We start from the raw sequence: 112,265 nt of genomic DNA, 5'->3' as shown, positions 1-112,265 counted from the left end.
TTTGCGGTGACGAACTGGGCGCGGCATCTCGGCGTCGATCCCGAAGCGGCCTTGCGCGCGGGCAATGCCAAGTTCGAGACACGCTTCCGGGCGATAGAGGCCGATGGCGGCGACGCCTTCGCCGCCATGACACTCGATCAGAAGGAAGCCCTATGGCAGGCGGTCAAGCGTCGCGGCGGATGAACCGGTCATAGTCGCTCTCGGATAGCCGCACGTCATAGGTCGTCGCCAGCTCGTCATCTTGGGTGCCAAGCACCTCGCCATGCGCATGCAGCCATGCCGCCCCCGCGCCATCGGTCGCATCGAGCGTGATGCTGTAGCGCCGATGCGCGCCGGTCAGCTTGGCCGCGACCTGCTGGATCAGCGTGTCGACCCCTTCCCCGCTCAACGCCGAGATCGCCACGACATCGTCGCGCCGTGCGGCCTCGGCCGCGATCCCCTCATGCGTGTCGGCATCGAGCAGGTCGAGCTTGTTCCAGACCTCGAAGCGCGGCGTATTCTCGTCGACGCCGATCTCGGCCAGCACGGTCTCGACGTCAGCGCGCTGCGCCTCGCTATCAGGATGCGCGATGTCGCGAATATGGACGAGCAAGTCGGCCGAGACGACCTCCTCCAGCGTCGCCTTGAACGCCGCCACAAGCTGCGTCGGCAGGTCCGAAACGAAACCGACCGTGTCGGACAGGATCGCCTTGTCGATGCCGGGAAGCTGGATCTGTCGCAACGTCGGATCGAGCGTGGCGAACAGCAGATCCTCCGCCATGACGTCGGCGCCGGTCAACCGGTTGAACAGCGTGGACTTTCCGGCGTTGGTATAGCCGACCAGCGCGATCACCGGCCACGGCGCGCGTTGGCGACGCTCGCGGTGAAGACCACGCGTGCGACTGACCTGCTCCAGCTCGCGCTTGAGCCGTGCCATCCGGTCGCGGATCAAACGGCGATCTGCCTCGATCTGCGTCTCGCCCGGACCGCCAAGGAAGCCGAAGCCACCGCGCTGGCGCTCGAGATGCGTCCAGCTTCGGACGAGCCGGCCCGCCTGATAATCGAGATGCGCGAGCTCGACCTGCAACCGGCCCTCGGCCGTCGCCGCGCGCTCGCCGAAGATTTCGAGGATCAACCCGGTGCGGTCGATCACCTTGGTTTCCAGCGCCTTTTCGAGGTTGCGCTGCTGGACCGGGCTGAGGCTCGCGTCGAACACGACAAGCCCCGCCTCCTCCATCCGCACCTGCGTCGCAAGCAGTTCGACCTGCCCGCTCCCGATCAGCGTCGCCGGTTTTGGCTGGCGGACTCGGTAAGCGATCCGCTCGACGACCTCGACGCCGATCGCCGCGGCGAGCCCGGCGGTCTCCTCCAGGCGCGCATCGACGTCCCGTGACGCGTCGCCCTGGTCGGGCAGCACGACGATCGCACGCGTGCCACGGGTGAACTCGTCCCGATCGCGTTCGAAACCGCTACTCAATCGTCATCGTCCGAATCATCCGCGTCATCCGTATCGGTGGGTTCCTCGGCGAGGTTCAGCGGCCGCGCCGGCTGGATCGTCGAGACGGCGTGCTTGTAGACGAGCTGCGCCATGCCCTCGCGCTGGAGCAGCATGCAGAACAGGTCGAACCCGGCGATCTGACCCTGGAGCATGACTCCGTTGATCAGGAACATCGTCACGCTGTCTTCGGACTTCCGCACCGCATTCAGGAAAATATCCTGCAACAACGGGTGCTTTTTCTGGTTCTCTCCGACCGCATCGACGATCGCCGACACGTCCATCGGCCCCGCCGGCATGATCGTCGAGATCGCATGCTTGTAGATCAGCTGCGACTGGCCGTCGCGACGGAGCAGAACCGAAAAATTATCGAACCATGTGACGATGCCCTGGAGCTTGACGCCCTTGACGAGGAACATGGTGACCGGCGTCTTCGAGCGCCGGAGTGCGTTCAGGAACAGATCCTGCAGCGAGCCTGGTTTATCGGCCAATGGGATAACCCTTTGTTTTTGGCGGGACTTTGCCCGCGAGGCGCTGTTCCCAGCGTCGGAGATGCACCCGATTACCGGGCGCAGTGTATGATCTATGATCGCCGCCCTCATAGTTCCAGAGGGCGGCGAAATTGCGGCGTGTTATTCGTCGCGTGTTTCGGTGATCCCGAGCAGCTTCAGCTTACGGTGCAGTGCCGAGCGCTCCATGCCGATGAAGCTCGCCGTCCGCGAGATATTGCCCGAGAAACGGCGGATCTGGACGCGGAGATATTCGCGTTCGAACGTCTCGCGCGCCTCGCGCAACGGCGAGCCCATGATCGCGGTGCCGCCCGCGGCGCCCATATCGCCCTGATCGCCGAGCACCTCGGCGGGCAACAGATCGATATCGATCCGGCCGATCCGGTCGCCCGGCGCGAGGATGATCGTCCGCTCCACCACGTTGCGGAGCTGGCGGACATTGCCGGGCCAGTCATAGGATTGCAGCGCGACCATCGCGTCGGGCGCGATCTCCGGCGTCGGCACGCGGCGTTCGGACGCGTAGTGCGCGATGAAATGCTGGACCAGCGCGGGGATATCCTCGCGGCGGTCGGAGAGCGGCGGGATCGTCACTGGGACGACGTTGAGCCGATAATAGAGATCCTCGCGGAACCGCCCCTCGGAAATCTCGAACACCAGGTCGCGCGCGGTCGCCGAGACGACTCGCACGTCGACCTTCACGACGCGCGTGCCCCCGACGCGCGTAAAGCTCTGGTCGGTCAGCGCGCGCAGGATCCGCGCCTGCGTCGTGATCGGCATGTCGGCGATCTCGTCGAGGAACAGCGTGCCGCCATGCGCCTGCTCGAACAGGCCGGGACGGACGAGATCGCCCGCCTCCTCGACCCCGAACAGCTCCTCGTCGACTCGCTCGGGCGTCATCCGCGCGGCGCTGACCACGATGAACGGCGCGTCGGTCCGCAGGCTCCAGCCATGGAGCAGCCGCGCGGCGACCTCCTTGCCGACCCCGGCACCGCCCATGACGAGCACGCGGCTGCCGGTCGCCGCGACACGCTTGAGCGTCGCGCGGACGCCGTTGATCGCGCCCGAGCTGCCGGTCAGGTCGGTTTCGCGACCGACCGTCGCCCGCAGGGTCGCGACCTCGCGCCGCAGCCGTTCGGTCTCGGTCGCGCGCGCCACCATCAGCAGCAGTCGCTCGGCCTCGAACGGCTTTTCGATGAAATCGGACGCACCGCGCCGGATCGCGGCGACCGCGGTGTCGAGATTGCCGTGACCCGAGATGACCAGCACCGGGATCGAGGGATCGCGTCGCTTGATCTCGTCGAGCAGTTCGAGCCCGTCGAGCCGCGAGCCCTGCAGCCAGACGTCGAGCAGCACGAGCGATGGACGCCGGGCGGCGATCGCCTCAAGCGCGGAATCGCTGTCGCCAGCGTCGCGCGTGGCATAACCTTCGTCCTCAAGGACGCCGGCGACCAGTTCGCGAATGTCACGTTCGTCGTCCACGACGAGAATATCGAGCGCCATCAAATCATGTCCGGTTGCGAGTCATGGTGGCGAGTTGGCCGTCCCCTGCCCCCTCGGCGAGCGCCCCTCGTGAGTCGAGCCCCCCCTGGTCCAGTCCGCCTTGGTCGAGTGCGGCCAAGGCCCTGGTATCGAAGATCATCGTGACGATCGTGCCGCCACCCGGCCGATCGGAGAACCCGATCGTGCCGCAATGTTCCTCAATGATCTTCTTGACGATGGCAAGCCCGAGGCCGGTGCCGCGCGCCCGCGTCGTGACATAGGGCTCCATGATCCGATCGCGATCGGCGGGCAGGCCCACGCCGGTGTCCGCCACCGCGATCGTCACGCTGCGGCCCGGCTCTTGGCTGAGCGTCATGGTTACCGAACCACCGGGTTCGCCCTTCGTATCAATAGCTTCGACCGCGTTCTTCACGATGTTCGTCAACGCCTGGCCGATCTGGCGGCGGTCGCAGACCAGCGCCAGCGCGGGATCGTCATTGGCGAGATGGAAGCCGATCGCGGGATGCGCCACCTCGTGCAGGAAAAGCGCCTGACGGGCGGCGTCGACGAGCGATTCCTCGCGGAAGACGGGCTTGGGCATCCGCGCGAACGAGGAAAATTCGTCGACCATCCGGCGCAAGTCGCCAACCTGGCGGATGATCGTGTCGGTCAGCCGCGAGAACGTCCCATCCTGCATCTCGGCCTTAGCGCCATAGCGGCGTTGCAGGCGCTCGGCGGCGAGCTGGATCGGCGTCAGCGGGTTCTTGATCTCGTGCGCGATCCGCCGGGCTACGTCGGACCAGGCAGCGCGCCGCTGATCGAGCAATTGCTGCGTGATGTCGTCGAAGGTGAGGATCGGTCCGGTCGCGGGACGCGCGATACGCACTGCCAGCGTGCGGACGTCACCGCCCTGCCCGACCTCGACGATCGCCTCGCGGTCACCGCCGTCGAGCATCGCATCGAGCTCGGGCGCCACATCGACCAGCTTGCGCCCGACCAGCCCGCCGGCATCGGTACCGAGCAACGCCACCGCGGACTCGTTGGCGATCGTGATCCGCCGCTCGCGCCCCGTCGCCACGACGCCCGCCGAAACGCCCGCCATCACCGCCTCGATCAGCGCGCGACGATTCTCGAGCTGGCCGTTCGCAGTGACGAGATCGGTGTTCTGCGCCTCGAGCTGGCCGGTCATCTGGTTGAACGCGTTGGCGAGCGTGCCGACCTCGTCGCGGCTGCGCGGATCGGGAACGCGCGCGGTCAGGTCGCCCCCGGCGACACGCCGTGCGGCATCGACGAGTTCGCCGACGGGCCGGACGAGCCGGTCGGCCACCGCGAGCGCGATCCACACCGCCACGCCGACGATCAGCAACGAGATCACCAGCAACGCGGCATTGAACCGCAGCTGCAAGCTCCGCGATCGCGCGAGCAGCGAGCGGTAGCTCGTCAGCACCTCGTTCGCGCGGATCGTCTGGCCGGACAGCAGCTTGGTATCCTCAACGCGGCCGGCATAGAGGAACAGCTCGTCCGACCCGGGGAGCAACGTGATCGTCTGGATCCGGTCGCCGGTGACCGCGACCACCGCCGACTTGCCTGCGCGCAGCTGGGCGATCGACTGGGGGGTGACCTGGCGTGCGAAATCGATCTTGTAGGGGTCGACCACCGCAAAGGTCTGGATCTCGTTCTGCGGCGTGACCTTGAACAACGCCGCCTCGGACAGGCTGCGATAATAGACCTGCTGGAGGAAATAGCCGGAGAAATCGGGGCTCTCGAGCGACTTCTCGCGCAGATAGCCCGACATGTCGGCGGCCATCGTCACGGTTGCCTCCTCCCACCGGCTGAGCTGGCGCGCATAGGAGGATTGTGCGAGCGCGGTGGCGTTCTCGAGCATCCCGCGTGCCTGGTCTGAGTACCAGAACTGGACGCCATATTGGAACAGCAGCGACGCGAAGATCGTCACCAGCAACATCGGCACCGCGGCGACGATCGAAAAGAGCGCGACGAGCCTGACGTGGAGCCGCCCACCGCCGCCGACCGGCGACCGCGCCGCGCGCCGCATCGCGACGCGCCGGCCGAGCAGCATCAGCAGCGCGATGCCGGGAACGAGATTGGCCACCAGCAGCAGCGCGACCAGCGGCGGGGCGAGCAGCCGCTGCGGTGCATCGGTGCCGGTAATGATGAAATAGCTCGCGACGCCGATCGCCACGGCGATCGCAAGCACCAGTCCCTCTACCGCAGGCGTCACCGCGAACCGGTGCGCGGGCCCGTCATCATCCATCGGTAGCGTCGCGGAAGCGATCATCGTTGCCCCGATACAACGTCAACCGTTGCCGGGAAACCACATAATGACAGAATTAGCGTCGTTCTCGTTCTTCCGCGCGATCACCGTCTAGCGCGGTGCCGCCGATATCGATGCCCAGCGTATCCAGTCGCTTGCGCAGCGTGTTGCGGTTGATCCCCATCGCGCGCGCGGCGCGGAGCTGGTTCTGGCCGTGGCGCGCCAGCATCGCCTCGATCAGCGGGCGTTCGACCTCGCCGATGACGCGGTCGTACAGCGTGCCGTCGTCGAGCGCGGCGGGATTGTCGCGCGCGATCCGTTCGATCATCGCGCGGACCGCATGGCCGATCTCGATATCGACCGGTTCGCCGATGATCGCCTGCGTCCCGATCATCGCCCGGATCGCGTCGGCGCCGATCACCTCGTCGCGCGCGAGCACCGCCAGCCGTCGCATCAGATTCTCGAGTTCGCGGACGTTGCCTGGCCAGTCATGCGCGCCGAGTTCGGTGAGCGCGTCGCTGCCGAGTTGCCGACGTGGCAGCCCCTGGATCGCGGCATGGTCGAGGAAATGCCGCGCGAGCAGCGCAATGTCCTGGCGCCGCTCACGCAACGCCGGCAGCGCGATTGGCACGACGTTGAGACGGTAGAACAAGTCTTCGCGAAACTGCCCCGCCGCGACCTGCGCGTTCAGATCGCGATTGGTCGCGGCGACGATGCGGACGTCGACGCGGATCGTCCGCGCACCACCCACGCTGGTGAATTCGCCCGACTGGAGCACGCGGAGGAGCCGGGTCTGCGCCTCCATCGGCATGTCGCCGATCTCGTCGAGAAACAACGTGCCGCCCGCCGCCTGTTCGAAACGACCTGCGTTACGCGTCGCGGCGCCGGTGAATGCGCCGCGCTCATGCCCGAACAGGTCGGCCTCGATCAGTTCGCGCGGGATCGCGGCCATGTTGATGGCGACGAACGGCGCGGCATTGCGCGGCCCCAGATCATGGATCGCGCGCGCGACGAGTTCCTTGCCGGTACCCGATTCGCCCGAGATCAGCACGGTCAGGTCGTTCGAAACGACGCGCGCGATGATCCGGTACACGTCCTGCATCGCCGCCGACCGGCCGATCAGCGGCAAGGCCCGATCCTCGTCGGCGAGCGCATCCTCGCCAATCATCCCGCCGCGCGCGAGCGCACCGGCGACCGCGCGGGTCAGCACGTCGAGGTCGAACGGCTTGGGCAGATATTCATACGCGCCGACCTCGGCCGCGCGGACCGCGGTGGTCAGCGTGTTCTGCGCAGACAGGACGATGATCGGCAGCAGCGGAAAGCGCGCGGCAACGCTGCGGACGTGATCGATCCCGTCGCCATCGGGCAGGACGACGTCGGTGACGATCACGTCGGGAAGCGAGACGGCCAGGGCGCGTTCGAGCTGCGCAATGCTGTCCGCCGAGGTGACGTCATGCCCGGCACGGCGCAACGCCTGCGCGACGACGGTGCGGATCGCGGCATCGTCGTCGACGACCAGGACCGTGCTCATGACGCGGCTCGCGGGAGCAGCAGGCGCAGGACGGTCATTTCGGGCGTACCTTCTCTGGCGTATTGGACGATTCCGCCCATGTCGCGGGTCAGCTTGTCAACAAGCGCGAGGCCCAGCCCCTGCCCTTCGCGACGGCCGGAGACGAACGGATCGAACAGGTGATCGGCGATGTCGGCAGGTGCACCCGGACCATTGTCGAAGATGCAGATCTCGATCGGCAGCGGCAGACGGGGTTTGCCGGGCCCCGCGCTGACGGTGATGCCGTGACGGTAGGCGGTGGTCAGGACGATGCGCGGTTCGCGTTCGTTTCGAACGGCTTCGCGCGCGTTCTTGAGCAGGTTTATGACGATCTGCAGCAGCGCATCGCGGTTGATCTGCGCGGGCGGCAGCGACGGATCGAAGCGCTCCTCGATCGAAATGCCGCGCGCGAACCCGGCAAGCGCAAGCCGGCGCGCATGGCCGAGCAGCGGATAGATATTCTCGCTGGCGAGCGGCAGCGGACGGGTATCGCTGAAATCCTGCATCCGGTCGATCAGCGCGGCGATCCGGTCGACCTCGGTCACGATCAGCGTCGTGAGTTCGCCCGCGCCGAGCAACTGCGCCGCACCGCGGATGCCCGACAGCGGGTTCTTGATTTCGTGCGCGAGCATGGCCGCGGCCCCGACGGCCGCCCTCGCTCCGGCTGCGCGGTCCGCGGAATGGCCGAGACGGCGCGAGGTTGCGGCGGCGTGAAGCGTGATCGCACGCCAGCCCGGATAATCGGCAATCTGCGTCTCGGCGAAGTCGACGCGGATCTTGACGCCGCGCGCGGTCGACATCTCGGTGTCGTACACCGCCAGGCCGTGACCGTCGCGGTTGCGGGGATCGTCGGGCGACGGGATGATCGCGTCGAGCGGCTGGCCGATCATGAGCCGCTCGGAGAGGTTCAGCAGTTGCTCGGCGAGCGCATTGGCGTGCGCAACGCGGTGGTCGGGATCGACGACGACGACCGCGACCGGCAGAGCGGAGAACAGTTCCGCAAAGCCAGGCCGCAGACGAGAACGCGCGTCAGGCGGCAGCAAGATCGCGCCAGGGAGCGTAGAACTCGGCCAGCATCGCCTTGACCTGCTTGGGATCGGGGATCTGGTTCACCTTGTTGCGGAACTCGGCCGAACCGGGGAGCCCCTTGGTGTACCAACCGATGTGCTTGCGCGCCATGTTGACCCCGGTCTCGGCCCCGTAATGCTCAAGCATCGCCTCGTAATGGCCGGCGATCGCATCATATTGCTCGGTGATCGACGGATCCTCGATGCGGCGGCCGGTGGCGAACCACTCCATCACCTGTCCCAGCACCCAGGGCCGGCCATAGGCGCCGCGACCGATCATCAGCCCGTCCGCGCCCGACTGGTCCATCGCCGCCTCGGCGTCCTCGATCGTGCAGATGTCGCCGTTTACGATCACCGGAACGCTCACCGCGTCCTTGACCTTGCGGACAAAGCCCCAGTCCGCATTGCCCTTGTACATCTGGTTGCGCGTGCGGCCATGAACAGTGATCAACTTGATGCCGAGGTCCTCGGCGATCCGCGCGAGATCGGGCGCGTTGAGGCTGTCGTGGCACCAGCCCATCCGCATTTTCAGAGTCACGGGGACGTCGACCGCCTTCACGGTCGCCTCAATGATCGCGCTGGCGAGCTTGGTGTCGCGCATCAGCGCCGACCCCGCATCGCCATTGACGACCTTGCGCACCGGACAGCCCATATTGATGTCGATGATTGCCGCGCCGCGATCCTGGCTGAGCTTGGCCGCCTCGCCCATCTCGTACGGCGTGCAGCCGATGAGCTGCATCGACACCGGTTCCTCGAGCCGGTCCCACGCCGCCTTCTGCAGCGACTGGCGCGTCTCGCGGATCGCCGCTTGGCTCGCGACCATTTCGGTCACGTTGAGGCCCGAGCCATAACGCCGCACCAGCGTGCGGAACGGCATGTCGGTGACGCCGGTCATCGGCGCGAGCACGACGGGGCTTTCGATCCGGACGGGACCGATCTGGATGGGGGTCAAGTTACGCATGAATGTGCCTGAAAAAGAGGCATCCCCCTACCCCACCCTGCGGTGTGCCGCAAGACTGGCGAGTGCCGGGATGAACCGCTAGGTCGCGGGGATGGCACACGGACAGCGTATCGTCGCGATCATCGTCGCCGCCGGAACCGGCGTGCGCGCCGGGGGCGCGGTTCCCAAGCAATATGCACGCATCGGCGGACGACCGATGATCGCCTATTCCCATGACGCGTTCGCCGCGCACCCGGCGATCGCCGAGACGATCGTCGTGGTGGCTGCCGGACAGCAGAGGATGGCGATCGAAGCACTCGACTGCGACGCGACGATCGTCGTCGGCGGTGCCACACGCCGCGAGTCGGTCGCGAACGGCGTCGCAGCGGCCGGCGAGGCGACTCACGTGCTGGTCCACGACGCGGCCCGCCCCTTCCTCTCTGCCGCCGTCATCGATTCGCTCGTCGCCGCCCTGAAGACCAGGGATGCGGCCATTCCCGTCCTCCCGGTGACCGACACGCTCGCGCGCGGCAGCGTCCTGCTCGGCGACATCGTGCCACGCTCGGACCTCAACCGCGTGCAGACTCCCCAGGCGTTTGCCGTCGAAGCCTTGCGCGCCGCCCATGCGGTCTGGCCCGCGGACGAAGAGGCGACCGACGACGCGCAGATGGTGCGACGGCTTGGCGTCGGCGTCGCGTTGGTGCAGGGCTCGGCGATGCTCGAGAAAGTCACCCACCCCGAAGATTTCGCGGCCGCCGAAGCGCGAGTCGCCGCCAATAGCTCGTACGAGACCCGCACTGCGATGGGCTTCGACGTCCACCGGCTCGAAACCGGCGAAGAGCTCTGGCTCTGCGGCATCCTGATCCCGCATGACAAGGGCCTGTCGGGTCATAGCGACGCCGACGTCGCGCTCCATGCGCTGACCGACGCGCTGCTCGGCACGATCGCGGCAGGCGATATCGGCACGCATTTCCCGCCGAGCGATCCGCAGTGGAAGGGCGCCGACTCGGGCCAGTTCCTCCAGCACGCGGCCAAGCTGATCGCCGAGAAGCGCGGCCGGATCGATTTCGTCGACCTCACGATCATGTGCGAGGCGCCCAAGATCGGCCCGCACCGCGCGGCGATGACCGCACGGATCGCCGACCTGCTCGGGCTCACGCTCGACCGAGTCAGCGTCAAGGCGACCACGACCGAGCGACTCGGCTTCACCGGACGCGGCGAGGGAATCGCCGCGCAGGCGGTCGCGACCGTCCGCGTCCCCGGTGCGCCGGCATGAAGATCACCGCCGCGTTCGTCGCGATCGCCCTCCTCGCCAGTCCCGCAGTGGCGCAACCACGCTGCATCACCGGCCCCGAGGCCGAATCGCTGACCTTGGTCGCGATGCCCGACATCATCCGCGAGACGGGCCGCGTCTGTGCCGCGCAGCTCCCCTCGGCCAGCCTGATCCGGCGCCAATCGAGCGCGCTGATCGGACGCTACGAGACCGAAGCCGAGCGCGCATGGCCGGCGGCGCGCGCAGCGATCGTTAAGCTCAGCGACCCTGCTGTCGATGCGCTGCTCGATTCGGACTTCGCGCGCCCGCTACTGACGACGTTGCTCGTGCCGCAGATCGTCGGCCGGATCGCGCTGCGCGATTGCGCGACGATCGACCGGCTCGTCACGCTGCTCGAACCGCTGCCCCCGCGCAACACGGCTGGGATCGTCGTCGAGACGCTACGCTACCTCAAATCGCAAAAGGCGCGCGGGGGTGCTATTTCGGTCGCCTCACTGCCTTTGTGCCCGGTGGAGACTCGCTGATGGATACCATCCTTCCCGCCGAACTGGTCGAAGCCGCGCGCAAGGTCATCGACCAGAACCGCGCGATCGGGCGCCGCGTCGCGGTCGCCGAGAGCTGCACCGGCGGGCTGGTCGCCGCGGCGCTCACCGAGATCCCCGGATCGTCGGACGTGTTCGAAGTCGGCTTCGTCACCTATTCGAACGACGCCAAGCTCGGCATGCTGAAGATCAGCTCGGACGTGCTCGACACGTTCGGCGCGGTGTCGATCGCGGTCGCCTGGAGCATGGCGCAGGCCGCGCTCAAACAGTCCGGCGCAGATATCGCCGTCGCGATCACCGGTGTCGCCGGCCCCGGTGGCGGATCGCTCAAGAAACCGGTCGGGACGGTCGTGTTCGGCCGCGCGGAAAAGGGCGGGGACCCGTCCGACGTCCATGCCGATCGCAAGGATTTCGGCGACCTGGGCCGTGGCGGAATCCGCCTTCAGGCCGCGCTGTGCGCGCTCGAACTCTTGCTGCCCGACGCATCAACGCCGTAAAGTTCGGCGGCGCGCGTCTCGAACGCGCCGATCATCTTGCGCAGCGCCGCGCCGAACACCTGCCCGGCGATCATCTCGAACATCCGGTTCTTGAACGCGAAGTCGACGGTGAAATCGACCGCGCAGCCCTGCGGCTCGGGCCGGAAATGCCACTCGTTGCGCAGATATTTGAGCGGACCATCGACATAATCGACGGTGAGTTCGCTCGGCCGGACCTTCTGGACGCGCGACGTGAACGTCTCGCGCAGGCCCTTGAAGCCGACGATCATGTCGGCGAGCGTCTCGGTTTCGCTGTTCGAGCGCACCCGCATTGCGCTGACCCAGGGCAGGAATTCGGCGTAGCGGCCGACATCGGCCACCAGGTCGAACATCTGCTCGGGCGTATACGGCAAATGACGCGTTTCCGAATGCTTCGGCATCAGATGCGCACGACGCCCAGCTTCGCGTCGCGATTGGCACGCAACTGCTCGAAATCGTCGCCGGCGTGATAGCTCGACCGGGTCAGCGGCGACGAGGCAACCAGCAGGAAGCCCTTCGCGCGCGCGATCGAGGCATAGGCGTCGAACGCCTTGGGCGGCACGAACTCGGCGACCTTCGCATGACGCGGCGTCGGCTGGAGATACTGGCCCATCGTCAGGAAATCGATGTCGGCGCAGCGCATGTCGTCCATCACCTGATGGATCTCAAGGCGCTCCTCGCCGAGCCCCAGCATCACGCCCGACTTGGTGAAGATCGACGGGTCGTGACGCTTCACGCTCTCCAGCAGCCGCAGCGACGCATAATAGCGCGCGCCCGGGCGTATCGTCGGATAGAGCCGCGGCACCGTCTCTAGGTTGTGGTTGTAGACGTCCGGGCGCGCCTCGACGATCGACTCGATCGCGGCCTGCGCCTTGTTGCGGAAGTCGGGCGTCAGGATCTCGATCGTCGTCGTGGGGTTCGACGCGCGGATCGCCTGGATGACCTTGACGAACTGCGACGCACCGCCATCGGGAAGATCGTCGCGATCGACCGAGGTGATGACGATGTGGTTGAGCCCCATCTGCGCGGCCGCATCGGCAACGTTCTGCGGCTCCATCCGGTCGACCGCGCGCGGCATGCCCGTCTTCACGTTGCAGAACGCGCACGCCCGCGTGCAGGTATCGCCGAGGATCATGACCGTCGCATGCTTCTTCGACCAGCATTCACCGATGTTAGGGCATGCCGCCTCTTCGCACACCGTCGTGAGGCTTTTGGATCGCATCAGCTCGCGGGTCTTTGCAAAGCCAGCGGAGGTCGGCGCCTTGACGCGGATCCAGTCGGGCTTGCGCGCACGAACCGGCGCAGCCATCGGGGTCATGTCGTTCATGGACGCCAGATAGCCCCGCCCTGCCCTTGAGACAATGGCAGCCGATCGCGTCGTCGGCTTGGAATCACCGTTCGCCGAGGATAAAAACTTCTCCGGGAACCAGTTGCAACATGACAAGTTTGTCATGTTGCAATGCAATCGTCCATGAAAGGCTAACCGTGCCCACTCACTTTCCGGAAATGATCGAAGGCTATCACCGCTTCAAGGACGGCCCCTGGGAGCAGCAGCGCGAGCGCTGGAAGGAGCTTCAGGACGGCCAGAGCCCGAAGGTGATGATCATCGCCTGCTCGGACAGCCGCGTCGAACCGGCGCAGATCTTCGATACGCTGCCCGGCGAAGTGTTCGTCGTCCGCAACGTCGCCAACCTGGTGCCGCCCTACGAGACCGGTGGCGGCCATCACGGCGTGTCGGCGGCGATCGAGTTCGCCGTCACGCAGCTGAAGGTCGAAGAGATCGTCGTGATGGGCCATGAGAAGTGCGGTGGCTGCAAGGCCGCGCTGACGCAGGCCTTTGCCGACGCGGACCATGGTGCCGGCGGTTTCGTGTCCGACTGGGTCAGCCTGCTCGACGGCGCGCGCGAGAAGGTCATCGCCAAGTATGGCGACAGCGACCAGGCCGGTCGCGAGATGGAACTCGAGTCCGTCCGCACCTCGATCGCCAATCTCCGCACCTTCCCGTTCGTCAGAAGGGCCGAGGCTGCCGGTACGCTGGCGCTCCGCGGCGCGTATTTCGGCATCGACAAGGGCCAGATGCTGCTGCTCAACGCGGACGACGAGTTCATCCAGGCCGATGCACCAGAGGCCAAATCCGCGAAAGCCTAACGGGTCAGCGAAGTCCTAACGCCTTCTCCGCCACGCGCTTGACCTTCGGGTCGAGCGGTGGCGGCACCATCGATACGCCGGCTTCGAGGCGGTCCGCGATCAGCGTCAGTGCTGCGATCCGGGCCGCCTTCTTGTCGTTGCCGTCGATGACGGTCCACGGCGCGGTCGCGGTATCGGTGCGCGCGAACATTTCCGCCATCGCCTCCAGATAGTCCTTCCGCCGCGATCGGTTGTGATAATCGTCGAGCCCGGTCTTCCAGTGCTTCCACGGATCGTCGAGCCGCGCCTTGAGGCGCCGGTCCTGTTCCTTCTGCGTCGTGTGGACGAACAGCTTGATCAGCGTCGTGCCGCTCTCGACCTGTTGCGCTTCGAACGCGTTGATCTCGTCATAGCCGTGGCGCCATTCGGCCTCGCTCGCAAACCCTTCGACGCGTTCCACCAGCACACGACCATACCAACTGCGATCGAACACCGCGATATGGCCGTCCGCCGGCAGACGGTTCCAGAAGCGCCACAGGAAATGATGCGCCTTCTCGTCCGCGGTGGGCGCCGAGATCGGCCACACCTTGTAGTTGCGGGGGTCCCATTCGGCGGACAGGCGCTGGATGATACCGCCCTTGCCCGCCGCGTCCCAACCCTCGAACATGACGATCGCGCGCGTACCGCCGACGATATGCGCGACTTGGATATGCTCCAGCCGCTTCTGGAGCGCAGCAAGGTCATGCTTGTACTTGCCGTCATACGAGTCGCCGGCTTCGTAGTCGTCGAGATGTATCGTCATGCGCTGCGCTCCGTCACTCGCTTCGATTATCCTGCGTTGGGTGCGACCGTCTTGGTCGCATCCTTCGGACCATCGACGGTCAGGCGGATGTTGAGTTCCTTCAGCTGCTTGGCGCTGACCGGGCTCGGCGCGCCCATCATCAGATCCTCGGCCTTCTGGTTCATCGGGAACAGCACGACTTCGCGGATGTTCGGCTCGCCCGCGAGCAGCATTACCATCCGGTCGATGCCGGGTGCCGAGCCGCCATGCGGGGGTGCGCCGACCTTGAACGCGTTGATCATGCCCGCAAAGTTCGTGTCGACATCGGCCTGCGTGTAGCCCGCGATCTCGAACGCCTTGTACATGATCTCCGGACGGTGGTTCCGGATCGCGCCCGATGACAGTTCGACGCCGTTGCAGACGATGTCGTACTGGTACGCCAGGATATCGAGCGGGTCCTTGTTTTCCAGCGCGTCCATCTCGCCCTGCGGCATCGAGAACGGGTTGTGGCTGAAATCGACCTTCTTGGCGTCCTCGTCATATTCGAACATCGGGAAGTCGACGATCCAGCAGAACTCGAACCGGTTCTCGTCGATCAGGCCGAGGTCCGCGCCGATCCGCGCACGCGCGGCACCGGCGAGCTTGGCGGCGGCGAGTTCCTTGCCGGCGGCAAAGAAGATGCCGTCGTTCGGGCCGAGGCCCATCTCAGCGATGAGTTTGCGGGTCGCTTCCTCGCCGTGGTTCTTGGCGATCGGACCGCCCAGCTCACCGTTCTTCTGCGTGATGTAGCCGAGACCCGCATGACCTTCGGCGCGCGCCCAGTCGTTCATGTCGGTAAAGAACTTGCGGCTCTTTTCGGCGGTGTTCGGTGCGGGGATCGCGCGGACGACGTCACCGCCCGCGACGATCCCGGCGAACAGCCCGAAGCCCGAATCGACGAAATGATGGCCGACGTCGTGGATCAGGATCGGGTTGCGCAGATCGGGCTTGTCGCTGCCGTATTTCAGCATCGATTCGCGGTAGGGGATCCGCTTGAACGGCAATGCCGAGACCTGACGTCCCTTACCCTGCCAGTCGGCGAACTCCTCGAACACGCCGTGGAGGACGGGCTCGATCGCGTTGAACACGTCGTCCTGCGTGACGAAGCTCATCTCGAAATCGAGCTGGTAGAACTCACCCGGCGAACGATCGGCGCGCGCGTCCTCGTCGCGGAAGCAGGGGGCGATCTGGAAATAGCGGTCGAAGCCCGCCACCATCAGCAGCTGCTTGAACATCTGCGGCGCCTGCGGCAGCGCGTAGAACTTGCCCGGGTGCACGCGGCTCGGCACCAGATAGTCGCGCGCGCCCTCCGGCGACGACGCGGTCAGGATCGGCGTCTGGAATTCGGTGAAGCCCTGATCGTTCATGCGGTTGCGCAGCGAGGTGATGACTTTCGAGCGCAGCATGATGTTCGCGTGGAGTCGCTCGCGACGCAGGTCGAGATAGCGATAGCGCAGGCGGATATCCTCGGGATATTCGGCCTCGCCTGCGACGGGCATCGGCAGCTCGCCGGCCATCGACTGGACGGTCGCGGCGGTCGCGCGGATCTCGATCCCGCCGGTCGGCAGGTTCGGGTTTACCGCCTCGGGCGCGCGTGCGGTGACCTTGCCGGTAATCGTGACGACGCTCTCGCTCTTCAGGCCTTCGATGACCTTGAAGACGGGGCCGGACACGTCGGTGACGATCTGCGTGATGCCGTAGTGATCGCGCAGATCGATGAAGACGAGGTCGCCATGATCGCGCTTCTTGTGGACCCAGCCCGACACGCGGACCTCCTCGCCGACCTGTTCAGGACGGAGGGCAGCGCAGTTATGGGTGCGATAGGCGTGCATGATGGGTCTTCTCGGACGATAAACAGGTGTCTCGCGCTTCCCTTCCTCACCCGCCTTTGTCAACCCGGACGACCCTCGCTATGGAAACGTCATGCATATCCACCCGCTTATCTCCGACAGTGCCACGCTCGCCAATCTGTGCGCGCGCATGGCCGACGCCGACTATGTGTGCGTCGACACCGAATTCATGCGCGAGAGCACCTATTACCCGGAGCTCTGCCTCATCCAGATCGCCGACGACAAGGAAGCCGCCGCGATCGACCCGATGGCGCCGGGCATCGACCTGAAGCCGCTGCTCGATCTGCTCGTCGAGAATCACGACGTGCTGAAGGTCGTCCATGCCGGTGGGCAGGATATCGAGATCGTCTACAACCTCACGGGCAAGACGCCCTTCCCGCTGTTCGACACACAGGTCGCGGCGATGGCACTCGGCCAGGGCGAACAGATCGGCTATTCGAACCTCGTCGACAGCTGGCTCGGCATCGCAGTCGACAAGGGCGCGCGGTTTACCGACTGGGCACGCCGCCCGCTCGATGCGCGGCAGATCGAATATGCGATCGGCGACGTGACGCATCTGTCGAAGATTTTCCCGAAGATGCTCGAGCGGCTCCGCAAGACCGGCCGCGGCGTGTGGCTCGACCAGGAGATGGAGCGGCTTGGCGATACCGCCAATTATGCGAACGATCCCGATCTGGCGTGGAAGCGAGTCCGGATCTCGGGGCGCAAGCCCGAGGTGCTCGGACGACTGAAGGCGCTCGCGCGGTGGCGCGAGCTCGAGGCGCAGGCGAAGGACCTGCCGCGCGGCCGGATCGTCAAGGACGAGACGCTCGGCGACATGGCGGGCCATCCACCCAAGAAGCAGGCCGATCTCGCCCGGGTGCGCGGCCTGTCGGCGAGCTGGGCGGGGAACGACATTGGCGGCCGGCTGATGGCGGCGATCGAGGGCGCGCAACCGCTCGGCGAGGACGAACTGCCGCCACGCGACGATCGCAAGCCCGGGCTCGGCAAGGAGGGGTCGCTGGTCGCGGACCTTCTCAAGCTGCTGCTGAAGATCCGCTCGCGAGACATTGACGTCGCGTCGAAATTGCTAGCGCGGACCGACGAGCTTGAGGCGCTGGCCGCTGGCGTGCGAGTCGGGTTGCCGATGCTCGAAGGCTGGCGGTTCGATCAGTTCGGCCGCGACGCGCTCGATCTGGTCGAAGGCCGCTTGGCCTTCGCGGTGATCGGCGGAAAGCTCAAGATGACGCGTACGGAGGATGCCGCATGAAGATCGTTCTGGTTGCCGCCCTGCTGGGGTCCGCGGCGTGCACGCCGGTCGAGATGCGCGGTGAGACCCCCGCTGCGGCTCCCACCGAAACCGCGTGCAATGCGGACTCGCTCGGCGATCTGGTCGGCAAGCGCGCGAGCGATGCGCGGGCCGATGTCATGCAGACGCGATCGGGCGCACGGACGTTGCGCTGGATCGCGCCAAACACCGCGACGACGAAGGATTTCCGCGTCGACCGGTTGAACGTCTATGTCGATGCCAAGGGCCGGATCGAACGCTTTACCTGCGCCTGAGGACGAGCCCCTAAATCCTCCCCCGCCAGGGGGAGGATTACTAGGGCACGACGCTTACGCGATCGTCAGCAGCGCCTTGCGGCCAAGCGCGGTGGCCAGCGCGTTATGCCGCCGTTCGACCGCTTCGCCATACAGCCCCTTGTCCTCGGGACGCAGCGTCAGCGTCAGCGTCAAGCCGTCATCAGTCAGCCGCGACCGCTGGAGCGGGCCGGCGAGCCCACCGCTCATCCGCTGGCCAAGTCGCATCGCAAGCCCCCACGCCGTCGCGCTTTTTATCGCAGCGGGTGACGCTAGCCGACCAACCGGATCGGCCGCCGCAAGATCGCCGCCAAGGCTCGCATAGAGCGCCTGTGCCAGCATGCCCCGCCCCGGCGCGTCGATCGCGACCCAGTTGCCGTGCAGCGCGACCTCGACCCCGCGTTCCGCGCGGAACTCCGGATTGGCGCGCCAGCCGACATCGGCGAGCAGGCAGGCGGTGTGCCGTATCCGCGCCATCGCCGCCGGTTCGCCGACGAACAGCGGTGCGATCCAGCGATCGAGCAGATCGCCATGCTCGGGAAAACGTCCAAGCAGCCGCCCTTCCTCGCGCGCGGCAACGATCAGCGGATCGAGCGTGCGGTCCGCGCGCTTCAGATCTTCGTAGAGCAGCCCTTCACGCAGGCCATAGGCGGAGACGATCGTCGTCCGGCTGCCGAGTTGCCGCATGAGCACGCCCAGCAGCGCCGCAGCGTCGGCAAGCGTTGCCGAACGGCCCGACGACAAACCCGGAATAGCCTTCAGCCGCGGCTTGGAGAGCTGCGGGATCGTGCGGCTGAGACGCGTGATCGTCGCGGCGGTCATCGAATATTGATGGATGATCGGTAGCGGATAGTCCGACAGCTCCATGTCGAGACGCGCCAGCGCACGCCACGATCCGCCGACGAGATATAGCGGAAGCCCCTGCCCGCGCGCAGTCCAGCCCGCCTCGCGAATGAGGCGGGCGACGAGCCGTTCAAGGACCTTGCCGCGTTTGGCGCGGATCGGACCTATGCGCAGCACACCGAGCGGAAACGAGACGCGATCCTCGATCTTCCCCTGCCGGACGCGGACAAGTTCGAGACTGCCGCCGCCGAGATCGCCGACGATGCCGTCGGCATCGGGGATCGCGGACAGCACGCCATAGCCCGCCGCACTGGCCTCCTGCTCGCCCGACAGAGTCTCGACCTTGAGGCCAAGATGTTCGGCTGTTGCAATGAGTTCGCCGCCATTCTTCGCATCGCGTACCGCCGCCGTCGCAACCGTGCGGAGCGTCGAGCATTCCATCTCGCGCGCGACGGCCGCAAACCGCGCCAGCGCAGTTCGCGCAGTCTTCAGCGCGGACTTCTCGATCGATCCGGTCGCAGCTAGCCCCCGACCGAGCCCGGCCAGTACCTTTTCGTTGAACCGGATCGCAGGGAGCCGCGGCGGGCCCTGATACACGACCAGGCGGATCGAGTTCGAGCCGATGTCGATGATCCCCGTACGCGGGTGATCATCGGTTTCGGCCTTGGGCGGCGCGTTGCCGAACAAGCGGTGCGCGACGCTCATCGTTTTCGACGGAGCGACAGGGTCGGCACGGCATTGCTGGTCGCAAGCGAGGCACCACGGCCGGAAAGCGACGGATTGGTCATGAAATACCGATGCAGGTTGAAGGGGCGGTCGCCGGGATCGACGCGATTATACTCGCCATCGGGTTGCAGTTCCCAGCTCTGCTCGTTGTCGATCAGGTTCGCGACCATCACCTGGTCGAGGATCTGGTCGTGGACGGTCGGGTTGAGGATCGGCAGCATATATTCGACTCGACGATCGAAGTTGCGCGGCATCCAGTCGGCCGACGAGATGAACAGCTTGGCGCCGTCGTTGGGCAGTGCCTTGCCGTTACCGAATGCCCAGATCCGGCTGTGCTCTAGAAAGCGCCCGATCACCGACTTGACGCGGATCGTCTCGGAAAGCCCGGGCACGCCGGGGCGCAGGCAACAGATGCCGCGGATGATGAGGTCGATCTCGACCCCGGCCCCGCTCGCCTCGTACAGCTTCTCGATCACCGCGGGGTCGACCAGCGAGTTCATCTTCGCCCAGACGCCCGCAGGTTTCCCCGCGCGCGCATTGGCGATCTCGACGTCGATCAGGTTCATCAGGTTCTGGCGCAGGTCGCGCGGCGAGAGGCTGACACGCGCCATGTCGGTTGGTTCGACATACCCTGTGATGTAGTTGAACATCTGCGCCGCATCACGCCCCACCGCCGCGTCCGCGGTGAAGAAGCTGAGGTCGGTATAGATCTTGGCCGTGACCGGGTGATAATTGCCCGTGCCGAAATGGCAGTAGGTGCGAAACGCGGAGCCCTCGCGGCGGACGACCAGCGACACCTTGGCGTGCGTCTTCCAGTCGATGAAGCCGTACACCACCTGCACGCCCGCACGCTCCAGCGCGGAGGCCCAGACCATGTTCTGCTCTTCGTCAAAGCGCGCCTTCAGCTCGACGACCGCGGTCACGGACTTGCCGGCTTCGGCCGCGGTGATGAGCGCGTTGATGACCGCGGGCTGCTTGCCGGCGCGGTAGAGCGTCTGCTTGATCGCGACGACATCGGGGTCGTTCGCTGCTTGTTTCAGGAAGGCGAGCACCACCTCGAACGTCTCGTACGGATGGTGGACGACGATGTCCTTGGCCTTGATCGCGGCAAAGCAATCGCCACCGAATTCGCGGATCCGCTCGGGGAAGCGCGGCGTGAACGGCGGGAATTTGAGATCGGGTCGATCCTCGTCCACCAGACCGTCGAGATCGACGATGCCGAGCAGGTTGCCGCTCTCGGTGATGATCGCATCCGCGCCGCCGAGTTCGTCTTTCAGGACGGCGGCGAGCACGTCGGGAATTCCGGTCTCGAGTTCCAGGCGGATCACGCGGCCACGGCGGCGGCGTTTGATCGCGTTGGCGAAGTAGCGGACGAGGTCCTCTGCCTCCTCCTCGATCTCCATGTCGCTGTCGCGCAGCACGCGAAAGCTCGCCGCGGCGAGCACGTCGTAGCCGGGGAACAGAACGGGGGCGAAGCGCTTGAGCAACGTCTCGATCGCGATGTAGCGCGCGGGTTCGCCGGGCAGGCGGACGAAGCGCGTCATCGTGTGCGGGAGCATCACCAGCTCGCGCACCGGCTCGTTATCCGAGATCCGGACGAGGTCGAAGATCACCGAAAGCCCGCGGTTCGGGATGAACGGGAAGGGATGCGCGGGGTCGAGCGCCTGCGGGGTCAGGATCGGGAAGATCTGATCGCGGAAGTGCGTTTCGAGCCACTCGTCGGCTTCGCCCTCGATCGCCTCGCGGCGCAGGACGAACAGCCCCGCCTCGTCGAGCAGCACGCGCAGGTCGCCCCACACCGCCTGCTGGCTCGCCATCAGCGCATCGGCCTCGCGGACGATCGCGGTCAGCTGCTGGCCTGCGGTTAGGCCGTCCGCAGACCGGCGGTCGACGTCCTGCGTCTGCTGGCCCTTCAGCCCGGCCACGCGGACCATGAAGAACTCGTCGAGGTTCGACCCCGAGATCGACAGGAAGCGGAGCCGCTCGAGCAGCGGATGCGCCGGGTTGCACGCCTCCTCCAGCACGCGACGGTTGAACGCCAGCCAGGAGAGTTCGCGGTTGAAGAACCGGTCGTTCGGCTCTGCGCCGATGGGATCGTCGTCGTCTTCCGCTTGGCGGACGATATGCGCTGGACGGTTCATCGGTCCTCTTGGGGTCTTATGGTGACGTAAAGAGCGGCAGATCCAGGGCAAGCTGTGGCCGCAGGATCAGCCCGGCCTCGGTGAGTGTCGTTCGTGCAAGAGGAATGGACAAGCGCTTGCGACGTTCCATCGCCTCCTGATCGAGCGCATCGACGGTTCGCGTTACGGTAATATGACTACGCTCAATTCGGGTGGCGAGCCAGTCGACCAGATCGGGCCGCGCATCGAGGCTCCGCCGCTCGAACAGATGCGCCAGCAACAGCCGCATGAGCTCGTCGTCGGGCGCACCGATCGCCGCGATCGGGCTGGCGGCGAGACGCGAGCGCAGATCAGGGAGCTTCACCTTCCATTCGGGCGGTGCCGCATCGGCGACGATGAGGAGCGGTCGGTGCTCCTCCTGCGCGCGGTTCCAGGCGTGGAACAGCTGAGTCTCGGGCACGCGCTCGGCATCGTCGATGATCGTGCCGCCGCTCTTCGCCGCGAAGATGCGCGCGAGTAGGCTGCGGCCCGATTTGCGCGGGCCGATGAGGATGGCGGTCATGACGGGCCAGGTCGCGGTATGTTCGAGCGTGTGGACGGCCCGCGAGTTGGAGGGGGTAACCAGGAAGGCGTCGTCGCGAGGGTCCGCCGGCCAACCGAGTGGCAGCGCGATTTGAGTCATCTTGGTCGCGCTCACCCTGTCGTCACGGTATCCGCGGGAAGATCCGGCGGAAGAAGTTGGGAAACCCGGCGGATCCGGATCGTCTGGCCGGAGCCGAAGACCTGATAGCCGCGCGCTTCGAGCGCGGTCTTCAGCGCCGCCGGATCGCCGTCATAGGCGACGCGCATCAACGAGACGCCACCGAGCGCGAGGCTGGTCGTCGCGGCCGAGCGGACGCCGGGGATCGCGCGGAGGGCTGCCTCGGTCGAGGACACCGCGGTTGCAGCCGGCGTGTCGAACTGGACGATAACCGAAATCCCCTCACCACCGGTCAAAGCCGCGGTATTGGCGTCTGCGGTCTCGTCGGAGGGCAGATCGTCGATCACCGCGGCTTCGGGCGGCGGCGGGGGCGACAGGCTGTAGTCGACGCGCAGCGACCCGTTGCGTCGCGCCTGCTGGTACAAATCGTCGATCCGCTTCACGCCGGTATCGAGCAGTTGCGCGATGCCATCCGACGTGCCGACCCGCAGCGTGAAGCTGCCGATGAGTTCGTTGTCGGGGCCGTGACGCGCTTCGAACACGCCGATCACCGGACCGCCGGGCCATTGGCGATAAAGCTTCACGACGGGCATCAGCACGTCGCTCGCGCCATATTGATCGAGGATCGTCCGCCACCAGCCGCGGCCTGGGCGCTGCGTCTGGCCGACGTTGAGCAGCAGTGCGTCGGGACCGGAGCCCGACGGGCGGACGTAATCGATGCTGCTGTTGCCGGTGCGATAGCGCGCCCAGGCCTGCTGCCACTGCGTGCTCTGCTCGAACGCCTGGCCGACGCCGCCCGACCACTGGATCGGGATGACCAGCATCGGCTGTGAACGATCGGCATAGGTCGAGATGCCCAGGATCGACCCGGCGCGGGTGCGATCGAACAACACGCCGAGTTTCGCGATATAGCGCTGTGGGCCGATCTGCTCATTCTCGACGACGATCCCGGACACGAGCGAATCGAGCGTGCCATCGGAGACGAGGCCACCGCCGCCGCCCAAGCGTTTCGACAATTGCACCCAGGCTTTTCGCTGGGCGAGCCGCCAACCGCCGTAGCGTGCGGCGTCGGCGGTCTTGCCGGCAACATCGACCGTGACGCCGCTCACCTCATAGGCGCTGCCGCTGTCGACCGGCGCGGCGCCGCGGCTGCCGCCCTCGATCTGCGCAAGCACGGCGCCACCGCTCAACAGGAGAGCGGCGCCAGCAAGCGCTGTGGGAAGGGCACGAATACGGATCACGCGGGCCTTTTGGCGAAGCAGACGTGGAAATCCAAGCGCGATGTGGCTAGCAGCACCGATCATGACCGATACGCCAGACTCCGCCACCCCCGCTTCGGGCCCTTACACCTACGCCCAGGCGGGCGTTTCGATCGCCGCGGGCAACGCGCTGGTGCGCGCGATCGCGCCGCTCGCGCGCTCGACGCGGCGGCCGGGGGCGGACGCCGATCTCGGCGGGTTCGGCGGCATGTTCGACCTGAAGGCGGCCGGGTTCGTCGATCCGCTGCTGGTGGCGGCGAACGATGGTGTCGGCACCAAGCTGAAGCTGGCGATCGAGTGGGACCGGCATGACGGCGTCGGCGTCGACCTGGTCGCGATGTGCGTCAACGACCTGATCGTGCAGGGTGCCGAGCCGCTGTTTTTCCTCGATTATTATGCGAGCGGCAAGCTCGATGCGGCGGTCGCCGAGCGCGTCGTCGCCTCGATCGCAGAGGGCTGCAAGACCGCCGGCTGCGCGCTGATCGGTGGCGAGACCGCCGAGATGCCGGGCATGTATGCGGACGGCGATTACGATCTTGCGGGGTTCTGCGTTGGTGCGGTCGAGCGGACCAACGTGCTGACCGGGCGTGAGATCGCAGCGGGCGACGTCATGCTTGGGCTTGCCTCGTCGGGGGTGCATTCGAACGGCTTCTCGCTGGTTCGCCGGCTGGCGACGGATCGCGGGTGGAAGCTCGATCGTCCGGCACTGTTCGACCAGGACCGGTTGCTGATCGATCATCTGATGGCGCCGACTCGCATCTACGTCGCGAGCCTGTTGCCGCTGCTGCGCGATCGGCGAATCAAGGGCCTCGCGCACATCACGGGCGGCGGCCTGCTCGAAAACATCCCGCGCGTGCTGCCCGAGGGCGTGCATGCCGTCGTCGACGCGGATGCGTGGGAGCAGTCGCGGCTGATGGCGTTCCTGCAGGCGCAGGGTGCGATCGAGCCAGAGGAAATGGCGCGTACGTTCAACTGCGGGATCGGCATGGTCGTGATCGTCAGCGCCGACGAGGCCGAGGCGGTGACCGCCGCGCTCGAAGCCGCGAACGAGACGGTGTTCACGATCGGCTCGATCGAGACCGGCGCGCATGGCTGCACCGTCCGCGGCTCGGCCGGCACGTGGAGCGCGCGCGCCGACTGGACCGCGACGCATGGCTGACAAGACACGCGTCGGCGTGCTCATCTCCGGGCGCGGATCGAACATGATCGCGCTCGTCGAAGCCTCGCGCGCGGCCGATTGCCCCTATGCGATCGCGCTGGTCGCCTCGGACAAGCCCGACGCGGCGGGGCTTGCCTGGGCACGGTCGCAGGATCTTGCGACGTTTGCGCTGTCGCCCAGGGGGCTCGGCAAACCTGCTTATGAGGCGGCGATCGATGCGGCGCTCCGCGAGGCGGGCGTCGAGGTAGTCGCGCTGGCGGGCTATATGCGGTTGCTGTCCGACGGGTTCGTCGCGGCGTGGCGGGACAAGATCGTCAACATCCATCCCTCGCTGCTGCCCAAGTACAAGGGGCTCGACACGCATGGTCGGGCGATCGCGGCGGGCGATGCGGTCGGCGGTTGCTCGGTGCATGTCGTGACCGAGGAACTCGATGGCGGAGTCGTGCTGGGCCAGGCGGAGGTCCCGATCCTTGCCGGCGACGATGCTGATACGCTTGCGGAGCGCGTGCTGGCGGCCGAACATGCATTGTACCCGAAGACCCTTGCGGAGTTCGTGACGCGATGACCGATCTGTCCCCCCTCGACCGCGTCCGCGCGGCCGCGCTCGCGCTGCCCGAGACCGAGGAAACCGTCTCGCACGGCCAGCCGACCTTCTTCGTAGCGGGCAAGCAGTTCGCGCAGTTTCGCGACGATCATCACGGCGACGGGCTGACTATGGTGTGCGTGAAGACCGGTGGCAGCGACGAACAGGCGATGCTGATCGAGGCGAACCCCGCCGTCTATTCGCGCCCCGCCTATCTCGGCGCATCCGGTTGGGTCGGCATGACGCTCACCGGCGATCCCGACTGGGCGCTGGTCGAGGACCGGATCGCGCGCAGCTGGGAACTCGCCGGCCCTGCCCGCCTGCTGGAGGCCGGCGGACGATGAGCAGCGAAACCCCGACAGAACGCCGCGAGGCCGCCGCGACGCGCCGCCGCTGGGTGACGCTGGCCGAGGTTGTGGCGGTGGCGGGTGTCTTGATCGCCGCACTGACGCTGTGGACGAACTGGTCCGAACATCGCGCCGACGAGGCCGACAAGATCGCGGCACAGTCGAGCGCGGCGCGCGAACGTTCGCGGATCGAGCTGTCGGCGATCGTGCAGGATGGCGGCGACACGCTGCTGCTCAAGGATGCGCGGCACGATCTTCAGGATGTGACGATCACTTTCCCGCGTGCGCTCGGCGTCTCGCCGCAGCGGCCGCCGGCTGAGCCGGTGATCGAGGGGGCGTGGTTTTCTGCACCGTTGCTGACGCTGACGGATGGCGGTTCGGACGATCGTGCGGGGCGTCTGCCGGTGCTGGTCAGCGTGCAGTATTTCGATGGTGACACGACTCGGTCGGCGAGCGGGATCTACGACGTGATCTGGAAGACCGAGGGTCGGATGCTGCGTGGCCGCGCGCTGAAGCTCGAAGGCTTGCGCGTTCGCCAGCGTGGGGGCGACCAGGCGAAGCTTGATGCGATCTGGGCGCGGGAGAAGCCGGCGGCATAGTCGCTGCCTCTCCTCCCAGGCGCACCTCCCCGGCGAAGGCCGGGGTCCAGTTGGGAAACGTCGCTAACGGAGTACGTCGCGCCGTTACTACGGCCTTGCCAACTGGGCCCCGGCCTTCGCCGGGGTGGTGCCATGTTGGGCGGGTTGCGTGCCGTCTGACCGGCTCAGACGGATCGCGCGTAGACCGGGTCTTCGTGGAGCGTGGTGCCAACCATGAACTGGCGCGCGCCGATCACCGCGAACTCGTGCCGCTCGTAAAAGGCGCGAGCGCGCCCGTTGCCTTCCCACACGCCCAGCAGGACGCGGTTGCGCCTGGCGGCAGCGGCGTCCTCCAGCGCCTGGGTCATCAACGCGGCGCCGAGGCCGGTGCCGTGCGCCTGCTTCAACAGGTAGATGCGGCGGAGTTCGATATCGGCGGGGCCGATCGGGATCGGAAAGTCCGGCGCGGTCAGCACGGTGTAGCCGATCGGCGCATGGCCGGGCTCCTGCTCCGCGATGGTGACGATCGTCGCGGGATCATCGAGCCACGCTGCGAACGTGGCGATGCTGTTCTTCGTCGTGCAGTGGGCGACGATATCTGCCCCGGTCAGCACGGACGCATAGGTATCGAGAAACGTGGCGGATGCGACGAGCGACAGCGCGGGCGCATCGCCCGGCCCCGCCCGCCGCATCCGCCAGGTCATCAGCCGACGATCTCTTCGGGCTTGAAGAAGTACGCGATCTCGATTTCGGCATTCTCGTCCGAATCCGACCCATGTACCGAATTGGCTTCGATCGACTCGGCGAGTTCCTTGCGGATCGTGCCGGCGTCTGCGTTGGCGGGGTTGGTGGCGCCCATGATGTCGCGGTTACGCTGCATCGCGTTCTCGCCTTCGAGAACCTGGACGACGACGGGGCCCGAGATCATGAACGAGACGAGCTCGCCGAAGAACGGACGCTCCTTGTGGACTGCGTAGAAGCCCTCGGCCTGCTCGCGGGTCATCTGGATGCGCTTCGAAGCGACGACGCGCAGGCCAGCTTCCTCGAGCATCTTGGTGACCGCACCGGTCAGGTTGCGGCGGGTTGCGTCGGGCTTGATGATCGAAAAGGTACGGTTCGCGGCCATGATGGTCACGGGCTCCTGTGTTGACGGTAATAGGATGCGCGGCGCTTAGGCGCGGATCGGTCCTAAAGCAACCTATGCGGCCTGTTCCCACTTCCCGGACTCGGTCTGCTTCCAGTAGCGGCGTTCGACTCCCTCGCGGTCGGCAAGGGCTTTCCAGGCGAGGCGGGCCTCGCGGATCGCCTCGTCGTCGAAGAAGTGGAACGCGCGGTCGAACCCGAGCGCGTCGTCGCGCCACTGCCCGTCGACGATCGCGACGTTGCGCGCGGCGTTGGCGGGCGTGATGTCGGCGGCGATGAGGATCGGCTGGACGGAGTCGTCGCCAGCACCCGCCTGCGCATGCGGGAGGAAGCTTTCGGGCGCGTAGGACCAGAGCAGCCGGTCGAGCAGGGTGCGCTGCGCCTCGGGTTCGGCGACGATCAGCAGGCGTCCGCCGGTCGAAACGACGCGCTCGGCAATCCGCGGGAGAACGCGATCGAGCGGGCTGGTGAGGTGGTAGAAATCGACCTGCATACTTCCCACTGGTTTTGCGGTTCTCCGTCATCCTGACGAAAGTCAGGATCCAGAGCCACGGGGCGCATCGCTTGCTACTCTGGATCCTGACTTTCGTCAGGATGACGGGGGAATTGAGTCCCCCGTCCTAGCCTCAGCCCTCGAAATTATCCGCGACGAACTGGTCGAGCAAACGCACGCCGTAACCGGTCGCACCCTTGTCGTGGTTCGTGCCCGGCTTATCCGACCAGACCATCCCGGCGATGTCCAGATGCGCCCACTTCACGCCCTCGTCGACGAAGCGCTTGATGAACTGCGCCGCAGTGATCGAGCCGGCACCGCGCGGCCCGACGTTCTTCATGTCGGCGATCGGCGAGTCGATCAGCTTGTCATAGGCTGGCGACAGCGGGAAACGCCACAGCGTGTCGCCCGTGGCCTTGCCCGCCGCGATCAACTGGTCGGCGAGCGCATCGTCATTGGCAAATATGCCGCCATTCTCGGTGCCAAGCGCAACGATCATCGCGCCGGTCAGGGTGGCGAGATCGACGATCGTCGTCGGCTTGTGCGCTTGCTGGACCCAGGTGACGCAATCGCACAACACCAGCCGCCCCTCGGCGTCGGTATTGAGCACCTCGATCGTCTGTCCCGACATCGACGTGATGACGTCGCTCGGACGAAGCGCGGCACCGTCGGGCATATTCTCGACCAGGCCCATCACGCCGACCACGTTCGCCTTGGCCTTGCGCGAGGCAATCGCCTTCATCGCGCCCGCGACCGCGCCGGCGCCGCCCATGTCCCACTTCATGTCTTCCATGCCCGCGCCGGGCTTGATCGAGATGCCGCCCGAATCGAACGTCACGCCCTTGCCGACGAATGCGAGCGTCGGCGCATCGGCCCCTGCCCCGTTCCACTTGAGCGCGAGGATGCGCGCCTCGCGCCGCGAACCCTGGCTGACGCCGAGCAGCGAGCCCATGCCGAGCTCGGTCATCTGCGCCTCGTCGAGCACGGTGATCTCGAGCCCGAGACCCTCGACCTCCTTCGTCACCTTCTCGACGAAGCTTTCGGGATAGACGACGTTCGGCGGCGACGTGACCAGCCAGCGCGTCAGGTCCAGCCCGCCGGTAACCGCGGCCTGCTCGGCCCAGGCGGCACCGGTGCCCTCGGGTGCGCCTGCGATGGTGATCTCGGTCAACGTCGGCTTCGACTTGTCCGCAAGCTTCGTGCGGTACGTATCGTACCGCCACGCGCGCTGCGCGGCCGCGGCAGCGAGGCGCGCGGCGACTTCGGCGGTCGGCTTAGCGCCGGCAGACAGGTCCACCGTGACGGCGGTCGCGCCCGAGGTCAGCAGGCGTGCGGTGATCGCACCCCCGGCCTTCTCCCAGTCGGCATTCTCTCCCGTGCCGACGCCGACCAGCAGCACCTGGCGGACTGCGCCCTCGACGGGCACGAACAGCTCGACGACCGAGCCCGCCTCGCCGGCGAAGCGCGCCGCGCCGGCCGCCCTCGTCGCGATCGCCTCGACGTCGCCACCGATCGCAGTCCACGTCACCTGCGACACGCCGTCCTTCGCGACCAGTATGGCGAGGATCGGTGCATTGGCGGGGACGGTGGAGGCGAAGACGATCTGCATGAAGAACCCTCGGGAAGCGTTTGAACGGATACAGCCCTTAAGTTGATGACGCAGGGCCGGCAAAGCAAGGTGGCCCCGGTACACGGTCGGTCAACGCACGGAGATTGCAGCGAAGCCCCGGTGATGCGATAGGCGGCCACTATGGCGGCAAACGGCCGCTCGATGCCAAAGGGGTTGGTTCGGATCGTGTTGCGTATCGACCTTTTGACGGGTTGCGCCTTTTCGCTCGCGCTGGCGACCGGACTGGCTGCGACCCCCGCTCAGGCCCAGGATTTCCAGAACCGTCCGGTCGCGCCACCGGTACCCGACGCGCCCGTCGCCAACGCGCCGACCGCGGCTCCTGCCGAGGATCAGGTGCAGTTCAGCGCCAATGGCCTCGAATACGACACCAATACCGAGGTCGTGACCGCCACCGGCGAAGTCCGGATGTTCCGCGAAGGCGATCGCCTGCGCGCCGACAAGGTCGTGTGGAATCGCAAGACCGGCAAGGTGCTCGCGACCGGCAACATCGCGGTCACGAACCCGCAGGGCGACATCGCCTATGGCGACGAGATCAACCTGACCGATTCGTTGAAGGACGGCGTGGTCGACAACATGCTCGTCGTGCTCGAGCAGGGCGGCCGGCTGGCGGCCAAGCAGGGCACGCGTGAGGCCGACGGCACGGTGAACCTCAAGAGCGCGGCCTACACCCCGTGCGGCGTCACGAATTCGGCGGGCTGCCCCAAGGAGCCGACGTGGAAGATCACCGCGGTTCGCGTCACCTACCGCCCCGAACGCAAGCGCATCTATTATTCGGGCGCGCGGCTGCACCTCTTCGGGCTGCCCAGCCTGCCGCTGCCCAAATTCTCCAATCCCGTCGGCGGCGGCAGCGACAGCGGCCTGCTCTCGCCGAACGGTGGCTATAGCCGCGTCAACGGCCTCGAAGTCAGCGTCCCCTATTACTGGAAGCTCGCCCCCAACCAGGGGCTGGTCATCACGCCGCACATCTACAGCAGCGTGTTGCCGATGGCGCAGGTCGATTATTCCGCGCTCAACTCGAAGGGCGCGTTCAGCGTCCGTGCCTATGCCACCGAAAGCCGCCGCAGCGACGACCTGACCACCGCGGTCTCGACCGATACGAGCATGGCGTTCCGCGGCTATATCGACGGGATGGCGCGCTATCAATTGTCGCCCAACTGGAGCGCGAGCGGTTCGCTCCGCCTGACGACCGACCGCACCTTCCTGCGCCGCTACGACATCTCGCGCGACGACCGGCTGCGCACAACCGCCAGCCTGGAGCGGATCGACGACACCAGCTATCTGTCGATCAGCGGCTGGTACGCGCAGACCTTGCGCGTCAACGACAGCCAGGGTCAGCAGCCGATCGCGCTGCCCGAGATCGACTACCGCAAGCGGTTCGACGACGGCCTCGTCGGCGGCCGGTTCCAGCTTCAGCTCAACACGCTCGCGCTCACCCGGACCGACGGGCAGGATACGCAGCGCGCGTTCGCCAGCCTGCAATGGGACCTGCGCCGCTTCACCAACTGGGGCCAGGAAGTCACCTTCACCGCATTCGCGCGCGGCGACCTGTACAACACCAACGATACGCTCGCGACGACGAACATCAGCTATCGCGGGCTCGAAGGCTTCCACCAGCGCGTCATCGGTGCAGCCGCGGTCGACGTGAAATGGCCGTTCATCGGCACGTTCCTCGGCGGCACGCAGCGTTTCACGCCGCGCGTCCAGTTCGTCGCAGCGCCGAAGGTCGCCAACCTCTCGCTGCCCAACGAGGATTCACGCGCGGTCGATCTCGACGACACCAACCTGTTCTCGCTCAACCGCTTCGCCGGCTATGACCGGTTCGAGGATTCGTCGCGCGTCACCTATGGCGGCGAATGGGCGCTCGACCTGCCGGGCATCGCCTTCACGACCAATGTCGGCCAGAGCTACCGTGTCGACAAGCGGCCGACGATCCTGCCCGACGGCACCGGCCTCAGCGACCGGTTCTCCGACATCGTCGGCCGCAGCGAACTGCGCTTCCGCGACTTCGTCTCGATCGTCCACCGGTACCGGCTCGACAAGGATGGCTTCGCGATCCGCCGCAACGAACTCGACGCGACGATCGGCTCGCGCGCGACCTATGTGCTGGTCGGCTATCTCAAGTTGAACCGCAACATCGACGCGTCGATCGAGGATCTGCGCGACCGCGAGGAGGTCCGCCTCGCGGGCCGCGTACAGTTTGCGCGATTCTGGTCGGCGTTCGGCTCGGGCGTGGTCGATCTGACCAATACGGCAGAGGATCCGCTCTCGCGCAGCGACGGCTTCACGCCGATCCGCCACCGGCTGGGCATCCAGTATGAGGATGATTGCCTGCGGCTCGGCGGAACATGGCGGCGCACCTACAACGACACCGGCGACGCGCGGAAGGGCAACAGCTTCCTGTTGACGCTGGCCTTCACCAATCTCGGCCGCTAAGCCCGCGTTCAGCTACTCTGGGGCAACCCACGCGGGATAGGTGCGGTCGCAGCAACGACGGCACCGATCTGGCGTGTGATGATGGGATACCGACACTTGAAGCATGATGTTCGACTGGCGGCGCGTGGCGGCCGTGTGATCGGGGCGGTTGTTCTGGCCGCGCTGACGGCAAGTGCAATCGCCCAGTCCGCCCCCCCGCCGCAGAGCCCCGCCCCGCAAGGCGGTCAGGCCGGAGGCGGGCAGACCGTCCAGGATCAGAGCCTGCCTGACAATACGGGCCTCGATATCCCGACCAATCTCCAGATCTTTGGCAAGCTCGATCCTAACGTCCGCAAGCCGACCGCGATCGTCAACGATACGGTGATCACGGGCACCGACGTCGACCAGCGCGTGGCGCTGGTGGCGATGGCGAACGAGGCCAAGCTGTCGGCCGAGGACCGCGAGCGGCTCAAGCTGCAGGTGCTGCGCCAGCTAATCGACGAGACGCTGCAGATCCAGGAGGCCAAGACCGCCGACATCACGATCACGCCCGCCGAGCTCACGCAGAGCTACGACGCCGTGTCGAAGCGCTTCAACCGCACGCCCGTCGCGATGCGCACCTATCTGCGCGAGTCGGGCTCGTCCGAGCGGTCGCTCAAGCGCCAGATCGAGGGCGAACTCGCCTGGCAGCGCTATCTGCGTCGCCGCGTCGAGCCGTTCGTCAATGTCGGCGACGAGGAGGTCAAGTCGATCATCGACCGTCTCCAGGCAGCCAAGGGCACCGACGAGTTCAACCTCAAGGAAATCTACCTCGCGGCGACGCCGGCGAACAGCCAGCAGGTCTATACCAACGCCAAGCAGATCCTGCAGGAGATCCAGAAGGGCGCGCAGCCGTTCGAATATTATGCGCGCCAGTTTTCCGAAGCGTCGACGCGCGCCGTCGGCGGCGATCTAGGCTGGATCCGCGCCGCCACGCTGCCGGGCCCGCTGTCCGAGGCTGCCACGACGATGCAGGTCGGCCAGGTCGCCGGCCCGATCGAGGTCGCGGGTGGCTATTCGATCCTGTATCTTACCGACAAGCGCCAGGTGCTCACCGCGGATCCGCGCGACGCCAAGCTCAGCCTCAAGCAGCTGACGCTCCGCTTCCCGCCGAACACCAATCAGGCGCAGGCCTCGGCACGCGCCCAGGCGTTCGCCAAGGCCACGCAGGAGCTCCGCGGCTGCGGTACGGTCGAGAAGGTCGCGGCCGGGATCGGCGCGGACGTGGTCGACAACGACACGGTTCGGATCCGCGATCTGCCGCCGCAGCTCCAGGAAGTCATGCTGAAGCTCCAGGTCGGCGAATCCAGCCCGCCGTTCGGCTCCGCCGAGCAGGGCGTCCGTGCGCTGGTGCTGTGCGGTCGCGACGAAGCCGCTGGCGGCTCGCTCCCGAATTCGGAGCAGATCCAGGGTCAACTTGAACAGCAGCGCGTCAACCTGCGCGCCCAGCAGAAGCTGCGCGATCTGCGGCGCGACGCCGTCGTCGAATATCGGTGATCCGATCATGACGCGCGCACAGCCGCTGGCGGTATCGATGGGCGACCCTGCGGGGATCGGGCCCGAGATCATCGCCAAGGCGTGGGATGCGCGCGTCACGCATCGCCTGCCGCCGTTCGTCGCGATCGGCGATGCCCGCGCGATCGAACGCGTCTGGCAGGGACCGATCGCGCGTATCGCGGACATGAGCGCGGCGGCCGGTGCGTTCGCCACCGCGTTGCCGGTGCTGACGGTCGGCGATGCCGGGGCGATCGTCCCCGGGTCGCCCGACCCGGATGGCGCGCGCTGCGCGCTGCACGCGCTGGAACTGGCGGTCGGCCTGGTCCGCACCGGTGCCGCACGCGCGCTCGTGACCGGCCCCGTCTCGAAGTCGCAGCTGTACGCGATCGGCTTCACCCACCCCGGCCAGACCGAGTTCGTCGCCGAACGTTACGGCGTCGCCGGCGACAATGCGGTGATGATGCTTGCCGGGCCGTCGTTGAAGGTCGTGCCGATCACGACGCACGTGCCGTTGAAAGACGTCTCCGCGCTGCTGACGGTCGATCTGATCGTCGCCAAGGCCCGCGCGACCGCGCGGGGGCTGCTGCGGAACTTCGGGATCGAAAAGCCGCGGCTCGCCTTTGCGGGGTTCAACCCGCATGCGGGCGAGCAAGGCGCGCTCGGCCGCGAGGAGATCGACATCATCGCGCCCGCAATCGCGATCCTGCGCGACGAGGGTATCGACGCGACCGGTCCGTTCGCGGCCGACACGATGTTCCACCCGCGCGCGCGCGCCACCTATGACGTCGTCATGTGCTGCTATCACGACCAGGCGCTGGTGCCACTCAAGACGATCCATTTCGACGAGGGCGTCAACATGACGCTCGGGCTGCCGATCGTGCGGACCTCGCCCGATCACGGCACCGCATTCGCGATCGCGGGCAAGAACCTTGCCGAACCCGGCGCGATGATCGCCGCGATCGCGATGGCGGGCGAGGCGGCCGACCGGCGTGCGCTGGCCGCCGCCCAGGCGTGACAGGACAAGCATGACGGACCTTCCCCCGCTGCGCGAGGTTATCGCGCGCTATGGCCTGAACGCGAGCAAGGCGCTCGGGCAGAACTTTCTCTTCGACGGGCAGCTGCTCAAGCGCATCGCGGCGGTACCGGGCGATCTCAAGGATGCCGAAGTGCTCGAAGTGGGCCCCGGCCCCGGTGGGCTGACCCGCGCGCTGCTCGCCGCCGGCGCGCGCGTCACCGCGATCGAGCGCGACCGTCGCTGCATCCCTGCGCTCGCCGAACTGGGCGAGGCCTATCCGGGACAGCTGCGTGTCATCGAGGGCGACGCGATGGAGATCGACGCCCGCACGCTGTTCGAAGGCAAGCCGCACATCGTGTCGAACCTGCCGTATAATATCGGCACGGCGTTGCTGGTCGGCTGGCTGTCGACGTCGTGGCTGCCCTGGTGGCAGTCGTGCACGCTGATGTTCCAGAAGGAAGTCGCCGAGCGGATCGTCGCCAAGACCAACGACGATCATTTTGGCCGGCTGGCGGTCCTCGCGCAGTGGCGTTCCACCGCGCGGATCGCGATGCCCGTGCACCGCTCCGCGTTCACGCCGCCGCCCAAGGTGATGTCGGCGGTCGTCCACCTGACGCCGGTCGAGGCGCCCGAGGGGGTGAACTTCGCGGTGCTGGAGCGCTTGACGGGTGCGGCGTTCGGCCAGCGGCGCAAGATGCTGCGACAGAGCCTGAAGGGCGTGCCGGGCGCCCTCGACGCGCTGGAGCGGATCGGCGTCGAGGCGACGCGCCGCGCGGAGACGCTGTCGGTGGCGGATTTCACGGCGCTGGCAAAGGCAGTCGGTTGAACCGCTACGTCCTAACCGGGACCCGGATCTAAAACTTTAGAGCGGGCCACCCCGGCGAAGGCCGGGGCCCAGTTGGCAAGGTCGCCGTAATCTGGCCCCGACCACAGCTAGCTCCGTCCCCCAATTGGACCCCGGCCTTCGCCGGGGCGGTAGAATGGAAACGGGGTTTCGAACCTCAGTCCTTGGCCGCCACCGGCGTCTTCTCGACCTGCGCCGTCGTGACCGGCGGCCCCTTCGCGATCACCGCCGCCAGCTGAGTCGCCTCAGGACACGCACCCTTGCACAGCGTCCGAATCTTGACGAGATTGTCCTTCGCACGGACGACCGCCCCCTTGGCCACGAGCGCCTCGCCCTGCCCCTTCAACGCCGCGACGTCGTTGGGCTCGAGCAGCAGCGCCTCGCGGTACAGCCGGATCGCCTTGCCGGGCAGGTCGCGCGACTCCGCCACCTGCGCGAGCAGCAGGAACGCACCCCGATTGCGCGGATCGACCGCGACCGAGGTCTCCAGCGCGTCGGTCGCGCCATCGAGATTGCCCGCCGCGACCAGCGACCGCCCCTGCGCCAAAAGCTGCATCGAGCGCGCGTCGATCTGGCTGTCGGGGCGCTGCCCACTGAGCGAGGTCGATACGCACACGACGGTCAGCGCGGCGGCAATGGCAACGGACGAAAAACGCATGATCGTCTCCAGGCGGGTCATTAGTCGGCTGGCTAGCACGCAGCCCGAAGGCGCGCGACAAAAAAGCCGTCGGTGCCGTCGCGACCTGGCTCCAGGCGTACGCCGTGGCCGTGCTTGGCGCCCGCGGGCAGCGACAAGGCCTCGATGGTCCAGCCGGGATGCGCGTTCAGGAACCAGCTGACCTGATCGGTCCCCTCGGCGTCGAGCAGCGAGCAGACGATATAGACGAGCGCACCGCCGGGCTTGACCAAAGTCGCCGCGACCGACAGCACCTGTTGCTGCGTCGATTGCAGGCGCGAGACACGGTCGGGGGTGAGACGCCACCGCGCCTCGGGATTGCGCCGCCACGTACCCGTGCCCGAGCAGGGCGCATCGACCAGCACGCCATCGGCGCGTCCCGCCCATTCGCTCAGCGCCTCGATCTCGCGAGTCGGGTTGAGCAGGCGGCTCTCGACGATCGTCGCGCCGGCGCGTGTCGCGCGCGGCGCGAGACGCGACAGTCGGTTGCGATCGGTGTCGCAGGCCAGGATCACGCCCTGGTTCTCCATCGTCGCGGCAAGCGCCAGCGTCTTGCCGCCCGCGCCCGCGCAGAGATCGACGATCCGCTCGCCGGGCTTGGCCTGCATCGCGAGGCCGACGATCTGGCTCCCCTCGTCCTGCACTTCCAGTGCGCCCTCGTTGAAGAGCGGCAGCGCCTCGACGTTGGTGCCGGTCGGCAGCCGGATCCCGTCGGGCGCATGCGGCGTCGCCTCGGCCTCAGGCAGCGTGGCGAGCACGGTCGCGCGGTCGGAGGTCAGCGTGTTGACGCGCAAATCGAGCGTCGCCCGGCCCGCGAGATCGGTCAGCGCCGCCCCGTCGAGCCCCGATGCGCGCAACGCTTTGCTCAGCCACTGCGGCGCGACACCGGCACGCGCGCGCGGCTCGTCCTTGCCGATCGGAGCCGGCGCATGCGTCGATCCGTCGAAGGTCGCGGCGACGTCGGCGTCGGCATCGGCAACGAGCAACATCGCGGCACGGCCGGTCTCAGGCCGGTCACCCGCCTTCCGGATCGCGGCGTAGACGAGCTCGCGCACGGCGCGGCGGTCCTTCGATCCGGCATAACGCCGCGTCTGGAAATAGCGCGCGATCAACGTATCAGCGGCAGCGCCGGACTCGCGCGCAGCGGCGATGATCTGATCGAGCAGCTCGATCGCGGCCTGCGTGCGGGCGGGAGGAGTCACTTGCGGCCTCCCGCGGTTGGGGAGGTTTCGGGAAAGGCGTGGTACGGGGAATGCGTCATCATGCCCTCCCCTAGCCTCTCCAGCGCACAGGCGGGGAATAATTTCGGGGGAAGGCCGGGATCGCGATGCTTCCCCCCTGCCCCGTCATCCCGGCGGACGCCGGGACCCATGGTTGCGATCCGGGTGATGATTGAACGCTATCGCCGGGTCCGACGTGCCCATGGGTCCCGGCGTTCGCCGGGATGACGGAGGGGGCGTGCCAGAAGGACGGAGGGAGAGTGGGTCCGTCCCGCCTGCCCCCTGGCGTCACCCCCGCGTCGGGTAGTTCGGCGCTTCCCGCGTGATCGTCACGTCATGGACATGGCTCTCCATCAGCCCCGCGCCGGTGATCTGCACGAACTCCGCCCGCTTCTGAAGATCCGGGATCGTCGCCGAGCCGGTATAGCCCATCGCCGCCTTGATCCCGCCGACGAGCTGATGAATCACGTCCTTCGCCGGGCCCTTATACGCGACCTGCCCCTCGATACCCTCGGGCACGAGCTTCAGCTGATCCTTGATGTCGCCCTGGAAATAACGATCCGCCGAGCCGCGGCCCATCGCGCCGACCGAGCCCATGCCGCGATACGACTTGTACGCACGCCCCTGGTACAGGAACGTCTCGCCCGGCGCCTCGTCGGTACCGGCGAGCAGCGAGCCGATCATCACGGTCGACGCGCCGGCGGCGAGCGCCTTGGCCATGTCGCCCGAGGTGCGGATGCCGCCGTCGGCGATCACGGGTACGCCCGCCTTGTGGCCGGCCTCCGCGCAATCCATCACCGCGGTCAGCTGCGGCACGCCGACGCCGGCAACGACGCGGGTCGTGCAGATCGAGCCCGGCCCGATGCCGACCTTGATCCCGTCGGCGCCCGCACCGATCAATGCGCGGGTCGCCTCGCCGGTGGCGACGTTGCCTGCGACGACCTGCACCGAGTTCGACAGCTTCTTCACGCGCTCGACCGCGCGGCCGACGTCGCGGTTGTGGCCGTGCGCGGTGTCGATCACGATCAGGTCGCAGCCGGCATCGACCAGTTGTTCGGTCCGGTCGAAACCCTTGTCGCCGACCGTGGTCGCCGCCGCCACGCGCAGGCGGCCAGCCTCGTCCTTGGTCGCATCAGGGAACATCACCGCCTTCTCGATGTCCTTGACGGTGATCAGCCCGACGCAGCGATACTGCGCGTCGACCACGAGCAGCTTCTCGATGCGTCGCGCGTGGAGCAGGCGGCGCGCCTCTTCCTTGCCGACCTCGGTCGAGACGGTGGCGAGGTTCTCGTGCGTCATCAGCTCGCTGACCGGCTGCTGCGGGTTGCCGGCGAACCGCACGTCGCGGTTGGTCAGGATGCCGACGAGCTTGCCGTCGGCTTCCACGACGGGGATGCCGCTGATCCGGTGCCCCGACATCAGCGCCTGCGCCTCGCCGAGAGTCGCGGTCGGCTTGATCGTGATGGGGTTGACCACCATCCCCGATTCGAAGCGCTTGACCTGGCGCACCGCGACCACCTGCTCCTCGATCGTGAGGTTGCGGTGGAGCACGCCGATGCCGCCGAGCTGCGCCATGACGATCGCCATGTCGGCTTCGGTGACGGTGTCCATCGCCGAGGAGAGGATCGGGATGTTGAGCGCGATGCCGCGCGTCACCTGCGTCCGGGTATCGGCCTGGCTTGGCAGCACGTCCGATTCCCCTGGATACAGGAGGACGTCGTCGAAGGTGAGGCCGAGGCGGATATCCATGAGAGCTGCCGTTCCTGGGTGTGGGGTGGCGCGCCATGTAACCAAAGCGGGCGCGTCCGGCTAGGCCCTGTCGCGCACGGCGTGCTATAGCCCGGCGATACACAATGGGGGATGGACGTATGGGCCTGATCGTTGCCGCGCTCGCACTGGCGCTGGTGCTGCTGTATCTCTTCACCAGCATCAAGATCGTCCACCAGGGCTACCACTACACGATCGAGCATTTCGGTCGCTTCACGACGGTCGCCCGCCCCGGCTTCAACTTCTACCCGGCGTTCTTCTACCGCGTAGGGCGGAAGGTGAACATGATGGAGCAGGTGATCGACATTCCGGGTCAGGAGATCATCACCAAGGACAATGCGATGATCTCGACCGACGGGGTCGTGTTCTTCCAGGTGCTCGACTCGGCCAAGGCGGCGTACGAGGTGTCGGACCTGTACCAGGCGCTGTTGCAGCTCACGACCACCAACCTGCGTACCGTCATGGGATCGATGGATCTCGACGAGACGCTGTCGAAGCGCGACGAGATCAACGCGCGGCTGCTCAACGTCGTCGATCATGCCACGACGCCGTGGGGGGTGAAGATCACGCGCGTGGAGATCAAGGACATCCGCCCGCCCGCCGATATCGTCAATGCGATGGGCCGGCAGATGAAGGCCGAACGCGAGAAGCGCGCGAACATCCTCGATGCGGAAGGGTCGCGCGCGTCGGAGATCCTGCGCGCCGAAGGGCAGAAGCAGGCGCGCATCCTCGAATCGGAGGGGCGCAAGGAATCGGCGTTCCGCGATGCCGAGGCGCGCGAGCGTGCTGCCGTGGCAGAAGCGTCGGCGACGCGGGCGGTGTCTCAGGCGATCGAGGAGGGTGGCGCGCAGGCGATCAACTACTTCATCGCGCAAAAATATGTCGAGGCGATCGGCAAGTTCGCGACCTCGCCCAATGCGAAGACGATCCTGTTCCCGGTCGAGGCCACGCAGCTGATGGGCACGCTCGGCGGGATCGGCGAGCTTGCGAAGGATGCCTTGCGGGATGCAACCGCGTCACCGCCTTCCCCAAAGCCGACACCGCGCGGGCCGTTCGAGTTGTCGAAGTCGACCGAGGTTCCGAAAAGCTGATGGACGTGATCAGCGCGGCCGGTGCGTGGCTAATCGCCGCGCTGGTGCTGGGAATTGCCGAACTCGCAGTCCCGGGGGTGTTCCTCGTATTCCTCGCCATCGCCGCCGCGGTGACCGGTGCGGCGGTGTTCGTCTTGCCGGACCTGCCAGTGGCCGCGCAACTCGGGGCGTTCGCGGTGTGGAGCGCCGTAACCGTGCTGATCGGCAAGCGCTGGTACCGCGATTACCCGGTCGAGGGCGGCGACCCGATGCTGAACGATCGCTCGGCGCGGCTGGTAGGTCAGGTGGTGTTGGTCGAGACCGCGCTGGTCGGCGGGCACGGCCGCGTGCTGGTCGGCGACGGCAGCTGGCCTGCGCGCGGCGATGATGCGGCGGTCGGGACGCAAGTCCGGATTACTGCCGTGGTCGACGGCGCAGTCATGGTCGAGCTTCTGTGAACCCCTCTCCCTTTGGGAGAGGGAAAGCCGCGCAGCGGCGAGGGTGAGGGCACGCCAAGCAGGACCGTGCCCTCACCTTCCCACCCAGCTGCCCCGTGCGGGCCCCTTCCTCTCCCCCGAGGGGGAGAGGAGTTTATGCCGGCTCGCCAACCTTCGGCGCAGCCTGCCGGACGCCCTCGTCGACATGCTCGGCGAACTGAGCGAAATTCTCCACGAACAGGTCGACCAGCTTCGCCGCCGTCGCATCATACGCGTCCGTATCCGCCCAGGTAGTCCGCGGGTCGAGAATCGCGCTGTCGACGCCCGGCACGCTGACCGGCACCTGGAACCCGAAATTCGGGTCCGTCCGGAACTCGGCATCGTTCAGGCTCCCATCGAGCGCCGCATTCAGCAGCGCGCGCGTCGCCTTGATCGGCATGCGGTTGCCGACCCCGTATTTGCCGCCGGTCCAGCCGGTATTGACCAGCCAGCAATCCACCCCGCCCTTGGCGATCCGCTCCTTGAGCAGATTGCCATAGACCGACGGATGACGCGGCATGAACGGCGCGCCAAAACAGGTCGAGAAGGTCGCATCGGGCTCGGTCACGCCGATCTCGGTGCCCGCGACGCGCGCGGTATAGCCCGACAGGAAGTGATACATCGCCTGGTCGGGCGTCAGCTTGGCGATCGGCGGCAGTACGCCGTACGCGTCCGCGGTCAGCATCACGATGTTGCGCGGCACCGGCCCCATATTCTCGGCCGAGGCATTGGGGATGAAGTCGATCGGATACGCGCCGCGGCTGTTCTCGGCGAGACTGTGGTCGTTAAGATCGAGCCGCCGCGTCTCCGGATGCATCACGACGTTCTCGAGCACCGTCCCGAACCGCTTGGTCGTGGCGAAAATCTCGGGCTCGGCATCCTCGGACAGCCGGATCATCTTGGCATAGCAGCCGCCCTCGAAATTGAAGACCGCTGTGTCGGACCAGCCATGCTCGTCATCACCGATCAGAGTCCGGCTCGCATCGGCCGACAGCGTCGTCTTGCCCGTGCCGGACAGCCCGAAGAACACCGCGGTATCGCCGTTCGCACCCATGTTCGCCGAGCAGTGCATCGGCATCACCCCGGTCGGCGGCAGCAGATAGTTCAGCAGCCCGAACACGGATTTCTTCATCTCGCCGGCATATTTCGTGCCGCCGATCAGGATGAGCTTGTCGGTAAAGTTTACCGCGATCACCGTCTCGCTACGGCAGCCATGGCGCGCGGGATCGGCGCGGAAGCTCGGCAGGTCGACGATCGTATAGTCCGCGACGAAGTCTTTCAGCGCAGCCTCTTCGGGCCGCACCAGCATCGTCCGGATGAACAGATTGTGCCACGCCAGTTCGGTGACGACGCGGACAGTGACGCGGTGATCGGCCTGCGATCCGCCGTACAGGTCCTGCACGAACAGCTCGTCCTTCGCGGCCAGCGCGGCGAAGAAATCTTCCTTCAGCGCGGCAAAATGCGCCGGCTCCATCGCCTTGTTGCTTTTGCCCCACCACACCGTCGCCTCGGTCTCGGCGTCGCGGACGATGAACTTGTCCTGCGCGGATCGCCCGGTATGCGCGCCCGTCTCGACGACCAGCGGGCCGTCCGCGGACAGGCTGCCCTCGCCGCGTTCGAGTGCCGCCTCGACGAGCTGCGCGGTGACCAGGTTCCAGTGGAGCGCGGCACCGGTTTCGATTCCCTGCGCGGCAAGGCCACCAGACGGAATACGGGCGTTGGATACGGGGGTGTTGGGCAAGGCATCTCTCCAGATGATTTTTCGCATACGTATGTATGTCGTTGATCGGGGATGTAGGCGGCGGCCCAGCACGGGTCAAATGCACCGCTGGAACGCTGTCCCGATGCGGCCCCAGTTGAGTGCCGCCGCGGTTTGCCCTACCCCGTCCCACCAACGATCGAGGCAGGCGACCCAGAGAATGACGGCCCGAACATGACGGCAACGATCGCGCTGGTCGACGACGACCGCAACATCCTGACCTCCGTGTCGATCGCGCTCCAGACCGAAGGCTTCGTCACGCGGGTCTATTCGGATGGCGAGACCGCGCTCAAGGCGCTGACCGACAACCCGCCCGATCTTGCGATCTTCGACATCAAGATGCCGCGGATGGACGGCCTCGAACTGCTCCGCCGTCTGCGCGAGAAGAGCCAGATCCCGGTGATCTTTCTCACCAGCAAGGACGACGAGCTCGACGAGGCGCTGGGCCTCGCGATGGGCGCCGACGACTACATCGCCAAGCCGTTCTCGCAGCGGCTGCTGATCGCCCGCATCCGCGCGATCCTGCGCCGGACCGAACTCGCGCACTCGCCCGGCACCGAGACCGAGGCGGAAGCCGCAGGGCCGCTCGATCGCGGCCGGCTGAGCATGGACCCCGCGCGGCATCGCACATTGTGGGGCGGCGAGCCGGTCACGCTGACGGTCACCGAATTCATGATCCTGGAGACGCTTGCGCAGCGTCCGGGCATCGTCAAGACGCGCAACCAGCTGATGGACGCGGCGTATCAGGACGACATCTATGTCGACGACCGGACCATCGACAGCCACATAAAACGACTGCGCCGCAAATTCAGGCAGGTCGATCCCGCGTTCGACGCTATCGAGACTTTATATGGTGCCGGGTATCGATTTTCTGAGGAATGAGCTCGGCGACGATGGTCGCGATCTCACGCTGCGCTGGTCGGGACAGATCTCGCTCACGCGGCGCATCCTGGCGGTCAACATCTTCGCGTTGCTGCTGCTCGCAGGCGGGTTCTTCTACCTCGATTCCTATCGCAGCCGGATCGTCGACAGCCGGGTCGCGCAGACCGCACGCGAAGCGCGGCTGATCGGCGAGGCGATCGCGGCGGTCGACCCGGCGCTGCGCAACCCGCTCGTGGTCCGGCTCGCGTCGGACACCGGGTCGCGGATCCGGTTGTTCGACGCGCGAGGCGGCACGATGGTCGACAGCCGCGCGCTCGGCCTGCGCAATTTCGTCCTGCAGGATCCCGACAAGGAGGACCGTGACCAGGTGATCGCGCGGTTCCTCGACGCGGCGATCGACATCGTCGTGATGGCGCCGCGCCCACCGCTCTACCGCGAGCGCGCCGACGGCCAGCAATGGCCTGACGTCGCGGCCGCGCGTGCGCAGGGCGTTGTCGCGACCACGGTGTGGCGCGCGCCCGATCGGACGCCGGTGATCACCGCCGCCGCGCCGCTCCGCGCGGGCGGCGTGGTGATGACGACGGTCAACGCGCGTGACATCACCAAGACGGTGCGGATCGAGCGGTTCCGGCTCAGCATGGTGCTGCTCGGCGTGTCGATCGTCTCGATCCTGCTTTCGCTGTTTTTGGCACGGACGATCGTACGCCCACTCCGCCGCTTGGCGCGCGCCGCGGTCCGCGTCCGCCTGGGACGCGCGCGCGAGGTCGTGGTGCCACGGCTGCCCTCGCGCCGCGATGAGCTCGGCATGCTCGCACGCGCGCTCTCCGACATGAGCCTGGCGCTCAGGGCGCGGATCGACGCGACCGAGGCCTTTGCCGCCGACGTCACGCACGAGATGAAGAACCCCCTCGCCTCGCTCCGGTCGGCGGTCGAGGGGTTGTCGCGCGTGCAGGACCCGGCGCTCCAGGCGCAACTGCTCGCGATCGTCCGCGATGATGTCCACCGGCTCGATCGCCTGCTGTCCGACATTTCCGAAGCCTCGCGGCTCGACGCGCAGCTCAGCCGTGCCAAGTTCGAGCCCGTCGATATCGCGGCAATGCTTGAAGGGCTGGTCGCGCAGCGCGACGCGCGCGGAGTCGAGCGCGGCATCCGGCTGCGGTTCGATCGCAAGCCCGACGACCGCATGATCGTGCTCGGCGAAGGCGCACGCCTCGAACGCGTGTTCGAGAACCTGATCGACAACGCGCTGTCCTTCTCCCCCGAATCGGGCGTGATCGCGATCTCCGCGAACAGCCAGGGCGATGACCTCGTCATCCGCGTCGAGGACGAAGGCCCCGGCGTTCCCGAGGATGCGCGCGAAGACGTGTTCAAGCGGTTCCACTCGGTCCGCCCGGACAGCGAGACGTTCGGCCAGCATTCCGGGCTGGGCCTCGCGATCGCGCGGACGATCGTCGACGGACACCAGGGCGCGATCTTCGTCGAATCGCGCGAGGACCGGATCGATGGCGCGCGCTTCGTCGTCCGACTACCGCTCGCCGATCTCCCGTTGTAAGGACCGCGCGTGGCTATCCCCTCCTCCGATAGGCTCCACGCCACCACGGTCGCGATCGACGGGCTCGCCGTGTTGATCGAGGGCCGCTCGGGCTCGGGCAAGTCCGATCTCGCGCTACGCCTCATCGATCGCGGTGCCACGCTCGTCAGCGACGATCAGACGCTGGTGATGCGCGCGGGCAAGACGCTGCGCGCGCGGGCGCCGGCGACGATCGCGGGGCGGCTCGAAGTGCGCGGGATCGGCATTCTCGGCTTTGCGCATGTCGACGACGTGCCGGTCGCCCTGCTAGTCTGCGTCGACGGCGCGGTGGAGCGGATGCCCGAACGCCGCGCGCGCAAAATCGCCGGGATCGACGTCCGCCAGTTCGCGGTCGACCCGTTCGAAGCCTCCGCCCCGATCAAGGTCGAACTCGCATTGCGCAATCCGGAGCCACTCGAATGACCCGTCCCAAGGACATCTTGCTCGTCACCGGCATGTCGGGTGCCGGCAAGTCGACCGTGTTGAAGACGCTCGAGGATCTTGGCTGGGAGGTTGTCGACAACCTGCCGCTGCTGCTGCTCGACCGGCTGCTCGATGCACCGCTGCCGGAAGGATCGACAGGTGATTCGCAGCCTCTGGCGATCGGCATCGGTGCCCGGACCCGCGACTTCGACCCGGAGCGCATCGTCCGCCGCATCCGCGACCTGCGCGACCGCCACGGGCTCGAGATCGGGATGCTGTTCCTCGATTGCTCGGGCGCCGAACTCGAACGGCGCTATTCCGAAACGCGCCGACGCCATCCGCTCGCGCTCGATCGTCCGGCAAACGACGGCATCGGCCGTGAACGCGAACTGCTCGCCCCGCTTCGGGATTGGGCGAACCGCTTGATCGACACCACCGACATGGCGGCGAACGAGCTGGCGCAACAGATCCGCGCGAGCTTTGCCGGTGGCGAGCTGGGCGAACCAACCTTGTCGATACGCTCGTTCGGTTTCGCGCGCGGCCTGCCGCGCAACGCGGACCTGGTGTTCGACATGCGGTTCCTGCGCAACCCGCACTGGGACGCGGCGCTGCGCCCTGGCACCGGGCTCGATGCCGATGTGTCGGCCTATATCATGGCCGACCCGGCCTATGAGGCGGCGGTCAGCCGGATCGAGGAGCTGCTGATGCTGCTGCTCCCGCGCTACCGTGCGGAAGGCAAGTCGTATGTGACGGTGGCGTTCGGGTGTACCGGAGGGAGACACCGGTCGGTCCACGTCGCCGAACGGGTGGCGCGGCGGTTGCACGACGCGGGATTTTCCCCCACTATTGCACACCGCGACCTGGGGGCCGCTCCGCAAGATGCTCTCGAAGGGTCACCGGTCGTCTTATGAGTATGAAACGCTGACATGATCGGCCTTGTTCTGGTAACGCACGGTCGATTGGCCGAAGAGTTTGTTCGCGCGATGATCCACGTCGTCGGCCCGCAGGAACGCGTGGCCCCGATCGCGATCGGTCCTGATGACGACATGGAAGAGCGCCGCGCGGACATCGCGGCCGCGATCAAGGATGTCGATGTCGGGAACGGCGTGATCGTGCTGACCGACCTGTTCGGCGGCACCCCCTCCAATCTCGCAATCTCGCTGATGGAGCGCGGCCGGATCGAAGTGATCGCGGGCATGAACCTTCCCATGCTGATCCGCCTCGGCTCGGCGCGCAAGTCGATGACCGTCGTCGCAGCCGTCGCGGCGGCGCGCGAGGCGGGGCGCAAATATATTTCGGTGGCGTCCGAGGTTCTCGGCGAGGCGGCGGCATGAGCGAGGTAACGCGCACCGTCCAGATCACCAACCGCCGCGGGCTCCATGCCCGTGCCAGCGCCAAGTTCGTCACACTCGCATCGTCGCATCCGGTCGAGGTCCGCGTGACCAAGGACGGGTCGGACCATGTGACCGGCACGTCGATCATGGGGCTGATGATGCTCGGCGCGGCGATGGGCGACGCGATCACGATCAGCGCGAACGGCGAAGGGGCCGAGCATACGGTCACCGCCCTTGCCGAACTGGTCGAGGCGAAGTTCGGCGAGGATTGACCGTCCTGCGCCGCTGCCGCTTGCGGGCGGGAGCGCGTAAGGGCATGAGCAACCGCGTGCTTACAAATCCATATGCCACGCGGACGCAGGCCTAGATGCCGCGCGAGATAACCGCCTTTTCGAACCCGCTGATCAAATATGTCCGCGACCTGCGCGACAAGCGGCATCGACGCGCCGCCAGGCAGTTCCTTGCCGAGGGCCTGCGGATCCTCACCGAAGCGCGCGAGACCGGCCGCCTGCCCCGCACGCTGTTTTACGCCGCGGCCAGCGCGAACCACCCGCTCGTCCACGCGCTGTCGATGGACGTCGAGGACGCCGGCGGCGAGTCGATCCAGACCACGCCCGACATCCTCTCGAAACTGTCGGGCAAGGATAACCCTCAGGCAGTGGTCGGCGTGTTCGACGAATTCGACGCGACGCTCGACGATCTCGATCGTGCCAGCGCGAGCATCTGGCTGGTCGCCGAACGGCTTCGCGATCCCGGCAATCTCGGTACGATCCTGCGCACCGGCGATGCGGTCGGCGCAGGCGGCCTCATCCTGATCGGCGAGTCGGTCGATCCCTTCTCGGTCGAGGCGGTCCGCGCGAGCATGGGCGCCCTGTTCACGATCCCCGTCGTGAAGACCGAGTGGGAACCGTTCGAGACCTGGCTGCGCGCCGGCCCCGGCCAGCTGGTCGGCCTCAGCCTCGATACCGATACCGATTACCGCGCCGCCACCTATACCGGCCCGACGTTCCTGCTCACCGGCAACGAAGCACAGGGTATGCCGCCCGAGATGGCCGAGGCGTGCGACGTGCTCGTCAAGATCCCGATGCTCGGCAAGGCGGACAGCCTGAACGCCGCGGTCGCGACGGCGGTGATGGCCTATGAAGTGCTGGCCCGGCAGGAAAAATCCACCGCGTCGGCCTGAACCAACGAAATGGGCCCGATTGGCGATGCTTAGCGACTCCGGTTCAGCTAAGGGAGAGCTACGACGTGCAAGAGCGTCGGCGAGTTACGGTTAGACAGGATGAGTATGGCGCGCGGTTTGGACGATGGACGAGTGAAGACCGGCATGATCCGGTCGGCGATCGCGGTTGCCGCGACGCCGTTGCTGATGGCGACGCCGCTGTTCGCACAACAGGTCACCCCGCCGGTGGTGACGCCGACCGTGCCCATGGCCGTGCCGACGCTGGCGCCGCCGGTCATCACCGTGCCGCCGCTGAGCGACGCACAGGCGACGCTGCTCGACAAGCTGCTCAACGGCGACATCGTCGCGCAGGGCCTCAAGTCCGCCGCGACCGCGTCGACCACCGCGCCGACCAAGCAGGAACTCGTTCGCGCCGCGCTCGATCATGCGCGCGCCGTCCATGCGGGTCGTCTCAGCGAGGGTGATTTCCAGAAGGATTGGGGCCTGCGCCCGCCGACCTACGATCCGACCCCGGCGTTCGCCGATGCAGTCCGCCTCGATCGCATCGCGGCGTGGTTCGCCTCGTTGCCGCCCCCCTATGCGGGCTATGATGGCCTGCGAAAGGGTCTGCAGACCTACCGCTCGATCGCTGCTGCGGGGGGCTGGTCGCCACTCGCCTCGGGTCCCGATTTCACGATCGGCGCGAGAGGCGCGCGCGTGCTTGCACTGCGCAAGCGTCTTTCGGCCGAGGACAAGGACGTCTCGACCAGCGGTGACACGTTCGACACCTCGCTGCTCGACGCGGTCCGCCGTGCGCAGCGCCGCTACGGGCTCAACCCGAGCGGCATCGTCTCGACGCAGACGCTCGCCGCGCTCAACGTCTCGGCGACCGATCGCGTTCGTCAGATCATGGCGAACATGGAACGCTGGCGCTGGCTGCCGCAGGACCTGCCGCGCGACCGTATCCAGGTGAACATCGCCGCGGCAGTGCTCACCGTGTTCGACGGCGACACGCCCGTCCAGTCGATGCGCGCGGTCACCGGGCGGCCGGGCGACGAGACGCCGATGCTGTCGTCGACGATCCACAGCATCGTCATCAATCCGCCCTGGAACGTGCCGACCTCGATCGCGACCAAGGAATTGTGGCCCAAGGAGAAGGCGAACCCCGGCTATCTGAAGCGCAACGGCTTCAAGGTGATCGACGGGACTCGGCTCCAGCAACAGGCCGGCGACCAGAGCGCGCTCGGCCGCTTCAAGTTCGATTTCGCCAACGATTATTCGGTGTATCTCCACGACACACCGAGCCGCGCCAAGTTCGCAAGCTTCAGCCGGCTTTCGAGCCATGGCTGCGTACGCCTTGAAAAGCCGGGAGAACTTGCCGACCTGCTGCTCAAGGGCGATCCCGCCTGGACACCCGAGCTGGTCGACGCCGCGGTCGCCAAGGGCGACACTGTCCGTGCCCGCCTGACCAAGCCGGTGTCGGTCTACCTGCTCTACTGGACCGCGTTCGCCAGCGGCAACGGCCAGATGAACTTCCGCGCCGATCCCTATGACTGGGACGGCATTCTCGCGTCTAAGATCGAAGCGCGCACCGCACGCCAGACGCTCGCCGCTCGCTGAGAGGATCCGACATGACGATTTCCACCCGTACTCGTACTGCCATCGCCGGTGGCCTGCTCGCCGCAATGGCGCTGGCCGGCTGCTCGCGCTCGGAGCCCGAACAGCCGCCAACGGACGTCAACATGGTCGAGGATACCGGCGTCACCGAGACCGAGGCAGCCCCTACCCCGGTCGAGGCAGCGCCGGTCGAAGCGCCGCCAGTTGCACCAGCCGTGGTCGAGCCACCGCGCGAAAAGCCGGTCGCGCCGGACGAGCAGATGCTCGACGATGCCGATGCGACGGGCATGACCGCACGCGTCACGCGCGATGAGGCACCGGCCGAGAACGAGGTCGAGGCCGAGCCGCAGCAGTAATCCGTTCTCCCGCGCGCGCAGGAGTCCAGGATAACGGGTAGTGACGTCTGTGACCCTGGGCTCCTGCGTGCGCAGGAGAACCTATGCGGCCATCGCCGCCATCACCCGGTCGCGCAGGTCGACCGGGCATATCAGCAGGTCGGGCATGTAGACATCCCGACAATTATACACGAGCGGCGACCCGTCGATCCGGCTGCAATGCAGCCCGTATGCCGCGGCGACCGCGACCGGGGCGGCCGAGTCCCACTCATATTGGCCGCCCGAGTGGAGGTAGATGTCCGCCTCGCCGCGGACCACCGCCATCGCCTTCGCACCCGCCGACCCCATCGGGATCAGCGTCGCACCCAGGATTTCGGCGACCTCCACCGCCTCGGGCGCAGGGCGCGTGCGGCTGACGACCATCCGCAGCGGATCCCCCGGCGGTGGCACCGGTGCGGGCCGGTCGGAGCGCAGGACCAGACCCAGCCCCGGCAATGCGACCGCACCGACCGTCGCGACACCGTCGATCGCAAGCGCGACATGCACCGCCCAGTCGTCGCGTGCCTCGCCATATTCGCGCGTGCCGTCGACCGGATCGACGATCCACACGCGCGACATCGCGGTCCGCGTCCCGTCGCACCGACGCTCCTCGGAAAGCAGCCCGTCTGCCGGCCGTGCCTCCTGCAGCGCATGGACGAGGAACGCGTTGGCCGTCTCGTCGCCCGCCTTGCCCAGCGCGCCGGGCGAAAACACGCCCGACCGTCGCACTTCGAGCAGCAACCGCCCTGCCGTCTCGGCCAGATGCGCGGCGAGCTCGCCGTCCGTCATCGCGCTCATGGAATGAGCATCGCGACGATGGCATCGGCCGCCTCGTCGGGGGTCATCCCCGTCGTATCGATCCGGATCTCCGGGTTCGCCGGCGCCTCATAGGGGGAGTCGATCCCGGTGAAGTTGGCGAGCTTGCCCGCGCGCGCCTTGGCATACAGCCCCTTCACGTCGCGCCGTTCGGCCTCCGCCAGCGGCGTGTCGATATGCACCTCGATGAACTCGCCGGGGGCCATCATCTGCCGGACCATCTCGCGTTCGGCGCGGAACGGCGAGATGAACGCGGTGATCACGATCAGCCCGGCATCGGTCATCAGCTTGGCGACCTCGCCGACGCGGCGGATATTCTCCACCCGGTCGGCATCGGTAAAGCCCAGGTCGCGGTTCAGCCCGTGCCGAACATTATCGCCGTCGAGCAGGAACGTATGCCGGTTCATCCGCGCGAGCTTCATCTCGACCCTGTTGGCGATCGTCGACTTGCCGGCCCCGGAAAGCCCGGTGAACCACAGCACCGCCGCCTTCTGGTTCTTCAGGCTGGCATGCGCCTCGCGGCCGATATCGGTCGCCTGCCAATGGACGTTCTGCGCGCGCCGGAGCGAGAAGTGCAGCATCCCTGCCGCGACCGTCGCATTGGTGATCTTGTCGACGAGGATGAAGCCGCCGAGCTGACGGTTGTCGGCATAGGGCTCGAACACCAGCGGCCGGTCGGTCGAGAGGTTGCCGACACCGATCGCGTTCAGTTCGAGCGTCTTGGCAGCAAGCCGCTCCATCGTGTTGACATTGATCTGGTATTTCGGCTGCTGAACGGTCGCCGTCACGGTCTGCGTCGCGAGCTTCAGCCAATAGGGACGCCCTGGCAGCATGGCGTCATCGGCCATCCAGACGATCGTCGCCTCGAACTGATCCGCCGCCTCGGGCGGCGACTCCGCGGCAACGATCACGTCGCCGCGCGAACAGTCGATCTCGTCCGCCAGCGTCACCGTCACCGATTGCCCCGCCACCGCGCGCGGCAGGTCTCCACCGAACGCGACAACGCGCGCGATCGTCGACGTCCTGCCCCCGGGCAACACGCGCACTGCATCGCCCGGCGCGATCGAACCGCTCGCGACGAGCCCCGAGAATCCGCGGAAGTCGAGATTGGGCCGGTTCACCCACTGAACGGGCATCCGGAACGCGCCCGCCTGATCCTCGCTGACGTCGAGCGTCACCGTGTCGAGATGGTCGATCAACGTCGGCCCGTCATACCACGGCGTCTGCGCGCTGGAGGTCGTGATGTTGTCGCCCTTGAACCCCGAGATCGGCATCGGCGTGAACGCCGCGATCCCGATCGACTCCGCAAACGCCGCATAGTCCGCGACGATCCGGTCGTAGGTCGCCTGGTCGTAGCCGATAAGGTCCATCTTGTTCACCGCGAGCACCAAATGCCGGATGCCGATCAGATGCGCGAGATAGCTGTGCCGCTTCGTCTGCGTCAGGATGCCCTTACGCGCATCGACCAGGATCACCGCAAGATCCGCGGTCGACGCGCCGGTGATCATGTTGCGCGTATACTGCTCATGCCCCGGCGTATCGGCGACGATGAACTTGCGCTTCTCGGTCGAGAAATAGCGATAGGCGACGTCGATCGTGATCCCCTGCTCGCGCTCGGCGGCAAGCCCGTCGACCAGCAGCGCGAAGTCGATCTCGCCGCCTTGCGTGCCGACCTTCTTGGAATCGCTCTCCAAGGCGGCGAGCTGATCCTCGAAGATCATCTTAGAATCGTATAGCAACCGACCGATAAGCGTGGACTTTCCGTCGTCCACCGACCCGCAGGTGATGAAGCGGAGCAAGCTCTTATGCTGATGCTGGAGCAGATAGGCGTCGATATCCTCAGCGATGATATCCTGCACTTGGTAGGCAGATTCCTGCGTGCGCGTAGCCATCAGAAATAGCCCTCCTGCTTCTTCTTCTCCATGCTCGCCGATCCCGCATCGCGGTCGATCGCGCGGCCCTGGCGTTCGCTGGTGGTGGTCAGCAGCATCTCCTGGATCACCGATGACAAGCTCGCCGCCTCGCTCTCGACCGCGCCGGTCAGCGGGTAGCAGCCGAGCGTACGGAAGCGAATCGAGCGTTCGACCGGTACTTCGCCGGGCTTGAGCCGGAAGCGATCGTCGTCGACCATCAGCAGCATCCCGTCGCGCTCTACGGTCGGGCGCGGTGCGGCGAAATAGAGCGGGACGATCGGGATGTCCTCCAGCTGGATATATTGCCAGACGTCGAGCTCGGTCCAGTTCGAGATCGGGAAGACGCGGATGCTCTCGCCCTTCGCCTTGCGCGCGTTGTAGAGGTTCCACAGCTCGGGGCGCTGCTGCTTGGGATCCCAGCGGTGATGCGCCGCGCGGAACGAGAAGACGCGTTCCTTCGCGCGGCTCTTCTCCTCGTCGCGGCGTGCACCGCCGAACGCCGCATCGAAGCCGTGCAGGTCGAGCGCCTGCTTCAGCCCCTCTGTCTTCCACATATCGGTGTGCAGCGCGCCATGGTCGAACGGGTTGATCCCGCGCGCCTCGGCCTCGGGGTTCTTGTAGACGAGCAGCTCCATGCCGCTCTCCGCCGCCATCCGGTCGCGCAGGTCGTACATCGCCTTGAACTTCCACGTCGTATCGACGTGGAGCAGCGGGAATGGCGGCGGCGAGGGATAAAAGGCCTTGCGCGCGAGATGCAGCATGACCGCGGAGTCCTTGCCGACGCTGTACAGCATCACCGGGCGCTCGCACTCGGCGACCACCTCGCGCAGGATATGGATGCTCTCCGCCTCGAGCCGCTGGAGATGCGTGAGCGACACGGGCGGCGTGTGTGAAGAATTCGTCATCCCCTCGAACGTAGGGGGTCGGGGCGGCGCGTACAGCATCGTATTTCTCGCCCGCCCCCAAGATCGGGCATCAGCCCCCCGCCGGATCCATCATCAGCGGGGCGTGCCGATCGACCAGCGTCGTACTGGCGGCATTGAGGCCGATCACCTCCACCTCGCGGCCATGGCGGCGCAGCTTGGCGACCACGTCCTGCAACGCCGCCACTGCGGTGACGTCCCAGAGATGCGCCGCGGTCAGGTCGATCCGGACGGCGCGCGCGGTCTCGCGCAGGTCGAACCGGTCGGCGAAGATATCGGCACTGGCAAAGAAGATTTGGCCGCTTACCCGGTAGATACGCGTATCGCTTGCCACGTCGTGATCGATATCGACGTCCATCAGCCGCGTGACCTTCCATGCGAAGAACACGCCGCTGAGCAGGACGCCGACGCCGACGCCGAGCGACAGGTCGTGCGTCGCGACGGTGACGACGACGGTGGCGACCATCACCACGCTCGACATCTTCGGGTGCCGCGCCAGATCGCGCAGCGAGCCCCAGGAGAAGGTGCTGATCGACACCATGATCATGATCGCGACCAGCGCCGCGACCGGCACCTGTGCGACCCACGGCCGCAGCGGCACCATGACGACGAGCAGGAACACGCCCGCGACCATCGTCGAGATCCGCCCGGTGCCGCCATAGCGGACGTTGCCGACCGTCTGGCCGATCATCCCGCACCCGGCGATCCCGCCGAACGCGCCCGCCGCGATGTTGGCAAGGCCGAGTCCGGTGCATTCGCGCGCCTTCGAGCTGGTCGTCTCGGTCAGTTCGTCGACCACGCTTGCGGTCATCATCGATTCGAGCAGCCCGACCGCCGCCATCGCGAAGGCATAGGGGGCGACGATCCGCAGCGTCTCCCACGACAGCGGGACGTCCGGCAGGCCGAACGACGGCAGCGAATCCGGCAGGCGGCCGAGATCGCCGACGGTCTTGAGCGGCATCGGGAACCACATCGCGATCGCGGTCAGCACGACGATGCAGATCAGCGGCGACGGGATCGCGCTGGAGATGCGCGGCATGAGGTAGATGATCGCAAGGCCGCCGGCGATCATCGCATAGGCCTGCCAGCTGACGCCGACCATCTGCGGCACCTGCGCCGAGAAGATCAGGATCGCGAGCGCGTTGACGAAGCCGGCATGGACCGACTTCGAGACGAACCGCATCAGCACGTCGAGCTTGGCGAGCCCGAACGCGATCTGGAGAGCGCCCGCGAGCATCGTCGCGACGAGCAGATATTGCAGCCCGTGCGCGTGGACGAGCGCGGCGGCGACGAGCGCGACGGAGCCTGCCGCGCCGGAGATCATGGCCGGGCGTCCGCCCGCAAAGGCGATGACGATGCCGATCACGAAGGAGGCGAACAGGCCGACCTCGGGATCGATTCCGGCGACGAAGGAGAAGGCGATAACTTCGGGAATCAACGCGAACGTGCCCACCATGCCGGCAAGAACGTCACGGCGCGCAGCCGTCGGGCCGCTGAACCATTCGGCCCGGTAACGAGTAAGTGATGTCATATGTGTATCCGCAAAGGACGCGAGAACCGCGGCGAATGCGCGGGCGGTTCATTTCAAAGGCGTCGGTGCGTTGTCCGGCGGATCGGCGGCCGGAATAGCCACCCGGAATTGCACCGGGTCCAAGCGAGTGCGTGCCGATTAGCTTCCTTGGCGCTGCATTGCAACATCACCAGCCGCTTATTCCTGTCGGCCGTCATCCTGACGACAGTCAGGACCCCGGGTTACAGGACGCGTCGTTCTCGGCTCTGGATCCTGACTTTCGTCGGGATGACAGGAGGAGGGTACGGCTCAAGTGAACAGGTCCACAACCTCGGCCCCCTCGCCCACCACCTGCGATAGCCACGTCTGATCATCGTAGGGGAAGCCTCGTCCCACGCCTTCCGTTATCCTGACGAAATTCAGGATCCAGAGTTACAGGACGCGTCACTCTTGGCTCTGGGTCCTGACGTTCGTCAGGATGACGGACGGTGGGTACGGCTCACGTGAACAGGTCCACGACCTCGGCCCCCTCGCCCACCGCCTGCAACAGCAACGTCCGGTGGCAATGACACGGATCGCGCTCGTAGCAGAGCAACGCGCTCGGCTTCTCCGCGGCGAGCCCCAGCATGATCGCCGCCTGCGCCTGTGCCTCGGGGAGTTCGAGCTGCTCGTCGTACACCGCGGTCAGCGTCGAGACGTCGCCCTTCTTCGCCGCATCGCGCCCGCGCTTCGGCGTGCCCAGCGCCTTCAGATGCGCGTAATCGATCCCCGCCTCACGCAGCGACGCCGCGAGGGATGTCTTGGAAAACCCCGGTCGCCGCGACAGGGGGAGCGCGCGGACGTCGATCACGCGCTCCACCCCGGCCCGCGTCAGCGCCGAAAGAAAGTCGGTCATCGTGGTGGCTTCATAGCCGATCGTGAAGATCTTCATCCGGACGAAGTGGGATTGCCCCGCCGGCACCGCAACCGCCCACACGACAGGCGCTGACACGACAGGCGCTGACACGACAGGCGTCCCGCGCTATCTGACCGGAATGACCCACGATATTCATGTTATCGGCGGCGGCCTCGCCGGTTCCGAAGCGGCCTGGCAGCTTGCCGAGGCCGGCCTCAAGGTGCGCCTCTCCGAAATGCGCGGCAGCGGCGAAGCCACGCCCGCGCACCAGACCGACGGCCTCGCCGAACTCGTCTGCTCGAATAGCTTCCGCTCGGACGATGCCGAGAGCAACGCGGTCGGCCTGCTCCACCAGGAGCTTCGCACGCTCGGCTCGCTGATCATGCGCCAGGCGGACATCCACCGCGTCCCCGCCGGCTCCGCGCTCGCGGTCGACCGCGACAATTTCTCGAACAGCGTGACCGAGGCGATCGACCAGCACCCGAACATCACGCTGGTGCGCGAACGCGTCGACGCGCTCCCGGATGGGCCGACGATCGTCGCCACCGGCCCGCTCACCGCCGCGTCGCTCGCCGCCGGGATCGGCGCGGAGACCGGGCGCGAGGCGCTTGCTTTCTTCGACGCGCTCGCGCCGATCGTCCACCGCGACTCGATCGACATGGACACCGCCTGGTTCGCCTCGCGCTGGGACAAGGGTGAGGGCAAGGATTACATCAACTGCCCGATGGACAAGGACCAGTATCTCGCCTTCCACCAGGGTCTGGTCGATGGCGAGAAGACGCCGTTCAAGGACTGGGAGAAGGACACGCCCTATTTCGACGGCTGCATGCCGATCGAGGTGATGGCCGAACGCGGCGTCGACACGCTGCGCTACGGCCCGATGAAGCCGGTCGGGCTCGACAATCCCAAGACCGGGCGCTGGCCGCACGCGGTCGTCCAGCTGCGGCAGGACAATGCGCAGGGGACGCTCTGGAACATCGTCGGCTTCCAGACCAAGCTGAAGCACGCGGATCAGGTCCGCCTGTTCCGCACCATCCCCGGCCTGGAGAATGCCGAGTTCGCGCGACTGGGCGGGCTGCATCGCAATACGTTCATCCGCTCGCCAGAGCTGCTCGACGCAACGCTGCGGCTGAAATCGCGCCCAAACATCCGCTTCGCCGGGCAGATCACCGGCTGCGAGGGCTATATCGAGAGCTGCGGGATCGGCATGCTCGCAGGGTTGTTCGCCGCAGCCGAACTGACCGGCAAGACGCTGACCCCGCCACCCTATGCGACCGCGCTCGGTGCGTTGCTCGGCCACATCACCGGCGGCGCGGAGGCCGAGACCTATCAGCCGATGAACGTCAATTTCGGCCTATTCCCGCCGATCCCCGGCCGGACCAAGAAGACCGACCGGAAGAAGATGTACACCGATCGCGGTCGCGCGGCGCTCGCACAGTGGCTCAACTCTCCTCAGCAGCACCCTGAGGCGGCGGACATTTCGCCCGAAATGGCCCCTTCCGCTTGACCGCTGTCGTGGCAAATTCCGGGGCGGTCATCGCCCCGGATTTGTCGCGATCTGCATCGGCGAACTTGGTCGTCGCCTTCACCGCCCATTCGTCGAACGACAGCGTCCCGTCGCCATTCACGTCGAGCCGGGCATAGGCCTTGCGCCGCTGCACGAGATATTCCTCGCGCGTGATCTTGGCATCACGGTCCTTGTCGTAGCGGTCGAAGCGCTTCTGCTCGCGGGTCTTGTCGGTCGCTTCGGGGGCTGTATCGGGCAGCGGATCGCTGGCAATCGCCGCACCCCCGATCTGCGCCACGGGTTGCGCCGGCAGCAACGGCCCCGGCCGGGCCTTCCCGCTGAAGATCATGAACCCCGCGACGATCAATGCGATCACCGCCGTGCCGCCCGCCAGATATCGCCACATCGAAGCCCCCCCGCCTGCCAAGCCCGCCTGCCAAGCTCGCACGCTAGACCTCCGACGCGACGATCCCCATCCGATTGGTCAGTATCCGGTCAATCTGTGCCATGCCAACCGCCCGACCCGCTTCGGGCTGCCCGGCAGCGTTGGTGAGGCCGACAGGTCGAACCGCGCCGACAGCGCCAACGCCCCCAGCGCCCGAGCGCCGCTCGGCCACCGACCGCGCACCGCCACATCGAGCGCCTCGACCGCCCGCGTGCGCGCCAGCGAGCGGCCAGGCGCGTCGCTCAACCTCTGCGACAGATCGGCCAGCGCCCATCCCTCGCCCGCCAGCCCGATCCGCGCGTCTTGCACCGATAGAAGCGTGCCGGCCAACTCGAACAACCGGCGCCCCCTGTCACGCGCAAACCGGTCCATGGCCGCAGCGTCGAGCGCCGGCTCCAGCAGAGCGTCCCAGCCATCGGTCAACGCGGCGAGCATCGCCCCCGATACGCCCGCCGGCAGCACGAGGGCTTGCAACGCGGTCAACACCGGCTCTGCAGGTGCCGGCGTGCCATCGAGCCGCCCCAGCGCCTCGTACCACCATGTCAGCCGCATCTGCCCGACCAACGGCTCGCGCGTCGTGCGCAGGATCTTCCCCAGCGTCTCGTCGAGCGCGAACAGCGCCTTGAGCGCGGGGCGAACCGCAGGCGGCGCATAGGTGATGGCGAGGGCAAAGTCGGCAGGGTCGCGGGTCATCACCTGCGGATAGCCGAGCCTGGCGTCGAGGATAACCCGTATCCTCGGCCGCAAGTGTTACCAGGCACGTAACCATCTTTCTTGATCCAGACTTACGGGGTCATCGTCCATGGCCACGCGGTGGATCGTCACATAGTCGATACGGGAACCCAGGATGCGAAGTAGTTTGGCGACCGCAGGCGGACTATTGGGGCGCCTGCGTCGCGACACGAAGGGGAACACGCTCGCGATCATGGCCGCGGCGATGATCCCTCTCTGCGCGATCGCCGGTTCCGCGATCGACATGGCGCGATTGTACGTGGTCAAGAGCCGCATGCAGCAGGCGTGCGACGCGGGCGTGCTTGCCGGTCGCAAGTTCATGACCGACAGCACGAACACCACACTTGATGCGAACGCCACCACCCAAGCCAAGGTTTTCTTTGCGAACAACCTCCGCACTGGGTGGATGGGGACGGTCAGTGCGAACTTTACGCCAGTGAAGACGACCGAGAACCGGGTCGCAGGCACCGCCGTCGTCGTCGTGCCGATGACGATCATGAAGATCTTTGCCGCGCCGAACGTCACGCTCAATGTCGCTTGCGAGGCGCGCTACGACGTCGCGGACACCGATGTGCTGTTCGTGCTCGATACGACAGGGTCGATGGCCTGCCAACCGTCCGACAGCGAGCCCGACTGCACCGCCTATGTCAACAATCTGGTCAACAACAACGGCATAGTCAGCTACAAGCGACCCGCTGCGACCGGATCCACGGGAGATTATGCAGGGCTCGATCAGACCAACGGCTATGCCGGCACAACGGGCTATTCGGTACCCGAGAAAAACGACTCACGCATCGCAGCGCTGCGCAAGGCTGTCGTCGACTTCTACGACACCATGGCGTCGAACATCCAGTCGACCACGCATGTCCGCTACGGCTTCGTAACCTACAGCTCCAGCGTCAACGCCGGCGCAGCCGTGCAGGCCAAATCGCCCAGCTATATGCTCGGCGGGCCTGGGGCTGCGTCCGTCTGGACGTATCAGTCCCGCAAGGTGACCGGCGACAAGAATGAGAACCCCGCGGTCGTGACGACGGACAACACGAACGCGAAAAACTGTCCAACGGCCGCGAACCCGACGGTCACGCGCACCCCGGCGGGTACGACGAGCCAGCCCTACGCCTATGATCCCGGCACGCGTCGCGCGTCGGTGGCGACGCGATACTGGAATTCCGGCACGTCGAAATGCACGACGTCGACCCAGTCGGTCAGTGCGGTCTGGACGTATCAGGCCTATCCGATGGATGTCACCGGCTATGTTGCCGGCGGCACGGTCACGGATCCTACCGAGATCAACGGTTCGACCACCGCGTGGCTGGGATGCATCGAAGAACGCGTCACGACCCCGAAGACGATGACGTTCAACACCAGCAGCCTGCCCGCCGATCTCGATCCGGATCTCGTTCCCAGCAACGACGACACGCGCTGGCGTCCGCTCTGGCCGGATGTCGAGTATGAACGCTTCTCGAGCTACAAGTACTGGAACACGACCTATTACAATTACACCACCAATTCGATCACGGTAAACGACAATGGCGGTGACACCGGTCTTTGGGAAAAGATGAACTCGCAGGCCAAGCAGAAAGGGGGGTGGGTTGCGTGCGGCAAACCCGTCCAGCGACTGACGACGATGACCAAGTCCCAAGTCCAAGGCTATGTCAACGCAGCGGATTTCGTTCCACTCGGCGGCACCTACCACGATGCCGGGATGATCTGGGGAACGCGGATGCTTTCGACGAAGGGAGTTTTCGCTTCAGATAATGCGCCATGGCCGGGACGCGGCGCGACGAACAAGGTGCTCGTGTTCCTCACCGATGGTGACATGTCGCCGTCGCCCAATTCCTACGGCATGTATGCAATGGAATATTACGACAATCGGGTCACCGGCGGCGATCTCAGCAATCAGAAGGCATATCATAATGCCCGCCTCCTTGCGGAATGCGCGAAGGCACAGGATATGCAGATCGACGTCTGGACGGTCTCGATCGCCCCCGCGGCAACCGCGGAAATGAAGCAATGCGCGACGACCTCGGATCAGGCGCTGGCCACCACCAATGGCGACGATCTGTCTGCGGCGTTCGTCCGGATTGCGCAGCAGGTTGCCCGATTGCGTCTGTCGAAATGACCCGCCCCCGCCATCGCCGGAGTGTGTTTGCCCGGATCCGCGGCGATCGGCGCGGGGCGACGATCATCGAATTCGCGATCGTCGTGCCCGTCCTGATGGTCCTGCTGATGGGCGCGTTCGACCTGCTGCACCAGATCTACGCGCAATCGATCCTCGATGGCGCGTTGCAGAAGGCCGCCCGTGATTCCGCCATCGAGGGTGGCGCCGCGAACGCCGCGACGTTCGATCAGCAGGTCTGGGCGATGGTCAAGATCGTCGCACCGGACGCCACCTACCAGGCCAGCCGAAAGAGCTATTCTACCTTTCAATCGATAAAGCCCGAAGAGTTCGTCGACAAGAACGCGGACAATATCTGCAACAACGGCGAGAATTTTACCGACATCAACGGCAATGGCACATGGGATCTCGATCCCGGCGTGACAGGCCAAGGCGGCGCGGAGGATGTGACGCAATATACGATGACGGTCACCTATCCCCGACTATTCCCGGTCGCCAGGCTGATGGGATGGCCTTCGACGATGAGCATCGCGTCGACCACGTTGCTGAAAAACCAGCCCTATGACTCGCAAAAGGTTCAGGTAAGCACGAACGGAAGTTGCAAGTGATGACGAAGGCCCCCTTCCCGATCGCGGCCGCCGCCTGTGTCTCGCGCGCCGTGTCGCGTACGACGCGTCGATTGCGGTCCGACCGCAGCGGACTGGCCCTGATGGAGTTCGCGCTCGGGCTCCCGCTCGTGCTGTCGCTCGGCCTGTTCGGCGTGGAGACCGGCAACCTTGCGCTGGCGAACCTGCGTGTCAGCCAGATCGCACTCAACCTTGCCGACAACGCATCGCGCGTCGGGATCGCGTCGACGCTGAGCGCCATGCAATTGCGCGAGGTCGACATGAACGACGTGCTGCAGGCCTCGCGGTTGCAGGGGAGCAGAATCAATCTGTCAAAATATGGCCGCGTCATCGTTTCCAGCCTTGAGAACGCGTCGGGCACGCAGCGCATCCACTGGCAGCGCTGCTTTGGTCTGATGAAGGGCGTCGGCTATGATTCGAGTTACGGCACCACGAAGGCAACGGACGGCACCGACGCTCTTCCCGCGAACCAGGGCACCGATGTCAGCACGGGCAAGGGTGCGGATGCCGGAATGGGCGACACCGGCGCGAAAGTGACGTCGCCGCTCAATTCCGGCGTGATGTTCGTCGAGGTGAACTATCAGTACCAGCCGATCGCACCGAACTGGCTCACCGGGCCGAAGCGTCTGCATTACATCGCGTCTTTCATCGTCCGCGACAGCCGAGACTTCACGCAGATCTGGAATCCGGGGAACGCAACCCGGTCGACGTGCGACAAATATACGGCCTGACGGGGGCCCGGCACCGTCGCCGAGCCCCCTTGGCGCCTTAGTTCTTGTACGTAACCTTCTTCGCCGCCTCGACGACCTTTGCGGCGTTCACCAGCATCAGCTTCTCGAGGTTGGCCGCATAGGGCATCGGCACGTCTTCGTTGGCGACGCGCAGTACCGGCGCGTCGAGGTCGTCGAAGCCGTGCTCCATCACCACCGAGACGATCTCCGACGCGATCGAGCAGGTCGCCCAATTCTCTTCGACGACGATCATGCGGTTGGTCTTGGCGAGGCTCTTCAGCACCGTCTCGGTGTCGAGCGGGCGCAGCGTGCGCAGGTCGATCACCTCGGCATCGATGCCCTCGGCTGCCAGTGTCTCGGCGGCTTCGAGGCTGATGCCCACGCCGATCGAGTAGCTCACGATCGTCACGTCCTTGCCCTCGCGCATGATCCGCGCCTTGCCGATCGGCAGGACGTGGTCGTCGAGCTTGGGCACGTCGAAGCTCCGACCGTACATCAGCTCGTTCTCGAGGAACACGACGGGGTCCTCGGTACGGATCGCCGCCTTGAGCAGACCCTTGGCATCCGCCGCGTCATAGGGCGCGATCACGATCAGGCCCGGGACGCTCGCATACCAGGCCGCGAAGTTGTGCGAGTGCTGCGCACCGACGCGCGACGCCGCGCCGTTGGGACCGCGGAACACGATCGGGCAGCGCATCTGGCCGCCCGACATGTAGTTGGTCTTGGCCGCCGAGTTGATGATGTGATCGATCGCCTGCAACGCGAAGTTGAAGGTCATGAACTCGACGATCGGGCGAAGGCCGCCCATCGCCGCGCCCGCACCGATGCCGGCAAAGCCGTATTCGGTGATCGGCGTGTCGATCACGCGACGCTCGCCAAACTCCTCGAGCAGCCCCTGCGTCACCTTGTAGGCGCCCTGATACTGCGCGACTTCCTCGCCCATTACGAAGACGCGGTCGTCCTCGCGCATTTCCTCGGCCATCGCATCGCGCAGCGCCTCGCGGACGGTCGTCTTGACCATCTCGGTGCCCTCGGGGATCGCCGGATCCGCCTTGCCGACCTTCTCCGCCGACGCGACGAGCTGCTGCGTGCCGCTCTCCGCCTTGGCAGGCGACGCGCCTTCGGGCACCGGTGGCGCCTTGTCGTCCGACGGCGTCTCCTTCGGCGCGGCGTTGGCCGCATCGCCCGCGCGTGCTTCCGTAGGCTTGGCGTCGCTCGCGCTTTCGCCGTCCTCGAGGATCGTCGCGATGACGGTGCCGACCTTCACGTTGTCGGTACCCTCGGCCACGCTGATCGAGCCGATCGTACCTTCGTCGATCGCCTCGAATTCCATCGTCGCCTTGTCGGTCTCGATCTCGGCGAGGATGTCGCCCGACTTGACGCTATCGCCTTCCTTGACCAGCCACTTGGCCAGCGTGCCCTCTTCCATCGTCGGGGAGAGCGCGGGCATCTTGATCTCGATCGCCATCAGTAGGACTCCACCAGGACGTCGGTATAGAGATCGGCGGCATCCGGCTCGGGCGTCTGTTCGGCGAAATCGGCGGCTTCGTTCACGATTTTCCTGATGTCCTGTTCGAGGGTCTTGAGGTCCGCCTCGGTCACGCCCTGCGCGTCGAGCAGCTTCTTGACGTGATCGATCGGGTCGGACTTGTCGCGCACGGCCTGAACCTCGTCACGCGTGCGATACTTCGCCGGATCCGACATCGAGTGGCCACGATAGCGATAGGTCTTCATCTCGAGGATGACCGGACCCTTGCCCGCGCGCACCCAGGCGATCGCCTCTTCGGCAGCGCCGCGACACGCCAGCACGTCCATGCCGTCGACCTGGATGCCGGGAATGCGGAAGCTCTCGCCGCGGCGATACAGCTGGTCCTCGGCCGAGGCGCGATTGACGCTCGTGCCCATGGCGTACTGGTTGTTCTCGATCACGAAGATGATCGGGAGCTTCCACAGCTCGGCCATATTGAAGCTCTCATACACCTGGCCCTGGTTCGCGGCGCCGTCGCCGAAATAGGCCATGCAGATGCCGCCGTCGTTCGAATATTTGTGCTTGAACGCGAGGCCGGTGCCGAGCGACACCTGCGCACCGACAATGCCGTGGCCGCCGTAGAATTTATGCTCGGTCGAGAACATGTGCATCGACCCGCCCTTGCCCTTCGAGATGCCCGAGCCGCGCCCGGTCAGCTCGGCCATGATCACCTTCGGGTCGATACCGTAGGCGAGCATGTGGCCGTGGTCGCGATAGCCGGTGATGACCGAATCGGTCTCGCCATCGAGCGCGGACTGCAGGCCGACGGCCACGGCTTCCTGGCCGATATACAGATGGCAGAAGCCGCCGATCAGGCCCAAGCCATAGAGCTGGCCGGCTTTTTCCTCGAAACGACGGATCAGCAGCATTTGCCGATACATTTCGAGCAATTCGTCCTTCGACGGCTCGTACGGCTTGGGTTCTGCCGGCCGTTCACGGTTGGTGATCGGGGGTTCGGCGATGGCGCGTACTGGTGGGGGGGTCTTGGCCACGATGTGGGAAACCTCGTTTTCCGTAGGGGAGTTGAGGGAGCCTATAGGCGCGGACGGGGCGGAACATCAATTCCCGTCTGGGGTATGCTCGACCTAAGCCCCGTCATCCTGACGAAAGTCAGGATCCAGAGTAGCGAAATGCGATCCTCCGTGGCTCTGGATCCTGCCTTTCGTCAGGATGACGGGAAGGGTGTCCGCGCCACTATCCCCACCCCAAGCAAAGCTCCGGTTGCCCTCCCCATTCGCCGCAGCCTAAAGCCGCAGGGGATGGCTCCCACGACAGACCCGCACCAGCATCCCCTACGGATCGCCAATTTCCGCGCCTATTGGCTCTCCCGCTTCACCGGCACGATCGCGGTCAGCGCGATGTCGATCGTGATCGGGTGGCAGGTCTACAACATCGCCCGCGAGACGATGGACATACGCCAGGCGGCCTTCATGCTCGGCATGATCGGGTTCGCGCAGTTCGTCCCGCTGTTCCTGCTGACCCCGATCACCGGGCTCGTCGCGGACAGCTTCGACCGGCGCTGGATCGTTCGGGGCACGACCACGCTGCTGGTGCTCACCGCGGCGACGCTGTGGTTGCTGACCTGGACCGGTCACCTCACGCTCGGCGTGCTGTTCGTGGCCGCGGTCGCGTTCGGCGTCGCGCGCGCCTTCTCGGGCCCCGCCTACTCCGCGCTCGCGCCCAACCTGGTCCCCCGCGCCGTTTTGCCGACCGCGATCGCGATAAGCTCGATCGCGTGGCAGGTCGGCACGATCGCCGGCCCGAGCGTCGGCGGGCTCCTCTACGCGATCCACCCCGAGGTGGCCTATGGGGTCGCGACGATCCTCTTCCTCGTCGCGCTCGTCTTCATGTTCCTCATCGGCCCGGTGCCGCAGCCCGCCGCGCAGACCGATCACCGCCCGCTCGCCCGCATCATCGAGGGCTTCACCTATGTCCGTCGCAACCGCCTCGTGCTCGCGACGATCACGCTCGACCTGTTCGCGGTGCTGCTCGCAGGTGCGACCTCGCTGCTCCCGGTTTACTCGCGCGACATCCTGCATGTCGGCTCGCAAGGGCTGGGCGTGCTGGCGGCCGGCATGGGCATCGGTGCCGCGGTCACGGCCGTGTGGTTCTCGGTCCGCCCGATGAGCACCAATGTCGGCGTGAAGATGCTGATCGCGGTCGTCGTCTTCGGCCTCGCGATCCTCACCTTCGGCGTCGCGACCCCGATCGTCAATCTGCTCGGCCTGACACCCGGCACGATCGCCGGCATCCCGGTCCAGCCCGCCTTCGTCCTCAGCCTCGTCGCGCTGATCGTCGCCGGCGGCGCGGACATGATCTCGGTCTATGTCCGCCAGTCGCTGATCCAGCTCCACACGCCCGACGCGATGCGCGGCCGGGTCAGCGCGGTGTCGCAGCTCACCATCTCCGCCTCGAACGAACTCGGCGAATTCGAGAGTGGCGTCATGGCATCGCTGCTCGGGCCGGTCGGTGCAGTGGTGTTCGGCGGCGTCGGTGCTATTGCGATCACGATCGGCTGGGCACGCCTGTTCCCGGAACTGGGGCGCGCGAAAACCTTTGACCCGCCAGAGATACTAGAGACCGAACCTCAGCACGGAGAAGCCAAGCCATGAAGGTCAACTCGATCCTCGAAACGATCGGCAACACGCCGCACGTCCGCCTGTCAAAGCTGTTCCCCGAATCCGAAGTCTGGGTGAAGTCCGAGCGCTCGAACCCCGGCGGTTCGATCAAGGACCGCATCGCGCTCGCCATGATCGAGGCAGCGGAGAAGGACGGCCACCTCAAACCCGGCGGCACGATCATCGAGCCGACCAGCGGCAACACCGGCATCGGCCTGGCGCTCGTCGCCGCGGTGAAGGGGTACAAAATCGTCCTCGTCATGCCCGAGAGCATGTCGATCGAGCGCCGCCGGCTGATGCTGGCCTACGGCGCGACGTTCGACCTGACCCCGCGCGAGAAGGGCATGAAGGGCGCGATCGAGCGCGCCAAGGAACTCGTCGAGCAGACGCCCGGTTCCTGGATGCCGCAGCAGTTCGAAAACCCTGCGAACATCGCCGTGCATGTCGCTACGACGGCACAGGAAATTCTTGCTGACTTCCGTGACACGCCGATCGACGTGATCATCACCGGTGTCGGCACCGGTGGCCACATCACCGGCGTCGCCGAGGCGCTGAAGGCGGAATGGCCGTCGCTCAAGGTCTATGCGGTCGAGCCCGCCGCCTCGCCGGTCATCGCCGGTGGCCAGCCCGGTCCGCATCCGATCCAGGGCATCGGCGCGGGCTTCATCCCGGTGAACCTGCACACCCAGGCGCTCGACGGCGTAATCGAAGTCGACGCCGCGGTGGCCAAGGACATGGCCCGTCGTTCGGCCACCGAAGAGGGCATGCTGGTCGGCATCAGCTCGGGTGCGACGCTCGCCGCGATCCTGCAGAAGCTGCCCGACCTGCCCGACGACGTCCGCGTCCTCGGCTTCAACTACGACACCGGCGAGCGTTATCTGTCGGTGCCGGACTTCCTGCCCGAACAGTGACGACCGCTCTGTCCGCGCGCGGCACCCGGGTGCTGCGCGCCAGCCTCATCGGCATTTCGGGTCTGGCTATCGTCGGGCCCGCGCTCGTCGTCGCCAACGCGCCTGTCGTCGTCCAGGCCCCCAAGCGGGTGAAACTCCCGCCAGGCCGGGTCGTGCCACAAGCCGAAGTACCCGAGGTCGAGCCCGTCAAGTTCGTCGATCTCACCCCCGACGACGCGCGTGCGTTCAACGCGACCGTGCCCTTCTCGACCGATCCCAACCCGGCCGCACGACCATTCCGCTTTGCCGGCGGTCCTGAGGATCTGGCGCGCGCGACCGACTGCATGGCGGCCGGCATTCTGTTCGAGGCGGGCGACGACACGCTCGGCGAGCGTGCGGTCGCGCAGGTCGTGCTCAACCGGCTGCACCACCCGGCATTCCCGAAGACGGTGTGCGGCGTGGTGTTCGAAGGGCAGGATCGTTCGACCGGGTGCCAGTTCAGCTTCAGCTGCGACGGCGCGATCACCCGCTGGCACCCGACCGACGATGCGTGGCGCCGCGCGCGTGAGGTCGCCGCAGCCGCGCTTAGCGGTGCGGTGTTCAAGCAGGTCGGCTATGCCACGCACTACCATACCGACTGGGTCGTACCCTATTGGCAGTCGAGCCTCGACAAGATCACCGCGGTGAACACGCACCTGTTCTTCCGCTGGTCCGGCTGGTGGGGCACGCCCCCGGCCTTTGGCCGTCATCCCGAAACCGTCGAGCCGGTCATCACGCAGCTCGCCGGCATCTCCGACGCGCACAAGACCGGCGCCGCGCTGGCCGAGGTGGACGCTGCGCTGGCCGAGGCATCGGCTGCAATGGGGTTCACGGCGGCCGCCGAATCCACCGCAAAGCTGACCACGCCGATCGAGGGCGATACGATCCTCGTGACGCTCCCGCGCGGCCAGACCGCCGACGGCTTGCCCGCGATGGCGGCGCAGGCGTGCGGCGACAAGCCGTTCTGCCGTTACATGGCGTGGACCGACGGGACCAAGGCGGCGACCGCGATCCCGCTCGATCTCGCGCAGATGGCGGCGCTGAGCTTTAGCTACATGCGCGATCGGGCGAGCGACTATGAACGTCCGCTCTGGAACTGCCGCCAGTTCAAACGCGCGGATACGACCCAGTGCATGGCGACGCGCGCGACGATGACCGCCGTGCCGTCACCGGCCGCTGTCGCGCCGGCTACCCCAGCCGCGACGGCCGACCTCAACGGGGTCCGGCGGAAAGCGGCTACAGCAGCGCCTGTACCGACGACCCAGCCCGCTCCCGCCGCGGTGGTCGCCAAGTAGGCGCCCTCCACCCCTTCCCGGAGAGGAAGGGGCGAAAACAATCGGGGCGGATCGCATCAGCAATCCGCCCCGTCTCCTCAGGCTGCCATGAACATTTCGGGCGGCAGCGCCATTAGCGACTCGGCACCACCCTCGATCTTGCGACGCAGCGCGCCCGCATCCGGCAGGATCCGCTCGGCATAGAAGCGCGCGGTCACCAGCTTGGCGTCGAGGAACGCAGCCTCGCCCTCGCCCGCTGCCTTCAACGTGGTCGCAGCGACCGCCATCCGTAGCCACATCACGCCGACCGCGACGATGCCCATCAGGTGCATGTAGCTGACCGCGCCCGCGCCGACATTCTCGGGGTTCTTCATGCCGTTCGCCATGAACCACATCGTCGCCGCCTGAAGCTGACCGTTCGCCTTCTCCAGCGCTTCGGCGAACGCGGCGGTTGCCGGATCCGCCTTTGCCGCTGCGACATCGTCCGCGACCAGCTTGAAGAATGCCTGGATCCCGCGTCCGCCATTTTGCGCGAGCTTGCGGCCGACCAGGTCCATCGCCTGCACGCCGTTGGTGCCCTCGTAGATCATCGCGATCCGCGCATCGCGGACATATTGCTCCATGCCCCATTCGGCGATGTAGCCATGGCCACCATAGACCTGCTGCGCATTGGTCGCGATCGCATAGCCCATGTCGGTGCCGTATCCCTTGATGACCGGGGTCAGCAGGCTAATGATGTCACCGGCCAGCTGGCGCTCTTCCTCGGTCTCGGCGCTATGCTCGAGATCGGCCTGCAGCGCGGTCCACAGGATCAGCGCGCGCAGGCCCTCGGTCAGCGACTTGCCCTCCATCAGCATGCGGCGGATGTCGGGATGGACGAACAGCGTGTCCGCCTTCTCCTGCGGCTCCTTGGCGCCGGTCAGCGCGCGGCCCTGGCGACGATCCTGCGCGTATTGCACGGCGTTCTGGTACGCGACCTCGGCCACCCCAAGACCCTGGAGCCCGACGCCGAGACGTGCGGCGTTCATCATGATGAACATCGCGGCGAGACCCTTCATCTCCTCGCCGACCAGCCAGCCGGTCGCCGAATCATAGTTCATCACGCAGGTCGAGTTCGCGTGAATTCCCATCTTGTGCTCGATCGAACCACAGGTGACGCCGTTGCGCGCGCCGAGCGAGCCATCCTCGTTCACCAGCACCTTGGGCACCACGAACAGCGAAATGCCCTTCGAGCTGTCCGGCGCGCCGGGGGTCTTTGCCAGTACGAGGTGGATGATGTTCTCGGTCAGGTCGTGCTCGCCCGACGAGATGAAGATCTTCGTGCCGGTGATCGCATAGGAGCCATCCGCCTGCGGCTCGGCCTTGGTGCGGATCAGCCCGAGATCGGTGCCGCACTGCGGCTCGGTCAGGTTCATCGTGCCGCCCCATTCGCCCGACACCATCTTGGGCACGTACATCGCCTTCTGCGCGTCCGAGCCCTTGGCGATCAGCGCGGCGATCGCGCCGTGCGTCAGGCCAGGATACATCGCGAACGCCATGTTCGACGAGATCATATATTCCTGGAACGCGGTCGACACGACGTGCGGCATGCCCTGCCCGCCATATTCCGGCTGATTGCCGAGCGTCGCCCAGCCGCTCTCGACATACTGCTTATACGCCTCCTTGAAGCCGTCGGGCGTCGTGACCGAACCGTCCTCATGCCGCGTGCACCCCTGCTGGTCGCCCGACAGGTTCAGCGGGAACAGCACTTCGGCGACGAACTTGCCGCCCTCCTCCAGCACCGCATCGACGACGTCGGGCGAGGCAGCATCGAAGCCGGGAAGATTGGAGTAGCGTGGCAGGCCGACGACATGCTCGAGAACGAAACGCGTGTCGCGGACGGGGGGCGTATACTGAGGCATGGTTTATCCTTGCGGGGTGTCTTGGGCGCGGCTCACTTCGAGAAGGGCCACGAAACTGGTGAGTTCGTCGATGGCGAGATCGATGTCGCGCTTCTGCGCGGTCAGCAGCGCGATCCGGGCCTGGCTGCGCTCGATCACGACCTGGCGCTGCGCACGCCGGCCGTCGCCGAGATCGTAGAGATCGATCATCTCGCGGATCTCGCCGAGGCTGAACCCGACCCGCTTGCCGCGCAGGATCCAGGCGAGCCGCGCGCGGTCGCGATGCGAATAAATACGCTGCGTACCGCGCCGCTCGGGGCCGATCAGCCCCTCATCCTCGTAGAACCGCAGCGCGCGCGCGGTCACGTCGAACTCGGCCGACAGGTCGGATATCGTGAAGCTCTCACGATCGTGCCGCGGCTCGATCACCGCGTAGGATTCAGGAGAGACCCGGGAGTGAGGAGATGCTCGTGTCGCCATCCCCGAACCCGTAACTCTCGTTTACGTCAACGTCAATTGCCGCAAAGCAACTTTCCGCCCGATGACCGTAGCGTCGCAGCCTCAGATCGCGATTCGCTCAAGCGGTCGACGGTCACCGCCGCCAGCGAGGCACGTCCGGTGCACAGCGACTCGCATGCCGCGGGCACCTCGGCGGGAAACACGATCCGATCGCCGTCGAACCGCGCGTCGAACGTGCACGCGCCAAAGGCGAGCTTGAGCACATCGCCCGACCGCGAGACGGTCCCCGACGCCGCGCAGGTCTGGTCCTCGCCGTAGTCGACGCTGACGCCCACCCGGCTCGTCTTGCCGATACCGACGACACAGACGCGGTCGGTATCACGCGCCCAGGATCCCTGTAGCGGCGCGTTGGGATCGGACACGATTCCCGCCGTCTGTGCCGCCGCCTCGAGCCGCGCACCCGGACTGTCCGCGACCGCGTTCGACGGCTCCGTCCCACAGCCGCCCAGGGTGAGGGCGAGCAGCAGCGCACGCCTCATTCGGCGGGCACCAGCCTGTCGCCCTCGATCCGCCGGAAGAAGCACGTCCGCTCGCCGGTATGGCAGGCCGGACCCGCCGCATCCGCGATCACCCACACCGCGTCCTGGTCGCAATCGATCCGCAGCTCGGCGACGCGCAACACGTTTCCGGACGTCTCGCCCTTCTTCCACAGCGTTTCGCGGCTCCGCGACCAGAAATGCGCCTCGCCGGTCGCCTGCGTCTCCGCCAGTGCCTCGGCATTCATATGCGCGACCATGAGCACGTCGCCCGATACGCGATCGGTGACGACCGCGGTCAAAAGCCCGGCGGAATCGAATTTGGGATCGAGCGTGAGGCCCGTGTCGCGGCTGTGTGTCATGGCGCGAATATACCCGAAACCGGCGCCGATGCGACCGTTCCGCGCGAAACGATCCGCGCACGCTTATTACAAACAGGCGACAAACGCGGGAAGCGCTCGTATAGGGCAGCCTCCGCACGACGTGAGATCCGGCATGCTGACGACAAACCCTTATGACGACGACAAACTTCGCGAAGAGTGCGGGGTGTTTGGCGTCTCGGCCACCGAGGGCGCGGCCGCGCTCGTCGCGCTCGGCCTGCACGCTTTGCAACACCGCGGGCAGGAAGCTGCCGGCATCACCACCTTCGACGGGGCCAATTTCCACACGCACCGCGCGATGGGGCATGTCGCAGGTAATTTCGACCGCGACGACGTGATCCGCGCGCTCCCCGGCACTGTCGCCTGCGGCCATGTCCGCTATTCGACGACCGGCGAGACCGCGCTGCGCAACGTCCAGCCACTCTATGCCGAGCTGTCGACCGGCGGTTTCGCGATCGCGCATAACGGCAACATTTCCAACGCGATGCGGCTGCGGCGCGAGCTCGTCCGGCGCGGCTCGATCTTCCAGTCGACCAGCGATACCGAGACGATCATCCATCTCGTCGCGACGTCGAACTATCGCACGCTGCTCGATCGCTTCATAGACGCGCTCAAGCAGATCGAGGGCGCCTATTCGCTGATCGTGATGACGCCGGAAGGCATGATCGCCTGCCGCGATCCGCTCGGCATCCGTCCGCTCGTCATGGGCAAGCTCGGCGACGCGGTGATCTTCGCGTCGGAGACGGTCGCGCTCGACGTCGTCGGCGCCACCTTCGTCCGTGCGATCGAGCCGGGCGAGCTCGTCATCGTGCAGGGCGCGGAGATCCGCTCGATCCGCCCGTTCGCGCCGATGGCGGCACGGCCTTGCATCTTCGAATGGGTGTATTTCTCGCGGCCCGATTCGATCGTCGGCGATCACTCGATCTACTCGGTACGCAAGGCGATCGGCGCGCAGCTCGCGATCGAATCGCCGGTCGAGGCCGACCTGGTCATCCCGGTTCCCGATTCGGGTACCCCAGCCGCGATCGGTTATGCGCAGCAATCGGGCATCCCGTTCGAGCTCGGCATCATCCGCTCGCATTATGTCGGCCGCACCTTCATTTCGCCGGGTGACAAGGTCCGCCATCTCGGCGTTAAGCTCAAGCACAACGCCAACCGTGCGCTGATCAAGGGCAAGCGCGTCATCCTCGTCGACGACTCGATCGTCCGCGGCACGACGTCGCTCAAGATCGTCGAGATGATGCGCGAGGCGGGTGCCGCCGAAGTCCATATGCGGATCGCCAGCCCACCGACACGGCACTCGTGCTTCTACGGCGTCGACACGCCCGAGCGCGAGAAGCTGCTCGCGGCCAAGCTCGATCTCGGCGGGATGACCGGTTTCATCCATGCCGACAGCCTCAACTTCATCTCGATCGACGGCCTCTACAAGGCGCTGGGCGAGGCGAAGCGCGCGGATGTCCGCCCGAAATATTGCGATGCGTGCTTCACCGGCGATTACCCGACCACGCTGACCGACCATGACGAGGGCGCCGAAGTCGACCAGTTCGCGATGCTCGCCGAACGCGTCATCTGATACTCCCGGAGTGATAATGACCGACAAGCCTCTCCAAGGCCGGCTGGCGCTGGTTACCGGTGCCAGCCGCGGCATCGGTGCCGCCACTGCGATCGCACTCGCGGCAAAGGGCGCGCACGTCGTCCTGACCGCGCGCACGCCCGGCGGCCTCGAAGAGGTCGAGGCCACGATCCACGCGGCCGGCGGCTCGGCGACGATCGCTCCGCTGGATCTGGCGGAAAGCGAAGCGATCGCACGCCTTGCGACCGCGATCGGCGACCGCTGGGATGCGCTCGACATTCTGGTGCTGAATGCCGGCATGCTCGGATCGCTCTCGTCGGTCCCGGCGATCGATCCCAAGGAAATGGCGCAGGTCCTGACGCTCAACGTCAGCGCGCAGGCCGCCCTGATCGCAGCGTTCGATTCGATGCTGAAAAAGGCCAAGTCCGCCCGCGTGATCGGCGTGACGTCGAGCGTCGGCCGCAAGCCCCGCGCCTATTGGGGCCTCTACGGCGCATCGAAGGCCGCGTTCGAGACCCTGCTGGGCGCCTATGGCGACGAGATGGCTGAGATCAGCGCGATCCGCACCGCGATCGTCGACCCGGGCGCCACGCGTACGAAGATGCGCGCCCGCGCCTATCCGGGCGAGGATCCCAACTCGGTCAAGGAACCGACCGTCGTTGCAGACCGGATCGTAGCGCTGGCAATCGAGGGCTTCGAGCCCGGCCACTTCGAGCGGGTCGCCTAAGCCCCCCTCCGTCATTCCCGCGGAGGCGGGAACCCATACTGGCTAGCGTCTCCGTTCAATCACCAAGGTTCGCCAATCCGGATCTCCGCCTTCGCGGGGAGCACCGCTTACACACGGCAAACGCTACCGCTTCACCAAAGTGACCTGCGCGACATCGATCCCGCCGCCGAGAAACCCGCCCTCGCAATACATCAGATAGTAGCGCCACAACGCCACGAACCGCGCGTCGAACCGCGCCGGCAACCGCCCCTCGGCAACCGCAGCGTCGAACGCGACGCGCCACCGCCGCAGCGTCTCGGCATAGTGCAGCCCGAACCCGCGCCGGTCCTCCCATACCAACCCCCGCGCCTCCGCCAGCGCGCGAAACCGCGGCTCGGACAACAGCATCCCGCCCGGGAAAACGTAACGCTGGATGAAATCGACGCTGCGCGAATAGGAGTCGAAGATCGCATCGTCGATCGAGATATACTGCAACGCCGCGCGCCCGCCCGGCTTCAACGCACGCGCGATCGCGTCGAGATAGACCGGCCAATATTCCTCGCCGACCGCCTCGACCATCTCGATGCTCGCGACCGCGTCATAGGTCCCGGTGACGTGGCGATAGTCGGTCAGCGCGACGCGAACGCCGTGGAGCCCCGCCGACGCAATCCGGTCGTCGACCTGCCGCTTCTGCTCGGTCGACAGCGTGAGCGCATGCACGCCAACCCTTGCGCGCGCCGCCATCTCCGCGAACGATCCCCAGCCGCAGCCGATCTCCAGGATCGTATCGCCGGCCCGTGCGCCGGTCCGGTCGAGGATCGCACGCAGCTTGGTCGCCTGCGCCGCCTCATGCGGCTCGGCGTCGTCGATCGGTTCGGCGAAGATAGCGCTCGAATAGGTCAGGCTGCGATCGAGCCACGTCTCGTAGAAATCATTGCCGAGGTCGTAATGCGCCGCGATGTTCCGGCGCGAGCCGGTCGGATCGTTGCGCCGCATCCGGTGCCAGGCGCGCGCCGCCAGTCGCACCACGCCCCCCGACCGCGCGGAGCTGCCGAGCGTATGGCGGTTGCGCATGAACAGGTCGAACAGCGGCACCGGATCGGGGCTCGACCAGTCGCCGGCGGACCAGCCCTCGTACCAACCGACCGACCCCGCCGTCGCCAGTCGCACCAGCGCGCGCCACCGGTGCACGATCACCACCGGCAGCGGCCCCGGCGCGTGTCCGCCGATCAGCCGCCGCGTGCCATCAGGCAGTCGCGCGTCGATCCCGCCGCTCGCGAGTCCTGCGTCGATGCGGTCGAGCAACCGGTGAAAGACCGGCGCGACGAGGCGCGCCACCGGGGACACCTGCGCGGCAGGAAGATCGTCGAAAGCGGGAACGGCAGTCATCGCGGCGCTCCATGCAACACGGGCGCGAGCGAGGAAAGAGGCACGCGTCAAACAGCCGATCATGACGGTGGAGCGACGACCGCCCCCCCCCCTATCGTCATCCTGACGAGAGTCAGGACCCAGGGTAACAGGGGCTGACGTCCTTGGCTCTGGGTCCTGACTAGCGTCAGGATGACGGACGGGCGTTTAGCAGTCGATCACCGCGCGTGCCGCCCGGCCTCCAGTGCGCGTTCGCGTCCTTCGCGGTGCCCGACGATCTTCGCCGGATAGTCGCGCGGTCGACAGCCGGACTCATCCGGATCATGGATCGCCTCGCCCGAGACTTTCGCCAGTTCGGGCACCCATTGCCGGATATAGTCCCCCGCATCGAATTTCTCCGACTGCGACAACGGCGCCATGATCCGCCCGAACATGTTTGAATCCACCCCGGTCCCGGCGACCCATTGCCAGTTCACCGCATTATTCCCGTAATCCGCATCGACCAGGCAATCCCAGAACCAGCGCTCGCCCTCGCGCCAGTCGATCAGCAGATGCTTCACCAGGAAGCTCGCCGTGATCATCCGAACGCGATTATGCATCCACCCGGTCGCCCAAAGTTGACGCATCCCGGCGTCAACGATCGGATAGCCCGTCTTGCCCGTCTGCCAGGCCTTGAGATCGGCCTCAGCCCCCTTCCCCGTCCGCCACGGCAGGGCATCGAACTTCGGCCGCCCATTGGCCTTGCCGTAATCGGGCATCGTCAGCACGACGCCATCGGTGAAGTCTCGCCACGCCAGTTCCTTGCGGAAGGTCGTCGCATCGCCATGCCCGTCGACCGCATGCCACACCGTCCGCGCGGACACCTCGCCAAAATGCAGATGCGGCGACAGCCGCGAGGTCCCCTCGATCGACGGCATGTTGCGATCGATGTCATACGCCTCGACGATCGGCGCCATCGCCTTCGCATTCTTGAGCGCCTGCGCCTCGCCCGGCGTCCAGTCATCGAACCCGGCGGACCAATCGGGCTTGGTCGGCAGCAGGTCCCAATCGGCAAGCGTTTCGCTCTTCGGCCAGTGCGCTGGCGCCGGGATCGTCCGCGGCACGGGTTCGGGGTCACCGGGCGGCATCATCTGGTTGAGCGCCTTCCAGAACGACGAATACACCTTGAACTGCCCCCCCGAGCCCGTCTTCACATCCTCGACGCGCGCAAGGTGGTTGCCATCGTGCGGGCACAACCGATCGCCGAGCGCGGCTTCGGCCTTGCGCCACCAGGGCTCGTAATGCCGGATCGCATGGATCTGGTCCGCGCCGGTTTCCTCCATCAGCGCCGTCAGCACCTCGACCGCGTCGCCGCGACGCACGATTAGCTTCGAGTGCTTCTTCTCCAGCGACTCGCCAAGCGACGCCAGCGTGTGATGCAGCCACCAGCGCTGTGCCCCACCGATCGCCCAGTCCCCCGGTGCATCGTCGTCGAGCACATAGACCGGGATCACCGGCCCCGCATGGGCGGCGGCAATCAACGCGGGTTGGTCGTGAAGGCGGAGGTCCTGGCGCAGCCAGAGGAGGGAAGGTGTCGTCATCTTGCGCCCAACGCAGCAATCCGCGATCCAGCGTCACCCGCCGCTGCGAAAGTTTCACCGAGCGTCACAATGGCCGCGACGTGGCGCTCGGCGATCGCGAGCGCATCCTCGCCATAGCCGCCGCCGACCGTGCTCGCGATCGGCACGCCGCGCGCGATCGCCAGCCCGGCGACGAGCCGCTCCCTGCGCATCAACCCGTCCAGCGTCAGCGACAGCCGCCCCAGCCGATCGCCGGCAAACGGATCGACTCCCGCCTGGTAGAGGATCAACTCCGGCCGAAACTCGTCGAGCAACGGCACCAACGTCACCTCGAGCGTCGCCAGATACGCCGCATCGTCGATCCCGTCCGCCAACGGGACATCCACCGTCGAGCGCGCCTTGCGGACCGGGAAATTCTTCTCCGCATGGATCGAATAGGTCGCGATCTCGGGCCGCCCCGCCAGCAGCGCCGCGGTCCCGTCGCCCTGATGCACGTCGCAATCGACGATCAGCACGCGCGCCACGCGGCGCTCGTCGATCAACCGCGCCGCCGCGACCGCGAGATCATTGAACACGCAAAACCCCGCCCCCGTATTCGCCAGCGCGTGATGGCTCCCGCCCGCGGTATTCGCCGCAAACCCGTGCTCCAGCGCGAGACATGCCGCCAGCCACGTGCCCTGCGGCACGATCGCCGCGCGCGATGCCACCGCCGGCGTCACCGGAAACCCGATCCGCCGCTCCTTCTCCTTGGGCACGCGCGCCTCGAGCACCTCGGCGACATAATCCTCGTCATGCACCGCCTCCAGCCACGCGGTCGGGGTCTGTTCGGCGCAGTGCCACGTCACGGCCTCGCCGCGCTCGAGCAGAAGGTCGCGGATCAGCCCGTTCTTGTTCCAGCGATAGGTCGACCGCGCAGGGGCCGGGGTGACATAGTCGGGATGGTGGACGACATGGATCATGCTCCGTAGGTAGGAGACCGCTGCCCGCAGCCCAAGCACCTGTGTTCCGGAGAGTTTCGTGTCCGACCCAAAGACCCTTCCCTATCGTCCCTGCGCCGGCATCATGCTGGTCAACGCCGAGGGCAAGGTCTTTGTCGGCCAGCGCAACGATTCGCCGCTTGAGGCGTGGCAGATGCCGCAGGGCGGGATCGATCCGGGCGAGGACGCCGAAGCCGCCGCGCTGCGCGAACTCGGCGAGGAAACCGGCGTGATGCCCGACAAGGTCGAGCTGATCGCGGAGGCTCCCGGCGCGTTCGTCTATGATCTCCCCCCCGAACTGCTCGGCAAGGTCTGGAAGGGCAAATGGCGCGGGCAGACGCAGCGCTGGTTCCTGTACCGGTTCCTCGGCACCGACGCCGATATCGACATCGCCACCGAGCACGAGGAGTTCCGCGCGTGGCGCTGGAGCGACCCGGCCGACCTCCCCCGGCTGATCGTGCCGTTCAAGAAGGCGCTCTACCAACAGGTACTCGCCGCCTTCGCGCCACATCTCGGCGCAACCCCGCCCCGTTGAGCAGTTCCCAAGCCGCAACGCTGCCGTTACGGAACCCTGGTGCGCCGCTTATCGCTTCTCCTCCCCCTCCTCGTCGCGGCTCCGCTGTTGCTGGGGAATGCGCCTGATCCGCAATCGGTAATGATCCCCGAGACGATCCGGGCGATGCTCGACGCCGCGTTGGAGGCGGGGAACGAGGCTGACGTCAACACGATCGCGAAATACGCACGCGCCGCCGATCCTCTGAGCGGCGACGCGGTGCTCGCGATCGCGGAGAAGTGGAAGGCCGACCGCGCCGAACAGCGTACGCAGGTCATCCGCCAGGCCAGCTTTCTCGACCTGTGGAGCGGCAAGGCGGAGATCGGCGGCTATATGACGACCGGCAATTCCGACACCGCCGGCGGCACCGCGGTGCTCGATCTCAACCGCGAGGGTCTTCGCTGGCGCCAGAAATTCCATGCGCAGGCGGACTACCAGTCCAATCTCAACGTCACGACGCGCGAGCATTACCTCGCCTCGTACGAACCCAATTACAAGATCGACGACCGCGCCTATGTCTACGGCGTCGCGCAATATGAAAGCGACCGGTTCCTCGGCTATTACAACCGTTACTCGACCTCCATCGGGGCAGGCTACAGCGTGCTGAAGACCGCCGGCACCAAGCTCGATCTCGAGCTCGGGCCGGCCTATCGCCACACCGAATTCACCGACGACACCGTGCAGAGCAGCCTCGCCGCGCGCGGGACCGCGAACTTCAGCGTTCGCATCCTCAGCGGGCTGTCGGTCAGCCAGGTCGCGTCCGCCTATGTCCAGCGCTACAACAGCACCCTCAGCGGAACGACCTCGCTCAACGCCAAGCTGATCGGGCCGCTCTCCGCCGCGTTGTCGTACAGCGTCCAGTATGAAAGCGAACCGCCGGTCGGGTCGGTCTCGACCGACACCACCAGCCGCGCGTCGCTCGTCTACAGCTTCTGACCCGGTTCCCTCGCGCGCGCATCCTCGCTAGGGTTGCGCGATGAGGGGACTATCCACGATCGAACGCGATGCCGTCGACAAGGCGCACGCGGCACCGATGCTGGCCGAGGTCGAAGCCTGGGCCGCGGTCAACAGCGGCACGCGCAACCTGGCCGGGCTCGCGACGATGGCCGGGCTACTCGGCGATGCGTTCGCAAGCCTGCCGGGCAAGATCATGCTGGTCGATCCCGAGCCGGTGGACAGCGTCGGATCCGACGGCGTCGTATCCCCGATCGAGCACGGCAAGCATCTCCATCTCGTCGTTCGCCCGGACGCGCCGGTACGGATGCTGTTCACCGGGCACATGGATACGGTGTATCCCGTCGACCACATGTTCCAGTCGCTTCGCTGGCAGGACGACGGCACCCTCAACGGCCCCGGCGTCGCCGACATGAAGGGCGGCCTGTCGGTGATGCACGCAGCGCTGCGTGCGGTCGAGGCAAGCCCGCACGCGGCACGGATCGGCTATGACGTCGTGATCAATTCAGACGAGGAAACCGGCTCCTTCTCCTCCGCGCCGCTGCTGGCCCGCGCCGCGCACGGCAAGGTTGCGGCGCTCACCTACGAACCCGCGCTTGCGGACGGAACGCTCGCCGGCGCGCGCGGCGGGACCGGCAATTTTTCGATCATCGTCCACGGCCGCAGCGCGCATGCCGGCCGCAATCCCGACGACGGCCGCAACGCGATCGTCGCCGCTGCCGATATCGCGGTCCAGCTGTCGAAAGTCCGCGGCCCGACGCTCGCCGTGAACCCCGCGCGGATCGAAGGCGGTGGCCCCAACAACGTCGTTCCCGACCTCGCCATCCTCCGCATCAATTTTCGCCCTGCCAATCTCGACGAGATCGCGCGCGCGCAATCGCATATCGATTCCGTCGTCGCCGCGGTCGCCGCGGCGCATGACGTCCGGATCGAGGTCCATGGCCGCTTCAACCGCCCGCCCAAGCCGATCGACGCGGGCGCAGCGCGCCTGTTCGCTCTGGTGAAGGCGTCCGGCGGCGATCTCGGCCTCGACATCGCCTGGAAGGCGACCGGCGGCGTCTGCGACGGCAACAACATCGCCGCGGCCGGCGTGCCCGTCGTCGACACGATGGGGGTCCGTGGCGGCGCGATCCATTCGACCGACGAATTCATGATCCCCGACAGCCTGCCAGAGCGCGCCGCGCTGTCGGCCGTCACCATATTGCGTATCGCGGAGGGCCGCTTGTGAGCTTCAGGATCCGGGCCGCGGTCGACGCCGATCTCCAGCACCTCTACGAAATGGCCAAGCTCACCGGCGGTGGCTTCACCAACCTGCCGCCCGATCGCCGTGCGCTGACCGCCAAGCTCGAGCGCAGCCACGCCGCCTTCGCGCGCACCGACGGCCCGGTCCAGGACGAGCTGTTCGTGCTGATCCTCGAAAACGTCGAGACGCAGGAGGTCCGTGGCACCTGCCAGATCTTTACGCAGGTCGGCCAGAGCTATCCGTTCTACAGCTACCGGATCGGCCAGCTGACCCAGCACAGCCGCGAACTGAACCGCACCTTCCGCGCGGACATGCTCTCGCTCGCAACGGACTTGGAGGGCGCGAGCGAGGTCGGCGGGCTGTTCCTCCACCCCGGTGAGCGCGCCGGCGGCCTAGGCCTGCTGCTCGCACGCAGCCGCTATCTGTTCATCAAGATGCACCGCGCGCGCTTCGCCGACCGCATCCTCGCCGAACTGCGCGGCGTGATCGACGAAGCGGGAGGATCGCCCTTCTGGGACGGTCTCGCCGGACGCTTCTTCGGGATGAATTTCCAGGACGCGGATCAGTTCAACGCGATCAACGGCCACCAGTTCATCGCCGACCTGATGCCCAAGCATCCGATCTATACCGCGATGCTGACCGAAACCGCGCGCGCCGCGATCGGCCTCCCGCATCCCTCGGGGCGGGCAGCGATGCGGATGCTCGAAAACGAGGGCTTTGCGTTCGAGAATTACGTCGACATCTTCGACGGCGGCCCGACGATGACCGCGCGGACCGACCAGGTCCACTCGATCGCCGAGGCACGCAACGACCGTATCGTTGAGATCGACGCAGACGGCGACGGTGGCAACGACGCGCTCGTCGCGACCGGGACGCTCGCCGCGTTCCGCGCGACGTTCGGCCGGGTCCGCGCGCTGGACGACGGTGTCGCATTGTCGCGGGACGCCGCCCAGGCGCTCGGCGTTGCCAGCGATGACCATGTGACGCACGTGGCACGGGTATAACGATGGTCGAGATCAACTTCGACGGACTGATCGGTCCGAGCCATAACTTCGCCGGTCTCAGCCCCGGCAATCTTGCAGCGACCCAGCACGCCGGGCAGGTCGCGCGCCCGCGCGCCGCCGCATTGCAGGGCATCGCCAAGATGCGCGCGAACCTCGACCTCGGCCTGACCCAAGGCATCTTCTACCCACTCGCGCGGCCCGATCATCGCTGGCTTGAAACGCTGTCGACTACTTATGACAGGGCGACCCCGCACCTCCAGGCCCGCGCGCTCTCGGCATCGGCGATGTGGGCAGCGAACGCGGCGACCGTGTCCCCTGCCCCCGACACGCGCGATGGCCGCTGCCACCTGACGGTCGCCAACCTCGTGACGATGCCGCATCGCAGCCATGAGCCGCACGGCACGCTGGTGCAGCTGCAAACCGCGTTCGCGCACCCCGCCTTCGCCGTCCATCCGCCCATCCCCGCACCGTTCGGCGACGAGGGCGCCGCGAACCACATGCGGTTGTGTTCAGGCCATGATGCGCCCGGCATCGAGATCTTCGTCTACGGTCTGCCCGGCGGCCCGTTTCCCGCCCGCCAGCACCGCGACGCCAGCGAGGCGATCGCGCGCGCGCATGGTCTTGACCCCGCGCGGACGCTGTTTGTCCAGCAGTCCGCCGCCGCCATCGCCGCGGGGGCGTTCCATAACGACGTCGTCGCGGTCGCCAACGAACGCGTCCTGTTCGCGCACGAACTCGCCTTTGCCGACAAGGACCAGGTCTACGCGGATCTCCGCCGCCTGATGCCCGAGGTCGAGATCGTCGAGGTCCCGGCCGCCCGCGTCAGCGTGGCCGACGCGATCGCCTCCTATCTGTTCAACGCGCAACTCGTGTCGCTCGACGACGGGATGGCGCTGGTGCTTCCCGAGGAAGCGCGCGCCAACGTCGCGGTCTGGTCGTGGCTGCAGGCCCATGTCGTGGGCAACGGGCCGATCCGGCACCTGCACGTCGTCGATGTCCGCGAATCGATGAGCAATGGTGGCGGCCCCGCCTGCCTCCGCCTGCGCGTCGTCGCGGATCCCGCGACGGTCGATCCCCGCTTTCTCGTCGACCACGCCCGGCTCGACCGGATCGCGTCGATCGTCGAGTCATGCTGGCCGCAAACGATCGACCCCGCGTCGATCGGCGATCCCGCCCTGATCGCCCGGATCGAAACCGCCCGCGCCACGCTCCTGACAGAGGTCGATCTTGCCGAACTCATCACGACATGACGATCGCGGGCCTTCTGTAGCTATGCCTGTCGCATAGCAGCCACCCGCGAGGAAATGCAGTTGGCCGCGTCTCTGCGTGAGGCCAACGCATTGTGGCGCACAGTCGCCTAGACGGCGACGATCGCGTCCTGCACGGCGGCCCCATACCGGGGGGCCGGAGTTGAAGATCGTGCTGAAAACCATGTGGAATATGCCCGCAGAGCTGCTGCGGACCGGCGGAACCGACGACGACGTGGCGCCGGTTGATGAAAAGCTCGCTGCCGGTTCGCTCGAACAGATGATCGAGGCATTCGGCAAGCTCGACGACGAAGAGGCGGAAGCCGCGTTGATTAAATGTGCGGGCCGCGATCGGCCGATAACATCACAGGAGATCCGCGACCTGCGGCGGGATCAGTTCATGACAAAGACACCCTGACGGCTCTTACCCGGTTCGACCACACTCGCGCGAACACGCGAGCACCTTCGTTTTGCACAATCGCGGTTGGGCAAAACGCAGTTGCGCGGCGTGTGCCGGTCAGCCAGGCTCTGGTCCGATGCTGCACCGCAGCAGCATCTAACCCGAGGCTGAAATGTTTTCCCTGATCGCTCTCTACTTGGAATATCGCAAGACGCAGATCGCGCCCGCTCCTTTGGCCGCGCAGTTTGCCGTTTCCGCTAATGATGGTGCCTCGAACCGCGCCGTGACAATCGCCGCCTGATCGGCGATTGCGGCTGACAGGTTCGCGTTGCGGGCGCTGACATCTCGAGCTTTGCGGCGATGGGACGCAGCCGCCCGAAAGCGTCCATTTTAGCGTAGGGTCTCGCTAGCGACCCTCAGCATCGAGTTTCAGCTAATGGTGGGGCCAGCGTTGCGTTGCTGAAGCGCTTCCCAAGCCTGCTCTCTCTGCCGGCGCCGTTCGAGCCGTCGTGCACGCCGCCGCTTTTGCTGAATTGATCGGTTTGCAAGAAATCCAGCAACCCCCACGCTTGCCGCTCCGGCCGCAACCATGACAACCAACCCGCTCATCATCCCTCCGGTACGTCCGACTCGTCCCGGATAAATAACATCCATTTTGGCTCTAACTAGATCACAAACTCACAACGGCGTCCCGTTTCTGTACTATTCGGTATCCGTTCGTCAGGCGCGCGGCCGCCAACAATGTCGGGTTAATTGACACTTAACCATGTTGCGGAGCACGGAAACGGCCGATTCCAGCCACTGGCACCCTTCTTGCTCCAGCGCGATCATGTGGACCCGCTTCAGCCGCCTTTTCATCATCAAGACCAAGTTCGAGGCTTTCCTCGTCATCTACGGTCTCGGCCTTGGCGCAGTGGAACGCGGCATGCACTATCTCCAGCAATATCCCGGTTATGGGGGCTGGATGCTGTTTGCCGCCTGCCCGATCGCAGTGTTCATGGCGGGCGGGCGCATCATCGATTCGGTGGATCACGCCCGCAATCGGTAACCCGTCACGATGCTTGTTGCGTCAGATGCAGATAGCGGCTCGAAAAATCGGCCAGCTCGCGAAGCGCCTCCCAACGAGGAAAGCTGATCCGGCGGCGGTTGCGTGAGATCAGACCATCCGCTTCGAGCGACTTGATCGTCCGGTTGACATGCACCGCCGTGAGTCCCAGCGCATCGCCCAGCTGTTCCTGGCTCATCGGCAACTCATACCCGCTGGCGTCGACCACCCCCTGCATGTCGAGCCGGATCGCGAATTCGCACAGGAAATGCGCCAGGCGCGACCGCGCATCGCGCCGCCCGATATTCAGGATCCACTCACGGAAGATCGATGCCTCGACCAGCGTGTTGACGAAGATCGCATGGCCGATCGAGGCACGAGACCGCGCCAGCTCGCGCAGCGCCACGCGTGAGATCGTCGCGATTTCGGCGCGCGTCAGCGTCTGCACATTATGGTCCGCGACATCCAGGAACAGGTGCTGGAAGTCGAGCGGCTCACCGGGGATGTGCAACGACACGATCTGCCGCATCCCCGACCCAGTCTGTTTCTGGCGATACGCGAAGCCCGACAGCAGCACGGCGCATTGCTCGGGCGCGTCGCCCTCGCGCACGAGGTAGGATGACGGTTCGTAGACGCGCAATGTATACGGCAACGCCATCAACGCACGGCGATCATCCTCGCTGAGGGCCGCATGCGTTTCAAGTTTCCGCACCATCAAAGCAAGGGGGGGCAAAGGGGAAACCACGGCAGCGTGGTCCGTCAGACTAACGTTCAAACGCGTTTCCCCGGAGAAGCCTGAGCGAAATCACCTATCTCTCCCAGCCGTCAGCGCCCATTGATCGGCTGGCGGTAGGTCGCGATAACATATTCCCGGAACGTCGACCGTAACATTTGATCTGCTGATGATATATACTTAGGTTAATATCGAGAATAGCGAGACCGACCTAATTTATTCCTGGCATTGCCGTAGGGTAAATCAAGATCGACCGTCGCCGCAATTGTGTCTGAAACGGGAGAAATTTTCTTCCCGCAGTGTCAATGTTGCGGTTTGACCGCCGACACGCCGATAATGTCATCGAGCGCGGTCTGAAGACAATCGACACAGTCGCTCAGCTTGGCGCCGAACAGCGGATTGTCGCCCTCATCTGCGATACGCAAGGCCTCCTCGATGAGGAAGACCATGGATTTCAGACGAGCAATCGCCTGCGGTCCGCTTTGCATTCTAACCTCCCTTGACGCACCGTCGTCAACTTGACCAGATCGATGCGCTCGACTGCGGTTAATCAGCCCCGATGGCCGCAGGCAAGGTGGCAATTAGGATCGGACCATGCCGCGCCGTCGACGCGCGCGGTTCCGCTCAAGCCGGCCGCTTCCAGTGCTGGACGAGGCCCGCCATCACCCCGTCGACCGAATCGACCTGCGCGGCGAGCCGTTGATGCAACCGTCCTGCGGCGTCGCGAAACCGGCGCGCGAGCGCGTTGTCGGGGACGATGCCGAGGCCGACCTCGTTCGAGACGAGAATAATCCGTGCCTCGAGGCCAGCGAGCGCCGCCAGCAAGCCGTCGACTTCCCGCTCGATATCGGCCTCGCCGAGGATCAGGTTGGAAAGCCACAAGGTGAGGCAGTCGACGAGGACGACCGTGTCCGCGCCGTCCACGGCGCGCAACGCGGCGGCGAGATCGATGGGTGCCTCGACGGTCTGCCACCGCGTGTCGCGATCGCCCTGGTGCCGCGCGATCCGGTCGCGCATCTCCTCGTCGAACGCCTGCGCGGTGGCGATATAGACCAGCGGCCCCGCAGAGGTCGCGGCGGCGGCTTCAGCGATCGCCTGCGCATGACGGCTCTTGCCCGAGCGCGCGCCGCCGAGCACGAACAGGCTCTTCCCAAACGACGGGCTGGTTTTCACAGACGGCATGGTCTCTCCTTCGCACTTGCAGCGCGCCCCCGGAATGACGATGAGCGGCGCAAGATCAAGCGAAAGGGTGAAATGACGGGGTTGCGCGTGCATGGCGGGAGGATCGATCTCGCCGCCACCCTGTACCCCGATGCGCCAACCCCATGGCTCGACCTGTCGACCGGGATCAATCCCGTCGCATGGCGGTCCGATCCGTTACCGTCCGTCGATCTCACATCGCTACCCTCGCCCGCCGCGATCGCCGCGCTCGAAGCTGCGGCGGCGGCAGTCTTCGGAACCGACGCCGCGCGGGTCGTCGCGTTGCCAGGCAGCGAGATCGGACTCCGCCTGCTGGCCAGTCTCGATCTGCCGCACCCTCGGCGTGTCGTGACGCCGAGCTATGCGACGCACGCGGCCGTCTTCACCGACACCATCACGGTCCCCCGGTCGGCGATCGACACGATCGAGGACGGCACGCTGTTGCTCGCCAACCCGAACAATCCGGACGGGCTGCTCGACCGACCCGAGCGGCTGATCGCCATCGCCCGCGCAGGTGCGTGGCTGATCGTCGACGAGGCCTTTGTCGATCTGCATCCCGCGCACAGTGTCGTCCCGCATCTCCAAGCATCCGACCGCGTCATCGTCTTCCGCTCGTTCGGCAAGACGTTCGGCCTGCCCGGCGTCCGGCTCGGTTTCATGATCGCCCCGCCGGAGCAGGCGGCCGCTGTCCGCGAGCGGTTGGGCAGCTGGCCGGTCTCGGCCTGCGCGGTAGCCTATGGATTGGCGGCATACCGCGATACGCGCTGGATCGCGGCGACCCGCCTCGCCAGCACCGACCGGGCAGCGCGGCTCGATGCGATGCTGGCACGGCACGGACTCCACGCGCGTGGCGCCTGCCCGCTGTTCCGGCTGGTCGAGACCGACGATGCAACCGCGCTGTTCGACCGGCTGGCGCATGCCGGGATCCTGACGCGCACGTTCGATCATGCGCCACGCTGGCTGCGCATCGGTCTGCCGCGCGACGACACCGCGTTCGAGCGGCTGGACCGGGCGCTCGCGCATGGCTGAGCCGGTCGCGGTGATGGCGCTGCTGATCGACGCCGCGATCGGCTGGCCTGCCGCACTTTATGCCCGGATCGGGCACCCGGTCGGTGGGTTCGCGCGATTGCTCGGCGCCGCCGACACGCGCTGGAACGATCCGCGGCGGTCATTCGCGGCGCGCCGGGCGATGGGAGTGCTGACGATCCTGCTGCTCGTCGGTATCGCGGTCGGCGTCGCGCTCATGCTCGACGCGGTTCTTCGCAGACTGTTCGGATCGTCCGCCTGGATCGCGATCGGCCTATTCGCTGCGCCCGGCCTCGCCCTGCGCAGCCTGCACGATCATGTCACGCCCGTCGCCGACGCGCTCGACGCGGGGGATCTCGCGCTCGCACGGACGCAAGTGGGGATGATCGTCGGGCGGGACGTCGCGCAGCTCGACGAGTCCGGCGTCGCGCGCGCGGCGATCGAGAGCCTTGCCGAGAGCGTGTGCGACGGCGTCGTCGCGCCGCTGTTCTGGTTGATCGTCGCCGGGCTGCCCGGGCTGTGGGCGTACAAGGCGATCAACACCGCGGACAGCCTGATCGGTCACCGCGAGGACCGCTGGCGCGCGTTCGGCTGGGCGGCGGCGCGGACCGACGACATCGCCAACCTGCTCCCGGCGAGGCTGAGCGGTGTGCTGCTTTGCCTTGCCGGATTGGGCGGATGGCGGACGATGCTGCGCGACGCGGGCAACCACGCCTCGCCCAACGCCGGCTGGCCCGAGGCGGCGATGGCCGGGGCGCTCGACCTGCGGCTCGCGGGACCGATAACCTACGACGGGGTCAGCGTTGCCAAGCCCTATATCGGCGATGGCCGCACCGACGCCACCGCAGCCAATCTTCGCGCGGCGCTGGTCGTCTATCGACGCGCGTGCGTGTTGCTGCTCGTCATTGCCGGAGGACTCGCATGCGCGCTCTGATGCTCCAGGGGACCGGCTCGGACGTCGGCAAGTCGGTGCTCGTCGCGGGCCTGTGCCGCGCGTTCGCCAATCGCGGGCTGTCGGTCCGCCCGTTCAAGCCACAGAACATGTCGAACAACGCCGCCGTCACCGCCGACGGTGGCGAGATCGGCCGCGCGCAGGCGACCCAGGCGATCGCCTGCCGCGTCGCGCCCAGCGTCGACATGAACCCGGTCCTGCTCAAGCCCCAAGGCGACCGCACCTCGCAGCTCATCGTCCGCGGCCAGGTACGCGGCACGCTCGCCGCCGCGCGCTGGCGCGAGGGTCGCGACGGGTTGCTGGTCGACGTGCTCGACAGTTTCGAATGGCTGTCCGCCGGCTGCGACCTCGTCATCGTCGAAGGCGCGGGCAGTCCGGCGGAAATCAACCTGCGCGCGGGCGACATCGCCAATATGGGCTTCGCGCGCGCCGCCGACGTCCCCGTGATCCTCGTCGGCGATATCGACCGTGGCGGCGTGATCGCGGCGGTCGTCGGCACGCGCGCGGTGATCGACCCCGCCGACGCGGCGATGATCCACGGCTTCCTGATCAACAAGTTCCGCGGCGACCCCGCGCTGTTCGACGACGGCTACCGCGCGATCGAGGCGCGGAGCGGATGGCGCGGCTACGGCGTCGTGCCGTGGCTGGCCGACGCGGTGCGGCTTCCCAGCGAGGATGCGGTGATCCTCGAACGCCCCGCTGCCAATGCGAACCGCCAAGTCACCATCGCCTGCCCGATCACGCCGCGGATCGCCAATTTCGACGACCTCGACCCGCTCCGGCTGGAACCCGGCGTCGCGCTCGTGATGGTGCCGCCCGGCACGCCGATCCCCGACGTCGACATGATCGTGCTCGCCGGATCGAAGGCGACGATTCCCGATCTCGCCTTCGTCCGCGCGCAAGGCTGGGACATTGACATCCGCGCGCATCATCGCCGCGGCAAGCCCGTGCTCGGGCTCTGCGGCGGCTATCAGATGCTCGGCCGCAGCATCGCCGACCCGGACGGGATCGAGGGACCCGCATGCCGCGTCGAGGGGCTCGGCCTGCTCGACGTCGACACGGTGCTCGCCGGCCGCAAGACGCTCGACCGGGTGTCCGGCCAAGCCCGAGGCGCAGCCTTTGACGGCTATGAGATGCATATGGGCGTGACGACCGGGCCGGCGACCGCCCGCCCCGTCGGCAACCGCGCCGACGGCAGTGCGGAGGGCGCGACGAGTGCGGACGGCCTCGTGTCGGGAAGCTATGTCCACGGCCTGCTCGCGCTCGCCGAGCAACGCGCGGCGTGGCTGGCGCGGCTCGGTGTCGCGGCAAGCGGCCCCGATCATGGCGCATCGATCGACGCCGCGCTCGATGCGATCGCGGTAACGCTCGAACGTCACGTCGATCTCGACGCGCTGCTCGCGTTAAGCGAGCGCGCCGGCCACCGCGATCGCGGCTAGCAGCCCCGTCTCGACGATCTCGATCCCGGCCCCATGCGCGTCGCCGGTCACGCCGCCCAGGGTCCGCCGCAACCATGCCGCGACGCCGAGCACGAGCACCGGCAGGACGACGAGCGCAGGCACCGCCACCGCCGCGAGCGCGAGCATCAGCGCCCATGCCCACAGGTCGCGATTGCGCACCGCGCCGGCCACCGCTGCGCCGAGGCCACCGGAACGCAAGGGCGGCAACAGCCTCGCCCAGACGAGCGGCCCCATCCGGGCCGCGAACGGTATCAGAATTAGTGCCCACCAGCCCGCCGGCCCCGCGGCGTGCAGCAACACGAGCTTGGCGATCATCTGGCCCGCGATCGCGACGACCCCGAAGCTGCCGATATGCGGATCGGCCATGACCGCGAGCAGCCGTGTCCGATCGCCATGCGCCGCGCCGAGCCCGTCCGCCAGATCGGCGAGCCCGTCGAGATGCAGCGCCCCCGTCACCGCGATCCACGCCAGCAGCGCGGCACACGCGCCCGTCCACGGGTCGACGTGCGCGCCAAGCCAGCCCGCCAGCGCGACGAGCACGCCGATCGCCAGCCCGACCAGCGGGTAGAACCGGATCGCCGCGGCGAAATCGTCCGCCTCGACTGCAACGCGCGGCATCGGCAGCCGCGTCAGGAAACCGAACGCGACGATCAGCCGCGTCATGTCGCCAGCCCGACGATCTGCACGGTCCGCGTCGGTCCCGGCCAGATCCGCAGCGACACCAACGCCGCATAGGGCAGGTCGAACGCCCAGATCTGCCGCCGATCGAACCCGCAAAGGTCTGCAAGCGCCGCGCGGATCGCACCGCCATGCGTCACGACCAGCGTCGGGACCGGCGGCATCGCCGACAGCGCGGCCGCGACACGGTCGTGCAGCGAAGACCAGCGTTCGCCCCCCGGCGGCGGCGCGGCGTCCGGATCGTCATAAAAGGCGCCCAGCGCGGCCGGATCGATCGCCGCCGGGGCCAACCCGTCCCAAGTGCCGAAATCGAGCTCGCGCCAACGTGGATTCACCACAACCGGCAGGCTGGGAGGGCCAGCGATCGCCTCCGCACACGCCCGCGCGCGGATCAGGTCGGACACCTCGATCCGCGCGACGTCGAGCCCGACGGCCCGCGCGGCGCAGGCGGCGATCCCTGCCTCGGTCGCCGGATCGTCGGTCCGCCCGAGCAATCGCCCCGCCACCGCAGGCGCACCATGCCGCATCAGGTACAGCATGTACGCGCTCACGCCGCCGAGACACCCGCCTCGGCGAACGTCGCCATCTCGGCATGCGCAGCCAGCGCCGCCCGGACGAGCAACGTCGCGGTCGCCGCACCGCTCGCCTCGCCCAGCCGCATCCCCATCGACAGCAGCGGATCGAGTTCGATCCGCGCCAGCAACGCCGCGTGCCCCGGCTCGGCCGAGACATGCCCCGCCAGGCAGTGCGCGACGATGTCGGGGCACGCGGCCGCCAGTGGCGCGACCGCCGCGCAACAGATGTACCCGTCGAGCATCACCGGCACGCCCGCCAGCCGCGCCGCAACCACCGCGCCCGCGATCGCCGCCAATTCGCGTCCGCCGAGCCGCCGCAGGATCTCGAACGGCGTGGTCAGCGAGTCGCGGTGCAGCGCGAACCCGGCCTCGACGACCGCGATCTTGCGCGCGATGCCGTCGCTATCGACCCCGGTGCCCGGCCCAACCCAGTCGCGTGCCGACCCGCCGAAGCTCGCCAAACACAACGCCGCCGCGCTCGTCGTATTGCCGATCCCCATCTCGCCCAGCACGATCAGGTTCGGCGCATCCACGACCGCCGCCGCACCCGCGTTGATCGCGGCGAGGCATTCGTCCTCGCTCATCGCCGGTGCCTGCGTGAAGTCGGCGGTCGGCCGGTCGAGATCGAGCGACACGATCTTGAGGTCGAGCCCCGCGGCGCGCGACAGCGCGTTGATCGCCGCGCCGCCGGCCTCGAAATTGGCCACCATCTGGGCTGTGACCGAGGCTGGAAACGCGCTCACGCCGTGCGCGACGATCCCGTGATTGCCCGCGAACACGACCGCGCTGCCACGATCGAGCCGGGGTAGCGGGTTGCCCTGCCAGCCCGCCATGAACACCGCGATGTCCTCCAGCCGCCCGAGCGACCCCGGCGGCTTGGTCAGCTCGGCTTGCCGCGCGACCGCTGCGGATCGCGCCGCGGCGTCGGGCTGCGGCAACCCGCGCAAGGCCGCCAGAAACGCGGCAGGCGTCGCGAACGCCGTCATTCGACGACGAACCCGGCGGGCGGGGTGCGCGTGATGAAATGCCCCTTCACGCCCTGCGGCCATTGCTTGAACGGGACCTGCCCGAACGCGCTCTCGCCGTAGAGCTTTGCGTAATCGAGGATCGCGCGCGCCGCGTCCTCGCTGGGCTCGAACCGGCCGAGCACATAGCCGACCTTGGCGGGCGCGCGTAGGTGGATCGTGCAGAAATCCTGGCATGCGAACAGGCACGGCATCTCCTGCACCGCGACGTCGGCATAGGCCGGGTCGCTCGCCTGCACCGCCTTCAGCGCGCTGGCGAGCCGTGCCCCGCCGCGCTGGCCTTCGGCGTCGTCGCGGGCGTCGGCGGAGTGGCGGCAGGTGGTGCACGCGACGACCGCGACGCCGTCTTCGACCTGCTTCAACATGCGGAGGCTCGGGCGTGCGGATACGAAAAACGATAAAATGCAGGCATGGTTACCCCTTCGGACAGTCGATCCCGCCCCGCGCGAGGGCCGAGGGCGCACGCCTCCGGCCTCCGCGCGACGCGAAGCGATGTCGTCGCTCGGGGTGTTACCCGTCCGTTCGGCGCACCCTGGCCGGACGAAAGACGACCGCGACGGGCAGGTCTCCTGGCTCGCGGGTCAACGCCGTCCGCGCCGCCTTCTCGGGATGATCCCAATGGCATGAGGCACGGTGGCTCGCCGCGTACAGTTGCAGGGGCAGCCGGGTGTTTCCCGTTCCCATTTTCATCCCCCTCGGCGCGAACGTCGGGGGAACCTGTCGCAGGTCGAGCGATACGCGGGTGATAGGGGTGACGCAAGACGGGGCAGCATCCGTCAGACACGCGCCAGCAGCCCCACCCCTCCCGTCATCCTGACGAAAGTCAGGACCCAGAGCCACAATGGATGCCGTTCGTAACTCTGGGTCCTGACTTTCGTCAGGATGACGGAAAAGGGGGATGACGACCGGGCGCGGGGTATGACGCGCGCCGTTAGAACTCCACCCCCAGCTGCGCCTTCACGCCCGACCGGAACGGATGCTTCACCTGAGTCATGTCGGTCACCAGGTCCGCGACCTCGATCAACGCCTCGGGCGCGTTCCGCCCGGTGATAACGACATGCGTCATCTCAGGCTTCGCCCCCAACGCCGCGAGAACCTCGTCGACCGGCAGATAGTCGTAGCGCAGCACGATGTTGAGTTCGTCGGCGACCACCATCGCATAGGACGGATCGGCGATCATCCGCTTCACCTCGTCCCACGCCTCGCGCGCCACCGCGATGTCGCGCGCACGGTCCTGCGTGTCCCAGGTGAACCCCTCGCCCATCGGCTTGAACTCGCACAGCGCGGGGAACGCGTCGAAGACCGCCTTCTCGCCGGTCGCCATCGCGCCCTTGACGAACTGGACGACGCCGACTTTCCGGCCATGCCCGATCATCCGCACCGCCATGCCGAACGCGGCGGTCGACTTGCCCTTGCCCTTGCCGGTGTGGACGATGATCAGCCCCTTCTCGATCGTCTTGGTCGCAACGATCCGGTCATGGACCTCCTTGCGCTTGGCGCTCTTGGCATTCTGCTCGTCATCGGTCCGCATGATCATGTCCTCTCGCGCTCCCGATGGCGGATCGCGCCGCGCGGCGCTAGAGCGTGCCCATGCTCCGTATCACCGACCTCAAGCTGCCGCTCAACCACGCCGACGAAGCGCTCCCCGCCGCGATCCGCGATCGCCTGCGCGTCACGCCGCGCGACCTGATCCGCTACACGATCGCCAGGCGGGCGCACGATGCGCGCGACAAGATGGACATCCAGCTCGTCTATTCGGTCGACGTCACGCTGAAGAACGAGGACACCGTCCTCACCCGCTTCCGCAAGGATCGCCACGTCCAGCGCACCCCCGACACCGGCTATCGCTTCGTCACCAAGGGCGGCCCGAGCTATACCGGCCCGCGCCCGGTGGTCGTCGGCGCAGGTCCGTGCGGTCTCTTCGCAGGCCTGATCCTCGCGCAAATGGGGTTCCGCCCGATCATCCTCGACCGCGGCAAGGTCGTCCGCGAGCGCACCAAGGACACTTGGGGCCTCTGGCGCAAGAGCGTGCTCAACCCCGAATCCAACGTCCAGTTCGGCGAAGGCGGCGCGGGCACCTTCTCCGACGGCAAGCTCTGGAGCCAGATCAAGGACCCGCGCCATCTCGGTCGCAAGGTCCTGACCGAGTTCGTCAAGGCCGGCGCGCCGCCCGAAATCCTCACCGAAGCGCACCCGCATATCGGCACGTTCCGCCTCGTGACGATGGTCGAGAGCATGCGCGAGACGATCGAGGCGCTCGGCGGCGAATACCGCTTCTCGACCCGCGTCGACGGCCTCGATGTCGTCGAGGAGGCCGGCACGCGCCAGCTCCGCGGACTTCATCTCAGCACCGGCGACTATCTCGAGGCCAACCATGTCGTCTTCGCGGTCGGCCACAGCGCGCGCGACACGTTCGAGATGCTCCACGCCACGGGCGTCCATGTCGAGGCAAAGCCGTTCTCGATCGGCGTCCGCATCGAGCATCCCCAATCGTGGATCGACGAAGCCCGCTTCGGCCCCTGCGCCGGCCACCCCGATCTCGGTGCGGCGGCGTACAGCCTGTCGCATCACTGCAAGAACGACCGTACCGTCTACAGCTTCTGCATGTGCCCCGGCGGCACCGTCGTCGCCGCGACCTCCGAGGAAGGCCGCGTCGCCACCAACGGCATGAGCCAATATTCGCGCAACGAACGCAACGCGAACTCGGGGATCGTGATCGGCATCGATCCCGCGCGCGACTATCCCGGCCACCCGCTCGCCGGGATCGCGCTGCAGCGCCACTGGGAATCGCGCGCCTATGTCGCGGGCGGCTCGAACTACAAGGCGCCCGCGCAACGCATCGGCGACCTGCTCGCAGGCCGCCCCTCGACCGCGCTCGGATCGGTGATCCCCTCGTACAAGCCGGGGGTCCACATGACCGATCTGTCGGAATGCCTCCCCGACTTCGCGATCACCGCGTTGCGCGAGGCATTGCCCGCCTTCGGCCGCGAGATCCCCGGCTACGATCATCCCGACGCGGTGCTGACGGGGGTCGAGACGCGCACCTCGTCACCCGTCCGGATCACGCGCGGCGACGATTTCGTCAGCCTCAACACCGCCGGGCTGTTCCCGGCGGGCGAAGGTGCCGGCTATGCGGGCGGCATCCTCTCGGCCGCGGTCGACGGAATCAAGGTCGCGGAAGCCGTCGCGCTCAGCCTGACCGCCTGATCGCCTCGAGCAGGCACTCGGACTTCACTTCTTCCGATCGGGACCCGTCTTGATCAGCCACGCGCGCGGCAGTCCGGTCGGCTTTGCCACGCCGTCGAGCCGCCGCGCGCTAACCAGCGCCACGCGCTTGAGGATCATCTGATCCTTGAACGCGTCCATCCCGCCGCCGGTCGGCTTGGCGAGGATACGCTTGATCACGTCCATCCCCGCGACGACGTGCCCGAAGGCCGCATAGCCGGGATAGCCCGGCCGCGCGTCCATCGCCGGCGCGGGCCCCACGGTAATGAAGAAATTACCGCCCGCCGACGCCGGGGTCATGCCGCGCGCCATCGATATCGTCCCGTCGATATGCTTGATCCCGGTCTTCGCGGTTGTCTCGAGCGGAAACGGCGGCAGGATCCGCCGGGCATCGGTGCGAATGCCGCCCTGGACGAAACCGAGCTTCGGCGCCGATTTCTGCCGGCTGGCGCGATAGAAGTCGGTCCCGTCAAACCGTCCGTCATCGACATATTCGAGGAAGTTCTCGGTCGTCTTGGGCGCGCGGCGTGCGTCGAGCGCCAGCACGATCGGGCCCTCCGACGTGACGAAGCGGACTCGAACCAGGCCCGGCCCTGCGCGGTTGGCCCGCTGCGCCGACCCCGCCGTGGCGAGCGTCGTAACGGCCAACAGCCCCATCATCACATGCCGCATCGTCGAATACTCACGCTTTTACCGATCGGGCTCGGCTAGCGGTCGGGGTACGACGACGCAAGCGAGCGTGATCGCGCAGGCGGTCGGTATGAGCGAGTTTGGGTCGCCCGAACGCCGCGTCCCGCTATCCTATTCAGGACGCCGAGCGTTCGGCCGCGTCGGCGAGCGCGACATGGACTTGTGCGACCACCGCGGCACCCTCGCCCACCGCCGCGGCCACCCGCTTGGTCGAACCCGCGCGCACGTCGCCGATCGCGAAGACGCGCGCGCGGCTCGTCTGCAATGTCAGCGCCGCCTTGCCGGTGACGATGAACCCCTTCTCGTCGGTCTCGACACAGCCGTGCAGCCAGCCCGCATTGGGATCGGCGCCGATGAACAGGAACAGGTGCCGGATCGCGCGGCGGAGCGTGCCCCCGTCGCGGTGGTTGCGGAATATCGCCGCGGTCAGCCCGGTCGCGCGGTCACCTTCCAGCCCGACGATTTCAACCCCGACATGCAGTGTCACGTTGGGCAGCGCGGCAATCCGGTCGATGAGGTATCTGGACATCGTCGCGGCAAGGTCGCGCCGGACGACGAGGTGCAGATGCTTCACGCGCGGCGCCAGGAACGCCACCGCCTGTCCTGCCGAATTGCCGCCCCCGACCAGCGCGACCTCCTCGCCCTCGCACAACCGCGCTTCGATCGGCGATGCCCAATAAGAGACGCCCGCCCCTTCGAAACGCTCGAGATCAGGGATATCGGGTCGACGATAGCGTGCGCCCGAGGCGACGATCACGGTCCGCGATCGCACCTGTCGATCCCCCGGCAGTGCAAGCACGAGCGGCTCGTCGTTGACGACCTCGTCGTCGCAGACCAGCCGCGCCACTTCCAGCGGCACCGCGATCTCCGCCCCGAACTTCAGCGCCTGGTTGAACGCGCGCCCCGCCAGCGCCTGCCCCGATATACCGGTCGGGAAGCCCAGGTAATTCTCGATACGCGCCGATGCGCCCGCCTGGCCGCCGATCGCGCGTTCGTCGAGCACGATCGCCGACAGCCCTTCCGATGCCGCATACACCGCCGCCGCCAGTCCCGCCGGCCCCGCACCCACGATCGCGACGTCGTACACCACCGCCGGATCAAGGTCGGGCGTGATGCCGAGACAGGCCGCGACCTCGACATCGGAGGGCCGTTTCAGGATCCTCCCATTCGGACAGACCACGACCGGCAGGTCGCTGCGCAACACACCGATCCGCTCGATCAGCGCCCGACCCTCGTCGTCCGAGGCGGCGTCGAGAACGATGTTGGGATAGCCCGATCGGGTCAGGAACCCCTGCAACCGGACGATATCGGGGCTGCCCGGCACGCCGACGATCACCGTCCCGGCGCCGCCATCCTCGATCAGCCCGACCCGGCGCAGGATCAGCGCGCGCATCACGATTTCGCCGACATCGGCCGATCCCACCATCAGCGCCCGCAGATGCGCAGGGTCGAACGGCAACGCGGTGCACCCGTCGGGCCCCGCCCTGCCCGCCGCGATCGATGGCCGACCCGCGAGCTGGTTCACCTCCCCGGTAAACTGGCCGACCCCGTGCGCGGTGATCGGCGCGTCATGGTTCAGGCCATCGCGGCGTCTGACCTTGATCGACCCCGCCAGCACCAGCCACGCGGGCGCGCCCTGCTCGCCGATCGCATAGACCGGCTCGCCAGGCGCAAACGTCCGTGCCGGGCCGCTCGCAAACCGTTTCGCGGTCTCTCGCTGATCGGGGTCAAGGACCGGGAACATCTGGTGGTCGCGCGATCCGGCGGGGCTCATGTCCGCACCACCGGATCGAGCCCGAGCAAGACGGTCGGGATCAGTTCGGAAACGGTCGGGTGGATCGGCACCGCCCAGCGCAGCGCCGCCACGCTCTGGTCGGCGTTCATCATGTCAAGAATCCCGTGGATCGCCTCGTCGCCCCCCACGCCGAGGATCGCCGCGCCCAGGATCCGCTGCGTCTCGGCATCCGCGACGATCTTGATGAACCCCTTGGTCTCGCCCTTTTCGATCGCGCGCCCGACCCGGGTCATCGGCCTCGACGAGACCAGGATCGGTCGCCCGGACGCCTCGGCCTGCGTCTGCGTCATCCCGATCCGGCCCAGCGGCGGATCGGTATACAGCGCGTAGCCGACCAGCCGCTGGCTCAGCGTCCGGTCGTCGCCATCGAGCAGGTTCGCCGCGACGATCTCATAGTCGTTATACGCGGTATGCGTGAACGCGCCGCGCCCGTTGCAATCGCCAAGCGCCCAGATCCCCGGCACGTTGGTCTGCAACAGATCGTCGACGATCACATAGCCCTTCGCATCGGTCGCGATGCCTGCATACTCCAGTCCGAGATCGTCCGTATTCGGCCGCCGGCCGACCGCGAGCAACACATGGCTGCCGACCACCACCGGCTCGCCCGCATCGCAATCGACCGACACCGCGACGCCGTCCTCGTGCCGCGCGAAGGCGATGCAGTTCGCCCCCGTCCGTATCGCGATGCCCTCGTCTTCAAGGATGTCGCGCACCGCGTCCGACACGTCCGCGTCCTCGTGCGCGATCAGCCGTTCGCCGCGTTCGACGACCGTCACCGCCGCGCCGAACCGGCGATACATCTGCGCGAACTCGAGTCCCACATAGCTTCCACCGACCACGACGAGATGCGCGGGCACCGCCTCGAGCGCCACCATGTCGGTATTGTCGAGATGCGGCACGTCGCCGACGCCCGGCATGTCGGGCACGCTCGCGCGCCCGCCGACGTTGAGGAAGATGCGCGGCGCGGTCAGGATCTCGTTATCTACCGCGATCGTCGTCGGCCCCGTGAAGCGCGCATGGCCGCGCAGCATCGTCAGCCCGGCCATGCCTGCCAGCCATGCCTCGTTTCCCTCACGCGCGTCGGTCACGACCTTGCGCGCGCGTGCCGCCACCGCCGGCATGTCGATCCCGACATCCCCGGTCCGCACGCCGAACTCCGCCGCGCGCCGGGCGAGGTGCGCGGCATAGGCGCTGGCGACGAGCGTCTTGGTCGGCATGCACCCCGTATTGACGCAGGTCCCGCCGACCAGCTTGCGCTCGATCAGCGCGACCGTCATCCCCGCCGCGGTCAGGCGCCCGGCGAGCGGTGGCCCCGCCTGCCCGGCGCCGACGATGATCGCATCGAACCGCCGTGTCATAGCGACGCGACCACGATCACGCTGAGCCCGATCGCCAGCGCATCCTCGACCAGCGCGGCAGGCCGATCGCGGCCGAACGTCGCCGCGAGCAAGGCTCTCAGTCGCGCACCGCCCACCGTCCCGAGGATCGCACCGATCACACCCAGCACCAGCCCGAGGATCGGCGCGCCCGTCGCATAGCCGATCGCCGCGCCCGACACGCCACCCGTGACGATCCGCGCGACGAACGGTGCGGGGGTCATACGGCTCGGCGTCGAGGGCAGTTGGTCGCCGACGAGTTCGCCGGCCGCCAGGATCGTGAACACCCAGGGCGTGAAGCGCGCCCCGAGAACGGCCAGCCCCGACCCCTGCAACTGTAGCAGGCCGGTCGATGCGGCCCAGGCGATCGCCGCCGGGGCCATCATCGCCCGCAATCCGGCGACGAAGCCGATGATCAGAGCGAGAACCAGCACGGGCGTCTCCTGCAATTTCGCATCGCGCGACGCTTTCACGCCCGCTTCAGCCGGTCAATCGGCGATCGGGTCCAGCATCAGCGTCGTCCCCGACCGTGCCGAAGGCAGAGGCAGGAGACCCGCTTACCGAAGTGGTTGCAACGGCAGGACAAACCTGATTTCAGCCCGGTAGCCACTACCGCGGAACAGCCGGCAACGTCCGCACAGATGATCGATCCATTTCGGGCGCGTAATGAATTATCGCGACGCTGGCCGAATCATGTACCGCCGATCACGACGATGTCAGGCGTCCAACGCGAGGAGAGCGAACGTCGCCAGCCAGTGTTCGCCCATATAATCATCGGCAAGATGCGGCAGTGCCTCGGCGAGGTGCGCGTTGGCGATGCCGCGCGCCCGCGCCGGGTCGGGCAGCGCATCGGCAATCGATCGCCACCCCCAGGCGCGCGACAGGTTCACGCCGTCGAGATGCGCAAGCCGGCCGTCCGACCGATCGCTGACGAGCGCGGGCGCCCGCAGGCACGTCGTCGCCGCCCCGAACGGGTCCGGCAGGAACGCGCTCAGCCACCCCTCGAACGAAGTCCCCAGCACGTCGCGCATCAGCACCGCCTCGCACAAGGTCGCCGACAGGAAATCCTCGCCGCTCGGCTCCCATGGCCGGCAATCGCGATCCGCCCCGAACCACTCGCGCGCGCGCGCCTCGATCAGCGTTGCCAGCGCGGTGTCGTGCGTCCGCGCCCAGCGGAGCGCATGCACCAGCGCGAACGCGGTACAGTCATGCTTGCCGCTCCGGACCGGATAGACGAGCTTGGGCAGATAGTCCGCGAACCGCGCCGCGAATGCGCGCGCGAGCGGCTCGATCGCCGCCGCCCAGCCGCGATCGGGCCGCAACGCCAGTTCGTCATGCAGCGCCAGCAGCCAGCCCCACCCATAAGGCCGCTCGAAGCTCCCCGTCGTCGGCCGCGCCAGATAGGCGAGCTCCCCCGCCGCGCGCTCCGCCACCAGCATCCGGTCCGCCAGCGCCTCGACCGCAGCCGCCTCGGGCATCGCGGGAAACAGCCGGGCCAGCCGCATCACCTGCCACCAGCCATGCACGCAGCTATGCCAGTCATAGCTGCCGTGAAAGATCGGATGCAGCGTCTTGGGCAGCGCAAGATCACCCGGCCCGCCCAGCGTCTGGTCGAGCTTGTACGGCCACTCGCGCGTAAGATGCCCCAGCGTCAGCGCGGCGAACCGCCCCGCGGTCGCCTGGTCCAGTGCGTGCGTCATTCGGCTCTCCCAAACCCACCGCCGCCGGGCGTCTCGATCACGAACACGTCGCCTGCGTGCATGTCGACGCGCGCGGTCGAGCCGAGCGGCTCCACGCTGCCATCCGCCCGCTCGACGCTCGCCGAGCCAAGACCGCCGCGCTCGCCGCCCGCCATGCCGAACGGCGCGATGCGGCGACGGTTGGCGAGGATGCACGCGGTCATGTCTCCGAGAAACCGTACGCGGCGCGTGCCGCCGTCGCCGCCATGATGCGCGCCTGCCCCGCCCGAGCCGCGACGGATCGCGAATTCCTCGAGCAGCACGGGGAAGCGCGTCTCGAAGATCTCGGGGTCGGTCAGCCGGCTGTTGGTCATGTGCGTCTGGATCACCGCCGCGCCGTCGAAACCGGGGCCCGCGCCCGCCCCGCCGGCGATCGTCTCGTAATATTGGTGCGTGTCGTTGCCGAAGGTAAAGTTGTTCATCGTCCCCTGGCTCGCAGCCATCGCGCCGAGCGCAGCGAACAGCGCGTCGGTAACGACCTGGCTGGTCTCGACATTCCCGGCGACGACCGCGGCGGGATAGCGCGGGTTGAGCATCGAGCCTTCGGGCACGCGGATCGTCACGCCACGCAGGCAGCCGTCGTTGAGCGGCACGGCCTCGTCGATCAGTGCACGCACGACGTAGAGCACCGCCGCGCGGACGATCGAGACGGGCGCGTTGAAATTGGTCGGGCGCTGCTCGCTGGTGCCGGCGAAGTCGACCTCCAGCGTCGCGGCCGCGCGATCGATACGGACAGCCACACGAACGACCGCGCCGTCATCCATTTCATAGGCGAAAGCGCCATCGTCGAGCGTCGCGATCAGGCGGCGAACGGCGGCGTCGGCATTGGCCTGGACGTGCTCCATATACGCCGCAACGACGTAGGTGCCGTATTCGTCGGCAAGCCGAGTCAGCCCCGTCGCGCCGCGGGTGCAGGCGGCGAGCTGGGCGGACAGGTCGGCGATGTTCTGGTCGATGTTACGGGCCGGATACGCGCCGGACGCGAACACGGCGCGGAGTTCGCTTTCGAGGAAGCGCCCTTCGTCGACCACCAGCACGTCGTCGAGCAGCACGCCTTCTTCCTCGACCGACCGGCTTTCGGGCGGCATCGATCCCGGGGTGATCCCGCCGACGTCTGCGTGATGGCCGCGCGCCGCCACGAAGAACGCGGGCGCGTCGCCGTCCTCCGCGAAGACCGGCATGATGACCGTGATGTCGGGCAAATGCGTGCCCCCGCGATAGGGGGCGTTGAGCGCATAGGCGTCGCCGCGACGGATCCCGCGACCGTCCGCGCCGCCGCCGCGCGCGTCGATGATCGTGCGGATGCTCTCGCCCATCGAGCCCAGGTGGACCGGGATGTGCGGTGCGTTGGCGACGAGGTTGCCGTGCGCGTCGAACAGCGCGCAGCTGAAGTCGAGGCGTTCGCGGATGTTGACGGAGGCCGCGGAGCGCTGGAGCGCTGCGCCCATCTCCTCGGCGATGCTCATGAACAGCCCGGCGAAGATCGCCAGCCGAACGGGATCGGACTCGGTGCCGATACTGACGCCGACGCGCGGTGCGATCCGGTCGAGGATCAGGTTGCCAACCGTGTCGACGCGCGCGCGCCAGCCGGGCTCGACGATCGTGGTCGAGACGCTGTCGAGGATCAGCGCGGGGCCGTCGACGCCGTGCCCGACGGGGAGGCCTTCGCGCGCCAAGACCGGCGTGTCGTGCCAGGCGCCCGCCATGTAGACGGGGGTGGTCGCGAGAGGGGCCGCGGGTGCGTCCGGGAAGGTGACCAGCGCGGCGTCGATCGGCGGGCTCTCGGCGATCGCTTCCGCGACGATCCGGTCGGCGATCAGCGGGGCGTCGCTCGCGAACCCGAACTGCGCGACGTGCGCGGCGTCGAACGCGGCGATCATCGCGGCTGGGTCGTTGAGATCGAGCTCGATCGTGTGATCGGTCTGGCCGCGGCGCAGATGCACGCGTCGCTCGATCCGCACGGCGTCCACCGCAACGCCCTGCGCCACGAGCGCGCCGCGCGCAGCCTCCGCCAGGCCATCCAACGCCTGCGTGATCGCGGCATAGTCCGCAAACGCCGCGCCCGATGTCGCCTCGCGCAGGACGCGCCGATCGGCAAGCCCCATGCCGTATGCCGACAGCACGCCGGCGAGCGGGTGGATCATCACCCGGTCCATCGCCAGCGCATCGGCGACCAGGCAGGCATGCTGCCCCCCCGCCCCGCCGAAGCACGCCAGCGTGTAGCGCGTCACGTCATGCCCACGCGCGACCGAGATCGTCCGGATCGCATTCGCCATGTTCGCCACCGCGACCGCGACGAACCCTTCCGCCGCCGCCTGCGGATCAAGCGGCAATTCCGCAAACCGCGCGGCGACCGCCTCGGCATCGAGCGGCGCATCGCCAGTCGGTCCGAACAGCGCGGGGAAGAATTCGGGGCGCACCTTGCCGAGCATCACGTTGCAGTCGGTTACCGTGAGCGGCCCGCCGCGGCGATAGCAGGCGGGCCCCGGGACCGCGCCCGCGCTCTCCGGGCCGACGATCAGCCTTTCCCCGTCAAAGCGGCAGATCGAGCCACCGCCGGCCGCGACGGTGTGGATCCGCAGCATCGGCGCGCGGATGCGCGCGCCCGCGATCAGCGTCTCGGTGTCGCGTTCATAGGTGCCGGCATAATGCGACACGTCGGTCGAGGTGCCGCCCATGTCGAAGCCGATGACGTGCTCGAACCCGGCCTCGCGCGCGGTCGCGGCCATGCCGACTATGCCGCCCGCGGGCCCCGACAGGATCGCGTCCTTCCCGCGAAAGCCCGCGCCGTCGACCAGCCCGCCCGACGACTGCATGAACAGCGCGCCCTGCCCCAGCGCGTCGCTCAACCCCGCGACATAGCGATCGACGACCGGCGACAGATACGCGTCGACAACGGTCGTATCGCCGCGCCCGATCAGCTTGATCAGCGGCGCGACCTTGTGGCTGACGGAGATTTGCGTGAAGCCGATGTCGGCGGCGATTGCCGCCAGCGCCGCCTCGTGCGCGGTGAAGCGATAGCCGTGCATGAGGACGATCGCGACGGCCCGCAGGCCACTGTCGAACGCCGCCTGCAATCCCGCCCGGGCCGCATTGACGTCGAGCGGACGGAGGACATCGCCCGCCGTGCCGACGCGCTCGTCGATCTCGACGACGTGTGCGAACAGCGGCGGCGGGCGGTTCACGTCGCGCGCGAAGATATCGGACCGTTCCTGGTGGCCGATCAGCAGCGCGTCGCCGAAGCCGCGCGTGATTGCGAGGACGGTCGGCTCGCCCTTGCGTTCGAGCAGCGCGTTGGTTGCGACCGTCGTCCCGATCCGCAAGGTCAGCGGCACGTCGGCGCCGTCGGTCAGCCGCCGGATCGCCTCCACCGCCGCATCGCCATAGCGTTCGGGATCCTCCGACAACAGCTTGGCGGTGACAATCCGCCCATCGGGTTGCCGCGCGACGACGTCGGTGAACGTGCCGCCGCGATCGATCCAGAACTGCCATGCGGTCATCGGTCCATCAGCCCAGAAAAGCGGTCATCCGTGCGGCGGCATCGGTCCACGCCACCTGGCGCTCGTCGAGCCACGCATCGTCGTAATAGGTGCAGCCATAGCGGTCGCCGCCGTCGCACAGCAACGTGACGATGCTGCCGGTCTCGCCCGCCGCCGCCATTTCCGCGATCAGCTGCGCACAGGCCCAGAGGTTGGTACCGGTCGAGCCACCGACGCGCCGCCCGAGCCGGTCCGACAGCGCGCGCATCGCGCCGATGCTGTCGGCATCCTCGACCGCGATCATCCGGTCGATCACCGACGGTACGAAGCTCGGCTCGACGCGCGGCCGGCCGATCCCCTCGATCCGCGACGCACAGCCTTCGGGCAGCGCGGCGACCGAACGATCCTCGAAATGCTTGTGGAACACCGAGTGCACCGGGTCCGCGACGCACAACCTGGTGTCGTGCCGGCAATAGCGGATGAAGCGCCCGATCGTCGCCGACGTCCCCCCGGTGCCGGCGCCGCACACGATCCAGGACGGGCACGGATGCTCCTCCTCGCCCATCTGCGCGAAGATGCTCTCGGCGATGTTGTTGTTGCCGCGCCAGTCGGTCGCGCGCTCGGCATAGGTGAACTGGTCGAGATAATGCCCGCCGGTCTCCGCGGCGAGGCGGTGCGAGACCGCGTAGACGGTGCGCGGATCGTCGACCATGTGGATCTCGCCGCCGTGGAAGCGGATCGCGTCGAGCTTTGGCGCCGCGGTCGTCGCGGGGACCACGGCGATGAAGCGCAGCCCCAGCATCCTGGCGAAATACGCCTCCGACACCGCAGTCGACCCCGACGAGGATTCGATCACCGTCGTCTCGGGTCCGATCCATTCGTTGCACAGCGCGTACAGGAACAGCGAGCGCGCGAGCCGGTGCTTGAGGCTGCCGGTCGGATGCGAACTCTCGTCCTTCAGGTACAGGACGATACCGGGATAGCGCGGCAGGTCGACGCGGATCAGATGCGTGTCGGCGGACCGGTTATAGTCCGCCTCGATCCGCCGTACCGCCTCCGACAACCAGCGCCGGTCGACGCGCTTCGGCATTACTGGAGCCCGTGCCGGATCAGCATCGCGGTCGGCTCGGGATCGCGCCCGCGGAACGCGCGGAAGCTGTCCGCCGCGGGCCGCGTCGCGCCGCGCGCGAGCACCTCCTCGCGGAACCGGTCGCCGGTCGCGCGGTCGACGAGCCCCGCCTCGGCAAACGCCTCGAAGCCATCGGCGGCCAGCAGCTCGGCATAGAGATAGCTGTAATAGCCCGACGCGTACCCGCCGGCGAAGATATGGCTGAACGCGTGCGGGAAACGGTGCCATTCCGGCGGACGGATCACCGCCACCTCGTCGCGCACCGCCTCGATCACCTCGATCGGATCGCTGCCCATCGTGCCGAGATGGAGCAGCAGGTCGAACAGCGCAAATTCGACCTGCCGCAGGATGAACATCCCCGCCTGGAAATGCCGCGCCTTCACCATCCGCTCGAACAGGTCGGCGGGGAGCGTCTCGCCCGTCTTGTAGTGGCCCGACATGCCGGTGAGGACATCCTTGTCCCAGGCGAAATCCTCCATCAGTTGGCTCGGCAGCTCGATCGCGTCCCATTCGAACCCGTTGGTGCCCGCGATGCTCGGCCGGTTCACCTTGGTGAACAGCAGGTGGATGCAGTGGCCGGTCTCGTGGAGCAGCGTCGTCACGTCGTTATGCGACAGCAAAGACGGCGTCTCGCCGCCATCCGGCGCGAAGTTGCAGACGAGATACGCGACCGGCACCGCGATCGTGTTGCCGTCCTGCAACCGCGGCCGCGCCTGCGCCATCCACGCGCCGCCGCGCTTGCCCGTGCGCGCATGGAGATCGAGATACAGCCCGGCGAACACCGCCCCGCTCTCGTCCACCACGTCGAAGAATCGCGCATCGTCGTGGTACAGCGACACGTCGTCGCGCTCGACCAACTTGATCCCGAACAGCCGCTCCATCAGCGTCTGCCAGCCCTCCATCACGCGTTCGACGGGGAAATACGCCTTCACCACCTGCGCATCGACCGCATAGCGATCCTGCCGCAGCCGGTTCGAGACGAACCCTGCATCCCAAGGCTCGAAATCGGCGATGCCGAGATGTTCGGCGGCGAACGTCTTGAGCTCGGCGAGATCGCGCTCCGCCGCGGGCTTGGCGCGCCGCGCGAGGTCGCGCAGGAATGCGATCACCTCGGCGCCGTTGGGGGCCATCTTGGTCTCGAGCGACCACGCGACCGGATCGGCGAACCCGAGCAGTTTGGCACCCTCATGCCGGAGCTCGAGAATGCGGGCGATCCGGCCGCTGTTGTCGAACTCGCCCGCGTTCGGCCCCTGGTCCGACGCACGCGTCGCGAACGCGCGGTACATGCGCGCGCGCAGGTCGCGGTTCTCGGCAAAGGTCAGCACCGCGTTGACGCTCGGCTGTTGCAGCGTGACCAGCCAGCCCGCCTGCCCCTTCGCCTTGGCGGCATCCGCGAACATCGCCTTGTCCGCGTCGGAGATCCCGGCGAGATCGGCCTCGTCGGTCACCAGCTCGGACCAGGCGTCGGTCGCATCGAGCACCGCGCTGCCGAACTCGTTCGACAGGCCCGACAGCTCGACCGAAATCGCGCTGAACCGGTCGCGTGCCTCGGGTTCGAGCGCGACGCCCGACAGCGTGAAATCGCGGATCGCATGCTCGACCGCGACCCGGTCGGCCTCGGGCAGGGTCGCGAACGCGGGCGAGACGCTGAGCGCGACGAACACCTCGTACAGATCGCGGTTCTGCCCCACCTTCATGTCGTTCTCGACGAGCCGCCTCTGCCCCTCCGCATAGGCCGCGCGCAGTTCGGGCGTGTCCGCCACGCCGTGCAGGTGCGACACCGCCGACCAGATCGCGCCGATCTCGGTATTGGCGCGCTCATAGGGCAGCCAAGCGCCTGCGAAGTCGGTCGGCCGCGCGGTCGTCAGCGCCTCGACCATCGCCTCGTGCCGCGCGATCGCCTCGTCGAGCGCGGGGGCGATCTGGGCGGGGGCGAGGTCGGCGAAGCGGGGCAGCGACAGCGTATCGAGAAGCGGGTTCGTCGGGGCAGTCATCGGATATCCTTCAGCATTCGACGACGTTGACGGCCAGGCCCCCAAGCGACGTCTCCTTATATTGCGAGCGCATGTCCTCACCGGTCTGGCGCATCGTCTCGATCACCGCATCGAGGCTGACGATATGGCGACCGTCCCCCCGCAGCGCCAGATACGCCGCGTTGATCGCCTTGATCGCGCCCATCGTGTTGCGCTCGATGCACGGGATCTGGACCAGCCCGCCGATCGGATCGCAGGTGAGGCCGAGATTATGCTCCATGCCGATCTCGGCGGCGTTCTCGATCTGCGCATTGGTGCCGCCGAGCGCCGCGACCAGCGCGCCCGCCGCCATCGAGCACGCGACGCCGACCTCGCCCTGGCAGCCCATCTCGGCGGCGGAGATCGACGCGCGCTTCTTGTAGAGAAACCCGATCGCCGCGGCGGTCAGCAGGAAGTCGTGCGCGCCCTTTGGCGTCGGATCCTTGGTGAACGTCTCGTAGAAGCGCAGCACCGCGGGCAGCACGCCCGCCGCGCCATTGGTCGGCGCGGTCACGACGCGGCCGCCTGCGGCATTCTCCTCGTTCACCGCCAGCGCGTACAGGCTCACCCATTCGAACACCGCGGACGGATCCGCCGCGGTGTCGCGCGCCTGCAACCCCTCGAACAACGCGCGCGCACGACGCGGCACCTTGAGGCCGCCGGGCAATATGCCCCCCTGCCGACACCCGCGATCGATCGACGCGAACATCGCGCTCCGCACCGCATCGAGAAACGCATCGGTCTCGCTGTCCGGCCGCCAGGCGATCTCGTTCTCGCGGACGATCTCGGCGATCGTCATCCCCGTGGCGTCGCCCGTCGCGAGCAGCTCGGCGCCCGACGAGAAGGGCCGCGGCAACAGGATGTTCGCCTTGACCGGCCCCGACCCCGCCTCGACGATCGCACCGCCGCCGATCGAGAAATAGGTCCGCTCGACGCTGCGCCCGTCGCCGAACGTAGCGGTGAAGGTCACCGCATTGGGATGGCCCGGCAGGAACGTCTGCGCGTGGAACAGCAGATGCTGGCTTTCCTCGAAGCCGATCTCGACCCGCTCGGCGAGCATCAGCCGTCCGCTCGACCGGATCGCCGCCAGCCGGACCGGGATCAGGTCGGGATCGATCGTCTCGGGCTGCGCACCGCTGAGCCCCAGCATCACCGCACTGTCGGTCGCATGCCCCCGCCCGGTCAGCGCGAGCGACCCGTAAAGATCGACTCGCACGGCCACGGGCTTCTCGTCCGCGACCAGATCGGCGAACAGCCACGCCGCGCGCATCGGCCCCACGGTGTGCGAACTCGACGGCCCGATCCCGATCGTGAACAGATCGAGGATCGAGATCGCCTGGTGGCAATCCGGGCGTGCGCGGGTCTGCTCGTCTTGGCGATCGCGGATGAGTGGCTCCATGCACCGGCCCCTATCGCCTTGACCGGACGGTGGAAAGCACGGACGTCGACCGCATCGACGTGCGGCCCTGTCCGGCGCTGCACCACGCGGGGTAGCGCGCGCGTTTCACGGACCGCACCGATCCGATTGCACCCCCCGCACCCTTCGCCTATAGGCGCGGCCTATTCCGGCCTCGGCTTCGCGACGCATGTCGCGTAGGCTGGGGCCGCTCGATTTTCACCGCTTGATTTTCAGGGGACCGCGCATGGCTCGCCGCCGCCAGATCTACGAAGGCAAGGCCAAGATCCTCTACGAGGGTCCGGAGCCCGGCACGCTGATCCAGTATTTCAAGGATGACGCGACCGCGTTCAATGCCCAGAAGAAGGGCACGATCAACGGCAAGGGCGTGCTCAACAACCGGATTTCCGAGCACATCTTCACGCTACTCGACCATATCGGCGTGCCGACGCACTTCATCCGCCGGCTCAACATGCGCGAGCAGCTGATCCGCCAGGTCGAGATCGTCCCGATCGAAGTCGTCGTGCGCAACGTCGCCGCGGGCTCGATCTCGACGCGTCTCGGGATCGAGGAGGGCACCAAGCTGCCCCGCACGATCATCGAATATTACTACAAGGACGATGCGCTCGGCGATCCGATGATCTCCGACGAACACATCGCCGCGTTCGGCTGGGCGAGCCAGGAGGAGATGCACGACATCGCCGACCTCGCGATCCGCGTGAACGATTTCCTGTGCGGGCTGTTCGCCGGCGTCGGCATCCGCCTCGTCGACTTCAAGCTCGAATTCGGCCGCATCTTCGACAACGACTTTGGCCGCATCATCCTCGCCGACGAGATCAGCCCCGATGGCTGCCGTCTGTGGGACATGGAAACCAACGAGAAGATGGACAAGGACCGCTTCCGTCGCGATCTCGGCGGCGAAGTCGAGGCCTATCAGGAGGTTGCACGCCGTCTTGGCCTGTTGCCCGAAGGTGGCGACAATTCGGTCCTCGATCTCGAAAAGCATCGCAAGAACCGGGGCAAGTAAATGAAACTGAAGGTTTTCGTGACACTCAAGCCCGGCGTGCTCGACCCGCAGGGCCGCGCCATCCATCATGCACTCGGCAGCCTCGGCTTCGACGGCGTGCGGGACGTCCGCCAGGGCAAGCTGATCGAGCTCGAGGTCGCCGACGATACCGACGACGCGACGATCGACGGCATGTGCCGCAAGCTCCTCGCCAACACGGTGATCGAGAATTACCGGGTCGAAAAGGCATGAAGGTGGTATTGTCATGAAGACTGCGGTCATCGTGTTCCCCGGCTCCAACTGCGACCGCGACATCGCCGTCGCGCTGGAGGCGGTGACCGGCGTCAAGCCGCGCATGGTCTGGCACGGCGACGCGGATCTGCCCGCGGATGTCGGGCTGGTCGCGGTGCCCGGGGGCTTCTCCTATGGCGATTACCTGCGCTCGGGCGCGATCGCCGCACGCTCGCCGATCATGCGCGCGGTCGTCGAACAGGCGGGCAAGGGCTTGCCCGTGCTCGGCATTTGCAACGGCTTCCAGGTGCTGACCGAAGCGGGGCTCCTCCCCGGCGCGCTGATGCGCAACGAGGGTCTCAACTTCGTCTGCCGCGACGTCGCGCTGACCGTCGAGACATCGAGCTCGACCTTCACCTCGGGCTACAAGGCGGGCGAACGCGTGTCCTTCCCGGTCGCGCATCACGACGGCAATTATTTCGCCGACACCGAGACGCTCGACCGCCTCGAAGGCGAAGGCCGCGTCGCGTTCCGCTATGCCGAGAGCGTCAACGGTTCCGCGCGCAACATCGCCGGCCTGCTCAACGACAAGGGCAACGTACTCGGCATGATGCCGCATCCCGAACGCCGCATCGAAGCCGCGCACGGCGGCACCGATGGTCGCCGCCTGTTCGAAGGCCTGATGGAAGCCGTCAGCGCCTAAACCGTCATCCTGGGCTCGATCCAGGATCCAGAGCCGAGACCGCGCTCGTCTTTGGCTCTGGATCCCCGCCTTTCGCTGGGATGACGGGGGCTCAAACCCGCGTCCGGAACGGCGAGAAGTCCGTCCCCTCGTCATACACGTCGACGCCCTCGGCGCGCTTGAGCCACCCCACGACCAGATAGGTCAGCGGCGTCAGCAGCACCTCCCACGACACCTTCAGCAGGAACTGGCTGACCATCACCATCAGCATCGCCTCGACCGGCCAGTCGGGCGCGCCGTAAAAGGCGAGCGGATAGAAGATCAGGCTGTCGAACGCCTGCCCCACCACCGTGCTGCCGATCGTTCGCGTCCACAGCATGCGGCCCTTGGTCCAGACTTTCATCCGCGCCAGCACGAAGCTGTTGGCGAACTCCCCAACCCAGAACGCGCAAATCGACGCGAGCACGATCCGCGGCACCTGCCCGAACACGGACTCGTATGCCGCTTGGCCCGTCCAGCCCTGGTCGGGCGGCAACGCAACGACGACCGCGGACATGAACACCATGAACAGCATCGCGCCGAACCCCGCCCAGATGCAGCGTCGCGCGCGCGCATAGCCGTAAACCTCGGTCAGGATGTCACCGATCACATAGCTGACCGGAAAGAACAGGATCCCCGCACCGAACGGCCAGACGCCGATGAACGGCAGGTCGATCACCGCGCGCTTGCCCGCGCCGATCACGTTCGACAGCAACAGGATCGTGACGAACGCCGCCATCACGAAGTCGAAATAGCGAAACTGCTCTGCGCGCACCGCACTCGCGGTGACCGGTTCGAGCCCCTGCCGCTGATCCGTTCCGATTTTCATCCGCGCGTTATGATCGAGGTTCCAAGCCCGCACAATCCGCGCTAGTCCTCGCCGCAGCGCGCGCCCGTAGCTCAGCTGGATAGAGCAAGGAGCTTCTACCTCCTCGGTCGGGGGTTCGAACCCCTCCGGGCGCGCCAATCGCCGCACCCCGCCGCTGCTCGCCCCACCCCGCCGCTGCAGATTCTACCGCGCCAGCTGGTCTTTCTCGATCACGCGCGCCCCCCGCGTCCGTCTTATGCACAGCGCCATTAACCAGAGGGCGATGCATGACGAACGCAGAAACGGCCTGGCCACAGGCTTCCGAGCGGGACGAGGACAAGCGCTATTTCGCGACCCGCGCACGCTGGCACGAGGATCGCGCCGAGGTGGCCATCGATGCGAGCACCAGGACGCTGCATCTGCGCTTCGCCAGAATGTACCATACGCGCGCACAGTAGCGTTCTGGTACATTCCGCTCAGGAATTTCGTTTTAAATACCAGGAACCTAGCAGCCTTGATGGGGTTTATGCGTCCAGATCGGACATAGGCATGCGGGCGTTCTGACGGGCCTACCAACCCTCAACCGCTCTCCGATGCGAGAACTCCAGCGAAGGTGACGACGATGAACAAGGACGAATTCCAGGGCGGCGCACGCTACGTCGGCGGCAAGATCGAAAAGGGCGCGGGCGATGTCGTCGGTAGCCGCGACTGGCAGGTCGATGGCGTCGTCGATCAGGTCGCAGGCGGCGCGCAGAACCTCTATGGTCGCGCCAAGTCGGCGGTCGAGGATCTTGTCGACGGCGCCCCCGAACTCGCCGACAAGGTCAGCCAGGACGCACGTGACGTCGCCGAGCGTACCGCCGA

General features: G+C 67.0%; 109 protein-coding genes, 1 tRNA gene, 1 riboswitch and 1 other annotated feature (2 of these 112 cut by a window edge). Of the genes, 53 read left to right on the top strand and 57 right to left on the bottom strand.

The features are described 5' to 3' along the window. Nucleotides 1-183, top strand: the 3' end of a protein-coding gene (gene mazG / locus C8J26_RS16445) for a nucleoside triphosphate pyrophosphohydrolase (protein ID WP_107959301.1). It extends 552 nt beyond the left edge of the window; only the last 183 of its 735 coding nucleotides appear in the window; its start codon lies off the left edge, out of view; its stop codon occupies nt 181-183. On the opposite strand, the gene hflX is transcribed toward mazG, so the two are convergent. The 7 genes from hflX to dusB are packed head-to-tail and all read right to left on the bottom strand — an operon-like array spanning nt 164 to nt 9,311. Beyond that, nucleotides 164-1,456, bottom strand: coding sequence for a GTPase HflX (gene hflX, locus C8J26_RS16440; protein ID WP_107959300.1), 1,293 nt, complete (start codon nt 1,454-1,456; stop codon nt 164-166). The two genes, mazG and hflX, sit on opposite strands and share 20 nt — an antisense overlap. After that, nucleotides 1,453-2,076 carry an RNA chaperone Hfq gene (gene hfq / locus C8J26_RS16435; RefSeq protein ID WP_279628951.1) on the bottom strand — a complete coding sequence of 208 codons (624 nt, stop codon included), beginning with the start codon at nt 2,074-2,076 and terminating at the stop codon, nt 1,453-1,455. Before hfq ends, hflX begins: the two co-directional genes overlap by 4 nt. Before the next feature lie 30 nt (nt 2,077-2,106). Next, nucleotides 2,107-3,483: a nitrogen assimilation response regulator NtrX gene (ntrX, locus tag C8J26_RS16430; protein ID WP_056415042.1), complete on the bottom strand. Its 1,377-nt coding sequence runs from the start codon at nt 3,481-3,483 to the stop codon at nt 2,107-2,109. 4 nt (nt 3,484-3,487) lie between these two features. Further along, nucleotides 3,488-5,758 carry a sensor histidine kinase gene (locus C8J26_RS16425; protein WP_107959299.1) on the bottom strand — a complete coding sequence of 757 codons (2,271 nt, stop codon included), beginning with the start codon at nt 5,756-5,758 and terminating at the stop codon, nt 3,488-3,490. A 52-nt stretch (nt 5,759-5,810) separates the two neighbouring features. Further along, nucleotides 5,811-7,265, bottom strand: a complete 1,455-nt coding sequence (gene ntrC / locus C8J26_RS16420) for a nitrogen regulation protein NR(I) (RefSeq protein ID WP_107959298.1) — start codon at nt 7,263-7,265, stop codon at nt 5,811-5,813. Next, nucleotides 7,262-8,326, bottom strand: a complete 1,065-nt coding sequence (locus C8J26_RS16415) for a two-component system sensor histidine kinase NtrB (RefSeq protein ID WP_234422647.1) — start codon at nt 8,324-8,326, stop codon at nt 7,262-7,264. Before C8J26_RS16415 ends, ntrC begins: the two co-directional genes overlap by 4 nt. Beyond that, entirely contained in the window at nt 8,313-9,311 is a 999-nt protein-coding gene (gene dusB / locus C8J26_RS16410) for a tRNA dihydrouridine synthase DusB (protein ID WP_107959296.1), read from the bottom strand. Before dusB ends, C8J26_RS16415 begins: the two co-directional genes overlap by 14 nt. Before the next feature lie 91 nt (nt 9,312-9,402). Between dusB and C8J26_RS16405 the strand changes: the two genes are divergently transcribed. Genes C8J26_RS16405 through C8J26_RS16395 form a run of 3 tightly spaced genes read left to right on the top strand, consistent with a single transcriptional unit; the run spans nt 9,403 to nt 11,602 of the window. Further along, nucleotides 9,403-10,566, top strand: a complete 1,164-nt coding sequence (locus C8J26_RS16405) for a bifunctional 2-C-methyl-D-erythritol 4-phosphate cytidylyltransferase/2-C-methyl-D-erythritol 2,4-cyclodiphosphate synthase (RefSeq protein WP_107959295.1) — start codon at nt 9,403-9,405, stop codon at nt 10,564-10,566. Then, the gene (locus C8J26_RS16400; protein ID WP_056415024.1) at nt 10,563-11,087 is read left to right on the top strand and encodes a hypothetical protein; all 525 of its coding nucleotides are present in this window, start codon (nt 10,563-10,565) and stop codon (nt 11,085-11,087) included. The genes C8J26_RS16405 and C8J26_RS16400 overlap by 4 nt, the downstream gene beginning before the upstream one ends. After that, complete coding sequence (locus tag C8J26_RS16395) at nt 11,087-11,602, top strand: CinA family protein (RefSeq protein WP_107959294.1); 516 nt, start codon at nt 11,087-11,089, stop codon at nt 11,600-11,602. The genes C8J26_RS16400 and C8J26_RS16395 overlap by 1 nt, the downstream gene beginning before the upstream one ends. Here C8J26_RS16395 and C8J26_RS16390 read toward each other — a convergent pair. Then, entirely contained in the window at nt 11,548-12,021 is a 474-nt protein-coding gene (locus C8J26_RS16390; RefSeq protein ID WP_056415018.1) for a type II toxin-antitoxin system RatA family toxin, read from the bottom strand. The two genes, C8J26_RS16395 and C8J26_RS16390, sit on opposite strands and share 55 nt — an antisense overlap. Next, the gene (lipA, locus tag C8J26_RS16385) at nt 12,021-12,947 is read right to left on the bottom strand and encodes a lipoyl synthase (RefSeq protein ID WP_056415016.1); all 927 of its coding nucleotides are present in this window, start codon (nt 12,945-12,947) and stop codon (nt 12,021-12,023) included. The genes C8J26_RS16390 and lipA overlap by 1 nt, the downstream gene beginning before the upstream one ends. Before the next feature lie 179 nt (nt 12,948-13,126). On the opposite strand from lipA, the gene C8J26_RS16380 reads away from it, so the two are divergent. Further along, nucleotides 13,127-13,768, top strand: coding sequence for a carbonic anhydrase (locus C8J26_RS16380; protein ID WP_234422885.1), 642 nt, complete (start codon nt 13,127-13,129; stop codon nt 13,766-13,768). A 4-nt stretch (nt 13,769-13,772) separates the two neighbouring features. On the opposite strand, the gene C8J26_RS16375 is transcribed toward C8J26_RS16380, so the two are convergent. Then, nucleotides 13,773-14,549 carry a polyphosphate kinase 2 family protein gene (locus tag C8J26_RS16375; protein ID WP_107959293.1) on the bottom strand — a complete coding sequence of 259 codons (777 nt, stop codon included), beginning with the start codon at nt 14,547-14,549 and terminating at the stop codon, nt 13,773-13,775. Nucleotides 14,550-14,575: 26 nt separating this feature from the next. After that, entirely contained in the window at nt 14,576-16,399 is a 1,824-nt protein-coding gene (aspS, locus tag C8J26_RS16370; protein ID WP_208631429.1) for an aspartate--tRNA ligase, read from the bottom strand. A gap of 91 nt (nt 16,400-16,490) precedes the next feature. Between aspS and rnd the strand changes: the two genes are divergently transcribed. Together rnd and C8J26_RS16360 are read left to right on the top strand one after the other, a co-directional pair. After that, nucleotides 16,491-17,666 carry a ribonuclease D gene (rnd, locus tag C8J26_RS16365; protein ID WP_055876012.1) on the top strand — a complete coding sequence of 392 codons (1,176 nt, stop codon included), beginning with the start codon at nt 16,491-16,493 and terminating at the stop codon, nt 17,664-17,666. Beyond that, entirely contained in the window at nt 17,663-17,959 is a 297-nt protein-coding gene (locus tag C8J26_RS16360) for an I78 family peptidase inhibitor (RefSeq protein WP_107959292.1), read from the top strand. Before rnd ends, C8J26_RS16360 begins: the two co-directional genes overlap by 4 nt. A gap of 54 nt (nt 17,960-18,013) precedes the next feature. Here C8J26_RS16360 and C8J26_RS16355 read toward each other — a convergent pair whose 3' ends face one another. Genes C8J26_RS16355 through C8J26_RS16340 form a run of 4 tightly spaced genes read right to left on the bottom strand, consistent with a single transcriptional unit; the run spans nt 18,014 to nt 23,670 of the window. Further along, the gene (locus C8J26_RS16355) at nt 18,014-19,525 is read right to left on the bottom strand and encodes a Ppx/GppA family phosphatase (RefSeq protein ID WP_107959291.1); all 1,512 of its coding nucleotides are present in this window, start codon (nt 19,523-19,525) and stop codon (nt 18,014-18,016) included. After that, the gene (locus C8J26_RS16350; RefSeq protein WP_107959290.1) at nt 19,522-21,687 is read right to left on the bottom strand and encodes an RNA degradosome polyphosphate kinase; all 2,166 of its coding nucleotides are present in this window, start codon (nt 21,685-21,687) and stop codon (nt 19,522-19,524) included. Before C8J26_RS16350 ends, C8J26_RS16355 begins: the two co-directional genes overlap by 4 nt. Before the next feature lie 16 nt (nt 21,688-21,703). After that, nucleotides 21,704-22,348, bottom strand: coding sequence for an HdaA/DnaA family protein (locus tag C8J26_RS16345; protein ID WP_107959407.1), 645 nt, complete (start codon nt 22,346-22,348; stop codon nt 21,704-21,706). Nucleotides 22,349-22,359: 11 nt separating this feature from the next. Beyond that, nucleotides 22,360-23,670: a heavy-metal-associated domain-containing protein gene (locus C8J26_RS16340; protein ID WP_425275416.1), complete on the bottom strand. Its 1,311-nt coding sequence runs from the start codon at nt 23,668-23,670 to the stop codon at nt 22,360-22,362. Between C8J26_RS16340 and purM the strand changes: the two genes are divergently transcribed. The 4 genes from purM to C8J26_RS16320 are packed head-to-tail and all read left to right on the top strand — an operon-like array spanning nt 23,669 to nt 26,313. After that, on the top strand, nt 23,669-24,784 hold the full coding sequence (purM, locus tag C8J26_RS16335; RefSeq protein WP_107959289.1) for a phosphoribosylformylglycinamidine cyclo-ligase: 1,116 nt from the start codon (nt 23,669-23,671) through the stop codon (nt 24,782-24,784). The two genes, C8J26_RS16340 and purM, sit on opposite strands and share 2 nt — an antisense overlap. Continuing rightward, nucleotides 24,777-25,349, top strand: coding sequence for a phosphoribosylglycinamide formyltransferase (purN, locus tag C8J26_RS16330; protein ID WP_107959288.1), 573 nt, complete (start codon nt 24,777-24,779; stop codon nt 25,347-25,349). The genes purM and purN overlap by 8 nt, the downstream gene beginning before the upstream one ends. Beyond that, nucleotides 25,346-25,711, top strand: a complete 366-nt coding sequence (locus C8J26_RS16325) for an MmcQ/YjbR family DNA-binding protein (protein WP_107959287.1) — start codon at nt 25,346-25,348, stop codon at nt 25,709-25,711. Before purN ends, C8J26_RS16325 begins: the two co-directional genes overlap by 4 nt. After that, nucleotides 25,708-26,313, top strand: coding sequence for a hypothetical protein (locus tag C8J26_RS16320; protein WP_107959286.1), 606 nt, complete (start codon nt 25,708-25,710; stop codon nt 26,311-26,313). The genes C8J26_RS16325 and C8J26_RS16320 overlap by 4 nt, the downstream gene beginning before the upstream one ends. A gap of 164 nt (nt 26,314-26,477) precedes the next feature. Here C8J26_RS16320 and C8J26_RS16315 read toward each other — a convergent pair whose 3' ends face one another. The 4 genes from C8J26_RS16315 to C8J26_RS16300 all read right to left on the bottom strand — a co-directional run bounded on the left by C8J26_RS16315 (nt 26,478) and on the right by C8J26_RS16300 (nt 29,537). Further along, nucleotides 26,478-26,996 (bottom strand): GNAT family N-acetyltransferase, encoded by a 519-nt coding sequence (locus C8J26_RS16315; protein WP_107959285.1) that lies wholly within the window; start codon nt 26,994-26,996, stop codon nt 26,478-26,480. After that, nucleotides 26,996-27,418: a nucleoside-diphosphate kinase gene (gene ndk, locus C8J26_RS16310; RefSeq protein WP_056058698.1), complete on the bottom strand. Its 423-nt coding sequence runs from the start codon at nt 27,416-27,418 to the stop codon at nt 26,996-26,998. The genes C8J26_RS16315 and ndk overlap by 1 nt, the downstream gene beginning before the upstream one ends. A gap of 72 nt (nt 27,419-27,490) precedes the next feature. Then, nucleotides 27,491-27,928, bottom strand: a complete 438-nt coding sequence (locus tag C8J26_RS16305; RefSeq protein WP_107959284.1) for a DNA polymerase III subunit chi — start codon at nt 27,926-27,928, stop codon at nt 27,491-27,493. Nucleotides 27,929-28,061: 133 nt separating this feature from the next. Further along, complete coding sequence (locus C8J26_RS16300; protein WP_107959283.1) at nt 28,062-29,537, bottom strand: leucyl aminopeptidase; 1,476 nt, start codon at nt 29,535-29,537, stop codon at nt 28,062-28,064. 141 nt (nt 29,538-29,678) lie between these two features. Here C8J26_RS16300 and C8J26_RS16295 point away from each other — a divergent pair, with 141 nt between their 5' ends. The 4 genes from C8J26_RS16295 (at nt 29,679) to rsmA (ending at nt 35,347) form a co-directional block, all read left to right on the top strand. After that, complete coding sequence (locus tag C8J26_RS16295; protein ID WP_234422646.1) at nt 29,679-31,991, top strand: LPS-assembly protein LptD; 2,313 nt, start codon at nt 29,679-29,681, stop codon at nt 31,989-31,991. Between the two features lie 96 nt (nt 31,992-32,087). Continuing rightward, nucleotides 32,088-33,506: a peptidylprolyl isomerase gene (locus C8J26_RS16290; RefSeq protein WP_056414971.1), complete on the top strand. Its 1,419-nt coding sequence runs from the start codon at nt 32,088-32,090 to the stop codon at nt 33,504-33,506. Between the two features lie 7 nt (nt 33,507-33,513). Next, the gene (gene pdxA, locus C8J26_RS16285; RefSeq protein ID WP_107959282.1) at nt 33,514-34,521 is read left to right on the top strand and encodes a 4-hydroxythreonine-4-phosphate dehydrogenase PdxA; all 1,008 of its coding nucleotides are present in this window, start codon (nt 33,514-33,516) and stop codon (nt 34,519-34,521) included. A gap of 10 nt (nt 34,522-34,531) precedes the next feature. Then, nucleotides 34,532-35,347 carry a 16S rRNA (adenine(1518)-N(6)/adenine(1519)-N(6))-dimethyltransferase RsmA gene (rsmA, locus tag C8J26_RS16280; protein WP_107959281.1) on the top strand — a complete coding sequence of 272 codons (816 nt, stop codon included), beginning with the start codon at nt 34,532-34,534 and terminating at the stop codon, nt 35,345-35,347. Nucleotides 35,348-35,522: 175 nt separating this feature from the next. Here rsmA and C8J26_RS16275 read toward each other — a convergent pair whose 3' ends face one another. From C8J26_RS16275 to guaB, 3 genes are all read right to left on the bottom strand, one after another. Next, complete coding sequence (locus tag C8J26_RS16275) at nt 35,523-36,023, bottom strand: tetratricopeptide repeat protein (protein ID WP_208631428.1); 501 nt, start codon at nt 36,021-36,023, stop codon at nt 35,523-35,525. Between the two features lie 32 nt (nt 36,024-36,055). Then, nucleotides 36,056-37,243, bottom strand: a complete 1,188-nt coding sequence (locus C8J26_RS16270; protein ID WP_107959279.1) for an RsmB/NOP family class I SAM-dependent RNA methyltransferase — start codon at nt 37,241-37,243, stop codon at nt 36,056-36,058. Nucleotides 37,244-37,549: 306 nt separating this feature from the next. Next, entirely contained in the window at nt 37,550-39,010 is a 1,461-nt protein-coding gene (guaB, locus tag C8J26_RS16265) for an IMP dehydrogenase (protein WP_107959278.1), read from the bottom strand. A 119-nt stretch (nt 39,011-39,129) separates the two neighbouring features. On the opposite strand from guaB, the gene C8J26_RS16260 reads away from it, so the two are divergent. Together C8J26_RS16260 and C8J26_RS16255 are read left to right on the top strand one after the other, a co-directional pair. Continuing rightward, nucleotides 39,130-40,119, top strand: coding sequence for an SPFH domain-containing protein (locus C8J26_RS16260; protein ID WP_107959277.1), 990 nt, complete (start codon nt 39,130-39,132; stop codon nt 40,117-40,119). After that, entirely contained in the window at nt 40,119-40,556 is a 438-nt protein-coding gene (locus C8J26_RS16255; RefSeq protein WP_107959276.1) for an NfeD family protein, read from the top strand. The genes C8J26_RS16260 and C8J26_RS16255 overlap by 1 nt, the downstream gene beginning before the upstream one ends. A gap of 133 nt (nt 40,557-40,689) precedes the next feature. Here the strand turns inward: C8J26_RS16255 and C8J26_RS16250 are convergent, their stop codons facing one another. Next, on the bottom strand, nt 40,690-42,315 hold the full coding sequence (locus tag C8J26_RS16250; protein WP_244185357.1) for a phosphoenolpyruvate carboxykinase: 1,626 nt from the start codon (nt 42,313-42,315) through the stop codon (nt 40,690-40,692). A gap of 192 nt (nt 42,316-42,507) precedes the next feature. Here C8J26_RS16250 and C8J26_RS16245 point away from each other — a divergent pair, with 192 nt between their 5' ends. The 9 genes from C8J26_RS16245 (at nt 42,508) to C8J26_RS16205 (ending at nt 49,677) form a co-directional block, all read left to right on the top strand. Next, nucleotides 42,508-43,215, top strand: a complete 708-nt coding sequence (locus tag C8J26_RS16245) for a response regulator transcription factor (protein WP_056414953.1) — start codon at nt 42,508-42,510, stop codon at nt 43,213-43,215. After that, nucleotides 43,184-44,767: a sensor histidine kinase gene (locus C8J26_RS16240; RefSeq protein WP_107959274.1), complete on the top strand. Its 1,584-nt coding sequence runs from the start codon at nt 43,184-43,186 to the stop codon at nt 44,765-44,767. The genes C8J26_RS16245 and C8J26_RS16240 overlap by 32 nt, the downstream gene beginning before the upstream one ends. 9 nt (nt 44,768-44,776) lie before the next feature. Continuing rightward, nucleotides 44,777-45,208, top strand: coding sequence for an HPr kinase/phosphorylase (locus C8J26_RS16235; RefSeq protein WP_107959273.1), 432 nt, complete (start codon nt 44,777-44,779; stop codon nt 45,206-45,208). Further along, the gene (gene rapZ, locus C8J26_RS16230) at nt 45,205-46,119 is read left to right on the top strand and encodes an RNase adapter RapZ (protein ID WP_107959272.1); all 915 of its coding nucleotides are present in this window, start codon (nt 45,205-45,207) and stop codon (nt 46,117-46,119) included. The genes C8J26_RS16235 and rapZ overlap by 4 nt, the downstream gene beginning before the upstream one ends. Before the next feature lie 15 nt (nt 46,120-46,134). Further along, on the top strand, nt 46,135-46,542 hold the full coding sequence (locus tag C8J26_RS16225; protein WP_056414941.1) for a PTS sugar transporter subunit IIA: 408 nt from the start codon (nt 46,135-46,137) through the stop codon (nt 46,540-46,542). Then, entirely contained in the window at nt 46,539-46,814 is a 276-nt protein-coding gene (locus C8J26_RS16220) for an HPr family phosphocarrier protein (protein WP_056414938.1), read from the top strand. The genes C8J26_RS16225 and C8J26_RS16220 overlap by 4 nt, the downstream gene beginning before the upstream one ends. Nucleotides 46,815-46,909: 95 nt before the next feature. Further along, nucleotides 46,910-47,725: a TrmH family RNA methyltransferase gene (locus C8J26_RS16215; RefSeq protein ID WP_107959271.1), complete on the top strand. Its 816-nt coding sequence runs from the start codon at nt 46,910-46,912 to the stop codon at nt 47,723-47,725. Nucleotides 47,726-47,869: 144 nt separating this feature from the next. Further along, on the top strand, nt 47,870-49,324 hold the full coding sequence (locus tag C8J26_RS16210; protein WP_107959404.1) for a L,D-transpeptidase family protein: 1,455 nt from the start codon (nt 47,870-47,872) through the stop codon (nt 49,322-49,324). An 11-nt stretch (nt 49,325-49,335) separates the two neighbouring features. Next, entirely contained in the window at nt 49,336-49,677 is a 342-nt protein-coding gene (locus C8J26_RS16205) for a superantigen-like protein SSL4 (RefSeq protein WP_107959270.1), read from the top strand. 81 nt (nt 49,678-49,758) lie between these two features. Here the strand turns inward: C8J26_RS16205 and C8J26_RS16200 are convergent, their stop codons facing one another. The 5 genes from C8J26_RS16200 to C8J26_RS16180 all read right to left on the bottom strand — a co-directional run bounded on the left by C8J26_RS16200 (nt 49,759) and on the right by C8J26_RS16180 (nt 55,788). Further along, on the bottom strand, nt 49,759-50,484 hold the full coding sequence (locus tag C8J26_RS16200) for a 3'(2'),5'-bisphosphate nucleotidase CysQ (protein WP_107959403.1): 726 nt from the start codon (nt 50,482-50,484) through the stop codon (nt 49,759-49,761). Nucleotides 50,485-50,489: 5 nt separating this feature from the next. After that, nucleotides 50,490-52,403, bottom strand: a complete 1,914-nt coding sequence (gene cysN, locus C8J26_RS16195; RefSeq protein WP_107959269.1) for a sulfate adenylyltransferase subunit CysN — start codon at nt 52,401-52,403, stop codon at nt 50,490-50,492. Next, entirely contained in the window at nt 52,403-53,329 is a 927-nt protein-coding gene (gene cysD / locus C8J26_RS16190) for a sulfate adenylyltransferase subunit CysD (RefSeq protein ID WP_107959268.1), read from the bottom strand. The genes cysN and cysD overlap by 1 nt, the downstream gene beginning before the upstream one ends. 70 nt (nt 53,330-53,399) lie before the next feature. Continuing rightward, a complete protein-coding gene (locus C8J26_RS16185) occupies nt 53,400-54,878 on the bottom strand; it encodes a SulP family inorganic anion transporter (RefSeq protein WP_107959267.1) in 1,479 nt (492 codons plus the stop codon). A 68-nt stretch (nt 54,879-54,946) separates the two neighbouring features. Continuing rightward, nucleotides 54,947-55,002, bottom strand: a sequence feature (sul1 is cis-regulatory element that is thought to sense ions involved in sulfur or methionine metabolism; They are found in Alphaproteobacteria). A gap of 354 nt (nt 55,003-55,356) precedes the next feature. Then, nucleotides 55,357-55,788, bottom strand: a complete 432-nt coding sequence (locus tag C8J26_RS16180) for a DUF488 domain-containing protein (protein WP_107959266.1) — start codon at nt 55,786-55,788, stop codon at nt 55,357-55,359. A 103-nt stretch (nt 55,789-55,891) separates the two neighbouring features. On the opposite strand from C8J26_RS16180, the gene trmFO reads away from it, so the two are divergent. Beyond that, nucleotides 55,892-57,259: a methylenetetrahydrofolate--tRNA-(uracil(54)-C(5))-methyltransferase (FADH(2)-oxidizing) TrmFO gene (gene trmFO / locus C8J26_RS16175; RefSeq protein WP_107959265.1), complete on the top strand. Its 1,368-nt coding sequence runs from the start codon at nt 55,892-55,894 to the stop codon at nt 57,257-57,259. Here the strand turns inward: trmFO and C8J26_RS16170 are convergent. Next, nucleotides 57,195-57,665, bottom strand: coding sequence for an EF-hand domain-containing protein (locus tag C8J26_RS16170; RefSeq protein ID WP_107959264.1), 471 nt, complete (start codon nt 57,663-57,665; stop codon nt 57,195-57,197). The genes trmFO and C8J26_RS16170 overlap by 65 nt on opposite strands. A gap of 78 nt (nt 57,666-57,743) precedes the next feature. Further along, nucleotides 57,744-58,397: a squalene/phytoene synthase family protein gene (locus tag C8J26_RS16165; RefSeq protein ID WP_056414917.1), complete on the bottom strand. Its 654-nt coding sequence runs from the start codon at nt 58,395-58,397 to the stop codon at nt 57,744-57,746. A gap of 154 nt (nt 58,398-58,551) precedes the next feature. Here C8J26_RS16165 and C8J26_RS16160 point away from each other — a divergent pair, with 154 nt between their 5' ends. Genes C8J26_RS16160 through C8J26_RS16150 form a run of 3 tightly spaced genes read left to right on the top strand, consistent with a single transcriptional unit; the run spans nt 58,552 to nt 61,912 of the window. After that, nucleotides 58,552-60,558 carry a TadE/TadG family type IV pilus assembly protein gene (locus C8J26_RS16160; protein ID WP_082445199.1) on the top strand — a complete coding sequence of 669 codons (2,007 nt, stop codon included), beginning with the start codon at nt 58,552-58,554 and terminating at the stop codon, nt 60,556-60,558. After that, nucleotides 60,555-61,163, top strand: a complete 609-nt coding sequence (locus C8J26_RS16155; RefSeq protein ID WP_107959263.1) for a TadE/TadG family type IV pilus assembly protein — start codon at nt 60,555-60,557, stop codon at nt 61,161-61,163. Before C8J26_RS16160 ends, C8J26_RS16155 begins: the two co-directional genes overlap by 4 nt. Further along, nucleotides 61,163-61,912 (top strand): TadE/TadG family type IV pilus assembly protein, encoded by a 750-nt coding sequence (locus C8J26_RS16150; protein WP_244185356.1) that lies wholly within the window; start codon nt 61,163-61,165, stop codon nt 61,910-61,912. The genes C8J26_RS16155 and C8J26_RS16150 overlap by 1 nt, the downstream gene beginning before the upstream one ends. A 37-nt stretch (nt 61,913-61,949) precedes the next feature. Here C8J26_RS16150 and C8J26_RS16145 read toward each other — a convergent pair whose 3' ends face one another. Both C8J26_RS16145 and pdhA read right to left on the bottom strand, forming a co-directional pair. After that, on the bottom strand, nt 61,950-63,380 hold the full coding sequence (locus C8J26_RS16145) for a pyruvate dehydrogenase complex E1 component subunit beta (protein WP_056414903.1): 1,431 nt from the start codon (nt 63,378-63,380) through the stop codon (nt 61,950-61,952). Beyond that, nucleotides 63,380-64,432, bottom strand: a complete 1,053-nt coding sequence (gene pdhA / locus C8J26_RS16140; RefSeq protein ID WP_056414900.1) for a pyruvate dehydrogenase (acetyl-transferring) E1 component subunit alpha — start codon at nt 64,430-64,432, stop codon at nt 63,380-63,382. The genes C8J26_RS16145 and pdhA overlap by 1 nt, the downstream gene beginning before the upstream one ends. 267 nt (nt 64,433-64,699) lie before the next feature. On the opposite strand from pdhA, the gene C8J26_RS16135 reads away from it, so the two are divergent. The 3 genes from C8J26_RS16135 to C8J26_RS16125 are packed head-to-tail and all read left to right on the top strand — an operon-like array spanning nt 64,700 to nt 68,282. Beyond that, a complete protein-coding gene (locus C8J26_RS16135) occupies nt 64,700-66,052 on the top strand; it encodes an MFS transporter (RefSeq protein WP_107959262.1) in 1,353 nt (450 codons plus the stop codon). Beyond that, nucleotides 66,049-66,969 carry a cysteine synthase A gene (cysK, locus tag C8J26_RS16130; RefSeq protein ID WP_107959261.1) on the top strand — a complete coding sequence of 307 codons (921 nt, stop codon included), beginning with the start codon at nt 66,049-66,051 and terminating at the stop codon, nt 66,967-66,969. The genes C8J26_RS16135 and cysK overlap by 4 nt, the downstream gene beginning before the upstream one ends. Continuing rightward, nucleotides 66,966-68,282, top strand: coding sequence for a cell wall hydrolase (locus C8J26_RS16125; RefSeq protein WP_244185355.1), 1,317 nt, complete (start codon nt 66,966-66,968; stop codon nt 68,280-68,282). The genes cysK and C8J26_RS16125 overlap by 4 nt, the downstream gene beginning before the upstream one ends. A 77-nt stretch (nt 68,283-68,359) precedes the next feature. Here the strand turns inward: C8J26_RS16125 and C8J26_RS16120 are convergent, their stop codons facing one another. Genes C8J26_RS16120 through hisI form a run of 4 tightly spaced genes read right to left on the bottom strand, consistent with a single transcriptional unit; the run spans nt 68,360 to nt 71,498 of the window. Continuing rightward, the gene (locus C8J26_RS16120) at nt 68,360-70,162 is read right to left on the bottom strand and encodes an acyl-CoA dehydrogenase C-terminal domain-containing protein (protein WP_107959260.1); all 1,803 of its coding nucleotides are present in this window, start codon (nt 70,160-70,162) and stop codon (nt 68,360-68,362) included. A gap of 3 nt (nt 70,163-70,165) precedes the next feature. Next, nucleotides 70,166-70,621 (bottom strand): MerR family transcriptional regulator, encoded by a 456-nt coding sequence (locus C8J26_RS16115; RefSeq protein ID WP_107959259.1) that lies wholly within the window; start codon nt 70,619-70,621, stop codon nt 70,166-70,168. A 32-nt stretch (nt 70,622-70,653) separates the two neighbouring features. Then, nucleotides 70,654-71,139, bottom strand: a complete 486-nt coding sequence (locus C8J26_RS16110; RefSeq protein ID WP_107959258.1) for a hypothetical protein — start codon at nt 71,137-71,139, stop codon at nt 70,654-70,656. Next, the gene (gene hisI / locus C8J26_RS16105; RefSeq protein WP_056414880.1) at nt 71,136-71,498 is read right to left on the bottom strand and encodes a phosphoribosyl-AMP cyclohydrolase; all 363 of its coding nucleotides are present in this window, start codon (nt 71,496-71,498) and stop codon (nt 71,136-71,138) included. Before hisI ends, C8J26_RS16110 begins: the two co-directional genes overlap by 4 nt. 133 nt (nt 71,499-71,631) lie before the next feature. Here hisI and purF point away from each other — a divergent pair, with 133 nt between their 5' ends. Next, on the top strand, nt 71,632-73,089 hold the full coding sequence (gene purF / locus C8J26_RS16100; protein ID WP_055876120.1) for an amidophosphoribosyltransferase: 1,458 nt from the start codon (nt 71,632-71,634) through the stop codon (nt 73,087-73,089). 16 nt (nt 73,090-73,105) lie between these two features. Beyond that, nucleotides 73,106-73,816 carry an SDR family NAD(P)-dependent oxidoreductase gene (locus C8J26_RS16095; protein WP_107959257.1) on the top strand — a complete coding sequence of 237 codons (711 nt, stop codon included), beginning with the start codon at nt 73,106-73,108 and terminating at the stop codon, nt 73,814-73,816. Nucleotides 73,817-73,939: 123 nt separating this feature from the next. Here the strand turns inward: C8J26_RS16095 and C8J26_RS16090 are convergent, their stop codons facing one another. The 3 genes from C8J26_RS16090 to C8J26_RS16080 form a co-directional block, all read right to left on the bottom strand. After that, nucleotides 73,940-75,184 (bottom strand): SAM-dependent methyltransferase, encoded by a 1,245-nt coding sequence (locus C8J26_RS16090; RefSeq protein ID WP_107959256.1) that lies wholly within the window; start codon nt 75,182-75,184, stop codon nt 73,940-73,942. 197 nt (nt 75,185-75,381) lie between these two features. Next, nucleotides 75,382-76,743: a cryptochrome/photolyase family protein gene (locus C8J26_RS16085; RefSeq protein WP_107959255.1), complete on the bottom strand. Its 1,362-nt coding sequence runs from the start codon at nt 76,741-76,743 to the stop codon at nt 75,382-75,384. Continuing rightward, on the bottom strand, nt 76,740-77,681 hold the full coding sequence (locus tag C8J26_RS16080) for a histone deacetylase family protein (RefSeq protein ID WP_107959254.1): 942 nt from the start codon (nt 77,679-77,681) through the stop codon (nt 76,740-76,742). Before C8J26_RS16080 ends, C8J26_RS16085 begins: the two co-directional genes overlap by 4 nt. Before the next feature lie 58 nt (nt 77,682-77,739). Here C8J26_RS16080 and C8J26_RS16075 point away from each other — a divergent pair, with 58 nt between their 5' ends. From C8J26_RS16075 to C8J26_RS16045, 8 genes are all read left to right on the top strand, one after another. Further along, nucleotides 77,740-78,234 (top strand): RNA pyrophosphohydrolase, encoded by a 495-nt coding sequence (locus C8J26_RS16075; RefSeq protein WP_107959253.1) that lies wholly within the window; start codon nt 77,740-77,742, stop codon nt 78,232-78,234. Between the two features lie 39 nt (nt 78,235-78,273). Beyond that, nucleotides 78,274-79,188: a DUF481 domain-containing protein gene (locus tag C8J26_RS16070; RefSeq protein ID WP_234422641.1), complete on the top strand. Its 915-nt coding sequence runs from the start codon at nt 78,274-78,276 to the stop codon at nt 79,186-79,188. Nucleotides 79,189-79,228: 40 nt separating this feature from the next. Then, nucleotides 79,229-80,434 (top strand): hydrolase, encoded by a 1,206-nt coding sequence (locus C8J26_RS16065; RefSeq protein WP_107959252.1) that lies wholly within the window; start codon nt 79,229-79,231, stop codon nt 80,432-80,434. Then, a complete protein-coding gene (locus tag C8J26_RS16060; protein WP_107959251.1) occupies nt 80,431-81,453 on the top strand; it encodes an arginine N-succinyltransferase in 1,023 nt (340 codons plus the stop codon). Before C8J26_RS16065 ends, C8J26_RS16060 begins: the two co-directional genes overlap by 4 nt. A 2-nt stretch (nt 81,454-81,455) precedes the next feature. Then, entirely contained in the window at nt 81,456-82,703 is a 1,248-nt protein-coding gene (locus C8J26_RS16055; protein ID WP_107959250.1) for an N-succinylarginine dihydrolase, read from the top strand. A 160-nt stretch (nt 82,704-82,863) separates the two neighbouring features. Beyond that, nucleotides 82,864-83,118: a hypothetical protein gene (locus tag C8J26_RS16050; protein WP_056414854.1), complete on the top strand. Its 255-nt coding sequence runs from the start codon at nt 82,864-82,866 to the stop codon at nt 83,116-83,118. 154 nt (nt 83,119-83,272) lie between these two features. After that, the gene (locus tag C8J26_RS21100; RefSeq protein ID WP_279628950.1) at nt 83,273-83,401 is read left to right on the top strand and encodes a hypothetical protein; all 129 of its coding nucleotides are present in this window, start codon (nt 83,273-83,275) and stop codon (nt 83,399-83,401) included. Between the two features lie 528 nt (nt 83,402-83,929). Next, nucleotides 83,930-84,148, top strand: coding sequence for a hypothetical protein (locus C8J26_RS16045; protein WP_056414686.1), 219 nt, complete (start codon nt 83,930-83,932; stop codon nt 84,146-84,148). 4 nt (nt 84,149-84,152) lie between these two features. Here the strand turns inward: C8J26_RS16045 and C8J26_RS16040 are convergent, their stop codons facing one another. The 3 genes from C8J26_RS16040 to cobU all read right to left on the bottom strand — a co-directional run bounded on the left by C8J26_RS16040 (nt 84,153) and on the right by cobU (nt 86,060). Further along, entirely contained in the window at nt 84,153-84,803 is a 651-nt protein-coding gene (locus tag C8J26_RS16040) for a Crp/Fnr family transcriptional regulator (protein WP_244185354.1), read from the bottom strand. Between the two features lie 377 nt (nt 84,804-85,180). Further along, on the bottom strand, nt 85,181-85,366 hold the full coding sequence (locus tag C8J26_RS20200) for a hypothetical protein (protein WP_146168870.1): 186 nt from the start codon (nt 85,364-85,366) through the stop codon (nt 85,181-85,183). A gap of 136 nt (nt 85,367-85,502) precedes the next feature. Beyond that, on the bottom strand, nt 85,503-86,060 hold the full coding sequence (gene cobU, locus C8J26_RS16035) for a bifunctional adenosylcobinamide kinase/adenosylcobinamide-phosphate guanylyltransferase (RefSeq protein ID WP_107959248.1): 558 nt from the start codon (nt 86,058-86,060) through the stop codon (nt 85,503-85,505). A gap of 72 nt (nt 86,061-86,132) precedes the next feature. Here cobU and C8J26_RS16030 point away from each other — a divergent pair, with 72 nt between their 5' ends. Genes C8J26_RS16030 through C8J26_RS16020 form a run of 3 tightly spaced genes read left to right on the top strand, consistent with a single transcriptional unit; the run spans nt 86,133 to nt 89,495 of the window. Further along, on the top strand, nt 86,133-87,107 hold the full coding sequence (locus C8J26_RS16030; RefSeq protein ID WP_107959247.1) for an aminotransferase class I/II-fold pyridoxal phosphate-dependent enzyme: 975 nt from the start codon (nt 86,133-86,135) through the stop codon (nt 87,105-87,107). Then, entirely contained in the window at nt 87,100-88,038 is a 939-nt protein-coding gene (cbiB, locus tag C8J26_RS16025; RefSeq protein ID WP_107959246.1) for an adenosylcobinamide-phosphate synthase CbiB, read from the top strand. Before C8J26_RS16030 ends, cbiB begins: the two co-directional genes overlap by 8 nt. Next, nucleotides 88,026-89,495, top strand: coding sequence for a cobyric acid synthase (locus C8J26_RS16020; RefSeq protein WP_107959245.1), 1,470 nt, complete (start codon nt 88,026-88,028; stop codon nt 89,493-89,495). The genes cbiB and C8J26_RS16020 overlap by 13 nt, the downstream gene beginning before the upstream one ends. On the opposite strand, the gene cobS is transcribed toward C8J26_RS16020, so the two are convergent. The 5 genes from cobS to cobO all read right to left on the bottom strand — a co-directional run bounded on the left by cobS (nt 89,460) and on the right by cobO (nt 93,331). Continuing rightward, a complete protein-coding gene (cobS, locus tag C8J26_RS16015; RefSeq protein ID WP_107959244.1) occupies nt 89,460-90,179 on the bottom strand; it encodes an adenosylcobinamide-GDP ribazoletransferase in 720 nt (239 codons plus the stop codon). The two genes, C8J26_RS16020 and cobS, sit on opposite strands and share 36 nt — an antisense overlap. Further along, the gene (locus C8J26_RS16010; RefSeq protein ID WP_425275415.1) at nt 90,176-90,733 is read right to left on the bottom strand and encodes a histidine phosphatase family protein; all 558 of its coding nucleotides are present in this window, start codon (nt 90,731-90,733) and stop codon (nt 90,176-90,178) included. Before C8J26_RS16010 ends, cobS begins: the two co-directional genes overlap by 4 nt. An 8-nt stretch (nt 90,734-90,741) precedes the next feature. After that, on the bottom strand, nt 90,742-91,755 hold the full coding sequence (gene cobT, locus C8J26_RS16005; RefSeq protein ID WP_107959242.1) for a nicotinate-nucleotide--dimethylbenzimidazole phosphoribosyltransferase: 1,014 nt from the start codon (nt 91,753-91,755) through the stop codon (nt 90,742-90,744). Continuing rightward, the gene (locus C8J26_RS16000) at nt 91,752-92,159 is read right to left on the bottom strand and encodes a DUF1636 domain-containing protein (protein WP_107959241.1); all 408 of its coding nucleotides are present in this window, start codon (nt 92,157-92,159) and stop codon (nt 91,752-91,754) included. Before C8J26_RS16000 ends, cobT begins: the two co-directional genes overlap by 4 nt. Before the next feature lie 177 nt (nt 92,160-92,336). Further along, nucleotides 92,337-92,530: riboswitch (cobalamin riboswitch) on the bottom strand. A 195-nt stretch (nt 92,531-92,725) separates the two neighbouring features. Then, complete coding sequence (cobO, locus tag C8J26_RS15995; RefSeq protein ID WP_107959240.1) at nt 92,726-93,331, bottom strand: cob(I)yrinic acid a,c-diamide adenosyltransferase; 606 nt, start codon at nt 93,329-93,331, stop codon at nt 92,726-92,728. Between the two features lie 53 nt (nt 93,332-93,384). Between cobO and C8J26_RS15990 the strand changes: the two genes are divergently transcribed. Further along, nucleotides 93,385-95,001, top strand: coding sequence for an NAD(P)/FAD-dependent oxidoreductase (locus C8J26_RS15990; RefSeq protein ID WP_107959239.1), 1,617 nt, complete (start codon nt 93,385-93,387; stop codon nt 94,999-95,001). 24 nt (nt 95,002-95,025) lie between these two features. On the opposite strand, the gene C8J26_RS15985 is transcribed toward C8J26_RS15990, so the two are convergent. From C8J26_RS15985 to C8J26_RS15945, 9 genes are all read right to left on the bottom strand, one after another. Then, nucleotides 95,026-95,691, bottom strand: coding sequence for a peptidylprolyl isomerase (locus C8J26_RS15985; RefSeq protein ID WP_425275414.1), 666 nt, complete (start codon nt 95,689-95,691; stop codon nt 95,026-95,028). Nucleotides 95,692-95,824: 133 nt separating this feature from the next. Continuing rightward, complete coding sequence (locus C8J26_RS15980; protein WP_107959238.1) at nt 95,825-97,483, bottom strand: FAD-dependent oxidoreductase; 1,659 nt, start codon at nt 97,481-97,483, stop codon at nt 95,825-95,827. After that, entirely contained in the window at nt 97,480-98,862 is a 1,383-nt protein-coding gene (locus tag C8J26_RS15975) for an FAD-containing oxidoreductase (protein WP_107959237.1), read from the bottom strand. Before C8J26_RS15975 ends, C8J26_RS15980 begins: the two co-directional genes overlap by 4 nt. Beyond that, nucleotides 98,859-99,314 (bottom strand): DUF4126 family protein, encoded by a 456-nt coding sequence (locus C8J26_RS15970; RefSeq protein WP_208631427.1) that lies wholly within the window; start codon nt 99,312-99,314, stop codon nt 98,859-98,861. Before C8J26_RS15970 ends, C8J26_RS15975 begins: the two co-directional genes overlap by 4 nt. A 282-nt stretch (nt 99,315-99,596) precedes the next feature. Continuing rightward, nucleotides 99,597-100,580, bottom strand: a complete 984-nt coding sequence (locus C8J26_RS15965) for a DUF2891 domain-containing protein (protein ID WP_107959236.1) — start codon at nt 100,578-100,580, stop codon at nt 99,597-99,599. Then, a complete protein-coding gene (locus C8J26_RS15960; protein WP_107959235.1) occupies nt 100,577-104,119 on the bottom strand; it encodes a hydantoinase B/oxoprolinase family protein in 3,543 nt (1,180 codons plus the stop codon). The genes C8J26_RS15965 and C8J26_RS15960 overlap by 4 nt, the downstream gene beginning before the upstream one ends. Before the next feature lie 7 nt (nt 104,120-104,126). Beyond that, nucleotides 104,127-105,188 (bottom strand): PLP-dependent cysteine synthase family protein, encoded by a 1,062-nt coding sequence (locus C8J26_RS15955; protein ID WP_107959234.1) that lies wholly within the window; start codon nt 105,186-105,188, stop codon nt 104,127-104,129. After that, nucleotides 105,188-107,221 (bottom strand): M3 family metallopeptidase, encoded by a 2,034-nt coding sequence (locus C8J26_RS15950; protein ID WP_107959233.1) that lies wholly within the window; start codon nt 107,219-107,221, stop codon nt 105,188-105,190. The genes C8J26_RS15955 and C8J26_RS15950 overlap by 1 nt, the downstream gene beginning before the upstream one ends. Before the next feature lie 10 nt (nt 107,222-107,231). Further along, a complete protein-coding gene (locus C8J26_RS15945; RefSeq protein WP_056414635.1) occupies nt 107,232-108,638 on the bottom strand; it encodes an L-serine ammonia-lyase in 1,407 nt (468 codons plus the stop codon). 244 nt (nt 108,639-108,882) lie between these two features. Between C8J26_RS15945 and purC the strand changes: the two genes are divergently transcribed. Genes purC through purQ form a run of 3 tightly spaced genes read left to right on the top strand, consistent with a single transcriptional unit; the run spans nt 108,883 to nt 110,575 of the window. Next, nucleotides 108,883-109,662, top strand: a complete 780-nt coding sequence (gene purC / locus C8J26_RS15940; RefSeq protein WP_055876188.1) for a phosphoribosylaminoimidazolesuccinocarboxamide synthase — start codon at nt 108,883-108,885, stop codon at nt 109,660-109,662. Further along, on the top strand, nt 109,663-109,893 hold the full coding sequence (gene purS / locus C8J26_RS15935; RefSeq protein WP_107959232.1) for a phosphoribosylformylglycinamidine synthase subunit PurS: 231 nt from the start codon (nt 109,663-109,665) through the stop codon (nt 109,891-109,893). Nucleotides 109,894-109,906: 13 nt separating this feature from the next. Continuing rightward, nucleotides 109,907-110,575, top strand: a complete 669-nt coding sequence (purQ, locus tag C8J26_RS15930; protein ID WP_056414633.1) for a phosphoribosylformylglycinamidine synthase subunit PurQ — start codon at nt 109,907-109,909, stop codon at nt 110,573-110,575. Between the two features lie 91 nt (nt 110,576-110,666). Here the strand turns inward: purQ and C8J26_RS15925 are convergent, their stop codons facing one another. Beyond that, nucleotides 110,667-111,422: a queuosine precursor transporter gene (locus tag C8J26_RS15925; protein ID WP_082445193.1), complete on the bottom strand. Its 756-nt coding sequence runs from the start codon at nt 111,420-111,422 to the stop codon at nt 110,667-110,669. A gap of 60 nt (nt 111,423-111,482) precedes the next feature. On the opposite strand from C8J26_RS15925, the gene C8J26_RS15920 reads away from it, so the two are divergent. The 3 genes from C8J26_RS15920 to C8J26_RS15915 all read left to right on the top strand — a co-directional run. Further along, nucleotides 111,483-111,559, top strand: a tRNA-Arg gene (locus C8J26_RS15920). Between the two features lie 129 nt (nt 111,560-111,688). Beyond that, the gene (locus C8J26_RS20555; protein ID WP_167398872.1) at nt 111,689-111,859 is read left to right on the top strand and encodes a hypothetical protein; all 171 of its coding nucleotides are present in this window, start codon (nt 111,689-111,691) and stop codon (nt 111,857-111,859) included. Between the two features lie 164 nt (nt 111,860-112,023). Then, nucleotides 112,024-112,265: the 5' portion of a CsbD family protein gene (locus tag C8J26_RS15915; RefSeq protein ID WP_056414630.1), read on the top strand. It continues 124 nt past the right edge of the window; 242 of the gene's 366 nt are visible here — the first part of the coding sequence; it begins with the start codon at nt 112,024-112,026; the stop codon falls past the right edge of the window.

It is taken from the genome of Sphingomonas aurantiaca (assembly GCF_003050705.1).
Classification (GTDB): domain Bacteria; phylum Pseudomonadota; class Alphaproteobacteria; order Sphingomonadales; family Sphingomonadaceae; genus Sphingomonas; species Sphingomonas aurantiaca.
The sequence above is the reverse complement of the archived record's forward strand: the minus strand, read 5'-3'. Positions and strand labels throughout refer to the sequence as shown.

Coding starts and splice junctions, on each gene's coding strand:
- hfq (WP_279628951.1), bottom strand. CDS start 2,076: ATGAGGGCGGCGATCATAGATCATACACTGCGCCCGGTAATCGGGTGC.
- ntrX (WP_056415042.1), bottom strand. CDS start 3,483: ATGGCGCTCGATATTCTCGTCGTGGACGACGAACGTGACATTCGCGAA.
- C8J26_RS16425 (WP_107959299.1), bottom strand. CDS start 5,758: ATGATCGCTTCCGCGACGCTACCGATGGATGATGACGGGCCCGCGCAC.
- ntrC (WP_107959298.1), bottom strand. CDS start 7,265: ATGAGCACGGTCCTGGTCGTCGACGACGATGCCGCGATCCGCACCGTC.
- dusB (WP_107959296.1), bottom strand. CDS start 9,311: ATGCGTAACTTGACCCCCATCCAGATCGGTCCCGTCCGGATCGAAAGC.
- C8J26_RS16405 (WP_107959295.1), top strand. CDS start 9,403: ATGGCACACGGACAGCGTATCGTCGCGATCATCGTCGCCGCCGGAACC.
- C8J26_RS16400 (WP_056415024.1), top strand. CDS start 10,563: ATGAAGATCACCGCCGCGTTCGTCGCGATCGCCCTCCTCGCCAGTCCC.
- C8J26_RS16395 (WP_107959294.1), top strand. CDS start 11,087: ATGGATACCATCCTTCCCGCCGAACTGGTCGAAGCCGCGCGCAAGGTC.
- C8J26_RS16390 (WP_056415018.1), bottom strand. CDS start 12,021: ATGCCGAAGCATTCGGAAACGCGTCATTTGCCGTATACGCCCGAGCAG.
- lipA (WP_056415016.1), bottom strand. CDS start 12,947: ATGAACGACATGACCCCGATGGCTGCGCCGGTTCGTGCGCGCAAGCCC.
- C8J26_RS16380 (WP_234422885.1), top strand. CDS start 13,127: ATGATCGAAGGCTATCACCGCTTCAAGGACGGCCCCTGGGAGCAGCAG.
- C8J26_RS16375 (WP_107959293.1), bottom strand. CDS start 14,549: ATGACGATACATCTCGACGACTACGAAGCCGGCGACTCGTATGACGGC.
- aspS (WP_208631429.1), bottom strand. CDS start 16,399: ATGCACGCCTATCGCACCCATAACTGCGCTGCCCTCCGTCCTGAACAG.
- rnd (WP_055876012.1), top strand. CDS start 16,491: ATGCATATCCACCCGCTTATCTCCGACAGTGCCACGCTCGCCAATCTG.
- C8J26_RS16360 (WP_107959292.1), top strand. CDS start 17,663: ATGAAGATCGTTCTGGTTGCCGCCCTGCTGGGGTCCGCGGCGTGCACG.
- C8J26_RS16355 (WP_107959291.1), bottom strand. CDS start 19,525: ATGAGCGTCGCGCACCGCTTGTTCGGCAACGCGCCGCCCAAGGCCGAA.
- C8J26_RS16350 (WP_107959290.1), bottom strand. CDS start 21,687: ATGAACCGTCCAGCGCATATCGTCCGCCAAGCGGAAGACGACGACGAT.
- C8J26_RS16345 (WP_107959407.1), bottom strand. CDS start 22,348: ATGACTCAAATCGCGCTGCCACTCGGTTGGCCGGCGGACCCTCGCGAC.
- purM (WP_107959289.1), top strand. CDS start 23,669: ATGACCGATACGCCAGACTCCGCCACCCCCGCTTCGGGCCCTTACACC.
- C8J26_RS16340 (WP_425275416.1), bottom strand. CDS start 23,670: ATGATCGGTGCTGCTAGCCACATCGCGCTTGGATTTCCACGTCTGCTT.
- purN (WP_107959288.1), top strand. CDS start 24,777: ATGGCTGACAAGACACGCGTCGGCGTGCTCATCTCCGGGCGCGGATCG.
- C8J26_RS16325 (WP_107959287.1), top strand. CDS start 25,346: ATGACCGATCTGTCCCCCCTCGACCGCGTCCGCGCGGCCGCGCTCGCG.
- C8J26_RS16320 (WP_107959286.1), top strand. CDS start 25,708: ATGAGCAGCGAAACCCCGACAGAACGCCGCGAGGCCGCCGCGACGCGC.
- C8J26_RS16315 (WP_107959285.1), bottom strand. CDS start 26,996: ATGACCTGGCGGATGCGGCGGGCGGGGCCGGGCGATGCGCCCGCGCTG.
- ndk (WP_056058698.1), bottom strand. CDS start 27,418: ATGGCCGCGAACCGTACCTTTTCGATCATCAAGCCCGACGCAACCCGC.
- C8J26_RS16305 (WP_107959284.1), bottom strand. CDS start 27,928: ATGCAGGTCGATTTCTACCACCTCACCAGCCCGCTCGATCGCGTTCTC.
- C8J26_RS16300 (WP_107959283.1), bottom strand. CDS start 29,537: ATGCAGATCGTCTTCGCCTCCACCGTCCCCGCCAATGCACCGATCCTC.
- C8J26_RS16295 (WP_234422646.1), top strand. CDS start 29,679: ATGGCGGCAAACGGCCGCTCGATGCCAAAGGGGTTGGTTCGGATCGTG.
- pdxA (WP_107959282.1), top strand. CDS start 33,514: ATGACGCGCGCACAGCCGCTGGCGGTATCGATGGGCGACCCTGCGGGG.
- rsmA (WP_107959281.1), top strand. CDS start 34,532: ATGACGGACCTTCCCCCGCTGCGCGAGGTTATCGCGCGCTATGGCCTG.
- C8J26_RS16275 (WP_208631428.1), bottom strand. CDS start 36,023: ATGCGTTTTTCGTCCGTTGCCATTGCCGCCGCGCTGACCGTCGTGTGC.
- guaB (WP_107959278.1), bottom strand. CDS start 39,010: ATGGATATCCGCCTCGGCCTCACCTTCGACGACGTCCTCCTGTATCCA.
- C8J26_RS16260 (WP_107959277.1), top strand. CDS start 39,130: ATGGGCCTGATCGTTGCCGCGCTCGCACTGGCGCTGGTGCTGCTGTAT.
- C8J26_RS16255 (WP_107959276.1), top strand. CDS start 40,119: ATGGACGTGATCAGCGCGGCCGGTGCGTGGCTAATCGCCGCGCTGGTG.
- C8J26_RS16245 (WP_056414953.1), top strand. CDS start 42,508: ATGACGGCAACGATCGCGCTGGTCGACGACGACCGCAACATCCTGACC.
- C8J26_RS16240 (WP_107959274.1), top strand. CDS start 43,184: ATGGTGCCGGGTATCGATTTTCTGAGGAATGAGCTCGGCGACGATGGT.
- rapZ (WP_107959272.1), top strand. CDS start 45,205: ATGACCCGTCCCAAGGACATCTTGCTCGTCACCGGCATGTCGGGTGCC.
- C8J26_RS16225 (WP_056414941.1), top strand. CDS start 46,135: ATGATCGGCCTTGTTCTGGTAACGCACGGTCGATTGGCCGAAGAGTTT.
- C8J26_RS16220 (WP_056414938.1), top strand. CDS start 46,539: ATGAGCGAGGTAACGCGCACCGTCCAGATCACCAACCGCCGCGGGCTC.
- C8J26_RS16215 (WP_107959271.1), top strand. CDS start 46,910: ATGCCGCGCGAGATAACCGCCTTTTCGAACCCGCTGATCAAATATGTC.
- C8J26_RS16210 (WP_107959404.1), top strand. CDS start 47,870: ATGATCCGGTCGGCGATCGCGGTTGCCGCGACGCCGTTGCTGATGGCG.
- C8J26_RS16205 (WP_107959270.1), top strand. CDS start 49,336: ATGACGATTTCCACCCGTACTCGTACTGCCATCGCCGGTGGCCTGCTC.
- C8J26_RS16200 (WP_107959403.1), bottom strand. CDS start 50,484: ATGACGGACGGCGAGCTCGCCGCGCATCTGGCCGAGACGGCAGGGCGG.
- cysN (WP_107959269.1), bottom strand. CDS start 52,403: ATGGCTACGCGCACGCAGGAATCTGCCTACCAAGTGCAGGATATCATC.
- cysD (WP_107959268.1), bottom strand. CDS start 53,329: ATGACGAATTCTTCACACACGCCGCCCGTGTCGCTCACGCATCTCCAG.
- C8J26_RS16185 (WP_107959267.1), bottom strand. CDS start 54,878: ATGACATCACTTACTCGTTACCGGGCCGAATGGTTCAGCGGCCCGACG.
- C8J26_RS16180 (WP_107959266.1), bottom strand. CDS start 55,788: ATGAAGATCTTCACGATCGGCTATGAAGCCACCACGATGACCGACTTT.
- trmFO (WP_107959265.1), top strand. CDS start 55,892: ATGACCCACGATATTCATGTTATCGGCGGCGGCCTCGCCGGTTCCGAA.
- C8J26_RS16170 (WP_107959264.1), bottom strand. CDS start 57,665: ATGTGGCGATATCTGGCGGGCGGCACGGCGGTGATCGCATTGATCGTC.
- C8J26_RS16165 (WP_056414917.1), bottom strand. CDS start 58,397: ATGACCCGCGACCCTGCCGACTTTGCCCTCGCCATCACCTATGCGCCG.
- C8J26_RS16160 (WP_082445199.1), top strand. CDS start 58,552: ATGCGAAGTAGTTTGGCGACCGCAGGCGGACTATTGGGGCGCCTGCGT.
- C8J26_RS16155 (WP_107959263.1), top strand. CDS start 60,555: ATGACCCGCCCCCGCCATCGCCGGAGTGTGTTTGCCCGGATCCGCGGC.
- C8J26_RS16150 (WP_244185356.1), top strand. CDS start 61,163: ATGACGAAGGCCCCCTTCCCGATCGCGGCCGCCGCCTGTGTCTCGCGC.
- C8J26_RS16145 (WP_056414903.1), bottom strand. CDS start 63,380: ATGGCGATCGAGATCAAGATGCCCGCGCTCTCCCCGACGATGGAAGAG.
- C8J26_RS16135 (WP_107959262.1), top strand. CDS start 64,700: ATGGCTCCCACGACAGACCCGCACCAGCATCCCCTACGGATCGCCAAT.
- cysK (WP_107959261.1), top strand. CDS start 66,049: ATGAAGGTCAACTCGATCCTCGAAACGATCGGCAACACGCCGCACGTC.
- C8J26_RS16120 (WP_107959260.1), bottom strand. CDS start 70,162: ATGCCTCAGTATACGCCCCCCGTCCGCGACACGCGTTTCGTTCTCGAG.
- C8J26_RS16115 (WP_107959259.1), bottom strand. CDS start 70,621: ATGGCGACACGAGCATCTCCTCACTCCCGGGTCTCTCCTGAATCCTAC.
- C8J26_RS16110 (WP_107959258.1), bottom strand. CDS start 71,139: ATGAGGCGTGCGCTGCTGCTCGCCCTCACCCTGGGCGGCTGTGGGACG.
- hisI (WP_056414880.1), bottom strand. CDS start 71,498: ATGACACACAGCCGCGACACGGGCCTCACGCTCGATCCCAAATTCGAT.
- purF (WP_055876120.1), top strand. CDS start 71,632: ATGCTGACGACAAACCCTTATGACGACGACAAACTTCGCGAAGAGTGC.
- C8J26_RS16095 (WP_107959257.1), top strand. CDS start 73,106: ATGACCGACAAGCCTCTCCAAGGCCGGCTGGCGCTGGTTACCGGTGCC.
- C8J26_RS16090 (WP_107959256.1), bottom strand. CDS start 75,184: ATGACTGCCGTTCCCGCTTTCGACGATCTTCCTGCCGCGCAGGTGTCC.
- C8J26_RS16085 (WP_107959255.1), bottom strand. CDS start 76,743: ATGACGACACCTTCCCTCCTCTGGCTGCGCCAGGACCTCCGCCTTCAC.
- C8J26_RS16080 (WP_107959254.1), bottom strand. CDS start 77,681: ATGATCCATGTCGTCCACCATCCCGACTATGTCACCCCGGCCCCTGCG.
- C8J26_RS16065 (WP_107959252.1), top strand. CDS start 79,229: ATGAGGGGACTATCCACGATCGAACGCGATGCCGTCGACAAGGCGCAC.
- C8J26_RS16055 (WP_107959250.1), top strand. CDS start 81,456: ATGGTCGAGATCAACTTCGACGGACTGATCGGTCCGAGCCATAACTTC.
- C8J26_RS21100 (WP_279628950.1), top strand. CDS start 83,273: ATGTTTTCCCTGATCGCTCTCTACTTGGAATATCGCAAGACGCAGATC.
- C8J26_RS16045 (WP_056414686.1), top strand. CDS start 83,930: ATGTGGACCCGCTTCAGCCGCCTTTTCATCATCAAGACCAAGTTCGAG.
- C8J26_RS16040 (WP_244185354.1), bottom strand. CDS start 84,803: ATGGCGTTGCCGTATACATTGCGCGTCTACGAACCGTCATCCTACCTC.
- C8J26_RS20200 (WP_146168870.1), bottom strand. CDS start 85,366: ATGCAAAGCGGACCGCAGGCGATTGCTCGTCTGAAATCCATGGTCTTC.
- cobU (WP_107959248.1), bottom strand. CDS start 86,060: ATGCCGTCTGTGAAAACCAGCCCGTCGTTTGGGAAGAGCCTGTTCGTG.
- C8J26_RS16030 (WP_107959247.1), top strand. CDS start 86,133: ATGACGGGGTTGCGCGTGCATGGCGGGAGGATCGATCTCGCCGCCACC.
- cbiB (WP_107959246.1), top strand. CDS start 87,100: ATGGCTGAGCCGGTCGCGGTGATGGCGCTGCTGATCGACGCCGCGATC.
- C8J26_RS16020 (WP_107959245.1), top strand. CDS start 88,026: ATGCGCGCTCTGATGCTCCAGGGGACCGGCTCGGACGTCGGCAAGTCG.
- cobS (WP_107959244.1), bottom strand. CDS start 90,179: ATGACGCGGCTGATCGTCGCGTTCGGTTTCCTGACGCGGCTGCCGATG.
- C8J26_RS16010 (WP_425275415.1), bottom strand. CDS start 90,733: ATGCTGTACCTGATGCGGCATGGTGCGCCTGCGGTGGCGGGGCGATTG.
- cobT (WP_107959242.1), bottom strand. CDS start 91,755: ATGACGGCGTTCGCGACGCCTGCCGCGTTTCTGGCGGCCTTGCGCGGG.
- C8J26_RS16000 (WP_107959241.1), bottom strand. CDS start 92,159: ATGTTGAAGCAGGTCGAAGACGGCGTCGCGGTCGTCGCGTGCACCACC.
- cobO (WP_107959240.1), bottom strand. CDS start 93,331: ATGATCATGCGGACCGATGACGAGCAGAATGCCAAGAGCGCCAAGCGC.
- C8J26_RS15990 (WP_107959239.1), top strand. CDS start 93,385: ATGCTCCGTATCACCGACCTCAAGCTGCCGCTCAACCACGCCGACGAA.
- C8J26_RS15985 (WP_425275414.1), bottom strand. CDS start 95,691: ATGCGGCATGTGATGATGGGGCTGTTGGCCGTTACGACGCTCGCCACG.
- C8J26_RS15980 (WP_107959238.1), bottom strand. CDS start 97,483: ATGAGCCCCGCCGGATCGCGCGACCACCAGATGTTCCCGGTCCTTGAC.
- C8J26_RS15975 (WP_107959237.1), bottom strand. CDS start 98,862: ATGACACGGCGGTTCGATGCGATCATCGTCGGCGCCGGGCAGGCGGGG.
- C8J26_RS15965 (WP_107959236.1), bottom strand. CDS start 100,580: ATGACGCACGCACTGGACCAGGCGACCGCGGGGCGGTTCGCCGCGCTG.
- C8J26_RS15960 (WP_107959235.1), bottom strand. CDS start 104,119: ATGACCGCATGGCAGTTCTGGATCGATCGCGGCGGCACGTTCACCGAC.
- C8J26_RS15955 (WP_107959234.1), bottom strand. CDS start 105,188: ATGCCGAAGCGCGTCGACCGGCGCTGGTTGTCGGAGGCGGTACGGCGG.
- C8J26_RS15950 (WP_107959233.1), bottom strand. CDS start 107,221: ATGACTGCCCCGACGAACCCGCTTCTCGATACGCTGTCGCTGCCCCGC.
- C8J26_RS15945 (WP_056414635.1), bottom strand. CDS start 108,638: ATGGAGCCACTCATCCGCGATCGCCAAGACGAGCAGACCCGCGCACGC.
- purC (WP_055876188.1), top strand. CDS start 108,883: ATGGCTCGCCGCCGCCAGATCTACGAAGGCAAGGCCAAGATCCTCTAC.
- purS (WP_107959232.1), top strand. CDS start 109,663: ATGAAACTGAAGGTTTTCGTGACACTCAAGCCCGGCGTGCTCGACCCG.
- purQ (WP_056414633.1), top strand. CDS start 109,907: ATGAAGACTGCGGTCATCGTGTTCCCCGGCTCCAACTGCGACCGCGAC.
- C8J26_RS15925 (WP_082445193.1), bottom strand. CDS start 111,422: ATGAAAATCGGAACGGATCAGCGGCAGGGGCTCGAACCGGTCACCGCG.
- C8J26_RS20555 (WP_167398872.1), top strand. CDS start 111,689: ATGACGAACGCAGAAACGGCCTGGCCACAGGCTTCCGAGCGGGACGAG.